This is a genomic window from Actinomadura fulvescens, assembly GCF_039533225.1.
Taxonomy (GTDB): domain Bacteria; phylum Actinomycetota; class Actinomycetes; order Streptosporangiales; family Streptosporangiaceae; genus Spirillospora; species Spirillospora fulvescens.
Genome location: NZ_BAAATD010000017.1, coordinates 53,838 through 168,401, shown reverse-complemented (window position 1 = coordinate 168,401; position 114,564 = coordinate 53,838). Strand labels below are relative to the sequence as shown.

Sequence of the window (114,564 nt, the reverse complement as noted above, 5' to 3'; positions counted from 1 at the left end):
AGGCGGGCAGGCAGTGCAGTACGGCGACATCCGGGGAGGCTAGCGCGACGAGTTCCTCGTTGACCGCGTACGGCTCGTAGATCTCGATGCCCTTTCCCTCCTGGCCCATCGACACCCACGTGTCGGTGGCCAGGACGTCGGCCCCGGCGGCCGCCTGCTTGGCGTCGGCGGTCACGGTCACCGAACCGCCGGTGGCCGCGGCGATCCCGGTGGCCTTGGCCACGATCGCCGGGTCGGGCGGCAGGGACTCGGGAGCGGCGATCCGGACGTGCATCCCGGCGGTCGCGCAGCCCAGGAGGTAGGAGCGCGCCATGTTGTTGGCGCCGTCCCCGAAGTAGGCGAGCGTCACTCCGGCCAGCGCGCCCTTGGCCTCCTGGACCGTCTGCAGGTCGGCCAGGATCTGGCAGGGGTGGAACTCGTCGGTGAGCGCGTTGATCACCGGCACCGTGGTGCCCGCGGCCATCTCCTCGATGCGCTCCTGGCCGCCGGTCCGCCAGACGATGGCGCTGACCTGGCGTTCCAGCACGCGGGCGGTGTCGGCGATCGTCTCGCCGCGGCCGAGCTGGCTGGCGCCGGCGTCCAGGACCAGCGCGTTGCCGCCCAGCTCGGCGATGCCGACGGCGAACGAGACGCGGGTACGGGTGGAGGGCTTGTCGAAGAGCACCGCCACCGACCGCGGTCCCGCGAGCGGAGTGTGGGCGAACCGGTCCCGTTTCATGGCGGCGGCCAGTGCGAGCACCTCGGCCTGCTCGGCGGGGGTGAGGTCGTCGTCCCGCAGGAAGTGCCGGACCATCGCTGTCAGTTCTCCTTCGGGGGTTCGGCTTCAGGGTTCGGCTTCATGGCGCCGGCGGCCGCGTCGAGGATCGCCGGGAAGGCGTCGACGAACGACCGGGCCTGCTGTGGGGTGAGGATGAGCGGTGGGGCGATCCTGATCGCGTCCGGCTGCACCGCGTTGACCAGGAAGCCCGCCTCGCGGGCGGCGGCCTCGACCGCGGGCGCGGCGCCCGGGGTGAGCACGGCGGCCAGCCACAGGCCGCGACCGCGGACCCCGGTCAGCAGCGGGTGCTCGACGGCGGCGAGACCGTCCTTGAGCAGCGTCCCGACCGCCGCGACGTTGTCGAGGAGGTTCTCCTTCTCGATCGTCCACAGCACGGCCAGCGCGGCGGCGGCGGCGACCGGGTTGCCGCCGAACGTGGTGCCGTGGTCGCCCTTGGCGAAGAGCTCACCGGCCGGCCCGAAGCCGACGCAGGCTCCGATGGGCAGTCCCCCGCCCAGCCCCTTGGCCAACGTGAGGATGTCGGGCCGGACGCCCTCGTGCTGGTGGGCGAACCAAGCCCCGGTCCGGCCGATCGCCGACTGGATCTCGTCGGCGACGAAGAGCGTGCCGGTCGCGTCGCAGATCTGCCGTACCGCGGCGAAGTAGCCGTCCGGCGGCGGCACGACCCCGGCCTCGCCCTGCGCCGGCTCCAGGAAGACCGCCGCGCATTCGTCGGTGACCGCCGCGCGCAGCGCCTCGGCGTCGCCGTAGGGGACGAAGCGGACGTCGATGGCGAACGGGCCGAACGGCTCGCGGATCGACCGCTTGCCGGTGAGCGACAGGGCGCCCATCGAACGGCCGTGGAAGCCGTTCTCCGCCGCGACGAAGTAGGTCCTCTCGTTCGCCTTGCCGTACTTGATCGCCAGCTTGAGCGCGCACTCGTTGGCCTCGGTGCCGCTGTTGGCCAGGAAGACCCGGCCCTCGCCGCCGAGCAGCTCGCGCAGCTTCTCGGCCAGGACCACCTCCTGCTCGTTGATGAACAGGTTGGAGGTGTGGGCCAGCGACATGACCTGGTTGGCGACGGCCTCGCCGAGTTCCTCGTGCGCGTGGCCGAGCGAGCTGACCGCGATCCCCGCGATCAGGTCGAGGTACTCGTTGCCGTCGGCGTCCCACACCACGCACCCGTGCCCGGAGGTCAGCACCACCGGCGGGACGCCGTAGTTGGGCATGAACGCGGCCTCGTACCGCTTCCGCAGGTCCCCGGCGCTCATGCCGTGTTCCCTTCCTTGAGCGGCCCGCCCGGGGCGGGCAGGACCATCGTGCCGATCCCCTCGTCGGTGAAGATCTCCAGCAGCAGGGAGTGCAGGACCCGCCCGTCCAGGACGTGCGCCTGCGGTACCCCGCCGCGCACCGCGTGCAGGCAGGCCTCCATCTTCGGCACCATGCCCGCCGACAGCTCGGGGAGCAGGGCCGCGAGCTCGTCGGTGGAGATCTCGGCGATGACGTCGTCGCTGGCGGGCCAGTCGGCGTACAGCCCCTCGACGTCGGTCAGCACGACCAGCTTGGTGGCGTCGAGCGCGACGGCCAAAGCGGCGGCCGCGGTGTCGGCGTTCACGTTGTAGATCTCACCGTCGTCGCCGCGGGCGATGCTGGACACCACCGGGATCCGGCCGTCGTCGAGCAGCGCCCGCACCGCGCCGACCTGGATCTCGACGATCTCGCCGACCTGCCCGATGTCGACCGGCTCGCCGTCCACCACGGCGGACTTGCGTTCGGCGGTGAACAGGTTGGCGTCCTCGCCGGACATGCCGACGGCGAACGCGCCGTGCCGGTTGATCAGCCCGACCACGTCGCGCTGGACCTGGCCGACGAGCACCATCCGGACGACCTCCATCGCCTCGGGGGTGGTGACGCGCAGCCCGGCGGTGAAGTGCGAGTCGATGCCGTTGCGGTCGAGGGCGGCGTTGATCTGCGGGCCGCCGCCGTGCACGATGACCGGCTTGAGCCCCGCGTACCGCAGGAACACCACGTCCTCGGCGAACGAGTGGCGCAGTTCCTCGTCGGTCATCGCGTGGCCGCCGTACTTGATCACGACGGTGGTGCCGTGGAAGCGCTCCAGCCACGGCAGGGCCTTGATGAGGGTCTCGGCCTTGGACATGACGCCGGCCCGGTTCTTGCGCATCCGCGCGCCGGAGATGGCGCTCAGCCGCTCGCTCGCCTGCTCGGGGGCCGTCATGTCGAGTACGCCGAGTTCTCGTGGACGTAGTCCGCGGTGAGGTCGGTCGTCCAGACGGTCGCGCTGTTGGGGCCCGCCGACAGGTCGACGGTGATCGTGACGTCGCGCGGGCGCAGGTCGACCTTGGAGCGGTCGTCGCCGAACGAGCCGTTCCGGCAGACCCACACGCCGTTGATCGCGACGTTGAGCTCGTCGGGCTCGAAGACCGCCTCGGTCGTGCCGACGGCCGACAGCACCCGGCCCCAGTTGGGGTCCTCGCCGTGGATGGCGCACTTGAGCAGGTTGTTGCGGGCGATCGAGCGGCCGACCATGACCGCGTCGAAGTCGCTGGCGGCGCCGACGACCTCGATCGTGATCGCCTTGGACGCGCCCTCGGCGTCCACCAGCAGCTGCCGGGTGAGGTCGGCGCACACGTCGGTGAGCAGTTCGGTGAACTCCGCCTCCTGCGGCGTCACGGCCGCGGCGCCGGAGGCCATCAGCAGCACCGTGTCGTTGGTCGACATGCAGCCGTCGGAGTCGAGCCGGTCCAGCGTCACCGCGGTGGCCGAGCGCAGGGCACGGTCGAGCGCGGCGGCGTCCAGGTCGGCGTCAGTGGTGATCACGGCCAGCATCGTGGCGAGCGAGGGGGCGAGCATGCCCGCGCCCTTGGCCATCGCGCCGATCATGTAGCCGCCCGCGCCCTGCCGGAACGCGATCTTGGCGACGCTGTCGGTGGTGCGGATGGCGTCGGCGGCGGCGAGCCCGCCGTCGGTGCGCGACAGCCCGGCGGCGGCGACCGCGACGCCCGGCAGCAGCCTGTCCATCGGCAGCCGCTCGCCGATCAGCCCGGTCGAGCAGACCATGATCTCCGCGGCCGAGTCCTGGAGGGCCTCGGCGACCGTCTCGGCGGTGGCGTGCGTGTCCTGGAACCCGGCCGGGCCGGTGCAGGCGTTGGCGCCGCCGGAGTTGAGCACCACCGCGCGCACGCGCCCGCCCTTGATGACCTGTTCCGACCAGAGCACCGGCGCGGCCTTCACACGGTTGCGGGTGAAGACCGCCGCCGCCGCGCGGGAGGGCCCGTCGTTGACGACCAGGGCCAGGTCGCGGGCTCCGCCGTCCTTGAGTCCGGCGACGACGCCTGCGGCGCGGAAACCCTGGGGGGCGGTGACGCTCAAGGTGCGACTCCGATCGTGGTGAGCCCGAGTTCTTCGGGGAGGCCGAGGGCGAGGTTGGCGCTCTGTACGGCGCCGCCGGCCGTGCCCTTGGTGAGGTTGTCGATGGCGGCGACCACGACGACGCGCCCGGCGCGTTCGTCGAGGGCGACCTGGACGAGGGCGCTGTTGGCGCCGAGGGTCATGGAGGTCGCGGGCCACTGCCCCTCGGGCAGCAGGCCCACGAACGGCTCTCCGGTGTAGGCCTCCTGGTAGGCCTCGCGGAGCGCGGCGGCGGTGACGCCGGGCTTGGCCTTGGCCGTGCAGGTGGCGAGGATGCCGCGGCTCATCGGCGCGAGCGTCGGGGTGAAGGACACGGTGACCGGCTCGCCCGCGACGGCGCTGAGGTTCTGGACCATTTCCGGGGTGTGCCGGTGGCCCCCGCCCACCCCGTACGCGGTGACCGATCCCATGACCTCGCTGCCCAGCAGGTGCGGTTTGAGGGCACGGCCCGCCCCGGACGTGCCCGAGGCCGCGACCACCACCACGTCCGGTTCGGCGAGCCCTGCCTGGAAGGCGGGGAACAGCGCGAGGGTGACGGAGGTCGGATAGCAGCCGGGCACCGCGATGCGCCGGGTGCCGCGCAGGATCTCCCGCTGCCCGGGAAGCTCCGGCAGCCCGTACGGCCAGGTGCCGGCGTGCGGCGAGCCGTAGAAGTGCTCCCAGTCGGCCGCGTCGGCGAGCCGGTGGTCGGCGCCGCAGTCGACGACGAGCACGTCCCCGCCCAGCCGTTCGGCGATCGGACCGGACTGCCCGTGGGGCAGCGCCAGGAAGACCACGTCGTGACCGGCCAGCTTCTCGGGGGTGGTCTCGGCCAGCACGCGGCCGCGCAGGGATCGAAGGTGGGGCTGGTGCGCCCCGAGGTCGGTGCCGGCGTTGGAGCCCGCCGTCAGCGCACCGATCTCGAACCCTGGATGGCCGGCGAGGATGCGCAGCACCTCACCGCCCGCGTACCCGCTGGCGCCGGCGACCGCCGCCGTGATTCCCATGCTCAGTCCTTCCGGAGGGTAAGCAAGATTATGCATGAGTGTGGATGAGTATTCAACGAGGGCTCATGAGGCTCTCATTATCCGAGACCCGATTACTTCGAGGGCTAAAGATTTGACAACTAAATATCGCACCCCTAACCATAGGCTCCGTGGACGCGAAGAACCTCGGACTCGGCGATCTGGACAGCCTCGGCCCCATGGAGGAGTGGCCCATCGGCCGGCTCTTCGCCGCGGCCTCCCGGCTGGCCGGTCCGGTCATGTGGCGGCTGATCGAGAAGCACGGGACGAGCCCCGCCGGCTTCTTCGTCCTGCGGACGCTCGTCTCCGAGGACGGCCTGCGCCCGGGAGAGATCGCCAAACGGCTGCTGATCTCCCCCGCGACCGTCACCACCGTGGTCGACACGCTGGAACGCAACGGCCACGTCGAGCGGCGCCGGGACGACCGCGACCGGCGCGCCCTGCGCGTCCACATCAACCCGTCCGGGCTCGCCGTCGTGACCGAGACGGGCGAGGCCATGAAGGACGACATCTGGACCCTGTACGACGTGGTCGACGACGAGGACGAGCCGGCCGTCCGCAGGTTCCTGCTCCGCCTGATCGAGAAGTTCGACGCTGAAGGAGACCCCCGTGACCGAGCCTCCCCCCGACCTCGCCATCGGCGCGGTGGACCTCCACAAGACGTACCCGAGCCCCCGCGGTGACGTGCCGGCCGTCCAGGGCATCGACCTGGCCGTCCGGAACGGCGAGTTCTTCGGCCTGCTCGGCCCCAACGGCGCGGGCAAGTCGACCACGATCGGCATGCTGACGACGCTGGTGGTACCGACCGCCGGCTCGGCCCGGGTGTGCGGGTTCGACGTCGTACGGCAGCCGGTCGAGGTCAAGCGCCGGATCGGCATGGTGTCGCAGAACAACACCCTCGACAACGAGCTCACCGCGTTCGAGAACCTCGAGTTCCGGGGCCGCTACTTCGGCATGGGCGGCCGTGACGCCCGCCGCCGCGCCGAAGAGCTCCTGGAGCTGTTCAACCTGACCGACAAGCGCGAGGGCAACCCGTTCGAGATGTCGGGCGGCCAGGCCAAGCGCCTGATGATCTGCCGCGCCCTGGTCCACCGGCCCGAGGTGCTGTTCCTGGACGAGCCCACCGCCGGGCTGGACCCGCAGACGCGCGTCAACCTCTGGGAGGTGCTTCGCGACCTCCAGAAGGAGGGGCAGACGATCGTGCTCACCACCCACTACATGGAAGAGGCCGAGGCGCTCTGCGACCGGGTCGCCGTGGTCGACCACGGCAGGATCCTCGCCAGCGGCACCGTCGAGGAGCTGAAGGGCTCCGCCGGCGCCGAGACCGTGCTCACCGTCGCCTACGACGGCGAGGTGCCGGACATCGCGGCCCTGCGCGACCGCGACGGCATCTCCAAGGTGGAGGTGTCCGGCAACCAGGTGCGGGTCTTCGCCCACGAACCCGACGGCCTCCTCGGCGAGCTCGTGGCGCTCGGCGCCTCCGCCGGCGTCAACGTGACCGACGCCTCCCAGCTGCGCCCCAGCCTGGAGACCGTCTTCCTCACCCTCACCGGACGGGACTACCGCGAGTGACCACCGGCACAGTGACCACCGGCGCGCTGACCGCACCGCCCGCCGTACGGCCCACCGTCCCGCGCACGTTCCTGGCGATGATGGCGCGCGAGCTGCGGGTCATGCGCAAGAACTTCCTGGCCACCTTCGTCCGCGTGCTCGCCCAGCCGCTGATGTTCGTCTTCGTCTTCGCCTACGTGCTGCCGAAGATCGGCGGCGGCATGGCGGGCCAGGGCGGCGCGACGTTCTCCACGATCCTGGTGCCCGGGCTCGTCGGCTCCTCGATCATGATGCAGGCCATGATGGCGGTGATCTTCCCGCTGATGATGGAGCTGACCTGGCAGCGCTCGATCACCGACCGCGCCCTGGCGCCGCTGCCGATCCCCCTCCTCGCGGTCCAGAAGATCGTGGCGGCCGCGGTCCAGGGCCTGATCGGCGGCCTGCTGGTCTTCCCCGCGGTGCTGTTCATCCACGCCGACGGCCAGGCACCCGACGTCCACGTCTCCAACTGGCCGATCCTCCTGGTCGTCATGGTCACCGGCGCGCTGCTGGCGGCCTCCGGGGGCCTGCTGCTCGGTACCCTGATCAACCCGCAGAAGGCGCAGGTGCTCTTCGCCCTGATCCTCATGCCGCTCACCATGCTCGGCTGCGTCTACTACCCGTGGTCGGCCCTCGACAGCGTGCGCTGGCTGCAGATAGCCAGCCTCTTCAACCCGCTGGTGTACCTGAGCGAGGGTCTGCGCACCGCGCTGACGCCCGATGTCGGCCACATGCCCGTCTGGGCGTTCCTGGCGGCCCTCATCGGCGGCACGATCGCCCTGACCTGGTTCGCGACCCGGACGTTCACCAGGCGCGTGCTCACCTGACCTCCGAACGCGCGGCCAGAGGTGGGAACAAGGCGGGACCCGGGGTTTTGCCGCCCCCGGGTCCCTGGTTTACCGCCCAATTCGCACGCCGGCACATATAGGGATGTGGATCAGTTCTGAAGGCCCTTGTGCGTTACCTTTACGCCATCGCCCCACGAGCGGAGCGAGCTGGACTCGAACCAGCATCCCAAGGGGGCTCGTCCACATCCCATCGATCCGGCGATCGGCGGTGAATGCTGAGTCTGGAGCGAGAATCTGAGGTTGAACGGACCGTCAGCTTCGGCTTCAGCTTCAGCTTGCGCTCCTCGCGCACCCCTCCGCTCGACGGCGGGGGGATTCTGTGAATCATCGAAGAAGGACTATCCGAACAGGTAGGCGAAGACGGCCTCGCCCACGCGCTGGTCGGCCACCTCGGCGCCGTTGGCCTCCTCACGTGCGAACTTCACCGCGTTCTGCAGCCTGTCCAGCCGCTCCAGCAGTTCGTTGACCCGCCTGGCGGGCAGCGCGCCGGAGAACTTCACCGTGGTCCAGTATCCGACCGGGATGTCCTCGTAGTACACCTCCACCTGCGCCGGGTGCTTGTCGGTGGCCTCGGCCTTGACGTGGTTGCGCGGCACCTTCTTGGTCTTGACCGTGCGGACCGGCTCGGTGCGCCACACGTCGGTGGACGCGTCGTGCGTCCAGGTCTCGGCGGCGTCCAGCACCGGCAGCTTGCGCACGAACGTCTGCAGGTCCTTGAGCTGCTTCTCCAGGAACAGCAGGTAGGTGACCGGCGCGTCCCGTACCAGCGTGGTGCCGTCGACGGTGACGTCGGCGCGGGCCACGCAGTTCGCCCAGTCCTTGGTGGCGGTCACGTCGAAGAGCCGGGCGAGCGACGCGCTCACGTCGCGCAGCACGTCGTCGACCTTGACCTGCACACGGGTGGACTCGGGCGGCAGCCGCTCACCCTCCTCGTCCTTGGGCTGGTACGTCCGCGAGATGCCCGACAGCAGCGGCGCCTTCTGGACCGAGTGATGAGCCTCGGTGAGATCCTGGAAGGACTTGCTCTTCACGCCCTTCTCCACTGCGATGATCTGATTCAGTTTCGTCGCCACCGGTGTCGCCCCCTTTCGATTCGGAATGACCGTAGCAGCGACGAATCTTCCAAATCACCGCATTATTGGTTCTTGGTTCACTCCCCGAGTTCCTCCTCGTCGATCTCACTCAGCCCGGTCTCGCGGTCCAGGCGGAGCCAGCGGGTGACGCCGATGCTCCGCAGGAACGGCAGATCGTGGCTGACCACGACCAGCGCGCCCCGGTAGGCATCCAGGGCCTGGCCGAGCTGCCGCGCGCTGGCCATGTCGAGGTTGTTCGTCGGCTCGTCCAGCAGCAGCAGCTGCGGGGCGGGCTCGGCGAGCAGCAGCGAGGCCAGCACCGCCCGGAACCGTTCGCCTCCCGACAGCGTTCCCGCGAGCTGGTCGGCCCGCGCGCCGCGGAACAGGAAGCGCGCGAGTCCCGCGCGGATCGTGTTCACGGGCGCCGACGGGGCGAACGCGCGCACGTTGTCGACGACGCTCAGCCCTTCGTCGAGCACGTCCAGGCGCTGCGGCAGGTACCGCAGGCCGTCCACGCCGACCTTCACGGCCATGCCCTCGGGCACCGGGTCGCCGACCAGGGCCCGCAGGAACGTCGTCTTGCCCGCCCCGTTGGGGCCGACCAGGGCGATCCGTTCCGGGCCACGGACGATGAGCTCCTCCAGCGTGCCAGGCTCGGGCTCGGCCGCCGTGAGGCCGGTGACCGTGAGCACCGTGCGGCCCGCCGGGACCTCGGTCGCGGGCAGCTGGACCCGGATCTCCGCGTCGTCGCGCACCGCCTCCTCGGCCTCGGTCAGCTTCTCCCTGGCGTCGGCGAGCCGCTCCTCGTGCATGATGCGGTGCTTGCCCGCCGCGACCTGCGCCTGGCGTTTGCGCTCCTGCATGATGATCTTCGGCTCGCGCTTCTGCTCGAACATCTTGTTGCCGTAGCGGACGCGCCGGGCCAGCTTGACGTGTGCCTCCTCCAGTTCGCGCTTCTGCTTGCGCACATGCGTCTCGGCCGCCCGCACCATGCGCTCGGCCGCCTCCCTCTCGACGGCGAGCGCCTCCTCGTACGCGGTCAGGTTGCCGCCGAAGGTGCGGACCGTGCCGTCGCGCAGGTCGGCGATCTCGTCGGCGAGATCCAGCAGCGTCCGGTCGTGACTGACGACGACCAGCACGCCCGGCCACGCGGAGAGCGCGTCGTACAGCCGGCGCCGCGCGTCCAGGTCGAGGTTGTTGGTCGGCTCGTCGAGCAGCAGGACGTCCGGGCGCGCCAGGAACAGCGCGGCCAGCCCGACCAGGACCGTCTCGCCGCCCGAGAGGGTGGCCACGGTCCGGTCGAGGCCGAGGTGGTCCAGGCCGAGCCGGTCGAGTTCGGCGCGGGCCCGTTCCTCGACGTCCCAGTCGTCCCCCACCGCGGCGAAGTTCTCCTCGGTGGCCTCGCCGCGTTCGATGGCGAGCAGCGCGGTGCGGGCGTCGCTGATCCCGAGCAGGTCGGCGACGGTACGGGCGGTGCCGAGCGGAAGGTTCTGCGGCAGGTGGCCGACCTCCCCCGCGACACTGATCGTGCCCGACGCCGGGCGCAGCTCACCGGCGATCAGCTTCAGCAGGGTGGACTTGCCCGAGCCGTTGACGCCCATCAGCCCGATGCGGCCGGGGCCGAACGCGGCGTCGAGCCCGTCCAGCACCTCGGTGCCGTCCTGCCAGGAGAACGAGACGTCCAGGCAGACGATCGAAAATGACATGAGCGGTGGTCCTCCATGACGCGTCGAAATGATCAAAGGACACGTGGAGACACCGCGGTTCCGGCACCGCGTGCGGACGCCGGGCATGAGAAAGCCCGGACGAAGGGGTCCGCTGAGATCGCGTGCGCGAGCCGTGAACGGCTACAGCGCGGTGTCTGCGACCTCAGTTCTTCAAGGGACTCCCCAGCCGGGCGACGATATGACTTTCCCAGGCTACCCCAGCCCCTAACGCAACACAAGTAGTGTTAGCGAGAATCTCGTGGAGTGGTCAGGGCATGCCGGTCACCTGGGCCGGAGAGGTGCTGTCGGTGTTCGTGCCAGTGCCGAGCTGGCCCCGGTAATTGGAGCCCCAGGCCAACATGGAGCCGTCGGCGCGGACCGCCACGGAGTGGTAGCCGCCTCCCGTGACCGCCATGACCCCGTTGAGGCTCGTCACCGTGGCAGGGCTGGTCAGGAAACCGCCACTGGTGCCGAGGCCGAGTTCACCGGCGCCGTTGTAGCCCCAGGCGCTCACGGTGCCGTCGTGCTTGACGGCGAACGAGCTCCATGCCCCCGGACCCACGGTGGAGACTCCGCTCAGGCCCGGAACCTGGGCGGGCGCCGTACGACCTGTCGTGCCGCCGTCACCAAGCTGTCCCCTGCTGTTCTCACCCCAGGCCCACACAGTGCCGTCCGTCCTGACCACGAGGAAGTGGTGGGTCCCAGCGGCGATCGAGCCCGGCCAGACCGCCACGTTCGTCAGCCCGGAGACCTGTGCCGGAGTGAGAGTGCCGGCATTCGAGCCGCCGATGACGGTGTTGCCCCAGGTCCAGACCGTACCGTCGGTTCTGGTCGCCATCGCGTGGCTGGCGCGCGCCGCGATCGCCGCGACGCCGGTCAGGTTGACCGCCTGGACGGGGGTGAGCCTGGTCGTCCGGGTGCCGTCGCCTATCTGCCCGCTCTGGTTGGCGCCCCAGCCCCACACCGTTCCGTCGGACTTGAGCGCCAGCGAGAACTGGCTTCCGGCCGCCACCGCGATCACGCCGCTCAACCCGGTGACCTGTACGGGGCTCGGACGGCCGGTCGTGGTCCCATCACCCAGCTGGCCGAGGTTGTTCCTCCCCCACGCCCAGACCGTGCCGTCCGACCGCACCGCCAGAGCGTGCTCCGTACTGGCGGCCACCGCACCGGGCCTCCTGGCGACCCCGGTCAGGCCAGGTACCTGGCGGGGAACGTTGCTGTCGCTCGTCGACCCGGTGCCGAGCTGACCAAACTCGTTGTGCCCCCAGGACCACACGGTGCCGTCGTTCTTGATCCCGATCGTGAACCGTTCTCCGCCCGCGATGCCCCCACGGACGTAGTTGACGGCTGCCTTCAGGTTCGGCAGGGGACCGATGTGCCGAGTGTCCCCGGCCGGCTGCGGGGTACCGGTCTGCTTCAGGAGCCGCCGGATCGTGCCCGGAGGCAACGGCGCGCCACCGGCTCGCTTGACGAGTCCCTGCAACGCGGCGACGCCACCGGCCACGATGGGACTGGCCGACGAGGTCCCGTTGAACCAGCTGTAGTAGAGCTTGTTCTGGTCCGTCTCCGTCGGGCTCAGATCGTTTCCGTTGGGAAACGTGCCGAGGGTGGCCACGCAGTCACCGTAGCCCTGGACGTCCACACGCGATCCGAAGGTCGTCCCCCAGAAGGTCTCGGGATCCTTGTGGATCGCCGTCCGTGCCGGCGGACGGCTGGACCCCGAGCAGTTCGCGCCGGCCTCGCTGGGCGGCTCGCCCGCCCCGACCATGATCGCCCCCGAGTCGGGCCGGCGCATGATGTCGGCGGCGCGGCCGTCGGCGGCGTCGTCGAGGTCGTTCGCACCGTTGCCCGCGGGCTCGACCACGGTGATGCCGGCGGCCGTGGCCAGGACGATCTCGTCGTAGTGCCAGCCGGCCCACTCGAGGGGATACCACTTGCCGTCGGCGAACCTGTACGCGGCCTCGATGAGGATCACGTCACCGGCGGTCGAACGTTGCCGGGCGGCGGCCAGCCCGCCGTCACGGGTCGCGCCGAGCAGCAGCTTGGCGCGGGGCGCGATGCCCGCGATGCCGGCTCCGTTCTCGTCGTTCGCGCCGAGGATGCCGGCGACGGCGGTGCCGTGGTAGCCGAGGCCGTCGACGCACGTGGCGGCGATCGTGCGGCTCAACCGGATCGGCGGCCCGGCCGGGGCCGGACGGCCGGCGAGCTCCTCGTGACAGGTGTTCCACTCGTTGATCGTCGTGAGCGTGCGAACGGGCACGGCGGACGACGCGCGGTCGCCCGTGCCGAGCTGGCCGTTGGTGTTCGCTCCCCAGCCGTAGGGCGATCCACAGTGCTCGTAGATCAGCGTATGCCTGGCTCCGGTGGCCACCGCCGCGTCGCTGCAATTCCCGTTCGGAGCCGTATGAACCGGAACGGGGCTGTCCTGCATGTTGTCGTCGCCGAGTTGGGCGTTCCGGTTGGAACCCCAGGTGCGCACGGCGTTCGCAGAGATCGAAGCGCTGTGCGCGGCGCCGGCGGCGATCTCGCTGGTGCCGGTCAGCTCTGAGACGCTGACCGGCGACGGGCGGTCCTCCGTGCTCCCGTCACCGAGCTGCCCCCGATCGTTGGCACCCCATGACCTCACCGTCCCCGAGACACGGGCGAGCGAGTGCGCGCCCCCTGCGGCCACCTGCTGAACCCCGGCGAGACCGGGGACCGTGATCGGCGTGGACCGCGAGGTGTCACCGCCGTCGCCGAGCTGGCCGTTCGAGTTCTTGCCCCAGGCCTTGACAGTGCCATCGGATAGGAGAGCGAGCGAATGGCCGCCACCGGCGGCGATGGCGCCGTACGCCGTCGACACGCCGCTCAGTCCGGTGACGGTGACCGGGCTCCTGCGGGATGTGGTGGTGCCGTCACCCAGCTGGCCGTCCGTGTTGTTCCCCCAGGCTTTGACGGTGCCATCGGACAGCGCCACCAGCACATGACCGTCACTGCCGGCGCTGACGTTGACGGCATTGGTGACGCCCGGAACCTGGACCGGCTTGTTGCTGCCGTTGGTCGTGCCGTTCCCCAGCTGCCCTTCGGAGTTGTCACCCCAAGCCCAGACCGTGCCGTCCTTCTTGACGACGACGGAGAAGTCCCCTGCCGCGGCGACGGCTTTGAATCCCCTGAGGCTTTCCACCGGCATGAGGACGTCGCTGTCGGTGTTGTCACCTCCGCCGAGCTGACCCTTGTCGTTCCTTCCGGTGGCCCATAGGACGTCGTACCCGCCGTCCGAGGATGGCGAGACCATCGTCAGCGTGTGGGAGTCACCCGCGGCGATCGCGCCCGGCGTCGAGCCGACCCGAAGGCCGCTCGCGGCCTCCACGTCCGAGATGGTGATTCCGTCTCCCTTGCCGCCCGGCAACGCGTTGACGGCGTCCGCGTCGATGCCGGTCCCGCCCGCCGCGCCGACCGCGTTCCGGTATCGCTGATGGGGGCGCAGCGGCTCACTCGGCTTGACCGGTTCGAGCTTCGCCTGGGCGATCTCGACCGATGGCAACGCGTTCAGGTCGTCGAGAAGCTTCTCGATGCCCTGGGGCACCGTGATCGTGAACCAGGAGTTCATGTCCGGAAGCCGGCGGCCCGTGCGTTTCTCCAGCTTCTCCCGCTCCGCCGCCAGCCGGTTCTCGGGCAGCGGCACCAGGGGGCGCATGGAGGCCCCCGGATACCTCGCCAGTGTGCGCTCGATCGCCGACGCCTCGGCGTCGTTCCTGGCCACCGGCTTGTGCGCGCGAACGCGTACGACGCGGTCGGAGAAGAACTTCACCGACAGCTCGGTCCTGGAGAACTCCTTGGGCAGCGGACCGCGCGTTCCCGGCGCCTTCCCCTTCTGCCGGCTGTGGTCGTACGCCGCGGGCCCGGGCGCGACCGCACTCGCCGCGGCCGTCACGGGGACCACCGTCCCGGACACGGTCACGCCCAGGAGCAGCCCCGTGACAGCGGACAGACAGCGCACGAACCTGCGCCTGCGATCGTTGAGCACCGGCACCTCACAGCACGGATTCGCCGTCCCCAGGTCGTGCGCCGACGACCGCCCATCAAGAGGCCGACAATGATGGACAAGCCGTTCCAGATCCTAGGAACGCGACCGCGCCACGCGCATGGTCACGGTGATCAGAAATGTGAGAGAACGTGCGCGGACGCTGACAATCGCCGTCAACGGCCCCAAGGCGCGGCAAGGCCCCGCGCCGCCCTTCGTCGTGCGTGCGGGGCCCTTGCCGTGCTGCTCAGATCAGGCGCCTCGGAGGGCGGCGCCGGTGCGCTCCACCGCGGACGCCACGGCCGCGTCGCGGGCGGCGGAGGCGTCCTCCGCCGTCAGCGTGCGGTCGGGCGCGCGGAAGCGCAGCGTGTAGGCGAGGGACTTGCGGTCCTCGCCGACCTGCTCGCCGGTGTAGATGTCGAACAGCCGGATCGACTCCAGCAGCTCCCCCGCCCCGGTGCGCAGCGCCGCCTCGACGTCGGCGGCGGGCACGGCCGCGTCGACGACCAGGGCGACGTCCTGGGTGGCGACCGGGTAGGACGACACGTGCGGCGCGGCCGGGCCGACCGGGTCGCCGAGCCGGCGCAGCTCCAGCTCCATCGCGCAGGTGCGCGGCCGCAGCCCGTACGCCTTGATGACGCGCGGGTGCAGCTCACCGGCATGCCCGGCGAGCGTCTCGCCCGCGTAGAGCGCGGCGCAGCGGCCCGGGTGCCAGGGCGCGTGCCGGTCGGCCTTGACCGTGAGCTCGACGCCGGCCTCGCGGGCCACCGTGCGGGCGGCCTCGATGGCGTCGGCCCAGGTGGCCGGCCTGCCCTTGCCCCACCAGCCGGACGGCTCGCGTTCGCCCGCAAGGACGGCGGCGACGCGCAGCGGCTGGTCGGGCAGCGCGGCGTCGACCGAGGCGATCTCGTCGGGCGTCGGGCCTCGGTCGACGGCCAGCCGCGGCGCCCGCGCCGGGGCGTCCGGGCGCGGCCGGAAGACCAGGCCGAGCTCGTACAGCGCGACGTCGCCGAAGCCGCGGCCCACGTTGCGCGCCAGGGCCTTGAAGAGGCCGGGAAGCAGCGTGGTGCGCAGCAGCGGCTCGTCCTCCGACAGCGGATTGGCCAGGCGGAGCGCCGTGCGGCGGGCATCGCCCGCCGGGAGCTGGAGGGAGTCCCAGTCCTTCGCCGCGACGAACGGGAAGCTCAGCACCTCGGTGTAGCCGGCGCCCGCCAGCGCGCGGCCGACACGGCGGCGCAGCCGCTGCCGCGGGGTCAGGCCGCGCCCGGCGGCCGGACGCGGGGCGCGGGCCGGGATGTTCTCGTAGCCCTCCAGGCGGATGACCTCTTCGGCGAGGTCGTTGGGGTCGACCAGGTCGGGCCGCCACGTCGGCGGCATGACGACGAGCGGGTCGTCGCCCTGAACGGTGCAGCCGACCTGCTCCAGACGGCGGACGACGGTGTCGCGGCCGTAGGTCACGCCCGCGACGCGGTCCGGGTGACCCACGGCCATCGTGATCGTGACGGGCTCGACCGGGGCCTCCGCGTGCGTCACCCCCCGGACGATCTCGGCGCCGCCCAGGTCGGCGAGCATCCGCGCCGCGCGGTACGAGGCGTACAGCGGCAGCTCCCGGTCGACGCCCCGCTCGAACCGGTACGACGCCTCGCTGTGCAGCTTGTGGCGGCGCACCATGCGCGCGGTGCCGATGGCGTCGAAGTGCGCGCCCTCGATCACCATGTCGGCCGACTTCTCGTCGATCTCGGTGTTGAGCCCGCCCATCGTGCCCGCCATCGAGATCGGGCCCGACTCGTCGGTGATGAGGATGTCCTCGGGGTCGAGCGTGCGCTTGACGTGGTCGAGCGTCTCCAGGGTCTCGCCCGCCCCGGCGCGCCGCACCACGATCGGGCCGGTGAGCTTGCCGCGGTCGAACGCGTGCAGCGGCTGGCCCAGCTCCAGCATCAGGTAGTTGGTGACGTCCACCGCGAGCGAGACCGGCCGCATGCCGGCGCGGTACAGCCGCACCCGCATCCACATCGGGGTCTGCGCCTCGGCGTCGAAACCGCGGACCTCACGCAGCACGAACCGGTCGCACGCCGTCGGGTCGGCGATGCTCGCGGGGTAGGCCTCGGCCGTGTCGGCGGGCAGCTCGACGTCGGCGGGATCGGTGAACGGCACGTCGTAGGCGACGGCCGCCTCGCGCGCGATGCCGCGGATCGACAGCGCGTAGCCGCGGTCGGGCGTGACCGCGATGTCGAGCACGTCGTCGCGCAGCCCGAACAGCCCGATGACGTCGGTGCCGACCGGCTCGTCACCGGGCGGGAGCACGAGGATGCCGTCGTGGTCGTCGCCGATGCCGAGCTCGCGCACCGAGCAGATCATGCCCTCCGACACCCGGCCGTAGGTCTTCCGGGCACCGATCTTGAAGCCGCCGGGCAGCTCGCCGCCGGGCAGGATGACCACGACCCGGTCGCCGACCGCGAAGTTGGTCGCGCCACAGATGATGTTCTGCGGCTCGCCGGTGCCGTTGGCCTGGCCGACATCGACCTGGCAGTAGCGGATCGGCTTCTTGAACTCCGTCAGCTCCTCGATCGCCAGCACCCGGCCGATGACCAGCGGCCCGACGAGGTCGGCGCCGGCCTGCTCGACGGTCTCGACCTCCAGGCCGGCGTCGATCAGCTTGGCGGCCAGCGCGCGGCCGGTGACGTCGGCGGGGAGCGCCACGTACTCCCGCAGCCACGAAAGCGGGGCCCGCATCAGATCTCCATCCCGAACGGAAGGGTGAAGCGGACGTCGCCCTCCACCATGTCGTGCATGTCCTCCACGCCGTGCCGGAACATCAGCGTGCGCTCCACGCCGAGCCCGAACGCCCAGCCGCTGTAGCGGTCAGGGTCGATGCCGCAGGCGACGAGCACGCGCGGGTTGACCATGCCGCAGCCGCCGATCTCGATCCAGCCCTCGGAGCCGCACGTGCGGCACGGCTCGCCGCCCGGCTCGACCGACGCGCCGCGGCAGACGAAGCACTGCATGTCGACCTCGGCCGACGGCTCGGTGAACGGGAAGTAGGAGGGGCGCATCCGCACGGCCAGGCCCGCGCCGAACATGCCGTTGACGAACGCGTCGATCCCGCCGCGCAGGTCGGCCATCGTGATGCCCTCGTCCACCACCAGGCCTTCGAGCTGGTGGAAGACCGGGCTGTGCGTGGCGTCCAGCTCGTCGGTGCGGAACGTGCGGCCCGGCACCACCACGTACACCGGCAGCTCGCGCGACAGCAGCGCGCGGATCTGCACCGGCGAGGTGTGGGTGCGCAGTACCAGGTCCGACTCCTCTGACTCCACGAAGAACGTGTCCTGCATGGAGCGCGCCGGGTGGTCGGGCTTGAAGTTGAGCGCGTCGAAGTTGAACCAGCCGGCCTCGACCTCGGGCCCCTCGGCGACCTCGAAGCCCATGGAGACGAAGACGTCGGCCATGCGCTCCTGGATGGTCGTCAGCGGGTGCCGGGCGCCGCGGGGGGCGCGGTCCCAGGGCAGGGTGACGTCGACGGCCTCCTCGACGAGCACGCGCTGGTCGCGTTCCTCCTCCAGTTCGGCCTGGCGGGCCTTGAGCGCCTGGGCGACCGCGCCGCGGGCGGCGCCGATGCGCTTGCCCGCCTCGGCCCGGGCCTGCGGCGGCAGCGCGCCGATCTCCCGGTTGGCCAGGGCCAGCGGCGACCGGTCTCCGGCGTGCGCCAGGCGGGCTTCCTTCAGTGCGTCGAGGTCACCGGCGCCGGCGATGGCCGCCAGGGCCTCGTCGCGCGCCCGGTCGAGCTCTTCGGGCTGCAACGCGGACACCTCGACTGGGTCGTAGGACTTGTTGGGTGCAGACATGGTGGTGAGACAACTCCGGCTCGGCATGGATCGCCCCGCAGTCTAGTGCGCGGCGGCGTGCGGCTTGGAAAGCCCGCGGGGCGCGGCGGCGGTCAGGCCGCGTGGTCCGGTGCCCCTGCGGGCAACGTAAATCGGAACTCGGCGCCGCCACCCGGGGCGCGGCGCACCGAGATCGTGCCGCCGTGGGCCTCGACCAGGCCCTTGACGATGTAGAGGCCGAGCCCGGTGCCGCCGCGGCGGTTGCCGCCGGGGCCGCGCCAGAACTGCCGGAAGACGCGGTCGGCGGCCTCGGGCGGGATGCCCTCGCCCTCGTCGCGCACCGACACGGCCGCCCCCTCCTTGTGTGCGTCCGGCTCCACCACGATGGTGACGGTCCCGGCGCCGTGACGCACGGCGTTCTCCACCAGATTACCGAGGATCTGGTCGACCTTGTCGGGGTCCAGCCACAGGTCGGGCAGCTCGCCCCGGACGTCGAAGCGGAACCGGTCGGCGGGGTCGCCCGCCGCGACCCGGCCCGCGATGACCTTGCGGACCTCCTCGGCCAGGTCGACCACCTGCCGGTGCATCTCCAGCCGGCCGGCCTCGATGCGCGAGACGTCCAGCAGCTCGGTGATCAGCCGGGTCACCCGGTCGGCGTCGGCGTTGACGGTCTCCAGCATGACGCGCTTCTGGTCGTCGTTGAAGCGGTGCCACTTGGCCAGCAGCGTGGCGGTGAAGCCCTTGACGCTCGTGAGCGGGGACCGCAGCTCGTGGGCCACGGTCGAGACCAGGTCGGCGCGGTCGCGCTCCTGCCGGGCCCGGTGGGCGGCGTCGCGCAGGGAGACGGTGAAGCGTTCCACCGAGCCGTCGCGGTCGCGCCGGTAGCCGGCGGTGACCAGCAGCTCGGTGTCGTCGGGAAGGTAGAGCGAACGCTCGGGATGGCGGCTGCGCGTGGCCAGCCCCTCGTACGGGGCCAGGCACTTCCACCAGTCGCGGCCCTCGGCGTCGTGCAGCGGGAGCACGTCGCGGAAGTCGCGGCCGATGGCCGACTCCGCGGCGATCCCGGTCATCCGCGCGGCGGCCGCGTTGAAGATCGCGACCCTGCCGTCGCGGCCCGCGACGAGCAGCCCGTCAGCGAGATCGTCGGCAAGCCGATAGGCGGGATCGTCGGCGAGGCCGTCGGCGGGGTCGCGCGCCGGGCCGCCGGCGCCGCCGACCGGGTCGCCGGTGTCGGATGGCACGCGTTGAGGCACGTGCGGGGAGTCCTCTCCGCCCACAACGGCCTCCAGAACACCGGTGAGTACGCGGCCTGTCAGGATGAGACTCTATCCGGACCAGGCCACCTTACGGGACCCGGAAAACTCCCTAGGGAAAGGCTTTTGTGGCGGCCGAGCGCACTTGGGCGACCGCGTCCGTGACGTTGTCGTGCAGGGCGAGGACGCGGTGGAGCCCGGAGATGTGCAGCAGCCGCCGCTGCGCGGGGCGCAGACCGGCGAGCCGGAGCGCTCCACCGTGCTCGCCGGCGCGGTTGTGCGCGGCCACGAGCGCGCCGAGCCCTGTGGCGTCGCAGAACGACACCCCGGAGAAGTCGACGACCACCTGGTGGTGCCCGGCCGCGTCGACCTCGTGCAGCACGCTCCGCAGCGTGTCCGCGGTGTTGAGGTCGATCTCCCCCCAGACCGCCACGACCGCGAGCTCGCCATGGGTGCGCACCACGGAGACCCGCACGCCCGGAAGCGTCTCCCCCACGCCTCCGGTGACCGTGCCCCCGGGCCCTGTGGCACGTTCCGGCGCCGTGTCACGGCACCGCAGCAACGGGCCTCGCCGCACCGTCGATCTGGTGCCGGCCTTCCTGTTCTCGTTCATCACATCGCCCCCACTCTGGCGTCTCGCTCTGCCGATCCCCTGCGGCCCCGCGCCGCGGCCCCACACCGCGGCTGCGCACCACAGCCCACTGCAGCCCCACGCTGCAGACCGACTCCGCCGGCCACGTTCGCCGGCTGGTACCGCACAGCCTCATCCGCCCTGCTCATCACGCTAGGCACCAGATGAGGCGAGTGAATCCCTCTCGGGTCTGGAGTCCACTCATCCGTAGGAACGAGCGGGATGGAACAAAATGCAGCCGGACCCGTACGCGGAGTTTCATCCTCCCAGGTCAGGCTTCGGGAAAGGGCGCTGAACGCGACCGCAAACGGCCAGCCCTCACGAGAACCCGCGGGCCGCTTCGAGCGTCCCGCGTGGCAGAGATCACGCGGCGCTCAGGCGCTGCGCTGAGCCCGTGCCGACGCGTAGAGGCAGACGGCCGCCGCGGTGGCCAGGTTGAGGCTCTCGGCCCTGCCGTAGATGGGCACCCGCACGACGTCGTCCACGTGGCGCAGGATCTCGTCCGGCAAACCCCAGGCCTCGTTGCCGAACACCCACGCGGTCGGCCTGGCGAGGAGCTCGTCGTCGATGGCCTCGTCCAGCGTGCGCTTGCCCGCGCCGTCGGCCGCCAGCACGGTGAGGCCCGCCTGCCTGAGGTCGGCGATCAGCGTCTCGAAGCGCGGGCCGACCACGACGGGAAGATGGAAGAGACTGCCCGCCGACGCCCGCACGCACTTGCCGTTGTACGGGTCGACGGAGGCGTCGGTGAAGACGACGCCGTCGGATCCGGCGGCGTCGGCGGTGCGCAGGACGGTGCCGGCGTTGCCGGGGTCGCGGACGTGCGCGAGCACCGTCACCAGCCGCGGCCGCGACTCCAGTGCCGTGCTCAGCGGAACGTCGATGAACTCGCAGACCGCCAGCAGCCCCTGCGGGGTCACGGTCTGCGCGAGCTCGGCCATGACCTCGCCGCTGACCCGCAGCACCGGCACGCCGGCCCGCTCGGCCGCGGTCACCAGCTCGGGGTGGCGGGACTCGGCCTCGGCGGTGGTGAACAGCTCGGCGAGCCCTTGCGGGATCTCCAGCGCCTCGCGCACCGCCTGCGGACCTTCGGCGAGGAACCGGCGCTCACGGCGCCGGAAAGCGCGTTTGGCGAGCCGCCGAGCGGCCTTCACCCGCGGTGAACGCAGTGAGGTCAGCTCGCGGCCCGCCATCGTCGCTCGTTCGCCCGTCGAACTGATGCCGGCCTCAGGCGGCCTCGCTGCCCTCGGCGGGCAGCGCGGCCTTGGCGACCTTCACCAGCGCGGCGAAGGACTCGGCGTCGTTGACGGCCAGCTCGGCCAGCATGCGCCGGTCGACCTCGACCTCGGCGGCCTTGAGACCCTGGATGAACCGGTTGTAGGTCATGCCGTTGGCGCGGGCCGCGGCGTTGATGCGCTGGATCCACAGGCGCCGGAACTGGCCCTTGCGGTCCTTGCGGTCCCGGAACGCGTAGGTCATGGAGTGGAGCTGCTGCTCTTTGGCCTTGCGGTAAAGACGCGACCGCTGGCCGCGGTAGCCGCTCGACCGCTCCAGGACGACCCGACGCTTCTTGGCGGCGTTGACCGCCCGCTTCACGCGTGCCACGTGATGAACTCCTTCGTGGGGGCCGGGGCCTCGGGCCACGGCCGGTCGTACGGACTGCTGGTCGGCGGCTGCTTACTTGCGCAGCAGCTTCTTCATGTTCTTGGCGTCGGCCGGGCTCACCACGACGTTGCCGCTCAGGCGGCGGGTCCGCTTGGTGGGCTTGTGCTCGAGCAGGTGGTTCTTGTTGGCGCGGCGGCGGATCACCTTGCCGGAGCCGGTCAGCTTGAAGCGCTTCTTGGCACCACTGTGGGTCTTGGTCTTCGGCATGGTCGCCGTCGTCTCCCTCTGCTTCGGGCCCCCGCGAAAAGCACGGGGGCGTGCCTGATCGGGCGCATCCCACGGTGGCGACGCGCCTGGTCAGGCTCAATGTACGTGCGTCACGACCCTGCCGAGGCAGGATCACTGTGGCTCGGCCTCACGGCCGGGCCGGCGGCCCTGTCCGGGCCGGTCAGGCGGACTCGTCCGACGCCGCCGCGGCCTCGTCGCGGGCCGCGCGCTCGGCCTTGGCCTCGGCCTTGGCCTCCGCCTTCTTCTTGTGCGGACCGATCACCATGATCATGTTGCGGCCGTCCTGCTTGGGCCGCGACTCGACGAAGCCGAGCTCCTCGACGTCGTCGGCGAGCCGCTGCAGCAGCCGGAAGCCGAGCTCCGGGCGGGACTGCTCACGACCACGGAACATGATCGTGACCTTGACCTTGTCCCCTGCCTTGAGGAACCGCACCACGTGACCCTTCTTGGTCTCGTAGTCATGCGGGTCGATCTTCGGCCGGAGCTTGATCTCCTTGATGACCGTGTGCGCCTGGTTCTTCCGCGCCTCACGCGCCTTCATCGCGGACTCGTACTTGAACTTGCCGTAGTCCATGAGCTTCGCGACGGGCGGGCGCGCGGTGGGCGCCACCTCGACGAGGTCGAGATCCGACTCACGCGCCAGTTCAAGGGCCTTGGCGATGGGCACGATGCCCACCTGTTCGCCGTTCGGGCCGACGAGCCGGACCTCGGGCACGCGAATGCGGTCGTTGATACGCGGTTCGGCGCTGATGGGACCTCCTTGGGGCCGTCACTCAAGTTTCAGGACCGGTCGTACCCCAGGCTCTCCATGAAGAAAAGCCCCGCACGACTCGCATACGGGGCCACCTTCGGTCGCCTCGGGGCCGAAAGGCCGCCGAGGGCGAGGGCGAAGCCGGCGCCGGGAAGGCGCCGTTTCGCCGGACCGAGACCCACCGGCCCCTGTCGGCCGGTCAGGTGGGAGGTGGCCTCCGCTTGAGCGCCCCGCCCGGCGTCCGTCTGGACACCGCACAGGGCCGGTCAGCCACCAAGACTACCACCTGGTGGCACCGCCCTCGCCAGGGAGGGCTAAAGCTGCGTGGGGCACGCCAATCCGTGTCAACCACGCCGCTCGCCCTTAAATTCCCCGTGTCGTGGAAGGGTCCACGAGGTGACGGGCATGTGCCGGAGGCGGGACGGTTGCGGGTCCGGTACGGCTTGCTAACGTGAGGTGACGGCCGGCCGCCGAGGCCGGTTGAACGGAAAGATCCCGCGATGCGCGCTTTCAGGTCCGGCGCCGCCACCACCGCGGTGCCGCGCCCCACCCCGGCGATCCGGCTCGAGTTCGCCCAGAAGGCCTTCATCCTCGATGACCGCCGGCGCCTGCTCCTGGTGCGCAAGTCCGCCACGGACCCGCATCACCCCGGCCGGTGGGAGGTTCCCGGCGGGCGGCTGGAGGTGGCCGACGACCTCGACCTCGACGACCACATCCGGCGGGAGGTGTGGGAGGAGGTCGGGCTCAAGATCGATCCTGGCCCGCCGTTCCACCTGTGGCAGTGGTTCATGACCGACGGACGTCCGGGGGCCGGCGGCCACCCGGGCCAGGTCCGGGTGGTGGCGACGGCGCGGCTCTGCCGGCCGGTCACCCTGGAGGCCAGCGTCGAGCACCAGACCGACGACGACCATCTGGAGGAACCCCTCTGGGTGCCGCTGACCGAGATCGAACGCCATGAGCTGATCCCGAGCCTGCGTCCCGTCGTCCGGGCCTTCCTCCGGCTCTACCCGGAACACCTCTGACGCCGTATGGGGACCGCCGAGGCCACCGCCCGTCCGCCGGTGGTGTGGCCGGGTCTGCGCGGGGCCGCCGACCGGCGCTTCGACCTGCTCGTCGTGGGCGATGTGCGGCTGGAGATGCGGGTCGAATTGGACGGCCTGCGCTTCGCCGAGCTCACCGCGGACCGGCTGGTCTACGCGCCCGCGAGCGCGGTGGTCGCCGGGACGGCCGTCAACCTGGCGCGCAGCGCCGTCGGCTACTTCCGGCGGGTCGGCCTCTTCGCCAAGATCGGCGACGATGACCACACCGGGTCGATCCGGCGCGAGCTGAACCGGATCGGCGTCCGCGACCTCTGCCGCGTCGAGACCGGCGTACCCAACGGGGTGGCGGTGATGGTGCGCGACGACGCCCCGGCGGGACCGGGCGTACGGCTGCTCGTCGCGGACCGCGACGCGCCGAGCAGGCGGCTGTCGGAGGCCGACGTCCGGAGCGCCGCCGCCGAGATCCGGGCGGCCGACGTGGTCTTCCTCGACGGTTACGCGCTGCTGTCCCCGGTCTCGCGGGCGGCCACGTACGCCGCCGCCCGCATCGCCGCCGAGAGCGGCACGCTGGTCGCCTTCGACCTGGTTCCGCACGACATCGACGAACGGATGCCGCGCAGCGAGGTGCTGCCGCTGCTCGGCCTCGCCGACGTCATCGTCACCGAGGCCGTGACCGTGGCCCGGCTCCTCGGAGCGCCTCCGCCCGTCACGTCGGCCGAGACCCGTGCGCTGCCGCCGCTCCTGGACCGCGCGGTCGGCGGGCGGCGGCCGCTGTGGCTGCTGCGTTTCGGCGAGACCAACCTGGAGAACGTCCTGGCCTACCGGCGGGAGCGGGAGCGGGGCGGCGGGCGGTTGCTGCTCGAATACGCGTCCGGGTACGGAGAGGGCGTGGAACGCGCCGGATTCGGCGACAGGCTCACGTCCTGCGAGCTCTACTGGTGGCTCTCGGCGCGTTCGTACGGCTGAAGCGCCTCGATCGTGCGGAAGAACCGCTCCCGGCTGCCGGGCAGCCCGAAGCATTCCTGCCATCGCCAGGGACCGCCGGTGAGGGTCCTGTCGTGGGCGACCGCGGCGGCCCACCGCAGGAACTGGCTCGGCACGCCGTCCGCCGGATGGACGGTGGCGGTTCCCTGTTCCTCCACCAGCAGATACGAGCGCCGGCCGTGGAAGAACCGCCGTACCGCCTCGTACGACGCGGGCCGGCCTGGCAGTCCGCGTTCCTCCACCAGCGCGCGCACACCCGTTCCCGACGGCAGCAGGTGCCAGTGCGCGTGGTCGATGCACGCGCCGCCGCCCTGCTCGGTGGCCGGTCCGTGCTCGAAGAGCAGCAGTTCGTCCGGGCCGTACACCTGGCGGTACGTCCGCGCCACGCGGTCGCGCCACACCTTGGCGCGCGCCCACATGGCCCGGCCGAACGCGCCCGCGCACTGATGATGCCGCGTCGTCACCAGCAGCAGGTGGCCCTCCACGAGCGGAGCGAGGTCGGGCATCAGAAAGAAGTCGTCGTCGGCCGCGAACACCGCGGCCTCACCGGGAAGGTCCGCCATCGCGTTGAACCGGAACCGCAGTGGCGGACACAGCACGCAGTCATGAACCGCGTCGGTGCGCATCACATCCTCCAGGGGCACGACCCGCCACAACCGTTCCGGTTGATTTCCGGTGGGCCGTCGCTACACAGGGTGCCCGGCACCTGACCGATGTGGTGTGCCCGGTGGATAGAGCCATCCATCAGAAGGGGTGCAGATTCATGGCGGAACGGGAACATAAGCCCTAGAAAGCGGGCCACAGTGACAAACCTCCCCATCACCCCCATCGCAGCAGAAGCAGCGGCCTCGGAGCCGGCGCCCCGGCCGGCCGCGCCGTCCGTCATCGACACGGCCGTCCTCGGCGCCTGCCTGAACGACTCCCTGGACATCCTCCGCGACTCCTACACCACCAATCCGCTTCCCGGCGTGGGAGGCGGCTGGTACCACGAGCTGAGCCGGCCGGAGCCGGGCACGACCGCGACCGCGCTCGGACTGCTGGCCTTCGTCGAGGCCGAACGTCCCTTCGAGCATTTCGACGAGTGCCTCGCCTACCTCACCTCCCGGCAGATCTCCTCCAGCGATCCCCTCAAGGACGGCGGCTGGTCCACCAAGACCAGCCTCGGCATGCCGGTCGTCGAGGCCACCGCGTGGATCGCCCGCTTCCTGGCCCGCGCACGCTGCGATCTGCGGCCGGACGCCCCCGACATCGGACGGGCCTACCAATGGCTGGTACGCAACCAGAACCCTGACGGCGGCTGGGGCTCACTGCGGGGCAGCCCGTCGCGGATCTGGCTGACCTGCCTGGCGCTGCGCGCGCTCACCCAGCTCAACCCGTACGATCCCGCCGTCGAGCGCGGCGTCGAGTGGCTCACCGCCGACCGGACCGCGCTCCGGCCCGCCTGGGGCCCGACCCCGAACGCGCAGCCCACCGTGACGCACACCGCGTTCGTGCTCCTGACCCTCGCCGAGGCGCGGCCCGGGCACGGCGACGAGCGCCTGCTGGCCGCCTACGACTGGCTGCGCGGCAACTTCGACACCGAGGACGAGCACATCTGGATCGAGACCTACAACGTCTCGCCCAACGGTCCGCTCTCCAAGCCGGTGTGGAGGCTCGCCCTGTGGCACTACGGCCTGCCGATCGCCCTGTCGGCGCTGTTGCGCGACCCGCGCGGCGTTCCGGGGGATCTGGTCAGCCGCGCGTTCCGTACCCTCGCCGAGGGCGGCGCACCCGACCCGCCCTGGGCGGGCTATCCCGGTACCGGCCGGTCCTCGTTGTGGATGCTCACCTGGCGAATGGAGGCGCTCACCGCGGTGAGCCGGTTTCCGCTGGCCCAGCCGGGAGACGTCCTGCACTGGCTGCCCGACGCCATGGTCGTCCAGCGCGCGCACGCCAAGGGGAGCCCGTTGCCGGCCCTGCTCCCCCGGCGCCACCGGATCGACCTCGCGGGCCACTTCCGACGCCATTGGACGACGCTGCTGCTCCTCGGCGTGTGCATCGCCAGCCTCATCGGCGTCGTCACCGACACCTGGGCGTGGCGGGACTTCTGGCTCAGCGTCAGCCTGCCCATCATGCTGTCGATCATCCAGGAGGCCATGCGCCGGAAGCGGCCCCCGCCCGGACACGAGGCCTAGGGTGTGTCTCGAAGTCGGCGCCCGTAGCTGGGCAGCTGGCTTCGAGACACGCCCTGGGTGTTCACAGGCGGGCGCGGCGGGCGAGCTCGGCCTCGCCGGCGGCGCGCATCGCCTCGACGGGGACGTCGTCGCGGCCGGTCATCAGCGCCACCTGCCGGACGGCCTGGTGCAGCAACATCGGGAAGCCCCCGACGGCGATCCCGCCCGCGCGTTCGACCGCGGCGGCGAGCGCCGTCGGCCAGGGCGCGTAGACGACGTCGAAGAGCGCCGAGCCCGACCCGGCCACCGGCTCGGCGAACGCGTCGGCGGCGCGTCCCGGCAGGGTCGACACCACGAGATCGGCGGGCAGCAGACCGGCGACGCGGTCCAGCGTGGCGACCCGCACCTCCAGCCCGAACCGTTCGCCGACCTCGGCCGCCTCGCCGGCCCGCGCCGGGTCGCGCACCGCCAGCACCGCCTCCTTGAGCCCCAGCAGCGAGAGCGCGGCGAGCGCGGAGGCGGCGGTCGCGCCGCCGCCCAGGACCACGGCCGACGCGGGCGTCCCGAGGCCCGCCTCGGTCAGCGCGGTCACGATGCCGTGGACGTCGGTGTTGTCGCCGTGCCGCCGCCCGTCGCGCAGGACGATCGTGTTGGCGCCGCCGACCGCCACCGCCAGGTCCGACACGGTGTCGACCAGGCCCAGCGCGGTCCGCTTGAGCGGCATGGTCAGCGACAGCCCGGCCCACTCGCCGCCGAGGCCGTCGAGGAACTCCGCCAGCCGGGCCTCGTCGCACTCGAAGGCGTCGTATGTCCAGCCGGCCAGGCCCATCGCCGCGTACGCCGCCCGGTGCAGCACCGGCGACAGCGAATGCGTGATCGGCGAGCCCAGCACCGCGGCCCTGCGCGTCATCGGTCGCGGTCCATCAGTTGCCGGGATTCCGCCTCTGCCACGCCCGGAACTTGGCCTCCAGGACGCGGAACTGCTCCTCGGTCTCGGCGAACTCGGTCACCTGGTTGGTGGGGTCGGTCGCGATGAAGAAGAGCCACTTCTTGCCCGGCGTGGGACTCATGACGGCCTCGATCGCGTCCCTGCCGGGATTGGAGATCGGCCCGGGCGTGAGGCCCTTGTTGTAGTAGGTGTTGTACGGCGACGACTTGGTCCTCTCGATGTCCCCCTCCCGGACGTTGAGGGTCCGCCTGTTGAGGACGTAGAGGACCGTGCTGTCGAACTGCAGCTGCCTGCCGATCTTGATCCGGTTGTAGATGACCCGGGCGATCTTCGGGAAGTCGTCGGTCTTGCCGCCCTCGGCCTGGATCAGGCTGGCCATGGTGATCACCTGACCGGGGGTCATCCGCACCTGCTTGGCCTTGGCCTCCAGGTCCAGGTCCGCCGCGGTCTGGTTGAAACGGTCGACCATCTGCTTGATGATCTGCCGCGCCGACGCGTTCGGGCTGATGTCGTAGCGGCCCGGATAGAGGTAACCCTCCAGCTTGCCGCCGGAGTACGACGGCAGGCCGAGGCCCTTGGTGTTGGCCGCCACGGCCTGGAACTTGGCGGCCGGGATGCCGGTCTTCTTCTGCAGGTCCTGGAACAGCTCCATGCTCCGGATGCCCTCGCGCACGGTGATCTGGTTGCCCGCGCGCGACTTGGGATCGAGCAGCAGCGCCATCGCGGCCTTGGACGACATCTGCAGGCGCATCTGGTAGAAGCCCGGCTGGATGCTGCCCGCCTTGGGCTCCTTGCCGTACACCTTCACGAACGCCCGCACGCTCTTGACGACGTTGTGCGACTGGAGCGTCGCGCCGATCGCCGAGCCGCTGTCGCCCTCCTTGATCTGGACCGTGACATTCCCCGCGCCCGCGCCGTCGAAGTCCGGCGGATGGATTCGCTTGTCGAGCCAGGCGAAGCCGAAGACGCCGCCCGTGCCGACCAGCGCCACGATGAAGGCGAGCGAGAAGAACACCGCCGCGCGCCCGCTGTGCCGCTTGCGCTTCTGCCGCTTGCGCGTCTGCCGCTGGGCACCGCGGCTAAGCCGCTCGTCCGTCAGATGGCCCTGGGCGTGCGGATCGCGGCCCTGGCCGTACGGATCGGAACCGTGCGGGTCTGAGAAGAGATCCAATTCGTTCATGAGCTTCCCCGGACGATCTCGCCTGGGGGACGTCCAGTCAACCTCTCCCCGTCCAGTGCCGCCTGAAGCAACACCGCCGCGGCGGCCTGATCGACGACCCTGCGACGCGCCTGACCATGGACTCCCCCGGCCCGCAGACCTGACTCGGCGGTGACGGTGGTGAGTCTTTCGTCGTACAACCGGACCGTCTCCGGAGCCAGCCGCCCCGCCAGCCTGCCCGCGAACTGCCGGGCCGCCTCGGCGGCGGCGCCCTCCCGGCCCGACAACGACGTCGGCAGCCCGACGACGATCTCGATCGCCTCGTGCTCGGCCACGAGCTCGGCCAGCCGGTCGAGGTCGCCCTTGCCGCGCCGCACGGTCTCCAGCGGCGAGGCGAGGATCCCACCGGGATCGCAGCGCGCGACGCCGATGCGGACCGTTCCCACATCGACGCCCAACCGCACTCCGTGCCTCATTGGCCTCGCTCCGCTCGGCGGCCTCATGGCCTCGCTCACGCGGCCCCTACGGCTCGCTTGACGGCGGCCAGCGCGTCGGGAACGGCGTCCGGGTTCGCTCCTCCGCCCTGGGCCAGGTCGTCCTTGCCGCCGCCGCCGCCACCGAGGGTCTTGGCGGCGACGCCGACCAGCGCGCCGGCCTTGAGGCCGCGCTCCTTGGCGCCCTCGCTGACCGCGACCACCACGACCGGGCGGTCCTTGGGCACGCCGGCGACCATGACGACCGCGGGACGGCCCGCCAGCCGGCCACGGACGTCGACGGCGAGCTTGCGCAGGTCGTCGGCGCCGGTGCCGTCCGGCGCGCGGTGGCCGACGAAGGCGACGCCGTTCACGTCCCCGGCGTCCGCGGCGAGCTGCCCGGCGATCGCCAGCACCTGCTGCGAGCGGAGCCTCTCCAGGTCCTTCTCGGCCTCGCGGAGCCGGGTCACCATGCCGGAGACGCGCTCGGGCAGCTCCTCCTTGCGGGTCTTGAGCTGCTCGGCGAGCTGCGCGACGAGCACGTTCTCCTTGGCCAGGAACCGGAAGGCGTCGATGCCGACCAGCGCCTCGACGCGGCGGATGCCGGCGCCGATGGACGACTCGCCGAGGACCTTGATCAGGCCGAGCTGGCCGGAGCGCGCGACGTGGGTGCCGCCGCACAGCTCGCGGGAGTAGTCGCCGACCTCCACGACCCGGACCTCGTCGCCGTACTTCTCGCCGAACAGCGCCATGGCGCCCATCGCGCGGGCCTCGTCGAGGGAGGTGTGGAACGCTCGGACGTCGAGGTCGTTGATCAGGACGTCGTTGACCTCGTCCTCCACGTCGCGCAGCACGCTGACCGGAACGGCCCCCGAGGCGGTGAAGTCGAACCGGAAGCGGCCGGGCGAGTTCTCCGAGCCGGCCTGCGCGGCGGACTCGCCGAGCGCCCGGCGGAAGCCCGCGTGCACCATGTGGGTCGCGGTGTGCGAGCGCGAGATCGCCCGCCGCCGGTCGATGTCGATCTCGGCGAACGCGGTGTCGCCGGCCTGGGCCTCGCCGCTGCGCACCCTGCCGCGGTGCACGATCAGGCCCGCGAGCGGCGACTGCACGTCGTGGACGTCGACGACCGCGCCGTTGCCGAGCCTGATGACGCCGTGGTCGGCCAGCTGGCCGCCGCCCTCGGCGTAGAACGGGGTGCGGTCGAGCACGACCTCGACCTCGGCGCCCTCGCCCGCGGCCGGCACGTTCGCGCCGCCGACCAGCAGCCCGACCAGGCGCGCCTCGCCGACGACGTCGGTGTAGCCGGTGAACTCGACCTGCCCGCCGGAACGGCCCAGCAGGTCGTCGAGGGCCGACACGTCGAGATTGCCGGTCTTCTTGTCCTGCGCGTCCTTCTTGGCGCGGTCGCGCTGCTCCTTCATGAGCCGCCGGAAACCGTCCTCGTCGACCTGGAGGCCCTGCTCGGAGGCCATCTCCAGGGTCAGGTCGATCGGGAAGCCGTAGGTGTCGTGCAGCTTGAACGCCTGGTCGCCGGCCAGCGACGGGCGGCCGGAGCGCCGGGTCTCCTCGACGGCCGCGTCGAAGATCGCGGTGCCGGTGCGCAGCGTCTGGAGGAAGGACTCCTCCTCCGCGTCGATCACCGTGTGGATGTTGGCGGCGGTACGGACCAGGTCCGGGTACTGCTCGCCCATGGTCCTGATCGCGACGGCGGTGAGCTCGTGCATGAGCCCGGCCTCCTCGCCGCCCAGCAGCCGCAGATTGCGGATGGACCGCCGCAGGATGCGGCGCAGCACGTAGCCGCGGCCCTCGTTGCCGGGGCGGATGCCGTCGGAGACCATCATCGTGCCGCTGCGCACATGGTCGGCGATCACGCGCAGCGACACGTCGGCGCGCTGGTCACGGCCGTACTTGGCGCCGGTGAGGTTCGCCGCCCGGTCGAGGATCTTCCAGAGCGTGTCGGTCTCGTAGATGTTGTCGACGCCCTGCAGGATCGCGGCCATCCGTTCCAGGCCCATGCCGGTGTCGATGTTCTTGGCGGGCAGCTCGCCGAGGATCGGGAAGTCGTCCTTGCCCTGGCCGGCGCCGCGCTCGAACTGCATGAAGACGAGGTTCCACACCTCGAGGTAGCGGTCCTCGTCGGCGATCGGGCCGCCCTCGCGCCCGTACTCGGGCCCCCGGTCGTAGTAGATCTCCGAGCAGGGGCCGCACGGGCCGGGCACGCCCATCGACCAGAAGTTGTCGGCCATGCCGCGGCGCTGGATGCGGTCCAGCGGCACGCCGACCTGCTTGTGCCAGATGTCGCGGGCCTCGTCGTCGTCGTGGAAGACGGTGACCCAGAGCTTCTCCTCGGGGAAGCCGAAGCCGCCGTCGGCCTCCGAGCGGGTGAGCAGCTCCCAGGCGTACGGGATCGCCTGCTCCTTGAAGTAGTTCCCGATCGAGAAGTTGCCCAGCATCTGGAAGAACGTGGCGTGCCTGGCGGTCTTGCCGACCTCGTCGATGTCGGGGGTCCGCACGCACTTCTGGGCACTGGTCATCCGCGGCGACGGCGGGGTGCGCTGGCCGAGCATGTACGGCTTGAACGGCACCATGCCGGCGTTGACCAGCAACAGTGTCGGGTCCTCGGCGATCAGGCTGGCCGAGGGCACCACCAGGTGCCCGTGCTCCTCGAAGAAGTTGAGGAAGCGGCGTGCGACCTCTGCCGACTCCATGATCAGTGGCCATCCTTGTCGTCGTCGATGATCGTGTATCGGGCCCGGAGGACGCGGCGGGGCGAGCCCTCCGGCGGCACGGGGGGAGCCTGGTCCATGCGTATGGCCTCCCGCAGCTCCTCCTCGCGGGCGTGCATCTCGGTGCGGACGTCGGAGGCGAACGACCGCAGCCGCCCCCCGGCGTCCTGCCCGGCCGACACGGCCCGGGCGGCGACGCCCTCCGGGGACCAGGTGCGGGCGAAACGCTCGACCCGCCGCTTGACCCGGTGGGTGGCGTAGACGCCGGCTCCGGCGCCGAGCGAGAGCCAGAAGAGCCTTCTCATCGCCGCCCCCTGCCCGAGGCGCGGGAACCCGAGCCGCGGGCGTCCGAGCCGCGGGCAGGCAGCTGCGGCCGGTCGGCGGGCGGCTCCCCGGGACGGTTGTTGCCGAGGGCCTTGCGGACGCCGTACGAGAAGGCCGCGGCCTTCACCAGGGGACCGCCCACCACCGACGTCATGACCGTGGTCACCGCCGACACGTTCTGCGTGACCCCCGCGACCTGCTTGGTGATCACGTCGGTGCGGCCGAGCTGCTCGTTGGCGCGCTGCACCGTGCGGGTCATGTCGTCGAGCAGCGGACCGGCCTGGTCGCCGATGTCGGAGACGACCTTGCTGGCCTCCCCGAGCAGCCGGGCGAGCTTCAGCAGCGTGAGGGCGATGAAGGCCACGAGGATCGCCCAGAACACGGCCACGATGAGACCTGCCAGCTGTCCACCAGTAAGCATCAGGGCTTCCGTTCGCCGTCTCGGTTCGTCTCAGGCCCGGTTCGTCTCAGGTCCGGGTCGGTCTGACAGACCTTACCGTGGGTACCGGCCCTGGCCGCGCAGGGTTTGCGACGCGCGGGCAGGTTACCGGGCCGAGGTGTCCGGGCGCTGAATCACGCTACTTCGCGGCATTGCCGCGCAGCACGGCGCGGATGCGGTCGAGCACCTCCGAGAAGCGCGCCTCCGCCCCGTGCCTGGTCGGACGGTAGTACTCGCGGTCCTGGACGGCGTCCGGCGCGTACTGCTGGCGGACCACGCCGCCGGGGTGATCGTGCGCGTACTTGTACCCCTTGCCGTGGCCGAGCTTGGCGGCGCCCTTGTAATGCGCCTCACGCAGGTGAGGCGGCACCGGGCCGACGAGCCCCTTCTTCACGTCGCCGATGGCCTCGCCGATCGCGGTGATGACTGCGTTGGACTTGGGGGCCAGGGACAGGTGGATGACCGCTTGGGCGAGGTTGATGCGGGCCTCGGGCAGCCCGACGAACTCCACCGCGTGCGCCGCCGCGGTCGCGGTCTGCAGGGCGGTCGGGTCGGCCATGCCGATGTCCTCGCTGGCGTGCACGATCAGGCGCCGCGCGATGAACCGGGGGTCCTCGCCGGCCTCCAGCATCCGGGCCAGGTAGTGCAGGGCGGCGTCGACGTCGCTGCCGCGGATGCTCTTGATGAACGCGCTGATGACGTCGTAGTGCTGGTCGCCCTCGCGGTCGTAGCGGACCGCCGCCCGGTCGACCGCCTTCTCCAGCACCTCGGGCGTGATCGTCTCGCCGTCGGCCACGACGAGGCCCGCGGCCTCCAGGTAGGTGAGGGTGCGGCGCGCGTCGCCGCCCGCGAGCCTGACCAGATGGTCCTCGGCGGCGGGGTCGAGCTCCACCGCCCCGTTCAGCCCGCGCTCGTCGGCCAGCGCCCGCCTGATCACCTCGCGCAGGTCGTCCTCGCCGAGCGGCTCCAGCGTGAGCAGCAGCGACCGGGACAGCAGCGGGCTGATCACCGAGAAGAACGGGTTCTCGGTGGTGGCACCGATGAACGAGACCCAGCGGTTCTCGACGGCGGGGAGCAGCGCGTCCTGCTGGGCCTTGTTGAACCGGTGGACCTCGTCGACGAACAGCACGGTCTGGCGGCCGGTCATGCCCAGCTCACGGCGGGCGAGGTCGATCTCGGCGCGGACCCGTTTGACGCCGTCGGTGACCGCGGAGATCTCCACGAACCGGCGCCTGGTCACCGTGCTGACGACCGTGGCGAGGGTGGTCTTGCCCGTCCCGGGCGGCCCCCACAGCACCAGCGACATCGGGACGTCCCGCTCGACGAGCTGGCGGATCGGCGTCCCGGGCCCGAGCAGGTGCGCCTGGCCGACGACCTCGTCCAGCCCGCGCGGCCGCATCCGCACGGCGAGCGGCTGCAGGGCGCCCTGCGCTCCGGGCTCGCCGCTCCGGACGTCCTGCGCCGAGCCGGCGGAGGTCGCGGAGGCGGAGCCGTGCCCGAGGGTCCCCTCCCCCGCCGGATCGTCGAACAGGCCCTCCGGCTGGCCCGGTCCCGTGCTGGTCACGCTCCGACACTATCTCGCCGCGCGGACAATCCTGCCCGTCCTGGACGGCGCCCCTCCTCCAGCCGGACGGTCACGGCCAGAGCCGAGACCACGATGGCGGAGCCGACGATCCCGTCCAGCCAGTAGTGGTTGGCCGTCAGGACCACCACGAGGAGTGTCACGACGGGATGGGCGGCCACCAGCCAGCGCAGGCGGGCCCGCCCGTAGCGGATGACGCCCCAGGCCACCAGGAGCGCCCAGCCGACGTGCAGCGAGGGCATGGCCGCGAACTGGTTGGTCATGCCTTCGCCGGGTTCGGTGGAGTACGAGCTCGGGCCGTAGACGTTCATCAGGTCCACGAAGTCCCCGCCGGGCAGCAGGCGGGGCGGAGCGAGCGGATAGAGGGCGTGGACCGCCAGCGCGGCCGCGAGCGAGAACGCCACGACGGCGAGCAGCCGGGGCCAGGCGGGGCGCCGCCAGATCCAGATCCAGGCCAGGAAGAGGAACGTCGCGGGGAAGTGCACGCGCACGTAGTACTCGTTGGCGATCCGCGCCCAGCCGTCCCAGCGCAGCGCGGTGTCCTGGAGCGCCGCCTCGTCCGGCAGCCGCAGGGCCCGCTCCAGGTCGAGGACCCGCTCGGCGTTCGCGAACGCCTCGTCCGGCCGCCCGTCCGCCAGATGCCGCCCGTACCCGTACATCGCGAACAGCAAGGCCACCAGCGCCGCCTGGACGGCGAAGGCCAGCGGGACAGCGAGACGGGGAAGCAAAGATCGCCGCATACTGTAAGAATCAACTACCTTGTCCCGTAATCTCTGGTCCGCGAGTAGGGTTCGCGTTCCACCGGAAGGCTGAACGGCAAGGGTGACGATGACCGGTATGGCACGCCGACGGCACGGGCTGGCAGGACTGCTCGTGGCGCTCTTCGTGGTGGCCGGGCTCGTCTTCACCTATGGGCTCGGGCACGCGGCGCCCATGCGGGTCTGCACCGCGCACCTCACGAGCGTTCCGGCCGACGTCGCCGATGCCATGGCGCATCAAGCGGACCTCGCCGCGGCCACCAAGACTGCCCCTGCAGCCGGTACGACCGCCGCGCCCAGCACGACCAGTGCAGGCGCCGAGACCGCTTATGGTGTGCCGGGGAAGGCCGTTACGCTCGCCTCGGCGCCGTCCTCGGCGAAGGCACCGCTCGACCTTCCCCCGCTCGTCCCGGCGGGCGGCTGTCTCTCCCTGGCGATACTGCTCACGTTCATGGTCCTGGCCCTGGCGTCCGGGCCGTCGCGTACGCGCGGCGTCCTGCCCGCCCGCCTCGGCTGGGTGATCCGGGTCCCCTCCCAGCGGGCCCCGTTCTCCCTCTCCCTGCCCTCTCTACGGGTGTTCCGGCTGTGACGGCCCGTCCGTCCTCAGCCGTTCACCATCCAGAGAGAGCAAGAGGGGTATCCCCATGTCCAAGAGCGCCCGTAACCGTGTGCAGCGCAACAACGCCCTGACCGAGCGCACCGTCCCCTGGGGCGGCATCGCCTTCTTCACCGTCATCGGCGTCGTGGCCATCGTGGCCATCGCCTACGCCTTCATGCAGACCCGCTCGTCCGCGTCCTCCTCGTCGGGGCCCATCGACGGGCTCGTGCAGAAGGACGGCCTCAGCCGCGACCATGTCACCACCCCGGTCACCTACGACACCACTCCCCCGATGGGCGGCGCCCACGACGCGATGTGGCAGAACTGCGACGGCCGGGTCTACGACCAGCCGCTGCGCAACGAGAACGCCGTCCACTCCCTTGAGCACGGCGCGGTCTGGATCACCTACAGGCCGGGGCTGGCCGCCGACCAGCTCGGCAAGCTGAAGGCGAAGGTCGAGGACACCGACTACACGCTGATGAGCCCGTTCCCGACCCTGGACGCGCCGATCGCGCTCTCCGCCTGGGGCAAGCAGATCAAGGTGCAGGACGCCTCCGACGGGCGGGTGGACGCGTTCCTGAAGGCGTACGTGAAGGGACCGCAGACCCCCGAGCCCGGCGCCGCCTGCACCGGCGCCAAGGACACTCCGTGAGCGAGGCGGATCGGGCACCGCGAGGACGCCGGGCGACCGTCGTCCTCGCGGTGCTCGTCCTCGCGGGGGCGGCGGTGTTCGCCGGGCTCTCGGCGCTGCGGCCGGACCGGCCGGGAACCGGCGGGCCCGAGGCCGGGTTCGCCCGGGACATGAGCACGCACCACGCGCAGGCGGTGCGGATGTCGTTCACCGTCCGGGACCGCACCAAGGACGAGGCCACCCGGCTGCTCGCGTACGACATCATCAACACCCAGTCGGCACAGATCGGGATGATGACCGCCTGGCTGGACGAGTGGGAGCTGCCCAAGACCGACCCGGCCGGGCGCATGCGCTGGATGACCGGGCACGGCGGCCACGGCTCCGCGGCGACACCGGCCCCCGCCGCCACGGACGGCGCGGCGGGCACGGCGGGCGCGGACGGCGCGGTGATGCCGGGGATGGCCACGCGGACGCAGCTGCGGGAGCTGGAACAGGCCTCGGGCCGCGCCGCCGAGATCCGGTACCTGCGGCTGATGATCACCCATCACCGGGCCGGGGTCGTGATGGCCGAGGCCGTGCTGGCGCGGACGGATCTGGAACGGGTGCGGCGGCTGGCGCGGAGCATGGTCGACGGCCAGCGGTCCGAGATCGATCTCATGAACCGGATGCTGGGCGAACGCGGCGCCGGGGCCGGCTGACCCGGCGCCGGGGCGAATGCCCCGATCTCGCTCGACTTGCCGATATCGCTTGACACGTCAGGCGCGGCGCGGGTCACTGACCACCATGGCTCAGAAACTCAGCGGCTACCACCGCGCACTGGACCTGTTCGAGGGCGTGGCGGGCGGCGTCACGCGGGACGGCTGGGACCGGCCGTCCCCGTGCGCCGGATGGACGGCGCGCGACGTCGCCGGTCATGTGATCGGTGGCCAGTACCTGGTCCGGGCCATGGCGACCGGTACCGCGAAACCGGACGTCGCCAGGGATCCCGCCCGGTACTGCGCCGGAGACGCGATGCTGGAGTGGCGGACGGCGCGCAAGGAATGCGCCGCCGCCCTCACTCCGGACGCGCTGCGGCGGCACGTCCCGTTCGCCGGGCTCGGCGACCTGCCGCTGGGCGACTTCCTGGGCGGCTATCTGCTGGAGCCGCTGATCCACACCTGGGACCTGGCCCGGGCGACCGGCCAGCCGGCCCGGCTCGATCCGGACCTGGTCCACCACGCGTTCGCGACGGCGCACATGGTCGCGGCTCACTTCCGCGCGAGCGGGCGGCTGGGTCCGCCGCTGCCCGCGCCGCCCGGTGCCGACGAGCAGACCCGCCTGCTGGCGTTCCTCGGCCGCCGGGCCGGCGCCTGACCGCCGCTCCCGGGCTCTAGGAGAACTCGGCGAGCGTGCGCTCGGCCTCCTCCAGCCATGCGCGGCGGGCGGTCAGGGCCTCTTCGGCGTCCCTGATGTCCTTCTCCCGGCCGGCGCCCTGGGCCTTGTCGAGGCGCTTCTCCAGCTGCTCGATCGAATTGCGCAGCTGCGCCACCGTCGCCTCGGCCCGCGCGCGGGCCTCGGGATTGGTACGCCGCCACTCCTGCTCCTCGGCGCCCCGGATCGTCTCCTCGATCTTGCGGAGCCGGCCCTCCAGGCGGTCGCGCTGGTCGCGCGGCACCATCCCGGCGGCCTCCCAGCGCTCCTGGATCGCGCGCAGCGCCTGCCGGGCCTGGCGGACGTCACGGACCGGCAGCAGCCGCTCGGCCTCGGCGAGGATCTTCTCCTTCTCCTCGGCGTGCACGCGCAGCTCGGCGTCCCGTTCGGCGAACGCGGCGCTGCGGGCCGAGAAGAAGGTGTCCTGCGCGCCCTTGAAACGGGCCCACAACTCCTCTTCGGCGTCCCGCGCGGCCCGGCCCGCCACCTTCCAGCGGCGCATCAGGTCACGGTAGGCGGCGGCGGTGTCGCTCCAGTCGGTGGAGTCCGACAGCGCCTCGGCCTCGGCCACCAGGCGCTCCTTCTCGCGGCGGGCGTCCTCACGCTGCTCATCGAGGGTCGCGAAGTAGACCTTGCGGCGCTTGGTGAAGGCGTTGCGCGCCGCCGACAGCCGCTTCCACAGCGCGGTCTCGGTCGGCCGGTCGATGCGCTCGGCGGCCTTCCACTCCTCCACCAGCTGACGGAGCCGCTCGCCGCCGTTCTTCCAGTGCGTCTCCTCGACCGCGATCCGCTCGGCCTCGGCGACGATCCGCTCCTTGATCTCACGCGCCTCGTGGCGGGCGTGCTCGCGCTGCGCCTTGACCTCCTCGCGGCGCTTGCCCACCGCCTCGGTCAGGCCGTCAAGGCGCCGCACCAGGGCGTCCAGATCACCGACCGCGTGCGCGTCGGTCACCGCCTCCCGCAGCCGCTGGATGCTCTGCTGGGCCTGCGAGGGCTGCAGGTCGGTGGTGCGCACCCGCTGCTCGAGGAGGCCGATCTCCGTGGCCAGCGCGTCGTACTTGCGCTTGAAATAGGCCAGGGCCTCCTCCGGAGCGCCGGCCTGCCAGGAGCCGACGGCCCGTTCACCGTCCGACGTCTTGACGTAGACGGTGCCTTCCTCGTCCACCCGGCCCCAGGGATCGGTCGCGCTGGACACGCTTGCCTCCCGCATCACGGGTCCGGTCGTTTCCTATGCAGACCGGACCCTCCACACCTTAATGTCCCGACGCCCTATTTCTTGGCGATCGCGACGTCCTGGATCGTGACCTTCTTCTTCGGCTTGCCGTCACCCGCCGGCTCGGATCCCCCGGCCACGATCTCGTCGACCAGGTCCATACCCTTGGTGATCTTCCCGAACACGGAGTAGTCGGGGGGCAGCTCGAACTTGCCGTGCACGATGAAGAACTGGCTGCCGTTGGTGTCCGCGCCCGCGTTCGCCATGGCCAGGGTCCCTCGTGCGTACTTCACGCCCTTGGTGTTCTCGTTGGCGAACTGGTAGCCGGGGCCGCCGCGCCCAGAACCCGTGGGGTCACCGCACTGCAGCACCTCCACCGCGCCGCCCTTGGTCACCCGGTGGCAGTCGGTCTTGTCGAAGAAGTTCTTCGACGCGAGGTAGGCGAAGGAGCCCGCGGTGCAGGGGGCCTTCTTGCCGTCGAGCTCCAGCTCGATGTCGCCGAGGTTCGTCTTGATCGTCGCCTCTACCTTGCCCTTGTGGACCGGCTTGACCGGCGGCGTGCCGAGGTCCTTGGGCGCTCCCTCGTCCTGGCTGGCCGTGTACCCGCACTCGCCGGGCTTGGCCTTCACCTGCGTGGGCGTGGCCGACGGGCTCGCGGCCGCATCGGCGTTGGACTTGTCCTTCTTGTCGTCATCGCCACCGGCGAGCGCGGCCACCGCTCCGCCACCGCCCGCGATGACCGCGACGGCCGCCACGGAACCGATGATCTTGACGCGCCTGGCGCGCGCCTCCCGGGCGAGCCGGGCCTGTTCCTGGCGCTCGAAACGCTGCCGCGCGAGCTGCTTCTTGCGGTCCTTCCCCGCCACGGGCTTGCCCCTCCACTGTGATCAGGTGAACGTGCAGCGCATAGTAGCGGTACCGGGAGCACGGGTGGGCCGCGCCCGGCACACCCTCCCGGCCCGGGCGCCGACACGGCGACCCGAACATCTCGTTCGCGGCGGCCATGGCCTCGCCGGTACCCTCGGAGCACCGCACGTCTCAGGTTTCAAGGAAGGACGACCGTGCTCGTCGCCGGGTTCCCCGCTGGCTCGTTCGCCGCGAACTGTTATCTCGTGGCGCCCGCCGCGGGCGAGGAATGCGTGATCATCGACCCCGGCCAGGACGCCGCGGAGGGGATCGACGAGCTCGTGCGCGAGCACCGGCTCAAGCCGGTCGCGGTCCTGCTGACGCACGGCCATCTTGACCACGTGTGGTCGGTCGCGCCGGTCTGCGGCGCCCGGGACGTGCCCGCCTACATCCATCCGGACGACCGTGATCTGCTCACCGATCCGGCCAAGGGCTTCGGCGTGGCCGCCCAGCAGCTGTTCGGCGGGCTGACGCTGAGCGAGCCGGACGACGTCAAGGAGCTCTCGGACGGCGCCGTGATCGACCTGGCGGGGCTGCGGTTCACCGTCGACCACGCCCCGGGCCATACGCCCGGGTCGGTGACGTTCCGGACCCCGGCGACCCGCGAGCTGCCCGACGTGGTCTTCACGGGCGATCTGCTGTTCGCCGGATCGATCGGCCGCACCGACCTGCCGGGCGGCTCGTACGAGGAGATCCTCAAGAGCCTGTCGCGGGTGTGCCTCTCCCTGCCGGACGAGGCCGCCGTCCTGCCCGGCCACGGCGAGCAGACCACCATCGGCCGTGAGCGCGCCACCAATCCGTTCCTCGCGGACCTGGCGCCGACAGACGGACCCAACAAGGGATTCTGACCTAAACAATCATGAGTTCGAGCTTCCAGGCCCCCAAGGGGGTCAGTGAATACGTTCCGCCGCGCGCGGACCTCTTCGCCGCCATCCGCCAGGCGTTCGCCGAGCAGGCCCGGCTGGCCGGTTACGGCTATCTGGAGCTGGCGGTCTTCGAGGACACGGGCCTCTTCAAGCGGGGCGTCGGCGAATCGACCGACGTGGTCAGCAAGGAGATGTACACCTTCGAGGACCGCGGCGGCCGGTCGCTGACGCTGCGCCCCGAGTTCACCGCGGGCGTGCTGCGGTCGGTGCTGGAGCACGGCCTGCACAAGCAGGGCGCGCTGCCGGTCAAGGTGTGGACGACCGGCCCGGCGTTCCGCGCCGAACGGCCGCAGCAGGGCCGCTACCGGCAGTTCTACCAGCTCGACCTGGAGGCGATCGGCAGCGAGGATCCGCAGGTCGACGCCGAGACCATCGCCATCGCCTGGCAGTGGTACCGAGACCTCGGCCTGCGTCAGGTGCGGCTCCTGCTCAACTCCCTGGGCTGCCGGGAGTGCCGCCCCGCCTACCGGGCACTGCTGCAGGACTTCCTGCGCGGGCTGGACCTCGACGAGCCCACCCGGGAGCGCATCGAGATCAATCCGCTGCGGGTGCTGGACGACAAGCGCCCGCAGGTCCGGGCCCAGGTCGCGGGCGCGCCCCTGATGGCCGACCACCTGTGCGGTGCCTGCAAGGCCCACCACGACAAGGTCCGCGAGCTGCTGGGCGACCTGGGCATCGAGTGGGAGGACACCCCGACGCTGGTGCGCGGGCTGGACTACTACACCCGCACCACCTACGAGTTCGACCACCCGCTGCTCGGCGCCCAGTCCGGCATCGGCGGCGGCGGGCGGTACGACGGCCTCTCGGAGGACATCGGCGGGCCCCCGCTGCCGGGCATCGGCTTCGGCCTGGGACTCGACCGGACGATCCTGGCCCTGGAGGCCGAGGGCGCCGCGTTCGCCGCCCCGGCGCGCTGCGAGGTCTTCGGCGTCGCGCTCGGCGAGGAGGCCGAACGCAGGATGTTCGCCCTGGTCGCCGGGCTCCGCCGCGCCGGGATCGCGGCCGACATGGCCTACGGGGGCAAGAAGCTCAAGGGCGCCATGAAGGACGCCGACCGTTCGGGTGCCGCCTACGCCGTGATCCTCGGCGAGCGAGATATCGCGGCCGGGTCCGCGCAGGTGAAGGACCTGGCGGCGGGTGACCAGACCGCCGTGCCGCTCTCCGAGATCACTTCGACGTTGAAGGAAAGGCTTTCACGATGATCCGCTCGCACGAGGCGGGGACGCTCCGCAAGGAGCACGCCGGTCAGACGGTGACGCTGGCCGGCTGGGTCGCCCGGCGCCGGGACCACGGCGGCGTCACGTTCATCGACCTGCGGGACGCCTCCGGCACCGCCCAGGTCGTGTTCCGTGAAGAGGACACCGCGCACGACCTGCGTTCGGAGTTCTGCGTCCGGATCACCGGCGAGGTGCGGGTGCGCCCGGCGGGCAACGAGAACCCCGAGCTGCCGACCGGTGAGATCGAGGTCGCGGCGGCCGAGATCGAGGTGCTGTCCGAGGCCGCGCCGCTGCCGTTCCCGATCGAGGGCGACGTCAACGTCAACGAGGAGGTCCGGCTCAAGTACCGCTACCTCGACCTCCGCCGGGAGGCGGTCGCCCGGTCGATGCGGATCCGCTCCGAGGGCTCGTTCCTGGTGCACGAGGTCATGCGCGAGCACGGCTTCGTCAACGTCGAGACACCGACGCTGACCCGTTCCACTCCCGAGGGCGCCCGCGACTTCCTCGTGCCGGTGCGGCTCAAGCCGGGTCACTGGTACGCGCTGCCCCAGTCGCCGCAGCTGTTCAAGCAGCTGCTGATGGTCGGCGGGCTGGAGCGCTACTACCAGATCGCCCGCTGTTACCGGGACGAGGACTTCCGCGCCGACCGGCAGCCGGAGTTCACCCAGATCGACGTCGAGATGTCGTTCGTCGAGCAGGACGACGTCCTCACGGTCGCCGAAGACCTGGTGGCGCGGCTGTGGAAGGAGATCGCCGGCTACGAGATCCCCCGGCCGATCCCCCACATGACCTACGCCGAGGCGATGGCGCGGTACGGCTCCGACAAGCCCGACCTGCGGTTCGGCAACGAGCTGACCGACATGACCGAATACTTCGCCGGCACCTCGTTCCGGGTGTTCCAGGCCCCGTACGTGGGCGCGGTGGTCATGCCGGGCGGCGCCTCGCAGACCCGCAAGGAGCTGGACGCCTGGCAGGACTGGGCCAAGGCGCGCGGCGCCCGCGGCCTGGCGTACGTGCTGCTCCAGGAGGACGGCACGCTCGGCGGCCCGGTCGCCAAGAACCTCTCCGACACCGAGAAGGCGGGTCTGGCCGAGAAGACGGGCGCCAGGCCCGGCGACGCGATCTTCTTCGGCGCGGGCGCTCCGCACGCCACCCGCGAGCTGCTCGGCGCCGCCCGCCTGGAGATCGGCCGCCGCTGCGAGCTGATCGACGAGTCCGCCTGGGAGTTCCTCTGGGTCGTGGACGCGCCGATCTTCGAGCCGGTCCACGACGACCAGGGCGAGCAGATCGGCTGGACCTCGGTGCACCACCCGTTCACCTCGCCCAAGCCCGAGTACGCCGACGACTTCCAGGACCGGCCGGGCGAGGCCCTCGCCAACGCCTACGACATCGTCTGCAACGGCAACGAGATCGGCGGCGGCTCGATCCGTATCCACCGCGCCGAGATGCAGCAGCGGGTCTTCGACGTGCTGGGCCTGTCCAAGGAGGAGGCCGAGTCCAAGTTCGGCTTCCTGCTGGAGGCGTTCAAGTTCGGCCCGCCGCCGCACGGCGGCATCGCCTTCGGCTGGGACCGCATGGTCATGCTGCTGGCGGGCCAGGACTCGATCCGCGACGTGATCGCCTTCCCCAAGGCCGCGTCCGGCTACGACCCGCTGACCGCCGCGCCCACGCCGATCACCGAGCAGCAGCGCAAGGAGGCCGGGATCGACGTGATCCCGGACGAGGACGAAGAGCCCGCGCAGGCCTGACCCTCGACGCGGCTCAGGACAATCAGGACGAGCCCCGCATCCCGGACGGGTGCGGGGCTCACCCGTTCACGGGAAAGTCGCCGTACGGACGTTTCAGGGCCGTAGAGAAGGGGTAGCGCACGCGCGGCCTGGCGCGTGGCCCGGCGCATGCGGCCGGGGAACGGCTCAGCGGTGGGTGCCGCTGGTGACGCGGTAGACGTCGTACACGCCGTCGATCGAGCGCACGGCCTTGAGGACATGGCCCAGGTGCTTGGGGTCGCCCATCTCGAACGTGAAGCGGCTGACCGCGACCCGGTCGCGGGTGGTGGTGACCGACGCCGACAGGATGTTGACGTGCTGGTCGGACAGCACCCGGGTGACGTCCGACAGCAGGCGCGGGCGGTCGAGGGCCTCGACCTGGATGGCCACCAGGAAGACCGAGTCCTCACCCGGGGACCACTTGACGTCGATCAGCCGGTCGGGCTGCTCCCTGAGCTGGGCGACGTTGACGCAGTCGGCGCGGTGCACCGAGACGCCGTGGCCGCGGGTCACGAAGCCCACGATGTCGTCGCCCGGTACCGGGGTGCAGCAGCGGGAGAGCCGTACCCAGACGTCCGGGTCGCCCGCCACGACGACGCCGGGGTCACCGGTGGAGCGGGTGCGCTTGCGCCTGGTCGGCAGCGCGATCTCGGCGAGGTCCTCCTCGGCGCTCTCGACCCCGCCGAGCGCCTCCACCAGGCGCTGGACGACGGTCTGCGCCGAGACGTGGCTCTCGCCCACCGCCGCGTACAGCGACGACACGTCGGGGTAGCGCATGTCGCGGGCGAGGGCGAGCAGCGCCTCCCCGGACATCATGCGCTGGAGCGGCATGTTCTGCTTGCGCATCGCGCGGGCGATCGACTCCTTGCCGGACTCGATCGCGGTGTCCCGGCGCTCCTTGGAGAACCAGTGCTTGATCTTGTTGCGGGCGCGGGCGCTCTTGACGAAGTTGAGCCAGTCGCGGCTGGGCCCGGCGTCGGGCGACTTGGAGGTGAAGACCTCGACGGTGTCGCCGTTGTCGAGGGTGGATTCCAGGGGAACGAGGCGCCCGTTGACGCGGGCGCCGATACATCGGTGCCCGACCTCGGTGTGGATGGCGAACGCGAAGTCGACCGGCGTGGCGCCCTGCGGCAGCGCGATCACGTCGCCCTTGGGCGTGAAGACGAAGACCTCCGACACCGACAGGTCGAAGCGCAGCGACTCCAGGAACTCGGCCGGATCGGCCGTCTCCTTCTGCCAGTCGAGCAGCTGGCGCAGCCACTGCATGTCGGCGGCCTTGCGGCCGGCGACCGTCTCCTCCTTGTACTTCCAGTGCGCGGCGACGCCGTACTCGGCGCGGCGGTGCATGCCCCAGGTGCGGATCTGCAGCTCGACCGGCTTGCCCTCGGGCCCTATCACCGTCGTGTGCAGCGACTGGTACATGTTGAACTTGGGCATCGCGATGTAGTCCTTGAACCGGCCGGGGACCGGGTTCCATCGCGCGTGGATCGAGCCGAGGGCGGCGTAGCAGTCGCGGACGCTGTCGACCAGGACCCGGATGCCGACCAGGTCGTAGATGTCGTCGAAGCTGACATCGCGGGCGATCATCTTCTGGTAGATCGAGTAGTAGTGCTTCGGGCGCCCCGTCACCGTCGCCTTGATCCGGGCGTCGCGCAGGTCGGTCGACACGTTCTCTATCACGTCCTGCAGGAAGACGTCGCGGCGCGGCGCCCGCTCGGACACCAGGCGGGCGATCTCGTCGAACCGCTTGGGATAGAGCGTGGCGAACGAGAGGTCCTCCAGCTCCCACTTGAGGGTGTTCATGCCGAGCCGGTGGGCCAGCGGCGCGAACACCTCCAGGGTCTCCCGCGCCTTCTTCTCCTGCTTGTGCCGGGGCATGTAGCGCAGCGTGCGCATGTTGTGCAGCCGGTCGGCGAGCTTGATCACCAGAACGCGGATGTCGCGGGCCATCGCGACGACCATCTTGCGCACGGTCTCGGCCTCGGCGGCCTCGCCGTACTTGACCTTGTCGAGCTTGGTGACGCCGTCGACCAGCGAGGCGATCTCGTCGCCGAAGTCGGCGCGCAGCTCGTCGAGGGTGTAGGGGGTGTCCTCGACGGTGTCGTGCAGCAGCGCCCCGCACAGGGTCTCGGTGTTCATGCCGAGCTCGGCGAGGATCGTGGTCACCGCGAGCGGATGGGTGATGTAGGGATCGCCGCTCTTGCGCTTCTGGTCGCGGTGGTAGTGCGCCGCGACGTCGTAGGCGCGCTCGATGAGGCGCAGGTCCGCTTTGGGATGGGTGTTGCGGACCGTCTTGATGAGTGGTTCGAGTACCGGGTTCATAGCGGGGCCGCGCTGGGCGCCCAACCTGGCGAGCCTACGGCGCACCCGGGCGGCAGACGGTGGGATCGTGGCCGGCGTCGGCCTGGACGTGTTGGCGGGTTGAGCCGGAGCTGATGGAGCCGGGGCGGGAGCCGCCTGGCTCCGTCGGCCCGGCCTGTCGTCGGCGCTGGAGGCCGCGGGCGGCGTGGCCGGTTTCCGCGTGCCGGGCGCCTGCTTGTCGGCGGCCTGCTGCTTCTGGGCGGTACGGGTCTCGGCGGAGCTGGTCTCAGCGGAGCTCTCAGTGGTGCTGGTCTCAGTGGAGCCGGTGTCGGCGCGCTCCTGGTCGGGTGTCTGCTCGCCGGGGGCGGCCGCGTCGCTGCTCGCCGCGCCCTCCGTCGGCGTGGCCTGGCGCGCGGGCGGCGGGGCCGTGGTGCGTCCGGCCGGGCGGGCCGCAGCCTCCGGCCGCGCGTGCTCCGGCTCCGCGGCGTGATCCACCGCGGCGTCGGTCACCGCGTCGGTCGATACCACCTCACCGGGCACTCAGCCTCCCCTGACCTGTGGGCGCCGCATCCCGTCAGTGTATCCGGCCCCATTTCGGCACTAGACCGTAACCAACGAATGGACGTCCAGATTCCCCAGTTTGTCCCGTCCATGCAGGAACGAGAGCTCCATCAGGACCGACAGCCCGACGACGTTCCCACCGCCGCGCCGCACCAGGTCCGCGGCCGCCCGGGCCGTTCCCCCGGTGGCCAGCACATCGTCGACGATCAGCACCCGGTCGCCCGGCGTGAACGCGTCGACGTGCACCTCGATCGTTTCCGTCCCGTACTCGAGATCATAGGTCTCTTCGTACGTCCGCGCGGGCAGCTTTCCCTTCTTTCGCACCGGGACGAAGCCCGCGCCGAAGTGGTAGGCCACCGGAGCGGCGACGATGAACCCGCGCGCCTCGATGCCGACGATCTTGTCGACGGTGCCGCGGCCGTGGTGGTTGACGATGGTGTCCACCACGCCGGCGAACGCCACGTGATCGGCCAGCAGCGGGGTGATGTCCTTGAACACCACGCCCGGCTTCGGATAGTCGGGCACGTCGCGGATCCGGTCCTGGATCAGCCGGTCGAGGTCCACTGCTCTGCTCCCCCTTCGGCACCGCGCCCCCTCCCGGCGGTGTGCCGGAGGGGGGCGCGGTCCAGAGCGATCTGTGTCACTTGCCCTTGCGTTGCTGGCGGGTGCCCCGCTTGGGCTGCTGTCGCGGCCCCTGCTGGACGACCTTGCGGACGGTCACGCCCGCGGGCGCCACCGCGGTGCCCGCGGCCCCGGCGGCACCGGCCTTGGCATCGTCGTCGTCCACCTCGCCGGCCGCGGCCGGCTCGGTGACCTTGGCCGCCTTGGCCTGCCGCTTGGGGCTGCTCTCGCGCCGCGCGATGTTCTCGCGCAGCTGCTGGTACTTCGGCTCGCGCTCCTTGAGCTGGACCAGCAGCGGCGTGGCCACGCAGATCGAGGAGTACGTACCGACGATCATGCCGACGAACAGCGACAGCGACAGGTCCTTCAGCGTGCCCGCGCCGAACAGCGTGGTGCCGATGAACAGGATCGCCGCGACCGGCAGGATCGCGACCAGCGAGGTGTTGAGCGACCGGACCAGCGTGCTGCTGAGCGCCTGGTTCGCCGCCTCGCTGTAGGTGATCTTGGACGTGAGGCTGAGCGGCTTGGTCACTTCCTTGATCATGTCGAACACCACGACGGCGTCGTACAGCGAGTAGCCGAGGATCGTCAGGAAGCCGAGCAGCGTGGCCGGGGTGACCTCGAAGCCCGACCAGGCGTAGATGCCGGCGGTGATGACCAGGTCGTGGACCAGCGCCACGACCGCGGCGAGGGCCATCCGCCACTCGAACGCCACCGACAGGTACGCGATGATCAAGATCATGAACACCACGAGGGCCTGCCAGGCCTTCTTGGAGATCTCACCGCCCCAGGTCGGGCCCACCACCTGGGTGGTGATCGAGTTGGCCGAGACGTCCAGTGCCTGGGAGACGGTCTGCTTGACCTTGGTGACCTGCGTGGAGGTCAGGCTCTCGGTGGTCACCCGCCAGTCGTCGCCGGCCTTCTGCACCTTGGTCTCGCCGTGCACGCCACCGCTGGTGACGGCCGAGCGGACCTCCTCGATGGAGGCGCTGGACGCCGGGATGGTGAAGACCGAGCCGCCCTTGAACTCGACGCCGAAGTTGAGGCCCTGGATCAGCAGCCCCGCGATGGAGATGGCGAGCAGCAGGCCGGAGATGGAGTACCAGATCTTCGGCCGGCCGACGATGTCGGCGCTGACCTCGCCCCCGTAGAACCTGGAGAAGACGGAGCGCGTGGACATCAGGCCTCCTGGCTCTTCGGAAGGGGAGCGGTCGTGCCGCCACGGCGCAACCGGCTCGGGCTGAGGCCGGACAGCCGGTGGCCCTTGCCGAAGAACCGCGTCCTCGACAGCATCGCCACCAGCGGCTTGGTGAAGAAGAACACCACCACGACGTCGATCAGGGTGGTGAGGCCCATCGCGAACGCGAAGCCCCGGACACCGCCGACCGCCAGGAAGTAGAGCACCACGGCCGCCAGGAACGTGACCGCGTCGGCGACCAGGATGGTGCGCCGCGCCCGCTTCCAGGCGCTCTCGATCGAGGGCCGCAGCGTCCTCCCGGCTCTCAGCTCGTCCCGTAGTCGTTCGAAGTACACGATGAACGAGTCGGCGGTGATGCCGATCGAGACGATGAGGCCGATGATGTGCGGCAGCGAGAGCCGGAAGCCCATGCCCTCACCGAGGATGACCACCGAGACGTAGGTGATGGCCGCCGCCACGACGAGGCTGGACACCGCCACGAGCCCGAGGCCCTGGTAGTAGACCATGCAGTAGAGCACGACCAGGCCGAGGCCGATGGCGCCCGCGATCAGGCCGCCGCGCAGCTGGTCGGAGCCCAGCGTCGAGGACACCTCGTCGATGGAGCTCTGCGTGAACTCCAGGGGCAGGGCACCGTACTTCAGCACGTTGGCCAGGTCGTCGGCGTACGACTGCGTGAAGCTGTCGGGCGGGCCGAAGATGCTGGCGGTGCCGCCCGTGATCGCGCCGTTGTCGATGCTCGGCGCGGACACGACCTGGCCGTCCAGCACGATCGCGACCTGCCGCTGGGGGGTGCCCTGCGGCGCCTTGTAGGCGTCGCTCGTCACCGCGGCGAACTCCCGGGAACCCTGCGACTTGAACTTGATCGCGACGGTCCAGCTGCTCTGGCCCTCCTGCGGGTTCGGCGGCATCGCGTTCGCGTCGGAGACCTGGGTGCCCTGGACGCGCACCGGGCCGAGGATGTACTTGCCCTTGCCGTCCTGGTCACAGGCGGCGACCCACTTCTTGTTGGGGTCGTTGGAGCCGGGCGCGGTGGTCCCGTCGGGCGAGCAGGTCAGCTTCTTGTACTGGTCGATGACGGCCTTGTCGTCGATGCCGGAGAAGTCCTCCTGGGCGCCGGCGTCCGGCGGCAGGGTCGGCAAGGCCGACGGGTTGACCGACGGCACCCCGGACGGGTTCCCCGAGGGACTCGCCGACTGGCTCGGCTTGCCCGTGCCCGACGGCGTGGGCGTCGGGGCCGCCAGGGCCTCCGACAGCGCACGGCCGCGCGGCGTCGCCGTCGAGGACGGCTTGATCGACGACGAGGGCGACGTGCTCGGGGTCGCCTTCGGCGACGGGCTGCCGGTCGCCTTGCCGGTCGGGCTGGCCGACGGGCTGCCCGAGGGGGGCGGCTGCGTGGTGGGGGTGCCGGCCCCCACCACGTAGACCTGGCGGAACTGCAGCTTGGCCGTCTTGCCGATCGTGTCGACGACCTGCTGCTGGCCTTCGCCGGGCACGCTCACGACGATGTTGTTGCTGCCCTGCTTGTTCACCTCGGCGTCGGACACGCCCAGGCCGTTCACCCGCTGGGTGATGATCTTCACGGCCTGGTCCATCTGGCTGGCCGGAGGATTCTTGCCCGCCTCGGTCTTGGCGGTGAGCGTCACCGTCGTGCCACCGGCGAGGTCGAGCCCCAGTTTCGGGGTGCTCCTCCCCTGGAGGAACATGACCCCGGTCAGGGCCACCATGACCGCGAGCAATCCGAGGAGCGTGCGCGCGGGATTGGGAGTGCTGCTACGAGGCGGAGCCACTGGTCGTCTTACTTCCCGTCTTCACTGGTTGCCGACGCGCCGTCAGGCCGAGGGCTTCTCCGTCGAGGAGGCCTTGGCCGCGGGCTTCGACACGGCATCATCCTCCACCTCGTCCGCGGCGTTCTTGTCGTCCTTGGACAGATCGATCGAGTCACCGGCGGGCTTGCCGTCCTCGTCACCGTCCTCGGCGTCCTCGAGCTCGTCGGCCTCGTCGTCCCTGACGACGTTCATGACGGCCTGCCGGACGAAGCGGGCCTCGACACCCGGAGCGATCTCCAGGACCAGCCCGTCGTCGTCGGTGGACACCACGGTCGCGTGCATGCCGCTGGTGGTGATGACGCGGGCGCCGGGCTCGATGGAGTTCTGCAGCTGCAGTTGCTCCTTGCGGCGCTTGCTCTGCGGCCTGATCAGCAGGAAATAGAAGACCAGGGGCACGGCGAGCAGGAGAAGCAGGTTGAAGGCGCCGCCGCCGCCGCCGTTCGCCGCAATAATCATGTTGCCGCCCATCGCTGGGGCATCCTTCCGATGTGGTTTGCCCAGCCTGTCGCCAGAATGGCCTCGCGCGAGGGAACCGCCGGCTGGAAGACGGTGACCAAGTCCCGGAGTCTAGAGAGTACGCGACAGCCCGGCAACGACGTGACGACCGACGGCGCCGGGAAGTTCCCAAGCCGTTACTCCTTACGCGCCGGTCTGTGACCGCCGGGGTGTGACGACCCGTTCCGACCGGCCTCGACCGGCCGCACCGCTACTCCGGATCTTCGTCTACTCCGGATCTTCGTCGATCTCGAAGAGGGCGCCGGCCATCGGGGAGCTGGGCGGCGGGGTCAGGCCCAGGTGCGCCCAGGCCGCCGGGGTGGCGATGCGGCCGCGCGGGGTGCGGGCCAGCAGGCCCTGGCGGACGAGGAACGGCTCCGCGACGACCTCGACGGTCTCGGGCTCCTCCCCCACCGAGACCGCCAGCGTCGAGAGCCCCACCGGTCCCCCGCCGAACTTGCGCATCAGGGAGCTCAGCACGGCCCGGTCGAGCCGGTCCAGGCCGCGTTCGTCCACCTCGTAGAGGGTGAGCGCGGACCGCGCCAGCTCAAGGTTGATCACTCCGTCGGCGCGGACCTCCGCGAAGTCGCGGACGCGGCGCAGCAGGCGGTTGGCGATGCGGGGCGTGCCGCGCGAACGCCCGGCCACCTCGGCGGCGGCGTCGTCGGAGATCTCCACGCCGAGCAGCCGGGCGGACCGTTTGACGATCACCTCCAGCTCGGCCGGCTCGTAGAAGTCCATGTGGGCGACGAACCCGAAGCGGTCGCGGAGCGGGCCGGGGAGCATGCCGGCGCGGGTGGTGGCGCCCACGAGGGTGAACGGGGCGATGTCCAGCGGGATCGCGGTGGCGCCGGGCCCCTTGCCGACCACGACGTCGACGCGGAAGTCCTCCATGGCCATGTAGAGCATCTCTTCGGCGGGCCGGGCCATCCGGTGGATCTCGTCCAGGAACAGCACCTCCCCCTCGGCCAGCGTGGACAGGACCGCCGCCAGGTCGCCCGCACGCTCGATCGCGGGGCCGGAGGAGATGCGCAGCGGCGCGTTCAGCTCGGCCGCGATGATCATGGCGAGGGTGGTCTTGCCGAGCCCCGGGCCGCCGGAGAGCAGCACGTGGTCGGGTGTCCGGCCGCGCCGCAGCGCGCTGTGCAGGACCAGGGAGAGCTGCTCGCGGACACGTTCCTGTCCGATGAAGTCATCGAGTCTCCTCGGCCGGAGGGCGGCCTCGATCACCTGCTCCTCGGGCCCGTCCGCGTCGGCCGACACCAGCCGCTCGTCGAAATCGGCCACTACTTGCTCAGCTTCTTGAGAGCGGCCTTGAGCAGGGCCGGGACCGGCGGGGTCTCGCCGCCGGCGAGATCGGCGGCGACGGCGTCCACGGCGGCGTCGGCGTCCCTGGCCGACCAGCCGAGGTTGATCAGGCCGGCCTGGACCTGGTCGCGCCAGACCTCGGTGCGGACGGGCGCGCGGACGTCGTCTGCATCGCCGATCGGGCCGCCCAGGCGGTCGCGGAGTTCGAGGACGATGCGCTGGGCGCCCTTCTTACCGATGCCGGGGACCTTGGTGAGCGCGGTCAGGTCCTCGGTGGACACCGCCCGCCGCAGGGCGTTGGGCGTGTGCACGGCGAGCATGGCGAGGGCCAGTCGTGGGCCCACGCCGCTCGCGGTCTGGAGGAGCTCGAAAACCGATCGCTCGTCCTCGTCCGCGAAGCCGAAGAGGGTCAGCGAGTCCTCGCGGACGACCAGGGAGGTCGGCACCTGCGCCTGGTCGCCGACCCGCAGCCCCGCGAGCGTGGCGGGCGTGCACTGCACGGCGAAGCCGACCCCGCCGACATCCACCACGGCTCCGTCCGGTCCGGCGGCGGCCACCCGGCCGCTGACGAAGGCGATCACTCTTCGGTCCTTCCTGTCGTACGCGCGGCGAGCCGGGCCGCGTTGATCCGGGCCTGGGCGCCGCCGCGCCAGACGTGGCAGATGGCCAGCGCCAGGGCGTCGGCGGCGTCGGCGGGCTTGGGCGGGGCGTCCAGCCGCAGCAGGCGGGTGACCATCGCGGTCACCTGGGCCTTGTCGGCGCGCCCGTTGCCGGTGATGGCGGCCTTGGCCTCGCTGGGGGTGTGCATGGCGACCGGGACGCCGTGGCGGGCGGCGCAGACCATGGCGATGCCCGCGGCCTGCGCGGTGCCCATGACGGTGCGGACGTTGTGCTGGGCGAACACGCGCTCGACGGCGACGGCGTCCGGCCGCATCTCCTCCAGCAGCGCCGCGATCCCGGCCTCGATGCCGAGCAGCCGGATCGCGATGTCGTCGCCCGGGCTGGTCCGGATGACGTCCACGGCCACGAGCCGCAGGGGTTTGCCGGGCGCGCCCTCCACGACGCCGACGCCGCACCTGGTGAGCCCCGGGTCCACTCCCAGCACCCGCACGGCCCACCCCTTCGATCATTTGTTCGGCACCCGCCAACGGTACCGAAACAGCATGACATCGTCGCGCACTTGTTTATTGCTTCGGTGGCCTGGTCCACTCGCCTGGCGGCTCGCGGACCAACCACCAAAGCGGCGAACGCGACATCGCTTCGCGATCTTCGGCGGGGACATCGCCTCCGGCTCGTCCCCGCCTCAGGTAGCGCGTTCGCGTGCGTGGCCCGGTTTCCGTGGATGTCTGTGGGCCGGGCCTTTGCCGTCTCTGCGGACACCGGGTGGGACACGGCGCGCGGGGTTCAGGCGTCGATCTTTTGCATGACCTCGTCTGAGACGTCGAAGTTGGCGTAGACCTCCTGGACGTCGTCGCTGTCCTCCAGCGCGTCGAGCAGGCGGAACACCTTGCGGGCGTTGTCCTCGTCCAGCGGCACCGACATGGTCGGCAGGAACTTGCTCTCGGCCGAGTCGTAGTCGATGCCCGCGTCCTTGAGCGCGGTGCGGACGGCGACCAGGTCACCGGCCTCGCAGACGACCTCGAAGCTCTCGCCGAGGTCGTTGACCTCCTCCGCGCCTGCGTCGAGGACGGCCATCATCACCTCGTCCTCGTCCGTCCCCCCCTTGGGGACGATCACGACGCCCTTGCGGTTGAACATGTACGACACCGAGCCGGGGTCGGCCAGCGAGCCGCCGTTGCGGGTGAGCCCGACGCGGACCTCGGAGGCCGCGCGGTTGCGGTTGTCGGTGAGGCACTCGATGAGCACCGCGACGCCGCCGGGCGCGTAACCCTCGTACATGATGGTCTGCCAGTCGGCTCCGCCGGCCTCCTCACCGGCGCCGCGCTTGCGCGCGCGCTCGATGTTGTCGTTGGGGACCGAGCTCTTCTTCGCCTTGTAGATCGCGTCGTACAGCGTCGGGTTGGCCTCGGGGTCACCGCCGCCGGTGCGGGCCGCCACCTCGATGTTCTTGATCAGCTTGGCGAAGAGCTTGCCCCGCTTGGCGTCGAGGGCAGCCTTCTTGTGCTTGGTCGTCGCCCATTTGGAATGGCCGGACATCTGTCAATCCTCCTGCTCCGTCGCCCGGCGCACCAGATCGGCGAAGTAGTGGTGCACGCGGAAGTCGCCCGTCAGCTCCGGATGGAACGCGGTCGCCATGAGACGGCCCTGACGGACGGCGACGATCCTACCGGCGTTGGAGCCGGTCTCGGCGCGACCGAGCACCTCGACGCCGTCGCCGACGGCCTCGACCCAGGGGGCCCGGATGAAAACCGCGTGGTACGGAGCGTCGCCCATGCCGCTCAGCCGCACGTCGGACTCGAACGAGTCGACCTGGCGGCCGAAGGCGTTGCGGCGCACCGTCATGTCGATGCCGCCGATCGTCTCCTGGCCCTCGATGCCGTCCCGGATGCGGTCGGCGAGCATGATCATGCCGGCGCACGACCCGTACGCGGGCATGCCCGCCTCGATCCGCTTGCGCAGCGGGTCGAGCAGGTCGAAGGCGCGGGCCAGCTTCCACATCGTGGTGGACTCGCCGCCGGGCAGGACCAGCGCGTCGACGCGTTCCAGTTCCTCGGGGCGGCGGACCGGGAGGGTGCGCGCTCCCGCGGCCTCCAGCGCGCGAACGTGCTCGCGGACGTCGCCCTGCAGCGCGAGCACACCGATCTCGGGCACAGCAGTCACCAGTGACACCTTCCGGGGAGTCGGGGGGCGGTCTCAGGACGCCTCTGGGGCGTCTCAGGGACCGTTCTCAAACCCTAGACGTTCCTTACAACGCCCCGGCACCTGCTGGATCTTCCCTAGCAGAGCTTGAAGCGACGCAGCGGGAGCTCCATCGGCAGGAAGCCGTCGGCTCCGCGCTCGGCGAGACGGCGGCCGAACATGTACCGCTCGGCGAGCGCCAGGCCGAACTCCTCCGGGTCGAACGGCAGCGGCACGTCGTCCGCGCCCTCGTCGATCGCCCGCCAGAAGGGGCGTTCGGCGGGGAGCCGGGGGCCCTGGTCGACGACCACGCCGTCCTCGGCGGTCACGAACACGTCCCGGCGCAGCTCGCCCGCCTCGTACCACCGGAACCAGCAGCCGGAGATCACGCTGTGCAGCACCAGCACGCCGCAGTTGGCGCCCGGCAGGGCCGCGGCGGCGGTGTCGGCGATCCGGCGGGCGTCGTCGTCCAGGCCGAACAGGCGCCGGTCGCACAGCAGCAGGGCACGGCCGAACGCGCCCACGAACAGCTCGTCCTCGTAGGGCCAGAGGGCGAAGTCCAGCACGGTGTCGCCGGTCTCCACGAGGGTCGCCGCCGGGTAGAGCCCGCGCGCCATACTGGCCGCCGCCTGCGCGTCGGGCACGAGTCCCGGCCCGAACACCTTGCCCGGCTCGCCCTCGCTCGCACAGGCGAGCGCCACCGACCACCCCATGCTCTTCCCCTCCCGCGACCGCCCGCCCCACGATCCGGCCGCGGCCAGCGTAATCCCTGGAAAGGCGGCTGTGGAGGGGCCGCTGAAAGTAACCACCCGGTCACCGGGCCGGGTGGCTCCCCTCCGCCCGCCGGGCCTACCAGCCGCGGTGGGCGAACTTCTGATCCTCGCCGAGCGAGGCGACGTTGATGCCCACCATCGCGTCGCCCAGGCCGCGCGAGACCTTGGCGATCACGTCCGGGTCGTCGTGGAACGTGGTGGCCTTGACGATGGCCTCGGCGCGCTGCGCGGGATTGCCGGACTTGAAGATCCCCGAGCCGACGAACACGCCCTCGGCGCCCAGCTGCATCATCATCGCGGCGTCGGCGGGGGTGGCGATGCCGCCGGCGGTGAACATCACGACCGGCAGTCTGCCGTCGCGCGCCACCTCCTTGACCAGCTCGTACGGGGCCTGGAGCTCCTTGGCGGCCACGAACAGCTCGTCCTCGGGCAGCGACTGCAGCCGCCGGATCTCGCCGCGGATCTGGCGCATGTGGGTGGTGGCGTTGGAGACGTCGCCGGTGCCGGCCTCGCCCTTGGAACGGATCATCGCGGCGCCCTCGGTGATGCGGCGCAGGGCCTCGCCGAGGTTGGTGGCGCCGCAGACGAACGGCACCGTGAACGCCCACTTGTCGATGTGGTTGGCGTAGTCGGCCGGCGTCAGGACCTCGGACTCGTCGATGTAGTCGACGCCGAGGGCCTGCAGCACCTGGGCCTCGACGAAGTGGCCGATGCGGGCCTTGGCCATGACCGGGATCGACACGGCGCCGATGATGCCCTCGACCATGTCGGGGTCGCTCATCCGCGAGATGCCGCCCTCGGCGCGGATGTCGGCGGGCACGCGCTCCAGCGCCATGACGGCGACCGCCCCGGCGTCCTCAGCGATCTTGGCCTGCTCGGGCGTGACGACGTCCATGATCACGCCGCCCTTGAGCATCTCCGCCATGCCGCGCTTGACCCGGGCAGTCCCGGTCGCGGGCGCGGTGTTGTCGGGAGCGGGACTGGAAGTGGACACGGGCATTCCTCACATGAGCGTACGACGGGACAGCTTCCATGATATTGCCTGCTCTCACCCCGCCTCGACCCGGCAGAGTGTCAACGACCTGGCCCGGTGCCTTACGAACTGCCCGCCGGAGGCCCCGCAGCGGTTTCCTACGGGATGTAGGGCTTGCCGTCGTTGACGAGGGCGACCCAGACCTGCCCCGGCGCGAACGTCATCGGCTTGCCGTCGGTGGTGGTGAACGTGGTGCCTTTGTCCTCCGAGGGCCGCGACCACTTGGCGTCGTAGGCCTTGCCGTCGCGCAAGACGAGCGCCCGGCCGGTCCCGGTGGTCTTGATCAGCGGGGTGTACGCGCCGAGCACGTCGCGGAACTGCGACCGCCCGGTCTTGGCGTACTGGATGACGATGGTCCGGCCGCCGAGCCGGCCGCCCTCGCGGCCCACGTGGGGGCTGCCGTTGTACGAGGTCAGCCAGCGCTTCTCCTTGGCCGACCAGGTGAAGCCCATCCGGGTGGCCGGCCACCTGGCGGTGAAGGACTTCACGGGCCGGCCGCCCTCGGGCGCCGGGCCGAACCGGAAGCCGATGTCGCGCGGTCCGGTGGCCTTCGGTGCCTGCTTCAGCAGGTCCTTGGGGTCGGCATAGAGGTTGTACGGGATCGGCTTCGGCCCCCAGCGGACGTAGGAGCTGCCGCCGTTGTCCTGCGAGATGTCATAGACCGGGGACCGGCGGATGTACTTCTTCATCGCCCCCTGGACGCCGGAGAAGGCGAACGCCGGCTTGCCGAACTGCGGCAGGATGTGCAGGTCGGAGATGCGGGCGCTGCGGACCGGGCCCACCCTGCGGGGAAGCTTGGACGAGTAGACCGCCATCAGCCGCGTCTCGCCGCCCTCGACCTGCTCGATGTAGACGATGTCGGCCGCCGACACGCCGCTCTGGGGCATGGCGCTGCGGGTGTTCTCGATCTTGACGGCCAGCACCGGGTTCTTCAGCCCCGTCTTCCCGCCGTTGAAGGGGTGGGCGGCGGGCGGGGAGCTCGTGCTGGGCGTGGCGCCGGGGGGGCCGGGCGAGGCGGACTTCGCGGGCTTGTCCGAACCCGAGCAGCCCGCGAGCGAGCCGCCGAGCACGAGCGTCCCGAGCACCGCCGCCGTCCTGCCGCGAACGATCCCGTTCCATGCGATCTGCACCATCCACCCCTTCTCCGATGACCCGCAGAGGTTAGCGAATCTCATCAACGTCCAGACATACTCGGGCCCGTGGGGTGGCCGGTTCACCGGTGCCGGGCGCGTGCGGAGGCCGTTCGCCCCGGGCCTCACGGGCGGCCGGTCAGATTCTGGGCGGGTCGTCGTCGATCTCGAAGAACCCCGGCAGGGGCGCCCGGCCCGCCAGCGGCAGCACCCTGATGAGGATCTTGCGCCGGGCGTTGCGGGCCGCGGCGACCGCGTCGTTGTAGAACCGGCGGGCGTAGGCCACCTTGGCGGCGGCCGCCTCCAGCTCCCGCATGACGGCCTGCCCGTCGCCCTTGGCCTCCAGGGTGACCGCGAAGTCGGGCTGGTCGACCACCGCCCGCAGCGCCCTCGACAGATCGCTCTCGGCGAACTCGCGGTTGTCGGCGTCGGCGGTGCGCGCCTCGTGCGCGGCGGTGGCCAGGACCAGGCTGGTCGCCGGGTCCAGCAGATGCGAGGCGGCCAGCTCCAGGGAGACGGCCGCCCGGCGCACCAGCGCCGCGTCCAGCGCGGCGCGGGCGGTCTCCACGCGGACGTGCAGGCGGTCCAGCCGGGTGGCCCGCCAGGAGACGTACACGCCGATCAGGAAGACGACGGCGACCCAGAACAGGACGTCGACGAACCACTCGGGAAACATCAGCCCGCCACCCCTCAGGCCCCGACGCCGGACTCGACCACGCCGCCGCCGGAGAGCGCGACGGTCTCGTAGACCCGCAGCACGTCGCGCGCCACCGCCGACCAGTCGTAGGCGCGGACCGCCGCGCGCGCCTCGGCCGACAACTGCTTGCGCCGCGCCGGGTCGTCCAGCAGGTCGCCCGCCGCCGCGGCGAGGGCCGCGTGGTCGCCGACCGGGAACAGCGCCCCGGCCCGGCCGCCCAGCAGCACCCGGTCGAACGCCTCGATGTCGCTGGCCAGGATCGGGGCGCCCGCCGACATGGCCTCGGCCAGCACGATGCCGAAGCTCTCACCGCCCAGGTTGGGCGCCACGAAGACGTCCACGGAGTGATAGGCGCGGATCTTGTCCTCCTCGCTCACCATCCCCAGCATGACCACGCGGTCGCGCAGCTCCGGCGAGATCCTGGCGATCGCGTCGTCGGCGTCGCCGGGCCCCGCGATCAGCAGCCGCAGCCCGGGCCGTTCGCGGCCGAGGATCTCGAACGCGCGCAGCAGCACCTGCAGGCCCTTGCGCGGCTCGTCCATCCGCCCGAGGAAGCCGAGCGTGCCGCCGCCCGCCCGGCTCTGGTCGCCGTCGCCGCGCCCGGGCCAGCCGTCCAGCGGCTCGGCCATGGCGTACCGCTCGGTGGCCACGCCGTTGGGGATCAGGACCGCGTCGCCGCCGAGATGCTCCACGAGCGTCGTGCGGGCCGCCTCGGACACCGCGATCCGGCCGGTGATCTTCTCCAGCGCGCTCTGCAGGATCGGCGCGGTGACCGAGACCACCCGCGACTTCTCGTACGAGGCGTGGAAGGTCCCCACGATCGGGCCGTCGGCCGCCCAGCAGGCGAGGATGCCGAGCGACGGCGCGGCGGGCTCGTGCACGTGCAGCACGTCGAAGCCGCCCTCGTTGACCCAGCGGCGCACGCGCGCCGCCGACAGGAAGCCGAAGGCCAGCCGCGCCACCGAGCCGTTGTAGGGCACCGGGACCGCCCGGCCCGCCGCCACCGCGTAGGACGGCAGCCGCGCGTCGTCGTCGGCCGGCGTGATCACCGACACCTGGTGGCCGAAGCCGATCAGCGCCTCGGCCAGGTCGCGGATGTGCTGCTGGACGCCGCCGGGGACGTTCCAGGTGTAGGGACACACGATCCCGACCTTCACCGCCCGGCCCCCGCGGTGGTCGCGGTCAGGTCCGCCACCCACACCTTCTGCAGCATGTGCCAGTCCTCGGGGTGCGCTGCGATCCCCTCCTGGAAGGCGTCCGCGAGCTCCTGGGTCATGACCTGGATCCTCTCCTGTCTGCCGCCCTCGGCGGGGACGGGGATCTCGTCGTGGACCCGCGCCGCCCAGTAGTCGCCCTCGTACCACAGGGTCACCGGAAACAGCGCGGCTCCCGTCTGGATCGCCAGTGCCGCCGACACGGCGGGCATCCGGGCCGTCGAGCCGAAGAACTCGACGTCGATCCCGTTCTCGGTCAGGTCCCGGTCGACGACCAGGCACACCGGCCGGCCGCCGCGGAGCCGCTGGGCCAGCCTGCCGAACGCGGACGCGCCCTTGTGCGGCAGTACCTCCATACCCAGGCCCTCGCGGAATTCCACGAAGCGGTCGAAGAGGGACTCGGGCTTCAGCCGTTCGGCGACCGTGGTGAACGGATAGCCGTTGTGCACCAGCCAGGCCCCGGCGTGCTCGTAGTTGCCCATGTGCGGCAGCGCGAGGACGGCCCCGCGGCCGGAGTCGAGCGTGGCGAAGAGCTTCTCGTGGCCGGTGATGCGCATCCGGCCGAGAATGCGCGCCTTGTCGTATTCCGGTAGGCGGAACACCTCCAGCCAGTAACGGAAGTACGACCGCAGGACACGCTTGCTCAGAATCCGCACCTCGTCGTCCACGGCGTCCTTGCCGAGGACGCGGCAGAGGTTCCTCTCCAGTTGCCTCACGCCCGGGCCGTGCTGGTGCCACATGCGATCGGCGAGCGTCGCGAACGCCATGCGCGCGGCGCGCTCGGGCATCTTGCGGACGACCGTCCATCCCATGGCGTAGGCGGCGTCCATCACCTCGTCGCGCATGGGCACGTTCATGCGTGCGACCCTGCCGAGGACTCGTGGTCGTGCGCGGGGGGCTCCCGGCGTTGCTCGGCGGCCCGTGCCTGCTGGTGGACGGTGGCGAAGCGCTGGCCGACGGTGACCGTGCTCAGCACGGCCAGCACCCAGAGCGCCAGCGCCAGGACGTAGGGCACGCCCAGACCGTCGAGACCCGCGGCCACGAGCGCGACGATGAGCCGTTCGGCGCGTTCGGCGATCCCCACGTTGCAGGTGTAACCGAGACCCTCGGCGCGGGCCTTGGCGTAGGAGACCACGACGCCCGACACGAGGCAGTAGAGCGCGACCGCGGCCAGCAGCTCCCGGTCGTCGCGGTAGAGCCCGATCATCAGCCCCGAGAAGATCGCCGCGTCCGCGACCCGGTCCATCGTGGAGTCCAGGAACGCGCCGAACTTGGAGGTCTTGCCGGTCACCCGGGCGACCGCCCCGTCCAGCATGTCGAAGAGCACGAAGGCGGTGATCACCATCGTTCCCCAGAAGAACGCGCCGCGGGGGAAGAAGCCGAGCGCTCCGGCGCCCACCCCGATGGTCCCGATGACCGTGATGGCGTTGGGCGAGACCCCGGTCCGCGCGACCGCCTGTCCGATGGGGGTCAGGACGCGTCCCAGCGCGGGCCGCAGTTTGTTGAGCATCGCCGTCCGTTCTCGTGAGGTCGTGGTGTGTCCGCGGCCGCCACCGCGACGGGGCGGGGCACCGGGCGGCACAGCGCGCCCATCGTAGTGGGAGAGGTCGGCACAGGTGGCGCAGGCGGGATACCGGCCCGGTCCCGGTGGGACCGGGCGAAGGTGTTCGGCCTCACCCCTTGTGATCCTGGCCGTCCCGGGAAATGGTGTTGGGCACGGGTGTGACGCCGGTCACGCACGTCGGGCGTGCTCCGCCCGTCGGACGATCTCGTTCGGAAGGAGAGCCGCCAGGGGCGCCGCACTCGGACGGAGGGCCTCGGCCGGACGGGCCGGGCTCCAACTGCACGCGGGCCCGCACCCGTCGGGCCCGTCCGAGGAGGTAGTCATGGCGGACAGAGGAGGCCACCCGGGAGCCGCCGGCAGGGCACCGGAGGCCGGCCGGCCCGACAGGGTTCGCAACGTCGCGCTGGTCGGCCATTCGGGCGCGGGCAAGACCACGCTCGTCGAGGCCATGCTCGCCGCGACCGGTACGATCCAGCGGCGCGGGCGCGTCGAGGACGGCTCGACCGTCAGCGACTTCGACGAGGTCGAGGTGCGCCAGCAACGCTCGGTCAACCTGGCCCTCGCCCCCTTCATGTTCGGGGACGTCAAGGTCAATCTCATCGACACCCCCGGCTACGCCGACTTCGTGGGCGATCTGCGGGCCGGGCTGCGCGCCGCCGACGCGGCGCTGTTCGTCATCTCCGCGGTGGACGGCATCGACGGCCTCACCCGGCTGCTCTGGGAGGAGTGCGCCGCGGTCGGCATGCCGCGCGCGGTCGTCATCACCAAGGTCGACCAGCAGCGGGGCGACTTCGACGACGTCGTGCTGACCTGCCAGGACGTCTTCGGCGAAGGCGTGCTCCCCTGCTACTTCCCGGTCGGCGCGGGCGACGAGCTGAAAGGCCTGATCGGCCTGCTCACGCAGCGCTGCTTCGACTACTCCTCCGGGGAACGCGTCGAGTGCGACCCGGACCCCTCGTTCCTGGACCAGATCGAGGAGCAGCGCGGCGCGCTCATCGAGGGGATCATCCAGGAGAGCGAGGACGAGGGCCTCATGGACCGGTACCTGGCCGGTGAGGACATCGACGTCAAGGCGCTCATCGCGGACCTGGAGACCGCCGTCGCGCGCGGCTCGTTCTACCCGGTGCTGGCCACCTCCGTCCCGCACGGCGACCACCCGGGGCCGGTCATCGGCATCCGCGAGCTGCTGGAGGTCATCACCCAGGCCTTCCCGTCGCCGCTCGAACACCGCATCCCGCCCGTCACGGCCGTCACCGGCGGGCCGCCCAAGAACATCGAGTGCGACCCCGACGGGCCGCTCGTCGCCGAGGTCGTCAAGACGACGTCCGACCCCTACGTCGGCCGGATCTCGCTGGTCCGCGTGTTCTCCGGCACGTTGCGGCCCGACACCGTCGTGCACGTCTCCGGGCACGGCCTGGAGGACCGCGGCCACGAGGACCACGACGTGGACGAGCGGGTCGGGGCGCTGACCTCGCCGCTCGGCAAGGCGCAGCGGACGATCTCCGCGTGCCGGGCCGGCGACATCTGCGCGGTCGCCAAGCTCAGCCGGGCCGAATCCGGCGACACGCTCTCCGATCCCGGCACCCCGCTGCTGATGGCGCCCTGGTCCATGCCGGACCCGCTGCTCCCGGTGGCGATCCGGGCGCACTCCAAGGCCGACGAGGACAAGCTCGGCCAGGCGCTGGGCCGGCTCGTCGCCGAGGACCCGACGCTGCGGCTGGAGAACAACTCCGAGACCCGCCAGCTGGTGCTGTGGTGCATGGGCGAGGCCCACGCCGACGTGCTGATCGACCGGCTCCGCACCCGCTACGGCGTCGAGGTCGAACGGGTCGACCTGCGCGTCCCGCTGCGGGAGACCTTCGGCGGCCCGGCCCCGGGCCTCGGCCGGCACGTGAAGCAGAGCGGCGGCCACGGCCAGTACGGCATCTGCCACATCGACGTGGAGCCGCTGGCGTCCGGCGAGGGCTTCGAGTTCGTCGACAAGATCGTCGGCGGGGTGGTCCCGCGGCAGTTCATCCCGTCGGTCGAGAAGGGCCTCAGGCAGCAGATGGGCCGCGGGGTCACCACGGGTTACCCGCTGGTCGACATCAAGGTCACGCTGCGCGACGGCAAGGCCCACTCGGTGGACTCCTCCGACATGGCCTTCCAGGCCGCCGGCGCCCTCGCGCTCAAGGACGCCGCGACCAAGGTGCCCGTCCTGCTGCTGGAGCCGGTCGACGAGGTCGCCGTGCTGGTGTCGGACGACTATGTCGGGCCCGTCATGTCCGACCTCACCTCGCGCCGCGGCCGGGTGCTCGGCTCGGAGAGCGTGCCCGGCGGCCGGACGATGATCAAGGCGGAGGTGCCGCAGCTGGAGATCATCAGGTACGCGATCGACCTGCGCTCGATGTCGCAGGGCACCGGGAGCTTCAGCCGCACGTTCCTGCGGTACGAGCCGCTCCCGACCCATCTGGCCGACAAGGTCGCCGCGGAGTCCAGGGACGACTGAGCCGAGGCCGCACCCGCCGGTACCGGGATGATGATCCCGGTACCGGCGGCTCATCCCTGAGGCTGATCACGGTTCACCCGCCCGTCGGACGGAACATCTCCCGGCCTGTGCCATCCTTACGTTCGCTATGACGAACACGGGGGAACACGAGGAGCCCGCGCGGCCGGGACGCCGCGGGGTGATCAAGGGCTTCGGCCTCGCGGCGGGCGGCCTGGCGGCCGGTGCCGCCGGAGGCGCGGCCGTCGTGGCGGGCCTGCCGGAGGAGGCCCCGGCGTCGGCGATGGCGATCCCGAGCGCCGGCCCCTGGCGCCCGGCCCGCGGCCACGTCGACGTGACCTGGTCGGTGGACACCGCCCAGAAGCTGGTGGCGCTCACGTTCGACGACGGCCCGATGCCCAAGTGGACGCCGATGGTCCACGACGTCCTCGACTCCGAGAAGGTCAGGGCCACGTTCTTCATGGTGGGGGAGCGCCTGCTGGAGAACGCCCGGCTCGTGCACGGCCGGATGGGGCGGCACGAAGCGGGCAACCACACCTGGCAGCACAAGGACCTCTCGCTGCTGACCCACGATCAGGCCTACCGGCAGATCCACCGGGCGCACGCCGCGATCGCGCAGATCACCGGCAAGGAGGCGCGGCATCTGCGACCGCCGTTCGGGCAGCTCGGCGGGACCACGCTGAGCGCCGCCGGACAGCTCGGCTACGACCTGACGATCTGGTCGATCAAGATGCTGGAGAAGACCTACGAGAAGAACCCGCCGGGGCTGGTCGACTACATCGTGAACAACACCCGGCCCGGCATGATCGTGCTCGCCCACGACACCGGCAACCCCGACCGCCTCGTCGCGCTGAAGAACCTCGTGCCCATGATCAAGGGGCTGCGCGCCAAGGGCTTCGAGTTCGTCACGGTATCCGAGCTGATTCAAGCGGGCGCCCGTCCCGAGCCGCCCAAGCGCCCGTAGCCGCCCGGATCTCCATCGGGAGCCCGGCGCAGCACAGCGCGGCCGCGCACAGCAGGCGCGCCTCGGCGGCCAGCGGGAAGATCATCACGAGCAGCACGGCGACGCCGGCGGCGCGCCGCGCGCGGCCCGGCCCGGCGAGGAGCACGAGGCCCGCCAGCACCAGCCAGACCTGGTGATGGGTCCATGACACGGGTGAGACGACCAGCGTCGCGCAGCCGACCGTGACCACGGCCTCGGCCACCCGGCCGTCCGCGTACAGCCGCCTACCCCACAGGAGCGCCGCCCAGGCGAGCCCTCCGGCGTAGAGCAGCCACGCGGCCGACTTAACCGGTTCCAGGACCCCGAGCCTGAGCAGCGCGCCGTTCACCGACTGGTTCCCGCCGGCGGAAAGATCGCCGACACGCGAGGTGGTGAAGACCGCGTCCGTCCAGAATCGCGCCGAGTCCTCGGGCAGCGCGACGAACGCGAGGCCCGCCGCAACGACGAAGACCCCTGTCGCGCGCGTCGCGGCGCGCCGCTGTCCGGTGAGGACGAGGTACGGGAGGAACAGCAGCGGCGTCAGCTTGATCGCCGCCGCCAGGCCGATGAGCGCTCCGCGCCATCGAGGCCGGGTGAGCCCCAGCCCGTCGACCAGCACAAGGAGAACCAGGAGGACGCTGATCTGCCCGAAGCGCAGATTGCTCTGCAGCGGAGCGGACAGCACCAGCACCAGTGCGGCGGCCATGACGAGCACCCGGCGCCTCGTGAGAGCGGCGGCGATGAGGCCGGCGATGACGAGGGTGCAGAGCGTCCAGGCGACCCGCACGGCCGGCTCCGGTGCCCAGCCGAGGGGCTGAAGGACGATCAGCGCGAACGGCGGGTAGGTGAAGGGATCCCCGTTCTCGGCCGCGTAGTCGTACAGCGGCCGGCCGTTCCGGACGGTCTCGATCGCGCCGAGGTAGACGTGCAGGTCGGCCTGGCGGTCGGCCGGTGGTCGGGACAGGGCCGAGGCGGCCGGGCGCCAGGCGACGGCGGTGAACAGGCACACCAGGAGAACACCGGCCACCCGGCTCCACGAACGCGGCATGCTGACGAGGGCCCTCAGAGGGGCCACTCGTCGCCCCTGTCGTCGTCCCTGGAGTCGTAGAGCTCCTGGCCCTGCGCGTCGAACGCTCGCAGAGCGCTCTCGGAGCCGGCCTTCAGGGAGAGCCCGAACTCCTTGATGCCCGCCAGGTGGATGTCGAAGAGCGGGACGGGCAGGCGCTTTCCGCCGCCCTTGGGCTCCAGGACCAGGCGCGCGACGTTGCGGTCCACATAACCCTGGTAGAGGTACACGTCCGGGTCTTCGCGCCAGAGGCTGCCCTCGAAGTTGACCGGCATCTCGCCGTCCAAGGCCGGTGGCTCGCACACGGCGACCTCACCGCCGTTGGCCGCCGGCACTCCCGTCCACTCCGGGCAGGGCGCGGTCCGGATGGCCGCGCCGGCGGCGAGCGCGGGTGACAGGGGCCGCACCTTTCCGGTGTCCCCGCCGGGCGGCACCTGGCCGCGCAGCTCGCCCTCAGCGCGCAACTGGGTCCAGATCGGGTCGCCCGTGGCCCGGAAGGACATGAACCGCGCATCGAGGACACGGGGACCGACGGCGATCAGGACGGTGGCGGCGGCGATCATCGCGGCGGCGCCGATCGCCTGGAAGGGGCTCGGACGGCGCGGGTCCAGGAGTTCGCGGAGGCGCTTGCGCGTGCGGTGCAGGCGGACCGTGGCGGCCCCGGGCGAGACGCCCAGCGCGGTGGCGACCCGGCCGCGGTCCATGCCCTCCCAGCCGATCAGGCGGATCATCGTGCGGTCGTCGTCGCTGAGACCGCGCAGCGCGGTCAGGGCGGCCTCGCGGCGGTGGACCGAGTCGGCGTGGTCGGGCTCCACCGGGTGCGCGTGCGTGGAGTCGAAGGGCTCCGGCACCTCGCGGCGGCGGGCGTCCCGCCTGCCCTGGTTGGCGATCAGGTTGCGGGCCACCACGTACAGCCAGGGCAGCGCCGCGCCGTCCGGGACGTCGTCGATCCGGCGCCAGGCGATGGTGAACGTCTCGGCGGCGATGTCCGCGGCGTGCTCCGGGCCGGCCTGCCTGGCCGCGTAACGCAGCACCTCGTCGTGGTGCTCGCGGTAGAGCTGCTCGAACCGATCTTTTGTCACGTCCGTCCCTTCCGCGACTGAACCGTCATGCAGCTCATGTCGTCGGATGGGCGGATATTACAGACCGCTGTGAGGCCAGGCGTCGGCGAGCAACCGGCGGGTGTCGCGGAGCAGCTGCGGCAGCACCTTGGTGTGCCCGACCACGGGCATGAAGTTGGTGTCGCCGCCCCACCGCGGCACCACGTGCTGGTGCAGGTGGGCGGCGATCCCGGCGCCCGCCACCTGGCCGAGGTTCATGCCGACGTTGAAGCCCTGGGCGCCGCTGGCCTTGCGCAGCGCCGTGAGGGCCTGCTGGGTGAACCTCGCGAGATCGGCGCACTCGGCGCCCTCCAGCTCGGTGTAGTCGGCCACGTGCCGGAACGGCACGACCATGAGATGGCCCGAGTTGTACGGGTAGAGGTTGAGCACCGCGTAGACCGCGTCTCCCCGGGCCACGATGAGCCCTTCCTCGTCGGTCATCTTGGGGATCTCGCAGAACGGGCAGCCGTCCCCGGAGCCCGCTCCGGTCGGCTTGCCCTCGCCCTTGATGTAGGCCATCCGGTGCGGAGTCCAGAGCCGCTGGAAATTGTCGGGTAGGCCCGCGCCACCCCGTTCTTCCTCGATAGAGGGCTGGTGCGCGTTGTGGGCACCCGACTCGGGCGCGTCCTCGCGCGCCTCCTCCACCACGGGCTCCTCCGGCTCTACGCTCAAGGCGGCGCTCTCCTTTTGTTCACGGCCTGACCAGCAGCATAGAGAGAGAAGCCGGACGGCCTGAAGTCGGGATCCCCGGCGGCCTCCGCCGTGGCGCCCTCGACGTACCGGACTTTCCTGGCGGCCCGGGTGCCCGCTTGAGATCATGGACATATCAAGAGACCCGTGGGGGACAATCGATGACCGACCTCGACAAGGGCTATTCGGGGAACGGCGGGGACGGCCCGCGCCCCGAGGTCCGGTCCATGCCGTTCTTCCCGGGTCCGACGGGACAGGCCCAGGCCACCCCGCCGCCCACCGGCGCGCCGCCGGCCGCGCCGCCGCTGGTGCCCCCGCAGGTGGCGGGCGGGCGGCACTCCCAGCAGCGCGAGGCCGAGGGCCGCATCACCATCGACGACGAGGTCATCGAGAAGATCGCCACGCTGGCCGCCCTGGAGGTCACCGGGGTGGCCACGCTGGCGGGGCGGATCGAGCCCGGCGAGGACGGCCGGCTGGGTGCCGCGCCGGGCGACCGCGGCGTCCGGATCCACCCGCACGACAACGCGGTGTCCCTGGACCTGGCCGTGATCGTGGAGTACGGCAGCGTGATCATGGAGGTCGCCAAGGTCGTCCAGTCCAACGTCGCCCGGGTGGTCGCGCTGATGCTGGGGATGCGGGTCACCGCGGTCAACGTCTCGGTCGAGGACGTCCAGATGCCCGCCGAGAACCGCGCCCAGGGCCTCGCTCCGGCGTGATCCACGGGGAAAGGGATCGGGGTCGTTCCCCTCCCGCCCACAGGAACGACCCCGACGACTGGACACGCACTCTAGACAGACGACACGCCGATACCAAGCGGTTTCCGAGCGTCACCCACCGGGGCTGGCGTAGCAGCTCTGCATGGCCAGCCCGGTGAACGTGGTGATCTTGACTCGCTGCACGGCGGCGACCGGGATGCCGCCGAACTTGAAGGTGTGCAGCCGGCCGCCTTTGACGGTGGTCTGCTGGGTGGACGTGCGGCCGCCGCGCACGGTCACCTCGGCGCGGACGAACCCGTTGCCCGCGACCTTCACGTCGACCTCCAGGGCACCGCCGACCTGCCGGTAGAGCGCCGTGCCGACGGGGCACCAGGTGGTCGTGCCGGCACCGCCACCGGTGCCGGGCAACGGCGGGCCGCCGCCCTGCCCCGGATTCTGCTGGCCGGGGTTCTGCTGACCCGGATAGGGGCGGCCCGTGGACTGGTTGGGCTGGGGTTGCCCGGGATCTGTCTGCTGACCGGGAGCGAGGTTGCCAGGCGGAAGGCTCTGGCCGGACTGCGACGGCGCTCCCGTGGCCGGCCCGCCGGTCGCGGCGGAGCCGCTGCGCTCCTTGTCCCACAGCGGCATGAGCAGCACCACGACGGCGGCCACGGCGAGGGCCGCCGCACCGCCGTAGCCGAAGACCCGGCTCCAGGCCGAACGCGGCCTCCCGCGCGGCCTCGTGGACTTCACCTTCCCTCAGCCCCCACCCAGGCCCCCTTTCGGCGGGCCAGCGTTCGCGTGACCGGTTTCGTCCCGGTCGTGGCAAGTGACCGTTGAGGCTACCAACTCCCGGGCGGTCCGGCCTGCGGCTCAGATCTGGACGCGGGCCTCGACCGCCTTGACGATCTCGGCGACGGCCTCGTCGATCGGCACACCGTTCTTCTGGTCGCCGTTGCGGTAGCGGAACGAGACGGCGTCCTTGGCGACGTCGTCGTCACCGGCGAGCAGCATGAACGGGATCTTCTGCTTCTGCGCGTTGCGGATCTTCTTCTGCATGCGGTCGGAGGAGGCGTCGACCTCGACCCGGATGCCGTGCTCCCGCAGCCTGGCCGCGACCTTGTCCAGGTGCGGGACGTGCGCGTCGCCGATGGGGATGCCGATCGCCTGCACCGGCGACAACCACGGCGGCATGGCGCCGGCGTAGTGCTCCAGCAGCACGCCGAAGAACCGTTCGATCGAGCCGAACAGCGCCCGGTGGATCATGATCGGCTGCTGCCGGGTGCCGTCGGCGGCCTGGTACTCAAGCCCGAACCGCTTGGGCTGGTTGAAGTCCACCTGGATGGTCGACAGCTGCCAGGTGCGGCCGATCGCGTCCTTGGCCTGCACCGAGATCTTCGGGCCGTAGAACGCCGCGCCGCCCGGGTCGTCCACCAGGTCGAGACCGGACTCGTCGGCCGCCTGCTTCAGCGCGGCGGTCGCCTCTTCCCAGTCGGCGTCCTCGCCGATGAACTTCTCCGACTCGTCCCGGGTGGACAGCTCCAGGTAGAACTCGTCGAGGCCGTAGTCGCGCAGCAGGCCCAGCACGAAGGACAGCAGCGACTTGATCTCGTCGCCCATCTGCTCCTTGGTGCAGTAGATGTGCGCGTCGTCCTGGGTCATGCCGCGGACGCGGGTGAGGCCGTGCACGACGCCCGACTTCTCGAACCGGTAGACGCTGCCGAACTCGAACATCCGCAGCGGCAGCTCCCGGTAGGACCGCCCGCGCGCGTCGAAGATCAGGTTGTGCATCGGGCAGTTCATCGGCTTGAGGTAGTAGTCACCGCCGTCGACCTCCATCGGCGGGAACATGTCGTCCTTGTACCAGCCCAGGTGCCCGGAGGTCTCGAAGAGATCGCCCTTGGTGATGTGGGGGGTGTTGACGAACTCGTACCCCTCCTCCTCGTGCCGCCGCCGCGAGTAGTCCTCCATCACCTTGCGGACGACGCCGCCCTTGGGGTGGAAGACGGCCAGGCCGCTGCCGATCTGGTTGGGGAACGAGAACAGGTCGAGCTCGGCGCCGAGCTTGCGGTGGTCGCGCTTCTCGGCCTCCTCCAGGAACCTCAGGTACTCGTCCTGCTTGTCGCGCGACTCCCAGGCGGTGCCGTAGATCCGCTGGAGCTGCGGGTTCTTCTCGCTGCCGCGCCAGTAGGCGCCGCCGGTGCGCATCAGCTTGAACGCCGGGATGACCCGGGTGGTGGGCACGTGCGGCCCGCGGCACAGGTCCTTCCACCGCAGGTCGCCGGTCTTGGCGTCGAGGTTGTCGTAGATGGTCAGCTCGCCGGCGCCAACCTCCACGTCGGCGCCGTCGTCGGAGCCCGCGTTGCCCTTGAGCCCGATCAGCTCCAACTTGTAGGGCTCGCCGGCCAGCTCTTCGCGGGCGTCCTCGTCGGAGACCGGCCGCCGGGAGAACCGCTGCCCCTGCTTGACGATCTCGCGCATGCGCTTCTCGATGCGCTTGAGGTCGTCAGGGGTGAACGGCTCGGCGACGTCGAAGTCGTAGTAGAAGCCGTTCTCGACGGGCGGGCCGATGCCCAGCTTGGCCTCGGGGAAGAGCTCCTGCACGGCCTGCGCCATCACGTGCGCGGCGGAGTGGCGCATGATCGCGCGGCCGTCGGCGGAGCCGATCTCGACCGGCTCGATCTCGTCGCCGCCCCGCACCTCGTAGGCCAGGTCGCGCAGCTCGCCACCGACCCGGGCGGCGATGACGTGCTTGCCGTCCGCCTGGAGGGCCTCCCCGGCGGTCGTGCCTGCGGGCACCACTCGCTCGCTTCCGTCGAGGGTGATGCGCAGCTCAGACACGGTGGACACGGGTTCTCCTCGCGGTGGTGATGTGGGTTGTCGTTCAGAGTGACGCGGGTTCCGATGCTATCGAGTCGAGGCCCTGGCCAAACGCAGAAGGCCCCGGGAGGAACTCCCGGGGCCTCACCGCGTGCGAAAGTCAGGACATGCGGCCACGGCGCCGGGAGCGACCCGGCGTCGTCGTCTCGAGAACAGCCGCCATGCCCCCGATGATAGCCGTAAAGACTCGGCAATGGCACGGCGATTCGGTGCGCCGCTCCCCTCGCACCGCGCCTAGCCTCCCCCTCCGTGCGCTCTTCGCCAGCTCTGCCGGCCGCCGCGGTGACGGCCGCCGCCGTCGTCCTCTCGGCGTGCGTCGTCGTCGCGGCCTGCGGGGGCGCCGGGCGGGTCACGCCCCGGCCCGCCGGGACGGGGGCGGGTCTCGGCCTCCCCGGCGCGCCGCCGTCGGCGGGCCCCGCCGCACCGCCGGCCGCGCCGTCGATCATGCCGTCCGGCCTGCCGGCGATCGCGCCGCCCGGCGCGATCGCGACCGCGCCCCGGCAGCCGGGCACGTTCACCCTGGTGGCGAGCGGGGACGTGCTGCTGCACGACGCGGTGTCGCGCCAGGCCGGCGCGGACGGAGGCGGGCGGCGCGACTATCGCGCGATCATGGCGGCGATCAAGCCGGTCGTGGCGGGGGCCGATCTGGCGCTGTGCCATCTGGAGACGCCGCTGGCGCCGCCCAGCGGGCCTTTCACGGGATACCCGGACTTCAGCGTGCCGCAGGAGATCGTCCCGGCACTCGCCGACGCCGGCTACGACAGCTGCTCGACGGCGTCCAACCACACCCTGGACAACGGCGCGGAGGGCGTCGCCCGGACGCTCGGGGCACTGGACCGCAACGGGATCCGGCACGCGGGCTCGGCTCGTTCCCCCGCGGAGGCCGCGACCCCGACGATCCTGCGGGCCAACGGCGTTCCGGTGGCGCAGCTGTCGTACACCTACGGGTTCAACGGCCGCCGGCTCCCCATGGGCAAGCCCTGGATCGCCAACCAGATCAGCACCGCGCGGATCCTCGCCGACGCCAGGCGCGCACGCGACGCGGGCGCCAAGGTGGTCGTGGTCAGCATGCACTGGGGCGCGGAGTACGAGCACGAGCCGACCGGCGGTCAGGTCGAGCTGGCCCGCACCCTGCTGGCGTCCCGCGCCATCGATCTCATCGTGGGGCACCACGTCCACGTGGTGCAGCCGTTCGGCCAGGCCACCAACGGCAAGTGGGTGGCCTACGGGCTCGGCAACCTCGTCGCCGCCCACCAGGGCCCGGCCGCCGGCGCCCGGTACGAGGGAATGATCGCCCGCTTCACGTTCGCGCCCAGCGGCCGCCGGTGGCGCGCGACCGGCGCGGAACTGGTGCCGACGTTCATCGACCGGGGTCCGCCGTACCGCCTGGTCAACGTGACCGCCGCGCTGGCCGACCCGGCGCTGGACGCGGCCCGGCGCACGCGGCTGGCCGCGGTGGCCCAGCGCACCTACCGGATCGCGCGGAGCCGTGGCACGCGGGTCATGCTCGCCCGGTGACCCCGTGGTCGTGGCCGCCGCCCACTTCGAGCCGGTCCATGTCCTCCAGCTCGCGCCCCTTGGTCTCCGGCACGAATCTCAACACGAACAGGAACGCGAGCAGCGCGAACGCGGTGTAAAGGCCGTAGGCCAGGCCGAGCGAGACACCGGACAGGCCCGGGAAGGTCGTGGTGATGATCCAGTTGGCGATCCACTGCGCGGCGGCCGCCACGGCGAGCGCGGAGGCGCGGATGAAGTTGTTGAACATCTCGCCGAGCATCACCCACACCACCGGCCCCCAGGTGGCGGCGAACGCGACCACGTAGAGGTTGGCGGCGATCAGCGCGATGGTCCCGGCGGCGCCGCTGAGATGGGGCTCGTCGTTCACAACCGGCGCGGTGGCGAAGCAGAGCGTCAAGATCCCGAGTGTGATCGCCATGCCCGCGGCGCCGGTGAGCAGCAGCGGCTTGCGGCCGACCTTGTCGACCAGCGCGATCGCGACCAGCGTGGACACCACGTTGACGATCGAGTTGATCACCGAGGTGAGCATGGCGTCGTTCTCGCTGAAGCCCACCGCCTGCCAGAGCGACGACGAGTAGTAGAAGATCACGTTGATGCCGACGAACTGCTGGAACACCGACAGCAGGATGCCCACCCAGACGATCGGCAGCAGGCCGAGGCGCGGGCCGCGCAGGTCGTGCAGGTGCACCGGCCGGTCGCTGGCGATGGACCGGACGATCTCGCGCAGCTTGACGTCCACGTCGCCGCGGTTCATGACCTTGGCCAGGACCTGCCGGGCCCGGCCCAGCTGCCTCTTCTTGACGAGGTAGCGCGGCGACTCGGGAATCGTCGTGGCGATGACCCCGTACATCACGGCCGGGACGATCGCGCTGGCGAACATCCACCGCCAGGCCGTGCCGCCCCACGGGAACTCGCCCTTGGCGCCGCCGTGCGAGACGTGGGCGATGACGTAGTCGACGACCAGCGCGGCGAAGATGCCCAGCACGATCGCCATCTGCTGCAGCGAGCCCAGGCGTCCGCGGATGTCGGCCGGCGAGATCTCGGCGATGTAGGCCGGTGCGATCACCGACGCCGCGCCGATGGCCAGCCCGCCCACCACGCGCCAGAACGTCAGGTCCCACGCGTTGAACGCCAGCGCGGACCCGAGCGAGCTGATCACGAACAGCATCGCCGCGATCTGCATCACCCGGATCCGGCCCATGCGGTCCGAGATCGGCCCGGCGAACCAGGCACCGACCGCGCAGCCCAGCAGGGCCGACGAGACGACGAAGCCGACGGCGACCGAGTTCAGGCTGAACTGTGCCTTGAGCGCGTCGACCGTGCCGTTGATCACCGACGAGTCGTACCCGAACAGGAACCCGCCGAGCGCCGCCGCGCCCGCCAGCAACATGGCGGTGGCGGCCGAACCGGACGGCTGTGTCTGCTGCCGCGGCGCGCTCGGCGCGTCACCGCTCCCCCCGAGAGCCATGTTCCTGATCTTCCCCGCGAAAGGGAACGTTATGCGGCCAATCGGTCACGCAGCGCGATTCTGGCGACGCAGCCGCGCCAAAGGCGCTGGTCAGGGGTGATACTCAGGGAGCGGATCGGATCTCCCTCTGCGGGGGCACGTCAGAACGTCCGCACCCGCTTAGGCTCGGCTCAAATGAACGTGCACAGTCAGACCACGGCGCACAAGCCGGTGGTCCTTCTCAAGGGCATGCGCGACGCCGTGCTCTCCTCGGCGGGCGGGCCGCGCAGGCTGCTCCTGCCCACGCCGCTCTGGCTGCGCGTGCCGATCGGGCTGGTGCTGCTGGGCATGTCGATCGGGTTCACCGCGGGCACGATCGCCATCCCGCTGAACGCCTACAAGGACCCTCCTCCGGTAGGCCTCGCCTGGCTTCTGGGGCTGGCTCAGGCGCTGCCGCTGCTGGTCGCCGCGCGATGGCCGCTGATCGCGTGGCGGATCAGCGCGCTGGGCTTCCTGGCCGGGGTCCCGATCATGATGGGCAAGGACTTCTGGCCCTGGCCGGTGACGGCCTGGCTGGCGTTCATGCTGATCCTGTTCATGGTCGGCCTGGGCTGCGACCGCCAGACCACCGTCGGCGTGGGCGCGGTCACCATCGCCGGGGTGGTCCTGCCGGGCACGATGGCCATGCCGGACTGGTTCGGGCTGATCCTCACCGGTCTGGTGATCATGGCGCTCACCTTCGGCGACGCGATCGGCGGGCGCTACGCCGCAGAACGCAGCCTGCGCGAGCAGGAGGAGCTGCGCCGCCAGGACCTCGCCCGCGCCGCGGTGCTGGAGGAACGCGCCCGTATCGCCCGCGAACTGCACGACGTCGTGGCCCACCACATGTCGGTGATCGCGATGCAGGCGGAGGCCGCGCCGTTCAAGATCCCCGATCTGCCGGACGACGCCAAGCAGACGTTCGGCGTCGTCCGCGACGCGGCCCGCGACGCCCTCACCGAGACCCGCCGCGTCGTCGGGCTGCTGCGGTCCGACGACGAGGGCGCCGAACGCGCGCCGCAGCCCGGCCTGGATCTCGTGGAGGAGCTGCTGGCCGGGGCGCGCCGGTCCGGCCTGGCGGTCGAGCTCGCCATCGTCGGCGTGCCGCGGCCGGTCTCGGCCGGGGTCGACCTGTCGGCGTACCGGATCATCCAGGAGTCGCTCAGCAACGCCTCCCGGTACGCGCCGGGCTCGCGGGTGCGGGTGGAGATCAGGTACGGGCGGGGCGCCCTGCGGGTCACGGTCACCGACGACGGCGCCCGCACCACGCCGGAGGACTCGCACGGCGGCGGCCACGGACTCGTCGGCATGCACGAGCGGGTCGCGATGCTGGGCGGCACCCTCACCGCCGCGTCCCGCGAGGAGGGCGGCTGGCAGGTCACGGCCGAGCTCCCCTACGGCGAGGAATAGGGCGGGAAGGGGGTGTACGCCCCGTAAGGTGATCTCGTGAGCATTCGGGTGCTGATCGCCGACGATCAGGTGATGATCCGTGACGGCCTGGCCGCGCTGCTGTCCTCCGACCCGGGGATCGAGGTGATCGGGCAGGCGGGCAACGGCCGCGAGGCGGTGGAACTGGCCCGCGAGCTCGACCCCGACGTCATCGTCATGGACATCCGCATGCCCGAGATGGACGGCCTGGCCGCCACGGCCGAGCTGGTCGGCGAGCCGCCCGCCGACGAGGTGGACCCGGCCGGGGTGCGGCCCAAGGTGCTGGTGCTGACCACGTTCGACCTCGACGAGTACGTGTACGAGGCGCTCGGCGCCGGGGCCAGCGGGTTCCTGCTCAAGGACGCCTCGGCCGCCGACCTGGTCAACGGCGTGCGGGTGGTCGCCAACGGCGACGCGCTGCTCGCCCCGTCCATCACGCGGCGGCTCATCGGCGACTTCGCGCGCCGCCGCCGGCACCAGCGGCCGAGCCCCGGCGCGACCGCGGGGCTCACGCCGCGCGAGCTCGACGTGCTGCGGCTCATCGCGCGCGGATTGTCGAACGCGGAGATCGCCGCCGAGCTGGTGCTGGCGGAGCAGACCATCAAGACGCACGTGGGGCACGTGCTCACCAAGCTCGCCCTTCGCGACCGCACCCAGGCCGTGGTGTACGCCTACGAGAACGGCCTCGTCGGTTAGGCACGGGCATCGGCCAGGGCGCAGGGGAACGTGTCCCCCGCGCCCTGCGGTCAGCGTGACGGGTCGAGCAGGAGCTTGCCGGTCGTGCGCCGCGCCCGCAGGTCCTCGTGCGCCTTGCGCACCTCCGACAGGCCGTACTCGCCGCCCGCGATGACCCGCATGCGCCCTTCGGCGGTGAGCGCGAACAGATCGTCCAGCGCCCTGCGCATGAGGTCGCCGGGCAGCTGGAAGATGTGTGCCAGCCACATCCCGGCGATGGTCGTGGAATGGGCCATGAGGTTCGCGGGCTTCACCGGCTGCGGCTGCTGCCGCGAGGCCATGCCGTAGAAGGCGAGGCGTCCGTACGGGGCGAGTGCCTTGAGGCTGTCGTCGGTGACGGTGCCGCCGGTCATCTCCAGCACGACGTCGACGCGCCTGCCGCCGTTGGCCTCGATGAGCGCCGCCTTCAGGTCGGGCTCGGCCACGTCCACGGCGACGTCCGCGCCGAGCTCCAGCGCCAGGTCGCGCTTCGCCTTCGTCGAGGCGGTGGCGATGACGCGGCCCGCGCCCCAGGCCTTGGCGAGCTGCACGGCCAGCGTGCCGACCCCGCCGGCGGCGGCGTGCACGACCACGGACTCGCCCGGCTCCAGGTGCACGCTGCGGCGCAGCAGAACCCAGGCCGTGGCGCCCTGGACGATCATGCCGAGCGCGGTCAGGTCGTCGACGGCGTCCGGCACGTCCCAGGCCAGCGTGGCGGGGGCGACCGCCTTCTCCGCGTAGCCGCCGGTGCCGACCAGGGCGACGACCCGGCGGCCGTCGGCGGTGCGGCCGACGACCTCGCCGCCCGGCACCAGCGGCAGGGTGGACGGCGACAGGTAGCTGTTCTCGGCCTGGTGAGTGTCGGCGTAGTTGATGCCGGCCCGCGAGACGTCGACGAGCAGCTGCCCGTCGCCCGCGACCGGGTCGGGCAGCTCGGTGGCGTTCAGGACCTCGGGGCCGCCGAACTCGGTGATCTGGATGGCGCGCATGTACCTGATCCTCTCTCAGCGCGGGCCGGGGACGCCGCGGAACGTGAACGGGCCGGACTCGCGGCCCGGCACCACGAACCAGGCGTCGCCGGCGGTGTCGGCCGCCAGGATCGCCATGAAGGTCTCCACCACGTCGGACACGTCGAGGATCGGGAACCCGGTCTCCTCCAGGTGGCTCTTCAGCGGGGTCAGGATGTCGGTGTCGGCGAACGACGGGCACAGCGCGTTGACCCGGATGCCCTCGGGCAGATGGGTGGGGCCGAGCGCGCGCACCAGGCCGACGACGGCGGCCTTGTTGGCGCCGTAGATCGGGTCGAACGGCGTCGCGGTGAGACCGGCCATGCTGGCGGTGGCGATGATCTGGCCGCCGCCCCGGGCGCGCAGCGCCGGGAGCGCGGCGTGCACGCCGTAGACGACGCCGTCGAGGTTGATCGCCATCGCGCGCCGGTAGGTCTCGGCGTCGAAGTCGGCGTCCACGCCGCATCCGCTGGCGACGCCCGCGTTCAGGAAGGCGATGTCCAGCCCGCCGAACCGCCCGGTGGCCGCCGCCACGGCCGCCTCGCTGTCGGCGGGCTCGCGGACGTCGCACCGCACGAACGCGCCGTCCAGTTCCTTGGCGAGCGCGGCGCCGCGCTCCTCGTCGACGTCGGCGAGCACGACGCGGGCGCCCTCGCCCGCCAGCCGCCGGGCGACCGCCGCCCCGATGCCCTTCGAGCCGCCCGTGATGAGCGCGACCTTGCCGTCCATCGGCCTCTCCCTTCCTAACTAACTGACCCGTCAGTTACTATAACCGAATGGACTTCGGTTTGAGTGCGCGGGCCCAGGAGTACATGGGCCTGCTGCAGGACTTCATGGACTCCCACGTCTACCCCGCCGAGCCCGTCTACGAGGCCCAGCGGCACGAGCTGCGCGCGGCGGGCCAGGAGCACACCGTCCCGCCGGTCGTGGAGGAGCTCAAGGTCGAGGCCCGCAAGCGCGGCCTGTGGAACCTCTTCCTGCCCGACAGCGACGAGCCCGCCCACGGCCTGTCGGTCACCGACTACGCGTCCCTGGCCGAGGTGACGGGCCGCTCCCCCCACCTGGCCCCCGAGGCCACCAACTGCGCGGCGCCCGACACGGGCAACATGGAGGTGCTGCACCTGTTCGGCACGCCCGAGCAGAAGGAGCGCTGGCTCAAGCCGCTGCTCAACGGCGAGATCCGCAGCGCGTTCGCGATGACCGAGCCGGACGTGGCCAGCTCGGACGCCACCAACATCTCCACCCGGATCGAGCGCGACGGCGACCACTACGTCATCAACGGCCGCAAATGGTGGATCAGCGGTTCGGCCGACCCGCGCTGCGAGATCATGATCGTGATGGGCAAGACCGACCCCGAGGGCCACGTCTACCGGCAGCAGTCGATGGTGCTGGTGCCGCTCGGCACTCCCGGCGTCGAGGTCGTCCGGCCGCTGCCCGTGTTCGGCTACTCCGACCAGCACGGCCACTGCGAGATCCGCTTCACCGACGTCCGCGTGCCGGTCGAGAACCTCGTCGGCGAGGAGGGCGGCGGCTTCGCCATCGCCCAGGCGCGCCTGGGGCCCGGCCGCATCCACCACTGCATGCGCGCCATCGGCATGGCCGAGCGAGCGCTGGAGCTGATGTGCGAGCGCGCGGTCTCGCGCGTCGCGTTCGGCGGGCCGCTGGCCAAGCAGGGCGTGGTGCGCGAGCAGATCGCCGAGTCGCGGATGGCGATCGAGCAGGCCCGCCTGCTCACCCTCAAGACCGCCTGGATGATCGACAAGCAGGGCGTGCAGGCCGCGCGGTCCGAGGTCGCCGCCATCAAGGTGATCGCGCCCCGCGTCGCGCTGGAGGTCGTCGACCGGGCGATCCAGGTGCACGGCGGCGCCGGCGTCAGCGACGACACCCCGCTGGCGCGCATGTGGGCCGGGCTGCGCACGCTGCGGCTCGCCGACGGGCCCGACGAGGTGCACGTGCGTTCCGTGGCCCGCGCCGAACTGGGTAAGTACCTCGGCAAATGACGGACACCACGGGGGAGGCCGCACCGGGCGTACGGCGGCGCATGCCGTACGCCCGGCGGCGCGAGCAGCTGCTGCGGGTCGCGCTGGAGGAGTTCGGGCGCCGCGGCTACCACCTGACGCAGATGGAGCACGTCGCCGCCGCCGCGCAGGTCTCCAAAGCGCTGCTCTACCAGCACTTCACCTCCAAGGAGGATCTGTTCGCCGAGGTGACCGAGGCGATCATCGCCGACATCACCCGGCGGCTGAACGAGGCGGTGCTGGGCGAGCAGGACTCGGTGGCGGGCATCCGGGCGATGGTGCGGGTGCTGTTCGACTACGCCACCGAGAAGCCCGACGCCTGGGCGCTGGTCGTCCGGCACCTGGACAAGCCCGAGGTCGGCCTGGAGCTGCGCGAGCTGCGGGACCGGCTCGGCGAGGCGTTCGCCGACATCCTGCTGCGGCGGCGCCGGGCCGACCCGGCGCTGTCCCCCGCCGCCCTTGAGGCCAACGAGCGGCGGGCGCGGCTGCTGGTCCCGCTGATGTACGGGTCGATGCTGTCGATGGTGTCGTGGTGGCTCGACCATCCCGAGACGCCGCGCGAACGGGCCGAGGGCATGGCCGTGGAGTTCATCTGGCTCGGCCTGGACCGGCTCCGGCACGGCGAGCGGCTGCGCCCCTGAAGCACGCGGCAAAGGTTCGCCCATGCGGGCCCGCACACGGGCGACCAGCGCCGGACCCCTGATTAGTGTGGCCGACCGTGACGCCGGAGTCGGACGAGTTCGCCGCGATGGAGGCCGCCCTGCGCGGCGGCCACGAGCCGGGCGTCGGCGGCGAGGCGTACATCACGATGGACCTGGCCCTTCGGGTCGGTGAGCTGATGCTCGCGGGCGGCGAGACCGCCGAGTCGGTCGACCTGGCGATGAGCCGGATCACCCGCTCCTACGGACTGCCGCACTGCGAGGGCGACGTGACGCTGGCGGCGGTGGGCCTGTCGTACCTGCCGAGGGGCGGCCGGCCGCCGGTGACCGCCGAACGGCGCGTCCGGCGCAGGCTGCCCAACTACGCGCGGCTCATCGCGGTGGAGGACCTCGTCCGCGCCGCCACGGCCAAGCGGCTCAGCCTCCAGCAGGCGAAGTTCGCCCTCAGCGACATCATCGGCCGCCCGCCGCCCTATCCCCACTGGCTGACCGTCATCGCCCTGTCGTCGCTGGCCGCGGCGGGCGCGGTGCTGGTCGGCGGCGGGCCGCTCGCCGCCGTCGCCGCGTTCGTCGCCACCCTGGTCGGCGACCGCACCGGGGCCTGGCTGGGCGGACGCGGCATCGCCGAGTTCTTCCAGGTGGCCGTGGCGGCGGGGATCGGCTCGCTGGTCATGGTCCTGCTCGCCTGGAGCGACGTGCCGGTGGCCGCCGGGCCCGTCATCGTCGGCGTCGTCATCGCGCTCATCCCCGGACGCGCGCTCGTCGTGTCGATGCAGGACGGCATCGCGGGCGACCTCGTCACCGGCACCACCCGCCTCGTCGAGGTGCTCTTCATGATCGCCGCGATCCTGGCCGGCATCGGCGCGGTCACCTATCTCGCCGCGCGGCTGGGCGTCCCGGTGCCGCTGGAGAACCTGCCGCAGGCGCCGTCGTCGTTCGGTCTCGCGCAGTGGTCCGGCGCCGCCGCCATCGCGGTGGCGTTCGCCGTCTTCCACCTGGTGCCGCGCGCCTACCTGCTGCCCGCGGCCCTCGGCGGCGTCCTCAGCTGGGGCACCCTCGTCGAGATGCGACACCTGGACCTGCCCGCCGCCCCGGCCACCGCGATCGCCGCGACCGTGGTCGGCGCGCTCGGCACCGCGTTCGCCCGCCACCGGGACGTGCCCGCGCTGGTCTGCGTCACGCCGTGCATCGCCCCGCTCATGCCGGGCACGCTCATGTACCGCGGCATGCTGGAGCTGACCGGGGGCCACACCGGCCAGGGAGCGCTGATCCTGGTCGAGGCGCTGGCGACCGCGCTGGCGATCGGCGCGGGCGTCTACATCGGCGGAGAGCTGCTGCGGGTCGTACGGCCGGCCCGCCGCGTGCTGCGGCCGGCGCGGCGCATCCGCACATGAGCGTCATCCGGGCGGGATCTCACCGGAGCCGCGGGCGACCAGGCGGGTCGGGAGCAGGATCCGCGCGGGCGGGCCCGTGTCGCCCCGGATGCGCCCTTCGAGCAGTTCGGCCGCCTGCCTGCCCATGTCGGCCGGCTCGTGCGCGATGACGGTGACGGGGGTGGCGAGCAGGTCGGCGAGCTCGACGTCGTCGAAGCCGACCAGCGCGGTGCGCGTGCCCGCGGCCCCGATCGCGCGCAGCGCGCCGACCGTCAGCAGGTTGTTGCCCGCGAAGACGGCCGTCGGGGGGTCGGGCAGCGCGAGCAGCTCGGTCATGGCGTGCCCGGCGCCGCGTACGTCGTGACGCCCCGTGCGCACGAGCGCCGGGTCGGCCTGGACGCCGTGCGCCGCCAGCGCCTCCAGATAGCCCTGATGACGCTGCCGCGCCGTGAAGATCTCGGGCAGGTCCACCAGGCAGGCGATGCGGCGATGGCCGTGGGCGAGCAGGTGATCGACGGCGGTCCGGGCGCCGCCGAGGTTGTCGATCAGTACGGTGTCGGCGGCCGGATCGTCGGCGGGGCGGTCCAGGAAGACCGCCGGGGTTCCCGCGATCAGCTCGGCGCGGCGGCGGGGGTCGCCCGTCTGCGACGGCACGATCAGGAGGCCGTCCACGCGGCGCTCGCAGAGCGAGCGGATCAGCAGCAGCTCGCGTGCCGGGTCCTCGTCCGAGCTGCCGGAGATGACGAGCCGTCCGCCGGCCCGCGCCACGTCCTCGACGCCCCGCGCGATCTGCGAGTAGAACGGGTTGGCCACGTCCTCGATGATCAGTCCGATGCTGCGCGTCCGGCCGCCGCCGCGCAGCGTGCGGGCGAGGTCGTTGCGCTGGAAGCCGAGCCGGGCGATCGCGTCGCGCACCCGCTCGGCCGTATCGGGCCGCACGAAACTCTCGCCGTTGACCACGCGCGACACTGTTTTGAGACTCACGCCGGCCGCCGCCGCGACATCGCGCATGGTCGGCCGCCTGTCCCCCATGCCCTCGATGTCACCACGACCGGGAGCCTGAGTGACGGGCCGGATCCGGTCATTGACGCACCCGGCCCTGACGACGACCATCGGGGTGCTTGACAACGTTGTCATGGGACGACCCGGTCTCAAGGAGCACAGGTGTCCGCATTCCGCTCCCCCAAGGCGCTCGTCGCCGGCGCATTCGCCCTGGTGCTGCTCCCCGCGGCCCCCACCGCCCCCGCCCAGGCCGGCCCGCTTCTCCCAGGTCCCGACCTCACCTCCTACGTGAACCCGTTCGTCGGCACCAAGGACGGCGGTCCCGATTTCGGCCACGGCGGCGGCGCGGGGATGAACTTCCCCGGCGCCGTCCTCCCGTTCGGGATGATGCAGTGGAGCCCTGACACCGTCCGCACGTCGGGCGGCGGCTACAAGTACGAGGACGACCGGCTCCGCGGGTTCTCGATGACGCACCTCAACGGGCCCGGCTGCACGGGCGCGCAGGACTTCCCGGTCATCCCCGTCTCGGGGACGATCGGCCGCTCCCCCGCCACCCACGGCGCCGACTACGTGCAGACGTTCAAGCACGAGAACGAGCAGGCCAGTCCCGGCTACTACGGCGTGACGACCGGCTCCGGGGTGAAGACCGAGCTGACGGCCTCGACGCGAGCCGGGGTCGGCCGCTTCACCTTCCCGGCGGGCAAGCCCGGCACCGTCCTGGTCAACGTCACCGGCTCGGTCAACGGGGTGGACGACGCCGAGGCGACGATCCGGGGCGACACCGTCTACGGCTGGGCCAAGACCGGTGGGTTCTGCGGCGCCAAGAGCCGCTACTACGTCTACTTCCACGCCACGTTCGACCGTCCGGTCCGGGCGTACGGCACGTGGAAGGACGACTCGGTGCAGCCGGGCGAAGGCCGAGCACGCGGCGCGGCGCCGCCCAAGGTCCCGCGCGAGACCGCCAAGCCCGTCGGCCGCGTCAACAACGGGCGGGACGGGCGGCCCTCGCCGTCCCTGCGCCGCACGTACGCCGGTGATGTGAACGTGAAGGGCCCCGGCTCGGGCGTCTATCTGCAGTTCGACTCCGACAAGCCGGTCCAGATGCGCGCCGGGCTGTCGTACGTGAGCATCGACGGCGCCAAGCGCAACCTCCGCGCCGAGATCGGCGGCAAGGGCTTCGACAAGGTCCGCGCGTCGGCCCGAGACGCCTGGCAGCGCAGGCTGTCACAGGTGAAGGTCACCGGAGGCTCCGTCGAGCGGCTGCGCACGTTCTACACGGCGCTCTACCACGCCTTCCTCCAGCCCTACATTTTCGACGACGTGGACGGCACCTACACGGGCTTCGACTACCGCACCCACAAGGTGCGCAAGGGGCATCACCAGTACGCGACGTTCTCCGGGTGGGACATCTACCGGAGCGAAGCCCAACTGCTGGCGTTCCTCGCGCCGGACGTGGCCTCCGACATCGCGCAGTCGATGTACGACAACGCGCGCTCGATCGGCGACGTCTGGGACCGCTGGTCGCATCAGAACACCATCACCGGCGTCATGAACGGCGATCCGTACCACTCGATCGTCGCGAGCACCTACGCCTTCGGCGCGCGCGACTTCGACGCCAAGGGCGCGCTGGCCTCGATGGTCGCGGGCGCGGAACGGATCGGCCCGAAGGCCGGCTACACCGAGCGTCCCGGCAACGCCCAGTACCTCAAGCTGGGCTACGTGCCCGGCGACGTCGCCACCACCGAGGAGTACGGCATAGCCGACTTCGGCATCGCGCAGCTCGCCGAACGGCTCGGCGACCCGGGGACGGCGAAGACCTTCATGCGGCGTTCGCACGGCTGGCAGAACCTCTACAACCCCCTGAACGGCTGGATCCAGCCGAGGTTCGCCGACGGGTCGTTCCTCAGCCCGTTCGACCCGGCCGACTCCGGCTGGTACGTCGAGGGCAACGGCGCCCAGTACCACTGGATGACCTATCCGGACGTGCGCGGCCTGTTCAACGCGATGGGCGGGCGCGACGAGGCGGCCAAGCGGCTGGACCACTTCTTCACGAAGCTGAACGCGGGCCCGCACGAGCCGCTCGCCTACCTCGGCAACGAGCCCTCCATGCAGTCACCGTGGCTGTACGCGTGGGCCGGGAAGCCCTACCGGACGCAGGACGTGGTCGACCGCGCCCGCAGGGAGCTGTACAAGCCGACGCCGGACGGCCTGGTCGGCAACGACGACCTCGGCACCATGTCCGCTTGGTACGTGTGGGCGTCGTTCGGCGTCTACCCGGTGATCCCGGGACGGGCCGAGCTGATGGTGAACGGCCCGGCGTTCTCCACGATCGAGATTCGGCGCTCGTCCGGGCAGAAGGTGACGATCAACGCGCCCGGCGTCTCGGACACGGCGCGCTACGTCCAGGCATTGAAGGTCGGCGGAAAGAACACCTCGAAGGCGTGGCTGCCGGAGTCGTTCGCACGCGACGGCGGACGCCTCGACTTCACGATGGGAGCGGCGCCCAACACCGCGTTCGGGTCGGCCGAGTCCGACGCCCCGCCGTCGTTCGGTGAGGGCGGCAGGTCCTACCTCACGGCCGTCAGTCCGGGCCTGATCCCGCTCGAACCCGGCGGCGGCGCCACCACGACCCTGCGCGTGCAGGCGCTGGAGGGCGGCGGCACGGTCTCGTGGAAGGCACGGCCACCGGAGGGGATCACCGTGACGCCGGAGTCGGGGACGCTCACCGTGCCCGCCTCCGGCCACGCCGACCAGCAGGTCACGATCTCCGTGGCGGCCGGCGCCCGGCTCGACTACCACTCCGTGCCGTTCGAGATCCCCGGCGCCGGTGACGCGGGCGTGACGGTCAACGTGGCCCGCAAGGGAACGATCGAGTGGTACCACGACAACGCCGGGATCTCCGCTGACGGTGCTCCCGGGACCGCCAACTTCGACGGCGGCGGCTGGTCGTACTCCGCGCAGGCGCTCGCGGCGGCGGGCCTGACGCCCGGCAAGCAGGTGACCTGGGACGGCTTCACCTTCGGCTGGCCCACCCGGCGCCCCGGGCAGCTCGACAACGTGCAGGCGCAGGGCCAGACGATCGAGCTCGTCGACGCTCCCAGGGCGGGACGGCTCGCGTTCCTCGGAGCGTCCGGCAACGGAGACGTGCAGACCACGGTCACCGTCACCTACACCGACGGCTCCACGCGGAACGCGACGCTGGGGTTGAGCGACTGGGCGCTGGGGGCCGACGCCTATCCCCCGAAGTTCGGCAACCAGATCATCGCCAAGGCGGCCTACCGGAACGGCGGCGACGGCACTCCGCAGAAGATCAACGTCTATGTGTTCGCCGCCGTCCCGATCGAGCTCGACCGGGACAGGCAGGTGAGGAGCATCACACTGAAGACTCCCGAGCAGGGCGGCGGCTCGCTCCACGTCTTCGCGTGGTCGCTCTCGTGAGACCGGAGGGGGCGTCGCCCGCCTGCCCGTCCTGGGTAACAGTCAGGCCCGCACCACGAGGAACGTCGTGCGGGCCTGCCGGAAGCTCAGGGGTGGTTCAGAGCGCGGTGACGCCTTCGGCCTGCGGGCCCTTCTGGCCCTGCGTGATCTCGAACGCGACGCGCTGGTTCTCCTCAAGGCTGCGGTAGCCGCTCGTGGCGATCGCCGAGTAGTGGACGAAGACGTCCGGGCCGCCGTCGTCCGGCGCGATGAAGCCGAAACCCTTTTCGGCGTTGAACCACTTCACGGTGCCTTCGGTCATGTTTCTCTCTCCTGGTGAAACCACACCGGCCGCCGGGCGGCGGACCGGGGTCGCATGCGGGCCGGTCTCCCGCTCCGCCGGACCGGCCGGAGAAAAAGAAGAACGCCCGCTGTCTTGGTACTTCCCGCGGGCGCTTCGATCTAGCAAACGTACGAGGAAATGACGACTGCAACACTGCCAGCCTACCCCGTGATGCTCGCAAGCGCCTCCGCCACGCGGTGACAGTCGTGGAAAGTGTTGTAGAGGGGCACCGGGGCGAGCCGTACCACATCGGGCTCCCGGGCGTCGGCGATCACTCCGTAGGAGGCCGCGAGCCGCCGGACCGTTCCGGCGGCGTCGGCGACCCGGACCGACAGCTGGCAGCCCCGCGCGGCGGCGTCGGCCGGGGTGATGATCTCGGCGACGCCGGTCAGCCGTGCCGCGAGATAGCCGGTGAGGCGCTCGCTCCTGGCCCGCAGCGCGTCCATCCCGTACCGGTCGAAGATCTCCAGCGAGGCCAGCACGGGTGCCAGCGCCATGATCGGCGGGTTGGACAGCTGCCAGGCGTCGGCGGAGGCGGGCGGCGAGATCCGCGGCTCCATCCGGAAGCGCGTCGCCGGGTCGGTCCCCCACCAGCCCGCGAGCCTGGGCAGCGACGTGTCGCGGACGTGGCGTTCGTGGACGAAGCAGCCCGCGACCGCTCCCGGGCCTGAGTTGAGGTACTTGTAGGTGCACCAGGCGGCGAAGTCGACGTCCCAGTCGTGCAGGCGCAGCGGCACGTTCCCGGCCGCGTGCGCGAGGTCCCAGCCGACCACGGCGCCGGCGGCGCGGCCGGCCTTGGTGATCGCCTGCATGTCCATGAGCTGGCCGGTCAGGTAGTTGACGCCGCCGAGCAGGACGACCGCGACGCGGTGCCCGTCGCGTTCGAGGAGGTCCAGAACGTCCTCGGTGCGCAGGTGCTCCTCGCCGGGGCGCGGCCGCAGGCGCACGACCGTCTGCTCGGGGTCCAGCCCGTGATGGACGGCCTGGCTCGCCACCGCGTACGAGTCGGAGGGGAAGGCCGAGTCCTCGATGACGATCCGGGTGCGCTCCCCGGCGGGCCGGTAGAAGGTGGCCATCATCAGGTGCAGGTTGACCGTGAGCGAGTTCATCGCGACGACCTCGCGCGGCAGCGCGCCGACCAGGCGGGCGGCGGGCTCGCGAAGGAGCTCGTGGTAGTCCACCCACGGGCGGCGGGCCTGCGTGTGGCCCTCCACGCCGAGCCGCGCCCAGTCCTGGAGCTCCTCACGGACGCGTGCGGCGACCGCGCGCGGCTGGAGGCCGAGCGAGTTGCCCGCGAGGTAGGCGGACTCCTCGTAGAGGCCGCCGGGCGCGGGCGGCACGTGGAACCGCTCCCGCACCGCCGGCAGCGGGTCGGTCTCGTCCAGCCGCCGGGCCTCGGCCTCCTGGTCACCCGTCATCTCTCGTCCCCGATCAGATCCAGCGCGATGTCAACGATCATGTCCTCCTGGCCGCCCACCATGCCGCGGCGCCCCACCTCGACGAGGATGTCGCGGGTGTCGAGGCCGTAGCGGCGCGCGGCGTCCTCCGCGTGGCGCAGGAAGCTGGAGTAGACGCCCGCGTAGCCGAGCGTCAGCGTCTCCCGGTCCACCTGGACGGGCCGGTCCTGGAGCGGGCGGACGATGTCGTCGGCCGCGTCCATGAGCTTGAAGACGTCGCAGCCGTGCTTCCACTCCATGAGGTCGGCGACGGCGGCGAACGCCTCCAGCGGGCAGTTGCCGGCGCCCGCGCCCATCCCGGCGAGCGAGGCGTCGACACGGCGGACGCCGTTCTCGACGGCGACGACCGAGTTGGCGACGCCGAGCCCGAGGTTGTGGTGGGCGTGGATGCCGATCTCGGTCCGCGGGTCGAGGACCTCGCGGTACGCCCGGACGCGGTCGCGGACGCCGTCCATGGTGAGCCGCCCGCCGGAGTCGGTGACGTAGACGCAGTGCGCGCCGTACGACTCCATCAGCCTGGCCTGCTCGGCGAGCTCCGGCGCCGGGGCCATGTGCGACATCATCAGGAAGCCCGCGACGTCCATGCCGAGTTCGCGGGCGGTGGCGATGTGCTGGGCGGAGATGTCGGCCTCGGTGCAGTGCGTGGCGATCCGCACGGAGCGCACGCCGAGCTCGTACGCGCGCTTCAGCTCGGCGATCGTGCCGATGCCGGGCAGCAGCAGCGTGGTGAGCACCGCGCGTTCCATGACCTCGGCCGCCGCCGCGATCCACTCCTCGTCCAGGTGCGCGCCCGGCCCGTAGTTGACGCTGGAGCCCGCCAGCCCGTCGCCGTGCGCGACCTCGATCGCGTCCACGCCCGCCGCGTCGAGGGCGGCGGCGATGGCGCGCACCTGGTCGACGGTGTAGCGGTGGCGGATGGCGTGCATGCCGTCCCGCAACGTCACGTCCTGCACGTAGATCTCGTGGCTCATCGCGCGGCCAGCCTTTCCGCCACCCGCAGCGCGGCCGAGGTCATGATGTCGAGGTTCCCGGCGTACGCCGGCAGGTAGTGCGCGGCGCCCTCGACCTCCAGGAACACCGACACCAGGCGTCCCGGGCCGTCGCCCAGGGCCGCCAGCGGGTCGCCGGGCTCGACGGGCCGGAGCTGGACCCGCTGCTTGAGGCGGTAGCCGGGGACGTACGCGGCGACCTCGGCGACCATCTTCTCCACCGAGGTGCGCACGGCCTCCTCGTCGCAGTCGCCGACGACGCAGTAGACGGTGTCGCGCATGATGAGCGGCGGCTCCGCCGGGTTGAGCACGATGATCGCCTTGCCGCGGGCGGCGCCGCCGACGACCTCCAGCGCCCGGGCCGTCGTCTCGGTGAACTCGTCGATGTTGGCGCGGGTGCCCGGCCCGGCCGACCGCGAGGCGATCGACGCGACGATCTCGGCGTAGCGCACGGGCGTCACCCGCGAGACGGCGGCGACGATCGGCACCGTCGCCTGGCCGCCGCAGGTGACCATGTTGAGGTCGGGCTCGTCCAGGTGGTCGTCCAGATTGACCGGCGGGACGACGTACGGGCCGATGGCGGCGGGCGTGAGGTCCACCAGCCGCTTGCCGTACGGGGCGAGGACGGCGGCGTTGTGCTCGTGCGCCTTGGCCGAGGTGGCGTCGAGGACGATCTCGACGTCGGCGAAGCCGTCGAGGTCCACCAGGCCCTCGACGCCCTCATGGGTCGTGGCCACGCCGAGGCGGCGGGCGCGGGCGAGGCCGTCGGAGCCGGGGTCGATCCCGGCCAGCGCCGCGACCTCCAGGGTCTCCGACGTCCGGAGCACCTTGATCATCAGGTCCGTGCCGATGTTGCCCGAGCCGATGATGGCGACCTTCGTTCCGCTCATCAGACGGTTCCTTCCAGGTCGAAGAAGCGGCTGGCGTTGCCGCCGAGCAGCGCGGCGCACTCCGCGTCGGTGAGCGTCTCGCAGGCGCGGATGGTCGAGCCGGGCTCCAGCTCGCCGAGGGGGAACGGGAAGTCGGTGCCGAGCATGACGCGGTCGGCTCCCATGACCTCGACCAGCAGGCGCAGGGCTCCCGGGTCGAAGACGGCCGAGTCGACGTAGAACCGGTCGGTGTAGGCCGAAGGCGGCTTGGGTGAGTCCTTGCGGACGATGTCGCGGTTCCGCCAGGCGTTGTCGGCGCGGCCGAGGAGGTAGGCGAAGCTGCCGCCGCCGTGGCAGAAGCACAGTTTGAGCGAGCCGGGCAGCCGTTCGAAGGCGCCGGACAGCATCAGCGACAGGATCGACAGCTGGGTCTCGGCGGCCATGCCGACCAGCCACGGCAGCATGTAGCGGCCGCTCATCCTGTCGTCGCCGAGCATGTCCCAGGGATGCACGAGCACCGGCATGCCCTCCCCCGCGCAGTGCGCGAGGAACGCGATGATCTCCGCGTCGTCCAGGTAGCGCGGCCCGACGTGGTTGCCGATGTGCACGCCGCGGTGCCCGGCGGCCTTGGCCTTGGTGACGGCCGCGCAGGCCAGCCCGGTGTCCTGGAGCGGCACCTGGCACAGCGGCAGGAGCCGTCCGGGGGCGTCCGCGCAGTAGGCGAGGATGCGGTCGTTGACCAGCTCGCACCAGTCGGCGGCGCGGGCGGGCTCGGCCTCGTACCCGAACATCAGCGGGGTGGACGAGACGGCCTGCACGTCGACGCCCGCGCGGTCCATCGCGGCGAGGCGGGCCGCCGGGTCCCACAGCTCGGCGGCCACCGGGCGGTACTCGGCGTCGCCGCTCATCATCATCCCGGTGCCGTCGCCGTTCTCGCGCAGCCACGGCTCGCCCGCGCCGGCCAGCACCCGGGCCTCGTCCCGGGAGATCGGCGGGAAGACATGGGCGTGGACGTCGATGACGCTCACGCGTCCCGCTTCCGGGTCCGCGGGCGGAGCTCGGCGGGCCACTCCTTGCCCGGGTGCACGGCGCCGCAGTTCGGGCACTCGCGGTCGCCGTCGTAGAACCTCTGGAACGTGGGCGGCAGGTCGTCGACGATCGAGCGGACCTGGAGCTCGGCGCGGTGCACGAGGTGGTGGCAGCTCATGCAGTACCACTCGAACGCCTCGCGCGTTCCCTCCGGGCGCGACACCTCGACGACGAGGCCGACCGAGCCCTCCTCGGGCCGCTGCGGCGAGTGGCGGACGTGCGGCGGCAGCAGGAAGACGTCGCCCTCGTTGATCTGGACGTCCACCGGCGGCTTGCCCTCGTCCTCCATGACGCGCAGCACCATGTCGCCCTTGAGCTGGTAGAAGAACTCCTCGGTGGGGTCGTCGTGGAAGTCGGTGCGCTGGTTGGGCCCGCCGACCACCATCACGATCAGGCCGGCGTCCTCGAAGACCTGCTTGTTGCCGACCGGCGGCTTGAGCAGGTCGCGGTGCTCGTCGATCCACCTGGCGAAGTTGAACGGCTGCCCGTGGATGAGCTGTGGCAGGGTCATGACTGCGTCTCCTTGGCAGGGATGTACGCCACGCACGAGATCTCGATGAGCAGGTGCGGGTGCGGGAGCTGGTGGACGGCGACGGTGGTGCGCGCCGGTCCGGTCTCGTCGAAGTACTCGCCGTAGACCTCGTTGTAGCCGCCGAAGTCGTTCATGCTCACCAGGTAGGTCGTGACGTTGACGACGTCGCGGAGGTCTCCGCCGGCCGCCTTCAGCAGGTCGCGGATGTTGTCGATGACCGCGCGCGTCTGCTCGCGGATGTCGAGGTCGGTGACGCCCATCGCGTCGGCGCTCGCCCCGGCGAACGTGCCGTCCGGGCGCCGCGAGCTCGTGCCCGACACGTAGACGAAGTCGCCCGCGCGCTTGACGTGCGGGAAGCGTCCTCGTGGCTTGGCCTTGCCCGCAACGAGATAGGCGTCGCTCATCGGGTGGTCACCTCCACGCTGCCCAGCCCGGCACCCGTGACGCGCACGTGGGCGTCCTTGGGGAGCGGGACGGCGGCGGTCGCGGCCCCGGCCAGGATGATCGAGCCGGGTTCGAGCGGCGTCCCGGCGTCGCGGGCGAGCCGGACGGCGGCGCGCAGCGAGCGCACCGGGTCGCCCAGGATCGCGGCGGACGAGCCGGTCTGCACGACCCGGCCGTCGATCTCCATGACGAGCCCGACGTTGGACAGGTCGCGCGGGTCGTGCCAGGCGCCGAAGCCGAATCCGGCCGCGGAGGCGTTGTCGGCGATGACGTCCGGCAGCGTGAACTTGAAGTCCTCGTAGCGCGAGTCGAGCACCTCGAAGCCCACCGCGGCCTTGAAGCCGTCGCGGCCCAGCAGGAACACGATCTCCGGCTCCACCCGCGGATGGATGAGCCCCGACAGGTCGAGCGTGGACTCGACCAGCATCGCGTCGGTGAGCTGTCCCCAGATGACGTCGTCGACGCCCATCTGGATCATCTTGGCGCGGCTGGTGAAGCCCATCTTCACGCCGATGCGCCGCTCGCCGCGGCGTTCACGGCGGGCGATCCCGGCCCGCTGGATCTCGTACGCGGTCGCGACGTCGAACGGCTCGGTCTCGGTGAGCTTCGGCACGGCGCGGACGTCGCGCACGGCGCTTTCCAAGGTCTGCGCCAGGGCGGCGATGTCGGTCATGACGCCTCCTTCGCGAACGCCACGCGCACGTCGCCGAGCCCGTCGATCCGGGCCTCCAGCACGTCGCCGGGAGCGGGGGCCACCATCGGCCCGAGCGCTCCGGTCAGCACGGTGTCCCCGGCGCGCAGCGGCCGTCCGAGCCGTACGGCGGTGTCGGCGAGCCACAGCGCCGCGTTGAGCGGGTGGCCCAGGCAGGCGGCACCGGTGCCGGTGGACAGCTGCTCGCCCCGGCGTTCCAGGACCATCCCGCAGAGCCGCAGGTCGACGTCCTGGAGGCGGGCGGGGCGGTTGCCGAGCACGTACATGCCCGACGAGGCGTTGTCGGCGACGGTGTCGGCGAGCGTGATGTCCCAGTCGCGGATGCGGCTGCCCACGATCTCGATGGCGGGCAGCACGAACGCGGTGGCGCGGATGACGTCGGCGACGGTGTGCCGTTCGAACGTGAGGTCGTGTTCGAGGACGAGCGCGACCTCGGCCTCGGCCTTGGTCTGCATGACCGCCCCGGCCGGGATCTCGGCGCCGTCGGGCACCGCCATGTCGGCGAACAGGACGCCGAAGTCGGGGCTGTCCACGCCCAGCTGGGCCTGGACGGCCGCCGAGGTGAGGCCCACCTTCCGGCCGGCCAGCCGCCGTCCGGCCGCCAGCCAGCCCTCGGTCAGCCGCTCCTGGACGGCGTACGCGGCGCCGGCGCCGTCGATCAGGTCACGGACGGGCTCGCACGGCACGCCGGAGGCGTACGCGCCGAGAATGCGCTCGGCCGCCGCCTCGATGGTGGTCTCGGTCACAGGCTCGCTCTCTAGATTCGAATGCAGACGTTGACGGGTTCGGAGAAGAAGTCCAGCGAGTACTCGCCGCCCTCACGGCCGATGCCGGAGGCCTTGACCCCGCCGAACGGGGTCCGCAGGTCGCGCAGGTTCCAGCAGTTGACCCACACGATGCCGGTCTCGACGCGCGGCGCCACCCGGTGGGCCCGGGACAGGTCGCGGGTCCACACGGTGGCGGCGAGCCCGTACGGGCTGTCGTTGGCGAGGCGGAGCGCCTCCTCCTCGGAGTCGAACGGGGCGACGTGGCAGACCGGGCCGAAGATCTCCTCGCGGACCGTCCGGGCGGTCGCGGGCAGGCCGGTCAGCACGGTCGGCTCCACGTGGAAGCCGGTGTCGCGCCGGTCGCCGAAGACCGGCACGCCGCCGCCCGCGACGACCGTCGCGCCCTCGTCGCGGGCCAGCCGGTAGTACGAGAGCACCTTGTCCCGGTGGGCGGCCGAGATCATCGGGCCGTAGCCGGTCAGCGTCCGGGCCCGTTCCCCCAGCGCCGCCACGAACGCGTCGAAGACCGGCCGTTCGACGTAGACCCGCTCGGTGCACAGGCAGATCTGGCCGGAGTGGGTGAAGGAGGACCGCGCGGTGCCCGCGACGGCCGCGTCCAGGTCGGCGTCGGCGAAGACGATCGCGGGGTTCTTGCCGCCGAGCTCGAACGACAGCGGCGTCACGTGGTCGGCGGCGGTGCGCATGATCGCGGCGCCGGTGGCCGACTCCCCGGTGAACGCGATCGCGTCGACGCCCGGATGCCCGGTGAGGAACTCCCCTGCCGCCCCGGCGCCGTGCCCGTGGACGAGGTTGAACGCGCCGGCCGGCAGCCCGGCCTCATGGACCACCGAGGCCAGCAGCGTCGCCGTGGAGGGCGTCTCCTCCGACGGCTTGGCGACCACGGCGTTCCCGGCCGCGAGCGCGGGGGCCACCTTCCAGGTCAGCAGGAGCAGCGGGAGGTTCCAGGGCGAGATGATCGCGACGACGCCCAGGGGCCGCCGCACGGTGTAGTTGAGCGCCTGCCCGGTGCCGCCGCTCCAGCCAGGCACGGCCGTCGTGTAGGCCCGTTCGGGCCTGCCGTAGAGCAGGTCGGCGTAGGCCCGGAAGTTGCCGATCGCCCTCGGGACGTCGACGGTGGCGGCGAGCTCGCGGGACTTTCCCGTGTCGGCCGTCTCGGCGTCCACGAACTCCTCGAAGCGCGCCTCGATCCCGTCGGCGATCCGCCGCAGTGCCGCGGCCCGTTCCTCGGCCGTCGCCGCGCCCCAGGCGCCCTCCAGCGCCGCGCGGCCCGCGCGCACCGCCTCGTCGACGACCTCCCGCGTCGCCTCGGGGGCCGTTCCGCACTCGGACCCGTCCACCGGGTCGACGAGCGCGAACTCCTCCCCGTCCGAACGGAACGCGCCGCCGACGTAGTGCTCAGCCTTCATGCCTGCGATGATTCCCCATTCAGCTATGCCGGTCCAATACCGATCAACCATCAAGGCATAACGGGATTGTGATAGTAAGGCGGTATGCGCGCGATCGACCTGCTCAACGGGCGGCTGAAGCTCCGGCACCTCGTGCTGGTCGTCGCCATCGCCGACGAGGGCAGCGTGCTGCGCGCCGCCGAGCACCTGCGGCTGGCCCAGCCGGCCGTCACCCGCAGCCTCCGCGAGGTGGAGCACGTGCTCGGCGTCGACCTGTTCACCCGGGGGCCGCGCGGCATGACCCCGACCCTCTTCGGCGAGGTGTTCGTCGAGCACGCCCGCGCCGTGCTCGCGGAGCTGCGCCGGGCCGGCGAGCGCATCTCGGGCCTGGCCGACGGCGAGGTCGGCACGGTCACCATCGGCACCCTCCTCGCCGGGTCGAACGTCCTGCTGCCCCGGGCGATCGCGGCCCTCAAGAAGGCCCGGCCCGGCATCACGGTGATCGTCCAGGAGGCGACCTTCGACGCCCAGGTCCCCCGGCTGCTGGAGGGAGAGATCGACCTGATCCTCGGCCGCCTCAACCCGATCGGCGACCTGCACGGCCTGCGCCAGCTGACCCTGTACGCCGAGCCGGTGCGCCTGGTGGCCCGCCACGACCATCCCGCCCGGTCCCGGCCGGACCTGACCCTCCGCGACCTTCTGGACTACCCGTGGGTGCTCCCGATCGAGCAGACCGCCCTCCGCCAGGAGCTGGAGCAGCTCTTCCGCGCCGAGGGCCTGGCGCTGCCGTCCAACCTGGTCGAGTGCACCTCGATCCTGACCGTCCGCACCCTCGTCCACGACGCCGGCATGATCGCCGCCCTGCCGGAGCTGGTCGCCCGCACCGACGCCGGGCTGGCGCCCCTGCCGGTCCCACTCGAAGCCGTCCGCCGCCAGGTGGGGGTCACGCTGCCCGACCGGCGACCGCTCACGCCGTCGGCCCGCCTGATGCTCGACCACCTCCGCACCCAGGCCGCCGAGCTCACCGCCCAGACCGGGTGACCCCGGGCGTCAGACCGAGTGAACGAGCCCGAGCAGCTTCCGGCTCACCGACGAGTCCGGGTCACCGAGATCCAGCACCACGTCGAAGTGGTCCCGTCCGGGCACGACCAGCAGCTCGCCGCCCCACCGCTCGTGGAAGAGCCGGGACTGCCGGGCGAAGCCGCTCCCGTCGTTCTCGGCGACCGCGATCACCGCGGGGCACCGCCGGGCACCCGCCACGAGCGCGGGACTCAGCGCCGCCGCCCTCGCCACGTCCAGCCCGAGCCATTCGTTCACGTACACCCGCGTCAGCGGCCGCAGGTCGAACAGCCCGCTGAACGGCATCGCGGCCTTGACCACGTCCACCGGCAGCCCGAACTCCCCCTGCCAGCCGTCCACCATGGTCATCCCGGTCAGATGGCCGCCCGCCGAGCTGCCCGCGACCACGATCCGGTTCGGGTCGAGCCCGTGCTCGCGCCCGTGCCGCCAGATCCAGGCGACCGACGCGCGCACCTGCCGGACGATCTCCTCCAGCGTCGCCGCCGGCGCCAGCGTGTAGTCGGGCACCACGGTCGCGACGCCCTGCTCGTGCAACATCCGTGCCATGAACGCCGAGTCGGCCCGCGACAGGGCCTTCCAGTAGCCACCGTGCACGAAGACCAGCACCGGCCGTGGCCCGTCGTCACCGGTCCCCCACACGTCGAGCCGCTCGCCGCTCGGCTCGTCGTAGAGGATTCCCGGCGACCCGGGCAGACCTTCGACCGCCTTGTCCGAGTCGGCCCGGTACCGGACCATGAGCTCGCCGAAGAGCTCCTCCCCCGCCTTGCGCCGCACGTTGTAGGCGACGTCCAGTTCCTCGTCGCTGAGTTCCCGGCCCGGCCAGTCGTGCAGTCCCATGCCCCGCAGCCTCCCGTCCCGGCCGCGCGCCGGGCAAATACCGTTGCGGCCCGCCGCTATAACGGCCCCGCTATGTGCCCGAGGTGCCGGCGCATCATGTCGGCACCCCCCGCATGTCGAACTCGACAAATAGACATTAATGTCTATATGTAAGCCCTACTGTGCCGTCGTGGGCTAGTTTGCCAGTTGTGGGTGGCGATCTCGGGAGGATGCTGGCCGGGCGGTACCGGCTGCTCGCGCTGCTGGGGCAGGGCGTATCGGGGGCCGTGTGGCGCGCGCACGACGAACGGCGGGGCCGCGAGGTCGCCGTCAAGGAGATCAGGGCGCCGGCGCGGCCCGACGCGGGCTGGCCCGCGCGGCTGGACCGGTCGGCCCGCGCCGCCGCGCGCCTCGCGCATCCCGGCATCGTCACCGTGCACGAACGGATCACCGGCGAGGACGGGCGGCCGTGGATCGTCATGGAGCTGGTGCGCGGATGGTCGCTGGAGGGCCTGCTCCGGACCGGCGGGCCGCTGCCGCCGGAGCGCGTCGCCGACATCGGGCTGCAGCTGCTCGGCGCCCTCACGGCCGCGCACCGGATGGGCGTGCCGCACCGCGGTATCAAGCCCGCCAACGTGATGTTCGACGGCGGCCGGGCGGTGCTGACCGACTTCGGGATGGCGGCCGTCGGGGGCGACCCGCTCCTGAGCCTGCCGGGACCGCTCGTCGGCACGCCCGCGTTCCTGTCCCCGGAGCAGGTCCGGGGCCTGCCCGGCACCGCCGAGTCCGACCTGTGGTCGCTGGGCGCGACGCTGTTCGCCGCGGTGGAGGGCCGTCCGCCGTACGGGGGCGACTGCGCCCGGGCCGTCCACGTCGCCATCGCGACGCTGGGGCCCGCGCGCCCGCTCCGCGCCGGCCCCCTCGAACCCGTGCTCGACGGCCTGCTGCGCCGGAATCCGGCCGAACGGCTGCCGCTCGACGAGGTACGGCGGCTGCTGGTCCGGCGCGCCGTCCGGTGAGGACGGCACGCGCGGGCCCGAAGCGTCACCGCGACAAACTTGCGGCAGAGGCCGACAAACTGGTGGCAAACGGCGGTGCCGCGTGATCCACCCCGGGTAGATGCCGACGCATGGGGGCACCTGGGGGGATCGCGCAGGCCGACGTCGTCCGGAGCATGATCCCGGCCCGGATCGACCGGTTGCCGTGGTCGCCGTTCCACACCCGGATGGTGGTCGCGCTCGGCACCGCCTGGGTCCTGGAGGGGCTGGAGATCACGGTCGCCAGCGCGGTGGCCGCGACCCTGAGCGAGCCCGCGGCGCTGAACATGTCGTCGGCCGAGGTCGGCGCGCTGGCCACCGTCTATCTCGTCGGCGAGGTGGTCGGCGCCCTGTTCTTCGGCAACCTGTCGGACAAGCTGGGCCGCCGCAGGCTCTTCATGGTCACGCTCGCGGTCTACCTGATCGGCAGCGGGCTGACCGCGTTCACGCTGGGCGCCAGCACGCCGTGGATCATCTACATGTACGCCACCCGGTTCATCGCGGGGATGGGCATCGGCGGCGAGTACGCGGCGATGCACTCGGCCATCGACGAGCTCGTCCCGGCCAGGCACCGCGGCCGCGTGGACATCGGGATCAGCGGCACGTACTGGGGCGGCGCGATCCTGGGCACGCTCGGCACGCTGCTGTTCCTCAACGAGCTGCCGACCGACGTCGGCTGGCGGATCGGGTTCCTGCTGGGGCCCGTGCTCGCCGTGGTCATCCTGTTCGTCCGGCGGCACCTGCCCGAGAGCCCGCGCTGGCAGGTGATGCACGGCCGGGAGAGGGAGGCCGAGGAGTCGATCGCCCTGATCGAGCACGAGGTGGAGCGCACCGGCCGCAGGCTGCCGCCGGTCGACCCGTCGAGGGCGCTGGAGATCAGGCCGTCGCCGCACCGCGGTTACCTGACCCTCGTCAAGGTGCTGTTCAGGCAGTACCCGTCGCGGTCGGTGCTGGGCGCCACCCTGATGATCACCCAGTCGTTCCTCTACAACGCGATCTTCTTCACCTACACGCTGGTGCTGACGAAGATCTACGGCGTCCCGTCGGCGGCGGCGCCGTGGTACCTGATCACGTTCGCGGCCGGCAACCTGGCCGGTCCGCTGCTGCTCGGCCCGCTCTTCGACACGGTCGGCCGCCGCAAGATGATCGCCGGCACCTATCTGCTGGCGGGCATGCTGCTGGCGGGGTCGGCCTGGCTCTTCTACGCCGGTGTGCTGAGCGCGTTCACCCAGACGGTGTTGTGGTGCGTCATCTTCTTCTTCGCGTCGGCGGGCGCCAGCTCGGCGTATCTGACGGTGAGCGAGCTGTTCCCCGTCGAGGTCCGGGCACAGGCCATCGCCGTCTTCTTCGCCATCGCCCAGTGCTTCGGCGCCCTGGGGCCGGTGCTGTACGGCGCGCTGATCGGGGACGGCGCGGACAAGTCCCGGCTGGCCGTGGGCTACCTGATCGCCGCCGGCGTCATGGTCGCCGGCGCGCTCGTCGAGCTCGTGCTGGGCGTCGACGCCGAGGGCAGATCGCTGGAGGACGTGACCAGGCCGCTCTCCTCGGTGGAGAAGGCGGGCAAGACCGTCAGCGACACCCCCGGCCTGGCCGGGCAGTCGGTCAAGCCGCCGTCCGCCTCCCGCCGCAAGGACATCACCTGAGCCCGCGCACGAACCGGTCGAGGCCCGGGAGGGTGTCCGGCGTCAGGTCCCGGCGGGTCACCGCCACGACGTCGCCGCGGAACGACCGCACCTCGACGAAGCTCTCCGGAGTCGACTCGATCAGGAGCGGCAGGAGGCGTTCGAGCAGCTCCCTGTTGCCGGTCTTGAACTTCTTCTGGCGCAGCGCCGAACGGCTGAGGCTCTCGAACGTCCCTATGGTGCTCTGCAGTTCGTAGCGCAGGTCGGTCACGGGGAACGGCTCCCGGTCCCAGGTGGTGGAGGCGATCGTCTCCCGCGAACGGCCCTTGACGCGGGCCTCGACGAACGTCTCGGTGTCGGCGTCCGCGATCTCGCAGTCGTGCACGGGGAAGACCTCCCCCATCCGGCCCCCGTGGTCGGGGCCATGGCACAGCGAGGGGGCGCAGAACAGCACATGGCTGAACGGGCCGACCGGAACGTCCAGCGGGACCTTGTGGTGCGACGCCCCGTCGAACGCCAGGTGCCAGCGGGGGATGACGAAGCCGAGGAACGCCGAGACCGCCTCGGCGTCGTAGCCCTGGTCCTTGACGACGAACTGCAGGCCCTTGCGCCCGTCGTCGACCAGGACGAGATACTCACGGAACGGTCCAGGGCCACCCTCGAACGGGAAGTGCTTGACGTAGGCGCCCTCGTGCTTCGGCACGGGCTCGTGCCCGGCCCAGGTGTTCTCCCACGATCCGGCGCGCTTGTTCTCGGCGTGCTCGCGCATCACGTCGAGGAGCTTGGCGTCCGCCGGGTGACCCGGCGCCGGTGCCGCGTCCTCGGACGGCGTGCCGGCGGCGACCTCGACGTACCCCTGCCGCCGCTTCTCGTTGATCTTCCGCTGGAGATGGCGCTCGGCATGCGTCTCGTCGTCCAGGGTCATGCTCGACCCGCGGGTGGCCCCGCCCGCGAGGCCCCACGCCAGGTGGCAGCGAATGCCCTCGCGGCGGATCCGCCAGCGCCGCACCACGTCACCGGTGCGCTTCTCGAAAGTTCGCCATTCCGACATGCCGCCACACCTTTCCACAGGTGGCGGCACCGGAACAGCGTTTTCAGGCGTTCAGGTAGGCCAGCACGGCCAGCACGCGGCGGTGGCCGCTGTCGCTGGGCGGCAGGTCGAGCTTCAGGAAGATGCTGCCGATGTGCTTGCTGACGGACCGCTCGGTGATGACGAGGGTCGCGGCGATGGTGGCGTTGTCGTGGCCCTGGGCCATGAGCGCGAGCACCTCGCGCTCGCGCGGGGTCAGCCCCTGCAGCGGTGAACGGCGTGTCATGAGCTGGGAGACCACCTCCGGGTCGAGTGCGGTGCCGCCCGAGGCGACGCGCTGGAGCGCGTCCAGGAACTCCTCCACGCGGCTGACCCTGTCCTTGAGGAGATAGCCGATGCCTTGGGCGCCGCCCGCCAGCAGCTCGGTCGCGTACGTCTCCTCCACGTACTGGGACAGGACGAGCACCGGCAGGTCGGGCAGCGCCTTGCGGGCCTCGATGGCGGCCCGCAGGCCCTCGTCGCGGAAGCCCGGCGGCAGCCGGACGTCGAGCACCGCCACGTCGGGCCGGTGCTCCATCAGGGCCGGCACGATCTGCGGACCGGTGTCGGCGACCGCGACGACCTCGTGCCCGTCGCCGGTCAGCAGCAGGACCAGCCCCTCGCGCAGCAGCGCGTTGTCCTCCGCGATCACGATGCGCACGGCAGCTCCACCTCGAGTGTCGTTCCCGCGCCGACGGGGCTGTCGACACGGGTGGTGCCGTCCAGCGCGGCGACCCGGCGGCGGATCCCGGCCAGCCCGCTGCCGCGGGCCGGATCCGCGCCGCCCTTCCCATCGTCCCGCACGGTGATCCGCAGCCGGTCACCGTCCCGGCGCAGCCGCACCCGCGCGGCGGCGGCGCCGCTGTGCTTGGCCACGTTGGTCAGGGCCTCGGCGACGACGAAGTAGGCGGCGGCCTCCACCGCCGCCGGGACACGGCCGTCGCCCTCGTCGATGTCCACGGTGACCGGGATGTGCTGCCCGGCGGCGAGGGCGCGGACGGCGCCCGGCAGGCCCCGGTCGGACAGGATCGGCGGGTAGATGCCCCGGATGACGGTGCGCAGCTGGGTGAGGGCGTCCTCGATGCCCTCTCGCGCCTCCAGGAACAGCGTGCGGGCGCCCTGCGGGTCGGCGTCGAAGCGCCGGTCGGCGAGGCCGAGCCGCAGTGCGGCCGAGACCAGCTGGGCCTGCGTGCCGTCGTGCAGGTCGCGTTCGATGCGGCGCAGCTCGGCGCCGTGGGCCTCCAGCGCCTCCGCGCGCGTCTCGGTGAGCTGTTCGACACGTTCGGCGAGGCTGCTCCCGCGGGTCGGCCCGAGCAGCCTGGCGGCGATCCACACCTGCCAGCGGGCGAAGCGGGGCACCAGCAACCACAGGATCAGGACGTTGAGGCCGGCCTGCAGGAACGGCAGGGTCAGCGCCTTGGGCCAGCTGTCCAGGACGACGAACGCCGACTGCGAGCCCTCCGGCGCCGCCCACCACCACAGCGGCAGGGACAGCGAGAACAGGATCGACGGCCACAGCGCGACGGCCATCACCGCCATGAGCAACCCGAGAAGGCCGTGCTGGACCATCCACGCCAGGTCACGCCACGTGGAGGCCGTGCGCAGCAGCGCGAAGCCCTGCTGAAACGAGGTGCCGCGCGGCGGCGCGTAGGGCTCGGGGATCTCGCGGCCCAGCGGCCGGGCCACCCGGCGGCGCTCAGCGCGGGTCAGGGCGCGCAGCGGCCGGGTCGCCTCCGGCAGCCACGGAATCGCGATCACGATGATCGACAGGAACGCCACGAGCGGGAGGACGCAGACGCCCAGCAGCGCGGGCAGCACGGTGCGCAGGCCGCCGGCCAGGAAGGCGGTGGCCTCCCCGCTGCGTCTCAGTGCGCGCCTGCCGATCATCGTCCTCCGTGGCCTTCGTCCGTCCCGCGTCGCAGCTCACGTTAGGCGACCGTGCGGACCACCCGGAATGACCCCCGCTCCCCGGTCCGGGGTGTAGCTGGCTACACCCCCGATTCGGGAGCGTGAGCCCATGTGCGCGGCCCTCGCCCGCACCTACGTTCGTCCAGGTGAGAGCACGTTCGACGGCAAGGAGGATCATGACGACGACGCTGGCGGCGCCAACGCGGGCCGACGAGACGGCCACCTGTGCGGTGCGCATGGAGGCCGTGACCCGGTCGTACGGGGCGGTGACGGCGCTGCGCGGTGTCACCAGGGCCTTCCCGCGCGGCGGTTTCACGGCCGTCATGGGGCCTTCCGGTTCGGGCAAGAGCACGTTCCTGCACTGCGCGTCCGGCCTCGACCGCCCGACCACGGGCTCGGTGCTGATCGGCGGCACCGACATCGGACGGCTCAGCGAGGCCAAGCGGACCCGGTTGCGGCGTGAACGGATCGGGTTCGTGTTCCAGTCGTTCAACCTGATCCCGTCGATGGACGTCGAGCAGAACATCACGCTCCCGCTGCACCTGAGCGGCGCGCGTCCCGACCCGCGGTGGCTCGCCGAGGTGGTGGGGCGCGTCGGGCTCACCGAACGGCTCCGGCACCGGCCGTCCGAGCTCTCGGGCGGGCAGCAGCAGCGGGCGGCCGTCGCGCGGGCCCTCATCACCAGGCCCGAGGTCGTCTTCGCGGACGAGCCCACGGGCGCCCTCGACCCGCGTACGGCGCGCGACGTGCTGGCCCTGCTGCGCGAGGCGGCCGACCAGACCGCGCAGACCGTGGTGCTGGTGACGCACGACCCGATGGCCGCGGCGTGGGCCGACTCCGTGCTCTTCCTGCGCGACGGCCAGATCGTGGACGAGCTCGCCGACCCCACCCCCGCCACCGTGATGTCCCGCTGGGAGATGCCGTGAAACCGCCGAAGGGCGCCCTCGCCGGCGTGTTCGTGGCACTGGTCTTCGCCGCCGCGCTGGTCGGCGCGTGCGGTGTGCTCCTGGAGTCCGCGCTGCGGGCGCACGCGCCGGTGGACCGGTACGAGGCCGCCGCGGCGGTCGTCACCGGCGAGCAGTCGGTCTCGGTCAGGCAGAAGCGGGCCGGGTCCGAGCCGGAGACGCAGATCCGGCCGCTGACCGAGCGCGCCCGCGTCCCGGTCGCCGCCGCCGAGCGCCTGCGCGCCGTGCCGGGCGTGCGGGCCGTCATCGCGGACGTGTCGTTCCCCGTGCTGACCCGCGCGGGTGTGACCGTGACCGGCCAGGGGTGGGACGTGACGGCTCTCGGCCAGTACCGGCTGGCGAGCGGTCGTGCCCCGCAGGCACCGGGCGAGGTGGTGCTCGACACCGCCACCGCCTCCCGCCTGCGGACGGCGGCGGGCGGCGTGGTCGACCTGCAGCTGAACGGCGCTCCCCAGCCGTTCCGCGTCACCGGGCTGGCGACGGCGGGCGGCCCGCCCGGCGCGTTCTTCGAGCCGCGGGCCGCCGCGGCGCTGAGCGGCCACCCGGAACAGGCCGACGCGCTGGCGGTGATCGCCCGAGGGCGGGTCGAGGCCGCCGCGCTGCGCGAGGCCGCCCCGGGCCTGGTGGTGAGGACGGGCGCCGGACGCGGGGACGCGGAGGACCTGGCCGTGGGCGCCGCCCGCCCCGACATGGTCGAGATCTCCGCCTCGTTCGGTGCCCTCGCGGTGATGACGGCGCTGGTGGTGGTCGGCGGCCTGATCGCGCTGTCGGTCCGGGAGCGCGCCCGCGAGTTCGCGTTGCTGCGCGCCGTCGGCGCGACGCCGTGGCAGGTCCGCGGCCGGATCATGCGCGAGACGCTCCGCGTCGCCGTCCCTGCGGGACTGCTCGGCGGGCTGCTCTCGCTGGCGCTGGGCGCGGCCATGCACCGCGCCATGGTGGCCAAGGACGTGCTGCCGGACGGCTTCGGGCTGTCCCTCAGCCTGTTGCCCGTACCCGCCGCGCTGCTGGTCGCCGTGCTGGCCGCGCTCGTCTCGGCGTTCTTCGCCTCGCTCCGCGCGACCCGCATCCGGCCCGTCGAGGCGCTCGGTGAGGCGGCCACCGAACCGGCCTCCCTCCCCCGCTGGCGTGTGATCACGGGAGTCGTCTTCCTCGTGCTGGGCGCGAACGCGCTCGGCGTCGCCACGATGACGAGCGGCTCGACGGCCGGCGCCTCACTCGGCGGACTGGTGATCACGCTGATCGTGGCCACGGCGTTCCTGAGCCCGCTCCTCGCGCGGCACGGCGGCCGCCTGTTCGGCGGGGTCCTGCGCGCCGCGTCACCCGTGGCGGGGCGGCTCGCCGACCTCAACATCGGCGCGGCGGCGCTGCGGCTCGGCTCGGTCATCACGCCGGTCGCGCTGGCGGTCGCGTTCGCCGGGGTGCAGCTCTTCGCGCAGTCGACGTCCGTCCGCGCGACGGAGGTGCAGGCGGCCGAGGGGACGCGCGCGGACCAGGTCGTCGTCCCGGCCGGACCGGGGCTGCCCTCCGGTGTGCTCGATGCCGTCCGGGGCACTCCGGGCGTCCGGGCCGCGACCGCCGTCAAGCGCACCACGGTCGTCATGTCCGTCAGGGAGCTCGCGGAGCGGAACCTGCGCTCGCTTTCCGCGCTGGGCGTCAGCCCAGAGGGCATCGCGCGGACGATGGACCCCGGCGTGACCAAGGGCGACCTCGCCGGCCTCCGCGGCCCCGGGACCGTGGCGCTCAGCGAGAGCGTCACCGAAGGCGTCCGGCCGGGGCAGGAGCAACGGCTCTGGCTCGGGGACGGCACCGAGCTCAGGCTCCGGGTCGTGGCGATCTACAAGCGCGGCCTCGGCTTCGGGGACGTGCTCCTCCCGCGCGCCACGGTCGCCGCGCACACCTCGTCGGACCTGGACGACCACGTCCTCGTGCGAGGCGACGCGGATCTGCGCCCGGCCGTCGCCCGCTACGCCGGGGCCGGGGTCATCACCAAGGACGCCTTCGGCGCCCGGCAGTCCGAGGAGCTCCGGATGCAGGGCTTCCTGAGCCTCGTGGTGGTGCTGGCCATCGTCGGCTTCATCGTCATCGGGCTGGTGACGACGCTGGCGCTGGCGGCCGCCTCCCGGCGCCGCGAGCTCGCCCTGCTCCGCCTGGTGGGCGCGACCCGCCGCCAGGTCCTGCGGATGCTGCGGCTGGAGGCCGCCGTCATGCTCGGCATCGGCCTCGTGACCGGAACGCTGATCGCGGGAATCGCGCTGCTGGCGTTCGCCACCGCGGTCACGGGCCTGCCGCTGCCCGCCGTGCCGCCGCTGACCTTCGCGGCGATCCTCCTGCTCGTGGCCGGTCCCGGCGCCGCCGCGATGCTCCTGCCCGCCCGGCCGATGCTGCGCCGGGCCCCCGCCGTCAACTGAACGTCGACCGGAGGAGAGATCCCCGACGGCACCGCGACCGAACCCGGCGCCCCGTCCCCCGGCCGGTGCCCACGCCGTTAACATCTCCGGAGTGCCAAGATCCCTGTTGGCACTGATGTGTACGGGAACGGCGTGAAATGGACGACCTCGAACTCCGGCGGTCCCTGCCGGGCAACCTGCCCCAGCTGTTCGCCGACGACCAGGTCGAGCGGGCGCTGGAGGTGGCGCTGCCCGCGGGGGACGTGGTCTGGCCGGACCCGGGCTACCCCCAGCGTCAGATCCTGCTGCGCCCGGCGTTCTGGCTGAGCGAAGAGCCGGTCACCGGCGACCTGTGGGCGGCGCTGCGCGCCGAGCACCCTCGCTCCGGGCTGTGGCCGGTGCTGCTGGACGAGACCGACCAGCCGTGGGCCGCGGGGCAGATCGCCCCCGAGCCGGTCGCCGACGTCGGCAACTACCTGCCCGCGGCGTTCATGGCGGAGGTCTGGGCCGACTGGGCGGAGCAGGCCGCCGAGGAGGACCACGACGAGCTGGCGCCGTTCGGCCGCCACTGCCCCGGCCCGGCGCAGCGCGGCGCCTCGCTGGACGATCCCGGCGCGGTGGCCGACCGCCACGCCCGCGCCCTCGCGCCCCGGGGACTGTCGCTCGGCCTCGTCGCGGTCGAGCGCAGCGCCGACGTCCTCGCCGCCATGGGGTGGCAGGGCGCGCTCAACCACAACGAGTGGACGGCGCCGCTCGCCGCCGTCGTCCGCGGCTGGGAGGACCGCTTCGGCGCCCGCGTCGTGGCGATGGGCTTCAACACCCTGGACCTGAGCGTCGCCGCGCCGCCCGTCAGCGCCCGCCACGCGCTGCACGTCGCCGCCGAGCACTGGGCCTTCTGCCCCGACATCCTCTTCCAGGGCCCCGGCACGCTCGACGGCTACGCCGAAGAGATCCGTGGCAAGACCCACTGGTCCTTCTGGTGGGACTGACGCCTCAGCCGGCGCCGAGGATTCGCATGGCGGTGTGGGCGTAGAACGCGCCGATCTCGTCGGGCGTGCGCGGCCCCTCGGGGCGGTACCAGCGGCAAACGTCGATGGCGAGCGAGGACAGGGCACGGGCGGCTCCCGGCAGGTCTGCGACGTCGAAGTCGCCCGAGGCCGCGCCCGCGCCCACCTCGGCGAGGATCATCTCGCGGACCCTGCGGCGGAGATCGGCGATCTGGGCCGCGTGCTCGGGGCCGAGCGCGCCCAGCTCGTTCTGGATGACCCGGGCCGCCCGGTGATGACGGGCGTGCCAGGCCGAGAACGCGTACATCAGGGCGCGGACGCGCTGCGGCGGGCCGGTGCCCGCGGCGACGGCCTCGTGCAGCGTCCTCAGCACCGAGTCGTGGACGAGCAGGGCGATCTGGAAGAGCAGGTCGGCCTTGGTCGGGTAGTGCACGTAGAGCGCCCCGGCGCTCATCCCGGCGCCCGCGGTGATGTGGCGCGTGGAGGTGCCGTGGTAGCCGCGCTCGGCGAACGAGTCGACGGCGGCCAGCAGGAGGCGGCGGGACGCCTCGGGGGTCACCGTGACCCACATGTCCCCGGTGTCCTCAGTCACGATGCCAGCCTAATCGATCGCTCAGTACACTGTCCGGCACCGCGGAGGATTTCAGGAGGAACCGCATGCGCCGGACCGTCTTCGAGACCGACCACGAGCTGTTCAGGGAGTCGGTGAAGGAATTCATCGAGCGGACGCTGCTGCCGCTGGACGAGGACATCCGCAGTGAGCGGATGCTCAGGCGCGAGGTCTGGCTGGAGGCCGGCAAGCAGGGGTTCCTCGGCATGCAGGTGCCCGAGGAGTACGGCGGCCAGGGCGCCGGGGACTTCCGTTTCAACGCCGTGATCGGCGAGGAGCTGGCCCGGGTGGCCGCCGCGTACAACTCGATCGTGGCGATCCACACCGACATCTGCGCCCCCTACCTGCTGGAGCTGGCCACCGAGGACGCCAGGCGGAGGTGGCTGCCGGGGTTCTGCACCGGCGAGCTGGTCACGGCGATCGGGATGACCGAGCCGGGCGGCGGGTCCGACCTCGCGGCGCTGACGACCACCGCGGTCCGGGACGGCGACGCCTGGGTGATCAACGGTTCCAAGACGTTCATCACCAACGGCGGGCACGCCGACCTGATCATCGTGGCCGCCAAGACCGACCCGGCGAAGGGCGCCAAAGGCATCACGCTGTTCGGCGTCGAGGCGGACATGCCCGGCTTCAGCCGCGGCACCAGGCTCGACAAGGTCGGCCAGCCGGAGGCCGACACCTCCGAGCTGTTCTTCGAGAACGTCCGCGTGCCCGGCTCGCACGTCATCGGCGAGCTGAACCGGGGATTCATCCACATGATGGAGCGGCTCCCGCAGGAACGGCTCTCCTGCGCGATCGCGAACGTGGCGCACGCCCGGGGCGTCCTGGAGGAGACGATCGAGTACGTCAAGGAGCGCAAGGCCTTCGGGCAGCCGATCGGGGCGTTCCAGCACAACAAGTTCCTCGTCGCCGAGCTCATCACCAAACTGGACGTGGCACAGGCGTTCGTCGACCAGTGCCTGGCCGCGCACGTCACCGGCGACCTGGACTCGGTGGACGCGTCCAAGGCCAAGTGGTGGACCTCCGACGTGCAGAACCAGGTCATCGACGGGTGCGTGCAGCTGTTCGGCGGCTACGGTTACATGCGCGAGTACCGGGTGGCGCGGGCCTGGATGGACGCCCGGGTGACCCGGATCTGGGCCGGCTCGAACGAGATCATGAAGGAGATCATCGGCCGGTCCGCGGGGCTCTGACGGCCCGCCGGAACTCCCCGCCGGGTGGCCAGTTGTTCCACTCCTGTCTAATATTTCGCGGCAGGAGAAGATCGGAGGCGGGCCCCGGCCCGGCTCCGGACCGGCGGCACGCCATGAGGGGACGGCAGCCAGGTGCGGATCAGGCCCAGGACGAGGGAGCGCCGCGCGCTGCCCGGCGGCCGGGTGCTGCCGGTGGTCATCGGCACCGCCCTGCTCGGCACCCTGATCGGCGATGCGACCATGATCGTCCTGGATCGGCGGGGTGAGCCGGACGGGCCAGCCAAGGCCGATCCCGGCAAGCTCGTCTCGGTCTCGGACGGCGCCATGGGGGTTCCGGCGGTGGCGCCCCTCACCCGGCGGCTCCAGCCCAGCCTGCTCATCGCGGGGTCCGGGCCGCTCACGCCCGCCGTGGTGGAGCGCGCCCGGCGCATCAAGGGCGTCGACGGGGTCACGGTCGTCGACGCCGCGCGCGCCCAGGTCGGCGGGCGGAGGGTCGGGCTGCTCGGCGTCGACCCGTCGACGTTCCGCGCGTTCGCGCCCAAGCAGTCGGCCGAGTCCGACCAGCTCTGGCGCACCGTCGCCACCGGCGGGCTGGCCGTCTCGTTCACGCTGAGCCGCGAGGGCACGCTGCCGCTCGGCGGCGTCGTGCAGGCGGGCAGCAGCGCCAAGCCGGGCCAGGTGCGGGTCTCCGCGTACGCCTCGATGGGCATCGGCGACGTCGACGCGGTGGTGTCCCGGACGCAGGCGCGCACGCTGGGCATGCCGGACGGCAACGGGCTTGTGATCAGCGCACCGAAGGCCGACCGCAAGAAGCTGGCGAAGGCGCTCAAGGGCATCCTGCCGCGCGGCACGAAGATCGCCCCGATCGCGCCGCAGACGTCGCCGGTCACCCCGGCCGGGCTGCGCCGGCAGCCGCAGGTCTCCGGGCGGCCCGACGGCGTCACCGGCAACCGGTCGGTCATCACCGGCAACATGATGACGCCGACGATGAGCAAGGTGGTGACCGAGCTCGACGGCATGTTCGGCGCGTTCCCCGTCATCGGCTGCTTCCGCAACAGCGGCGACCCGCAGGACCACGCGCTCGGCCGCGCCTGCGACTTCATGGAGAGCACCGCGGGCCGCATGCCGAGCGCCAGCGCGCAGCGCCACGGCGACCAGGTCGCCCAGTACGCGATCAGCAACGCGCGGCGCCTGGGCATCTCCTACGTGATCTGGAAACAGCACATCTGGAACATCAGATTCCCCGGCTGGCGCAAGATGGAGAATCGCGGCAGCCTCACGCAGAACCACTTCGACCACGTGCACATCTCGGTCCTGCGCTGAGCGCCGGCCGGCCGGGCTCACCCGGTCAGAGGCGTTCGAGCTCGCACCAGACGGCCTTGCCCCCGGCGGTCCGGCGGACGCCCCAGCGGCGCGCGAGGCGGCCGACCACGTGCAGGCCGCGCCCCGACTCGCACAGGCCCGGCCCGGTCAGGTCGTCCTCGCACCGCCGGATCCGCGGGCGGCCGTCGGTGCCGTCGAACACCTCCAGCACGAGCCCTTCCTCGCGGACGAGCCGCAGGGTGAGCCTCCCGCCGGCATGCCGGATCGCGTTGGTCACCAGCTCTGAGGCCAGCAGTTCGGCGGAGTCGGACAGCTCGGACAGGCCCCAGTGGTCGAGCCGGTCACGGATCAGCCCGCGGGCCCGCCGCGCCACGGCGGGGTCGGCGGGCAGCTCCCAGGCGACGTGGTCGTCGGCCGGGATGCGGCACAGGCGCGCCACGAGCATCGCGATGTCGTCGCGGTGCTGGTCGTCGTACACGCCGTCGAGCGCGGCCTGGCAGAGCTCGCTGAGCGGCCGGGCGGCGCCGCCGGAGCCGCCGGAGCCGAACGTGCGGCGCAGGCGGGCCAGCCCGTCGTCGATGTCGCGCGAACGGTTCTCCACCAGGCCGTCGGTGTAGAGCACGAGCAGGGAGCCGTCCTCGACCGGGAACTCGCGGCTGACGACCGGCCCCTCCCCCACGCCCAGCGGCGGCGCCGGGGGCACGTCGAGGTACATGGCGTCGCCGCAGGGCAGCACCATCAGCGGGGGCAGGTGCCCGGCGCTGGCGGCCTCGCAGCGTCCGCTGACCGCGTCGTACACCGCGTAGGTGCAGGTGGCGAAGTGCGGCTCGCGCTCGCCGAGCGTCCGCATCAGCAGGTCGAGCCGTTCCAGTGCCTCGGCGGGCGGCAGGTCGAGCCCGGCCAGCGTGTGGATCGCGGTGCGCAGCCGCCCCATCGTCACCGCCGCGCGCACGCCGTGCCCGGCCACGTCGCCGACGACCAGGACCACCCGCGCGCCCGGCAGCGCGATCGACTCGTACCAGTCGCCGCCGACCTCGATCATCCGGCCGCCGGGCAGGTAGCGGTGGTGGACCTCGACCGTCGCCGGCGCCGACAGGTCGGTCGGCAGCAGGCTGCGCTGCAGGGTGAGCGCCGTCGCGCGTTCGCGCCCGTACCGGCGCGCGCTCTCGATGAACCGCGCGGCGCGCGAGGCGAACTCCATGCCGATGTCGATGTCGTAGGCGTCGAACGGGCGATGCGCGGCGCTGCGCGTGCAGACGAAGAAGCCGAGCGTCCCGCCGTCGGCGATGATCGGCAGCAGCAGCATCGAGGCGCCCTTGAGCAGCTCCGCCACCGGCGGGCGGTGCCACGCCTCGGCGATGCGGGCCGCGCCCTCCTCGGCGAGCCGGGCGAGGACCGGGCGCCCGGTGTCCATGCACTGCACGTACGGCGTGCCCGCCGGGTAGCTCAGCACCTCGCCGGTCGGGAAGGCCGCGTCCCACGCCTGGTCGGCGTCGTCGAAGGAGACCGCCATGCGCCGCAGCAGGTGCGACCCGTCCGGCGACTGGGCGGGCGGCTCGTCGGCGGCCACCAGGCTCTCCAGCAGGAGCAGCCCGCCGGCGTTGCAGAAGTGCGGGACGACGATGTCCATGAGCCCGCGCGCCAGCTGGTCGAGGTCGAGCGTCGCGCCGATGCGCGGCAGCGAGTCGTCGAGCAGCGCGCGCCGGATGACGGCCGGATCGAGGAACCGGTCGGGCAGCGGCACCGGGACGCGGATGACGGCCAGCGCGGACAGGTCCGGGTCGCCGCCGCTCATCGGATGCACGGTGATGACGGCGTCGTGGGTCGTGCCCTCCGCGGCCTGGATCGGGAGCATGGCCGAGGTCTCGCGCCCGGCGGCGACCGCGGCCAGGAGACCGTCCAGCCCGCCGTCCCCGCCGCCGACGATCATGTCGCCGAACGGCGCGCCGCACAGGTCGTCGCGATTCGTGGCGAGAACTGCCGCGGCGTTGCGATCGAACTGGAGTATCTTTCCCGAAGCGTCCATGCCGACAATGAGAATTCGGGTGGAGGACTCCATCGCTCGATTATGGGGCATTTGCCGTCGCGGTGGAGTAAAGCCGAATTATCCGCCGAAAAACGATTACCACGCGTCCGGTACGCCGTCCTAAGCTGCCTGCCATGACCGACGTCTCCTGGCTCGGGCCGCCGATCGAGGTCCGGTCGCTCTTCGCCGGCCAGCAGGCCGCGTTCACCGCGCTTCTGCGCGACCTCGCGCCGCAGGAGTGGTCCCGTCCCACGGCCTGTCCGGGATGGAGCGTTCACGACGTGGCCGCGCACGTTCTGGGCGACCACCTCGGGCGCCTGTCGATGGGCCGCGACGGTTTCCACGTGTTGAGTCCGGCACCGGACGAGCCGTTTCCCGCTTTTCTTGACCGCATCAATGAGGAATGGGTGGTCGCTGCCCGGCGCATCAGCCCGCCGCTCCTCGTCGAGTGGCTCTCGGCCACGGCGACGCAGGTGGCGGACTTCTGGCAGTCGCTCGACATGGACGCGCTCACCGCGTTGGTCACGTGGGCGGGCGCCGATCCAGCGCCGGTGTGGCTGGACGCGGCGCGCGACTTCTCCGAATACTGGACGCACCATCAGCAGATCAGCGAAGCCACCGGACGGCCCGGCCCCGACGAACGTTTCCTGGCGCCCGTCCTCGACACCTTCCTGCGCGCGCTTCCCTACACGCTGCAGACGGCGGACGCGCCGCAGGGCACGCTGGCCTTCGTGGTCACCGGCCCGGGCGGAGGCGGCTGGACGTGCGCCCACACCGGGGACCGGTGGGCCCTCGATCGCGGCGAGCCCGCCACCGCGGACGCGCGGGTCACGCTGGACTGCGACGCGGCCTGGCGCCTGTGCACGCGCGGCATCGGCCCGGCCGAGGCGGCCGCACGAGCGCGGATGGAAGGCGACGAGCGGCTCGCCACGGCCGCGCTGACCATCCTGTCGATCATCCGGATGCCGGACTGAGGCGTCAGGGGCGGCCGAAGACCTGCGGCGGGGGGACGGGGGCCTCGATCTCCTCACCGTCGTGCATGGGGGCGGCGCCCGCCGTGAACGCGGTGAGGCCGTCGCCTTCGATGAGGCGGGCCTGGACCAGGCCGCCGGCCGCCTTGCGGGTGAGCTCCCTGGTGGGCAGCGGGGCACGGGACGCGGCGATGATGAGGTTGCCGAAGCGGCGTCCGCGCAGGACGCCCGGCTCGGCCAGCACGAGGGTGTGGCGGAAGACCGAGCGGACCGTCGCGGCCATGCGGCGCGCGAACGGCAGCCGGAAGCCGTCGGCGACGTTGATGAGGTAGACGCCGCCGGGGCGCAGCACCCGGACGACGTCGTAGGCGAACTCCTGGGTGGCGAGCTCGACCGGCATCGACGCCTCGGTGTAGGCGTCGAGGACCACGAGGTCGTCGGCCTCGTCGTCCAGCGCGGCGATGCCGGCCCGGCCGTCCACGATCCTGATCTTGAGCCCGGGGACGTCCTTGACGGGCAGCTGCTCGCGGACGAGCTGGACCAGCTGCCCGTCGGGTTCGAGGACGACCTGGCGGGAGCCGGGGCGGGTCGCGGCGATGTAGCGGGGCAGCGTGCAGGCCGCGCCGCCGATGTGCACGGCGTCGAACGCCTCGTGCTCCAGGCCCAGGCAGTCCACCACGTCGCCCATCAGGCGCATGTACTCGAAGTCGAGGTAGGTGGGGTCGGTCAGGTCCACGTAGGACTGGGGCACCCCGCCCACGCACAGCACCCAGCCGTTGTCGCGGTCGGCGTCGCGCAGGAGCTCGGCCTCGCCGGTGGCGATCGTGTAGCGGTCCGCCTTCGGCTCCCGCCGTCCCTTGCGCCCCATGGGCCCAGTCTAGTGAGCGGTGCTCGCCGCGATCACCGAGGTGATCCCGGCTCCCGTGGTGACGAGGCGCTGGTATTCGGGGCGGCGAAGCTCCCCGCCCATGAACGGGTGCGGGTTGCGGAAGACGGCGGGGCTGTCGGTCTCGGTGAGGGCGGCGAAGTGGATCTCCTTGACACCGGTCTCGGCGACGATGCGGGCCACGTTGCGCTCGGTCACGCCGCCGCCCGGCATGACGACGATCCGGTCGCCCGCGCGGCGGACCAGCTCGGCGATCAGCGGGGCCCCTTCGAGCACGCTCACCTCCTGGCCGGAGGTGAGGACCCGGTCGACGCCGAGGTCGATCAGGGTTTCCAGTGCCGCGAACGGGTCGGCGGTCATGTCGAACGCGCGGTGGAACGTCACCGGCAGGCCGCCCGCGGCCTTGATGAGGCGAGCGCCGACCGCGCGGTCGATCTCGCCCGCGGGGGTCAGCGCGCCGATCACCACGCCGTGGGCCCCCGCCTCGCGGGCGAGGACGACGTCGTGCTCCATCGCGTCCACCTCGTGGGCGTCGAAGATGAAGTCGCCGCCGCGCGGGCGGATGATGACGTGCACGCGGATCGACGAGACCGCCGCGACGGCGGCGCGTACCGTGCCGAGGCTCGGGGTGATCCCGCCGTCGAACAGCGCGGCGCACAGCTCCACCCGGTGCGCGCCCGCCCGTTCGGCGGCGATCGCGCCGTCGACGCTGTCGATGCAGATCTCGTAGGTGAGGCTCACTTACTTCCCTTCGGTTGTACGGATCTCGCCCACCACGCGGCCGCCGCCGAGGACGGGCACGGCGCCGAGCTCCAGGGCGGCCGGCGTGACGTGCGCGCCGAGAGCGGCGAGGGCGCGCAGGGCGATGGCGGTGGTGGCGCGGGGACTGCCGTCGATGACCTTGACGGCGACGGCGTGGCCCTCGGCGGTGGCGGCGATGAGCACGCCCTCCGCGCCGCCCTTGACGACCGAGCCGGGCAGCGCCCTCATCAGCTCGGTGTTGGGA

General features: G+C 71.8%; 104 protein-coding genes (2 of these 104 running past the window's edge). 32 read left to right on the top strand and 72 right to left on the bottom strand.

Annotation, left to right across the window (positions count from 1 at the left end; genetic code table 11):
* The 5 genes in view from argF to argC are tightly spaced (at most 50 nt apart) and all read right to left on the bottom strand, a layout consistent with a single transcriptional unit that may run on beyond the window.
* Positions 1–793 carry the 5' portion of an ornithine carbamoyltransferase gene (argF, locus tag ABD333_RS41835; protein WP_344548199.1) on the bottom strand. The gene continues 161 nt to the left of window position 1, outside the view, so 793 of the gene's 954 nt are visible here — the first part of the coding sequence; it begins with the start codon at positions 791–793; the stop codon falls past the left edge of the window.
* 5 nt (positions 794–798) lie between these two features.
* Positions 799–2,028 (bottom strand): acetylornithine transaminase, encoded by a 1,230-nt coding sequence (locus tag ABD333_RS41830; RefSeq protein WP_344548198.1) that lies wholly within the window; start codon positions 2,026–2,028, stop codon positions 799–801.
* Positions 2,025–2,939 (bottom strand): acetylglutamate kinase, encoded by a 915-nt coding sequence (gene argB / locus ABD333_RS41825; RefSeq protein ID WP_344548215.1) that lies wholly within the window; start codon positions 2,937–2,939, stop codon positions 2,025–2,027. Before argB ends, ABD333_RS41830 begins: the two co-directional genes overlap by 4 nt.
* A 50-nt stretch (positions 2,940–2,989) precedes the next feature.
* A complete protein-coding gene (argJ, locus tag ABD333_RS41820; RefSeq protein ID WP_344548197.1) occupies positions 2,990–4,147 on the bottom strand; it encodes a bifunctional glutamate N-acetyltransferase/amino-acid acetyltransferase ArgJ in 1,158 nt (385 codons plus the stop codon).
* On the bottom strand, positions 4,144–5,172 hold the full coding sequence (gene argC, locus ABD333_RS41815) for an N-acetyl-gamma-glutamyl-phosphate reductase (RefSeq protein ID WP_344548196.1): 1,029 nt from the start codon (positions 5,170–5,172) through the stop codon (positions 4,144–4,146). Before argC ends, argJ begins: the two co-directional genes overlap by 4 nt.
* Positions 5,173–5,321: 149 nt before the next feature.
* Here argC and ABD333_RS41810 point away from each other — a divergent pair, with 149 nt between their 5' ends.
* The 3 genes from ABD333_RS41810 to ABD333_RS41800 are packed head-to-tail and all read left to right on the top strand — an operon-like array spanning position 5,322 to position 7,607.
* On the top strand, positions 5,322–5,873 hold the full coding sequence (locus ABD333_RS41810; protein WP_344548195.1) for a MarR family winged helix-turn-helix transcriptional regulator: 552 nt from the start codon (positions 5,322–5,324) through the stop codon (positions 5,871–5,873).
* On the top strand, positions 5,800–6,762 hold the full coding sequence (locus tag ABD333_RS41805; RefSeq protein ID WP_344548194.1) for an ATP-binding cassette domain-containing protein: 963 nt from the start codon (positions 5,800–5,802) through the stop codon (positions 6,760–6,762). Before ABD333_RS41810 ends, ABD333_RS41805 begins: the two co-directional genes overlap by 74 nt.
* Positions 6,759–7,607, top strand: coding sequence for an ABC transporter permease (locus ABD333_RS41800; protein WP_344548193.1), 849 nt, complete (start codon positions 6,759–6,761; stop codon positions 7,605–7,607). The genes ABD333_RS41805 and ABD333_RS41800 overlap by 4 nt, the downstream gene beginning before the upstream one ends.
* A 359-nt stretch (positions 7,608–7,966) precedes the next feature.
* On the opposite strand, the gene ABD333_RS41795 is transcribed toward ABD333_RS41800, so the two are convergent.
* The 11 genes from ABD333_RS41795 to infC form a co-directional block, all read right to left on the bottom strand.
* Positions 7,967–8,701, bottom strand: coding sequence for a DUF7873 family protein (locus ABD333_RS41795; RefSeq protein ID WP_344548192.1), 735 nt, complete (start codon positions 8,699–8,701; stop codon positions 7,967–7,969).
* Positions 8,702–8,778: 77 nt separating this feature from the next.
* Positions 8,779–10,407: an ABC-F family ATP-binding cassette domain-containing protein gene (locus ABD333_RS41790; RefSeq protein WP_344548191.1), complete on the bottom strand. Its 1,629-nt coding sequence runs from the start codon at positions 10,405–10,407 to the stop codon at positions 8,779–8,781.
* A 268-nt stretch (positions 10,408–10,675) separates the two neighbouring features.
* A complete protein-coding gene (locus ABD333_RS41785) occupies positions 10,676–14,413 on the bottom strand; it encodes an RCC1 domain-containing protein (protein WP_344548190.1) in 3,738 nt (1,245 codons plus the stop codon).
* Positions 14,414–14,662: 249 nt separating this feature from the next.
* Positions 14,663–17,143, bottom strand: coding sequence for a phenylalanine--tRNA ligase subunit beta (gene pheT / locus ABD333_RS41780; protein WP_344548189.1), 2,481 nt, complete (start codon positions 17,141–17,143; stop codon positions 14,663–14,665).
* Positions 17,143–18,252: a phenylalanine--tRNA ligase subunit alpha gene (pheS, locus tag ABD333_RS41775; protein ID WP_344548188.1), complete on the bottom strand. Its 1,110-nt coding sequence runs from the start codon at positions 18,250–18,252 to the stop codon at positions 17,143–17,145. The genes pheT and pheS overlap by 1 nt, the downstream gene beginning before the upstream one ends.
* 92 nt (positions 18,253–18,344) lie before the next feature.
* Positions 18,345–19,484, bottom strand: a complete 1,140-nt coding sequence (locus ABD333_RS41770) for a sensor histidine kinase (protein ID WP_344548186.1) — start codon at positions 19,482–19,484, stop codon at positions 18,345–18,347.
* A gap of 112 nt (positions 19,485–19,596) precedes the next feature.
* A complete protein-coding gene (locus ABD333_RS41765) occupies positions 19,597–20,097 on the bottom strand; it encodes an STAS domain-containing protein (RefSeq protein ID WP_344548185.1) in 501 nt (166 codons plus the stop codon).
* A 392-nt stretch (positions 20,098–20,489) separates the two neighbouring features.
* On the bottom strand, positions 20,490–21,305 hold the full coding sequence (locus tag ABD333_RS41760; protein WP_344548184.1) for a TrmH family RNA methyltransferase: 816 nt from the start codon (positions 21,303–21,305) through the stop codon (positions 20,490–20,492).
* A gap of 34 nt (positions 21,306–21,339) precedes the next feature.
* Positions 21,340–21,717, bottom strand: a complete 378-nt coding sequence (gene rplT, locus ABD333_RS41755; protein ID WP_151569078.1) for a 50S ribosomal protein L20 — start codon at positions 21,715–21,717, stop codon at positions 21,340–21,342.
* A 72-nt stretch (positions 21,718–21,789) separates the two neighbouring features.
* Entirely contained in the window at positions 21,790–21,984 is a 195-nt protein-coding gene (rpmI, locus tag ABD333_RS41750) for a 50S ribosomal protein L35 (RefSeq protein WP_151569076.1), read from the bottom strand.
* A gap of 181 nt (positions 21,985–22,165) precedes the next feature.
* Positions 22,166–22,738, bottom strand: a complete 573-nt coding sequence (gene infC, locus ABD333_RS41745; RefSeq protein WP_344548214.1) for a translation initiation factor IF-3 — start codon at positions 22,736–22,738, stop codon at positions 22,166–22,168.
* A gap of 518 nt (positions 22,739–23,256) precedes the next feature.
* On the opposite strand from infC, the gene ABD333_RS41740 reads away from it, so the two are divergent.
* Positions 23,257–23,778: an NUDIX domain-containing protein gene (locus tag ABD333_RS41740; RefSeq protein ID WP_344548183.1), complete on the top strand. Its 522-nt coding sequence runs from the start codon at positions 23,257–23,259 to the stop codon at positions 23,776–23,778.
* A gap of 6 nt (positions 23,779–23,784) precedes the next feature.
* A complete protein-coding gene (locus ABD333_RS41735; protein WP_344548182.1) occupies positions 23,785–24,762 on the top strand; it encodes a carbohydrate kinase family protein in 978 nt (325 codons plus the stop codon).
* On the opposite strand, the gene ABD333_RS41730 is transcribed toward ABD333_RS41735, so the two are convergent.
* On the bottom strand, positions 24,729–25,406 hold the full coding sequence (locus ABD333_RS41730; protein ID WP_344548181.1) for an HIT family protein: 678 nt from the start codon (positions 25,404–25,406) through the stop codon (positions 24,729–24,731). The two genes, ABD333_RS41735 and ABD333_RS41730, sit on opposite strands and share 34 nt — an antisense overlap.
* 177 nt (positions 25,407–25,583) lie before the next feature.
* On the opposite strand from ABD333_RS41730, the gene ABD333_RS41725 reads away from it, so the two are divergent.
* Complete coding sequence (locus ABD333_RS41725; RefSeq protein WP_344548180.1) at positions 25,584–26,954, top strand: prenyltransferase/squalene oxidase repeat-containing protein; 1,371 nt, start codon at positions 25,584–25,586, stop codon at positions 26,952–26,954.
* A 61-nt stretch (positions 26,955–27,015) separates the two neighbouring features.
* On the opposite strand, the gene ABD333_RS41720 is transcribed toward ABD333_RS41725, so the two are convergent.
* From ABD333_RS41720 to ABD333_RS41685, 8 genes are all read right to left on the bottom strand, one after another.
* Positions 27,016–27,843 (bottom strand): shikimate dehydrogenase, encoded by an 828-nt coding sequence (locus ABD333_RS41720; RefSeq protein ID WP_344548179.1) that lies wholly within the window; start codon positions 27,841–27,843, stop codon positions 27,016–27,018.
* Between the two features lie 13 nt (positions 27,844–27,856).
* Complete coding sequence (gene mltG / locus ABD333_RS41715; protein ID WP_344548178.1) at positions 27,857–29,062, bottom strand: endolytic transglycosylase MltG; 1,206 nt, start codon at positions 29,060–29,062, stop codon at positions 27,857–27,859.
* A complete protein-coding gene (gene ruvX, locus ABD333_RS41710; protein ID WP_344548177.1) occupies positions 29,059–29,517 on the bottom strand; it encodes a Holliday junction resolvase RuvX in 459 nt (152 codons plus the stop codon). Before ruvX ends, mltG begins: the two co-directional genes overlap by 4 nt.
* A gap of 35 nt (positions 29,518–29,552) precedes the next feature.
* Entirely contained in the window at positions 29,553–32,222 is a 2,670-nt protein-coding gene (alaS, locus tag ABD333_RS41705; RefSeq protein WP_344548176.1) for an alanine--tRNA ligase, read from the bottom strand.
* 2 nt (positions 32,223–32,224) lie between these two features.
* Positions 32,225–32,545, bottom strand: coding sequence for a hypothetical protein (locus tag ABD333_RS41700; protein WP_344548175.1), 321 nt, complete (start codon positions 32,543–32,545; stop codon positions 32,225–32,227).
* Complete coding sequence (locus ABD333_RS41695) at positions 32,542–32,985, bottom strand: DUF948 domain-containing protein (protein WP_344548174.1); 444 nt, start codon at positions 32,983–32,985, stop codon at positions 32,542–32,544. Before ABD333_RS41695 ends, ABD333_RS41700 begins: the two co-directional genes overlap by 4 nt.
* A 157-nt stretch (positions 32,986–33,142) precedes the next feature.
* Positions 33,143–34,402, bottom strand: a complete 1,260-nt coding sequence (locus tag ABD333_RS41690) for a replication-associated recombination protein A (protein ID WP_344548213.1) — start codon at positions 34,400–34,402, stop codon at positions 33,143–33,145.
* A 161-nt stretch (positions 34,403–34,563) separates the two neighbouring features.
* Positions 34,564–35,325: a phosphatase PAP2 family protein gene (locus ABD333_RS41685; protein ID WP_344548173.1), complete on the bottom strand. Its 762-nt coding sequence runs from the start codon at positions 35,323–35,325 to the stop codon at positions 34,564–34,566.
* Positions 35,326–35,422: 97 nt separating this feature from the next.
* Between ABD333_RS41685 and ABD333_RS41680 the strand changes: the two genes are divergently transcribed.
* The 4 genes from ABD333_RS41680 (at position 35,423) to ABD333_RS41665 (ending at position 37,925) form a co-directional block, all read left to right on the top strand.
* On the top strand, positions 35,423–35,932 hold the full coding sequence (locus tag ABD333_RS41680; RefSeq protein ID WP_344548172.1) for a hypothetical protein: 510 nt from the start codon (positions 35,423–35,425) through the stop codon (positions 35,930–35,932).
* Positions 35,933–35,987: 55 nt separating this feature from the next.
* The gene (locus ABD333_RS41675) at positions 35,988–36,593 is read left to right on the top strand and encodes a thioredoxin-like domain-containing protein (RefSeq protein WP_344548171.1); all 606 of its coding nucleotides are present in this window, start codon (positions 35,988–35,990) and stop codon (positions 36,591–36,593) included.
* Complete coding sequence (locus tag ABD333_RS41670) at positions 36,590–37,270, top strand: DUF305 domain-containing protein (RefSeq protein WP_344548170.1); 681 nt, start codon at positions 36,590–36,592, stop codon at positions 37,268–37,270. The genes ABD333_RS41675 and ABD333_RS41670 overlap by 4 nt, the downstream gene beginning before the upstream one ends.
* Before the next feature lie 85 nt (positions 37,271–37,355).
* Positions 37,356–37,925 carry a TIGR03086 family metal-binding protein gene (locus tag ABD333_RS41665; RefSeq protein WP_344548169.1) on the top strand — a complete coding sequence of 190 codons (570 nt, stop codon included), beginning with the start codon at positions 37,356–37,358 and terminating at the stop codon, positions 37,923–37,925.
* 16 nt (positions 37,926–37,941) lie between these two features.
* Here ABD333_RS41665 and ABD333_RS41660 read toward each other — a convergent pair whose 3' ends face one another.
* A complete protein-coding gene (locus ABD333_RS41660) occupies positions 37,942–39,192 on the bottom strand; it encodes a DUF349 domain-containing protein (RefSeq protein WP_344548168.1) in 1,251 nt (416 codons plus the stop codon).
* 59 nt (positions 39,193–39,251) lie between these two features.
* Complete coding sequence (locus ABD333_RS41655) at positions 39,252–40,061, bottom strand: peptidylprolyl isomerase (RefSeq protein WP_344548167.1); 810 nt, start codon at positions 40,059–40,061, stop codon at positions 39,252–39,254.
* A 195-nt stretch (positions 40,062–40,256) separates the two neighbouring features.
* On the opposite strand from ABD333_RS41655, the gene ABD333_RS41650 reads away from it, so the two are divergent.
* Genes ABD333_RS41650 through aspS form a run of 3 tightly spaced genes read left to right on the top strand, consistent with a single transcriptional unit; the run spans position 40,257 to position 43,992 of the window.
* Positions 40,257–40,949, top strand: a complete 693-nt coding sequence (locus tag ABD333_RS41650; protein ID WP_344548166.1) for an MBL fold metallo-hydrolase — start codon at positions 40,257–40,259, stop codon at positions 40,947–40,949.
* 11 nt (positions 40,950–40,960) lie between these two features.
* Positions 40,961–42,229: a histidine--tRNA ligase gene (hisS, locus tag ABD333_RS41645; protein WP_344548165.1), complete on the top strand. Its 1,269-nt coding sequence runs from the start codon at positions 40,961–40,963 to the stop codon at positions 42,227–42,229.
* Complete coding sequence (gene aspS, locus ABD333_RS41640) at positions 42,226–43,992, top strand: aspartate--tRNA ligase (protein ID WP_344548164.1); 1,767 nt, start codon at positions 42,226–42,228, stop codon at positions 43,990–43,992. The genes hisS and aspS overlap by 4 nt, the downstream gene beginning before the upstream one ends.
* A 165-nt stretch (positions 43,993–44,157) precedes the next feature.
* On the opposite strand, the gene ABD333_RS41635 is transcribed toward aspS, so the two are convergent.
* The 17 genes from ABD333_RS41635 to pgsA all read right to left on the bottom strand — a co-directional run bounded on the left by ABD333_RS41635 (position 44,158) and on the right by pgsA (position 61,476).
* Positions 44,158–46,332, bottom strand: a complete 2,175-nt coding sequence (locus ABD333_RS41635) for a RelA/SpoT family protein (protein ID WP_344548212.1) — start codon at positions 46,330–46,332, stop codon at positions 44,158–44,160.
* 579 nt (positions 46,333–46,911) lie between these two features.
* Complete coding sequence (locus ABD333_RS41630; RefSeq protein WP_344548163.1) at positions 46,912–47,436, bottom strand: adenine phosphoribosyltransferase; 525 nt, start codon at positions 47,434–47,436, stop codon at positions 46,912–46,914.
* A 76-nt stretch (positions 47,437–47,512) separates the two neighbouring features.
* Positions 47,513–48,673 carry a protein translocase subunit SecF gene (secF, locus tag ABD333_RS41625; RefSeq protein ID WP_344548162.1) on the bottom strand — a complete coding sequence of 387 codons (1,161 nt, stop codon included), beginning with the start codon at positions 48,671–48,673 and terminating at the stop codon, positions 47,513–47,515.
* Complete coding sequence (secD, locus tag ABD333_RS41620) at positions 48,673–50,427, bottom strand: protein translocase subunit SecD (protein ID WP_344548161.1); 1,755 nt, start codon at positions 50,425–50,427, stop codon at positions 48,673–48,675. Before secD ends, secF begins: the two co-directional genes overlap by 1 nt.
* Before the next feature lie 93 nt (positions 50,428–50,520).
* Entirely contained in the window at positions 50,521–50,985 is a 465-nt protein-coding gene (gene yajC / locus ABD333_RS41615; protein ID WP_344548160.1) for a preprotein translocase subunit YajC, read from the bottom strand.
* Between the two features lie 255 nt (positions 50,986–51,240).
* Positions 51,241–52,299, bottom strand: coding sequence for a Holliday junction branch migration DNA helicase RuvB (gene ruvB, locus ABD333_RS41610; protein WP_344548159.1), 1,059 nt, complete (start codon positions 52,297–52,299; stop codon positions 51,241–51,243).
* Positions 52,299–52,901: a Holliday junction branch migration protein RuvA gene (gene ruvA, locus ABD333_RS41605; protein WP_344548158.1), complete on the bottom strand. Its 603-nt coding sequence runs from the start codon at positions 52,899–52,901 to the stop codon at positions 52,299–52,301. The genes ruvB and ruvA overlap by 1 nt, the downstream gene beginning before the upstream one ends.
* On the bottom strand, positions 52,898–53,431 hold the full coding sequence (gene ruvC / locus ABD333_RS41600) for a crossover junction endodeoxyribonuclease RuvC (protein WP_344548157.1): 534 nt from the start codon (positions 53,429–53,431) through the stop codon (positions 52,898–52,900). Before ruvC ends, ruvA begins: the two co-directional genes overlap by 4 nt.
* A 293-nt stretch (positions 53,432–53,724) precedes the next feature.
* Positions 53,725–54,477, bottom strand: a complete 753-nt coding sequence (locus tag ABD333_RS41595) for a YebC/PmpR family DNA-binding transcriptional regulator (RefSeq protein WP_344548155.1) — start codon at positions 54,475–54,477, stop codon at positions 53,725–53,727.
* Positions 54,478–54,480: 3 nt separating this feature from the next.
* Positions 54,481–55,101, bottom strand: coding sequence for a pyridoxal 5'-phosphate synthase glutaminase subunit PdxT (gene pdxT / locus ABD333_RS41590; RefSeq protein WP_344548153.1), 621 nt, complete (start codon positions 55,099–55,101; stop codon positions 54,481–54,483).
* Positions 55,102–55,217: 116 nt separating this feature from the next.
* Entirely contained in the window at positions 55,218–55,832 is a 615-nt protein-coding gene (locus tag ABD333_RS41585; protein WP_344548152.1) for a DUF6928 family protein, read from the bottom strand.
* 136 nt (positions 55,833–55,968) lie between these two features.
* The gene (pdxS, locus tag ABD333_RS41580) at positions 55,969–56,892 is read right to left on the bottom strand and encodes a pyridoxal 5'-phosphate synthase lyase subunit PdxS (RefSeq protein WP_344548151.1); all 924 of its coding nucleotides are present in this window, start codon (positions 56,890–56,892) and stop codon (positions 55,969–55,971) included.
* Positions 56,893–57,023: 131 nt separating this feature from the next.
* Complete coding sequence (locus ABD333_RS41575; RefSeq protein ID WP_344548150.1) at positions 57,024–58,058, bottom strand: DUF3048 domain-containing protein; 1,035 nt, start codon at positions 58,056–58,058, stop codon at positions 57,024–57,026.
* A gap of 136 nt (positions 58,059–58,194) precedes the next feature.
* Entirely contained in the window at positions 58,195–58,731 is a 537-nt protein-coding gene (locus ABD333_RS41570; RefSeq protein ID WP_344548149.1) for a LemA family protein, read from the bottom strand.
* Between the two features lie 14 nt (positions 58,732–58,745).
* Complete coding sequence (locus ABD333_RS41565) at positions 58,746–59,909, bottom strand: glycosyltransferase family 4 protein (RefSeq protein WP_344548148.1); 1,164 nt, start codon at positions 59,907–59,909, stop codon at positions 58,746–58,748.
* On the bottom strand, positions 59,906–60,823 hold the full coding sequence (locus ABD333_RS41560; RefSeq protein ID WP_344548146.1) for a phosphatidylinositol mannoside acyltransferase: 918 nt from the start codon (positions 60,821–60,823) through the stop codon (positions 59,906–59,908). Before ABD333_RS41560 ends, ABD333_RS41565 begins: the two co-directional genes overlap by 4 nt.
* The gene (gene pgsA, locus ABD333_RS41555) at positions 60,820–61,476 is read right to left on the bottom strand and encodes a phosphatidylinositol phosphate synthase (protein WP_344548145.1); all 657 of its coding nucleotides are present in this window, start codon (positions 61,474–61,476) and stop codon (positions 60,820–60,822) included. The genes ABD333_RS41560 and pgsA overlap by 4 nt, the downstream gene beginning before the upstream one ends.
* Before the next feature lie 376 nt (positions 61,477–61,852).
* On the opposite strand from pgsA, the gene ABD333_RS41550 reads away from it, so the two are divergent.
* Both ABD333_RS41550 and ABD333_RS41545 read left to right on the top strand, forming a co-directional pair.
* A complete protein-coding gene (locus ABD333_RS41550; protein WP_344548144.1) occupies positions 61,853–64,018 on the top strand; it encodes an elongation factor G-like protein EF-G2 in 2,166 nt (721 codons plus the stop codon).
* A gap of 127 nt (positions 64,019–64,145) precedes the next feature.
* Positions 64,146–64,979 carry a polysaccharide deacetylase family protein gene (locus ABD333_RS41545; RefSeq protein ID WP_344548143.1) on the top strand — a complete coding sequence of 278 codons (834 nt, stop codon included), beginning with the start codon at positions 64,146–64,148 and terminating at the stop codon, positions 64,977–64,979.
* Here ABD333_RS41545 and ABD333_RS41540 read toward each other — a convergent pair.
* Genes ABD333_RS41540 through ABD333_RS41530 form a run of 3 tightly spaced genes read right to left on the bottom strand, consistent with a single transcriptional unit; the run spans position 64,921 to position 67,835 of the window.
* The gene (locus tag ABD333_RS41540) at positions 64,921–66,072 is read right to left on the bottom strand and encodes a glycosyltransferase 87 family protein (protein ID WP_344548142.1); all 1,152 of its coding nucleotides are present in this window, start codon (positions 66,070–66,072) and stop codon (positions 64,921–64,923) included. The two genes, ABD333_RS41545 and ABD333_RS41540, sit on opposite strands and share 59 nt — an antisense overlap.
* Entirely contained in the window at positions 66,060–67,145 is a 1,086-nt protein-coding gene (locus ABD333_RS41535) for an RNA polymerase sigma factor (RefSeq protein ID WP_344548141.1), read from the bottom strand. Before ABD333_RS41535 ends, ABD333_RS41540 begins: the two co-directional genes overlap by 13 nt.
* A 57-nt stretch (positions 67,146–67,202) precedes the next feature.
* Positions 67,203–67,835 carry an HIT family protein gene (locus ABD333_RS41530; protein ID WP_410558164.1) on the bottom strand — a complete coding sequence of 211 codons (633 nt, stop codon included), beginning with the start codon at positions 67,833–67,835 and terminating at the stop codon, positions 67,203–67,205.
* 179 nt (positions 67,836–68,014) lie between these two features.
* Here ABD333_RS41530 and ABD333_RS41525 point away from each other — a divergent pair, with 179 nt between their 5' ends.
* Positions 68,015–68,569, top strand: a complete 555-nt coding sequence (locus ABD333_RS41525; RefSeq protein ID WP_344548140.1) for an Asp23/Gls24 family envelope stress response protein — start codon at positions 68,015–68,017, stop codon at positions 68,567–68,569.
* Positions 68,570–68,680: 111 nt separating this feature from the next.
* Here the strand turns inward: ABD333_RS41525 and ABD333_RS41520 are convergent, their stop codons facing one another.
* Positions 68,681–69,301 carry a hypothetical protein gene (locus ABD333_RS41520; protein ID WP_344548139.1) on the bottom strand — a complete coding sequence of 207 codons (621 nt, stop codon included), beginning with the start codon at positions 69,299–69,301 and terminating at the stop codon, positions 68,681–68,683.
* A 120-nt stretch (positions 69,302–69,421) separates the two neighbouring features.
* Positions 69,422–71,398: a threonine--tRNA ligase gene (thrS, locus tag ABD333_RS41515; protein WP_344548138.1), complete on the bottom strand. Its 1,977-nt coding sequence runs from the start codon at positions 71,396–71,398 to the stop codon at positions 69,422–69,424.
* A 279-nt stretch (positions 71,399–71,677) separates the two neighbouring features.
* Between thrS and ABD333_RS41510 the strand changes: the two genes are divergently transcribed.
* Positions 71,678–72,946, top strand: a complete 1,269-nt coding sequence (locus ABD333_RS41510) for a CapA family protein (RefSeq protein WP_344548136.1) — start codon at positions 71,678–71,680, stop codon at positions 72,944–72,946.
* Here ABD333_RS41510 and ABD333_RS41505 read toward each other — a convergent pair.
* Positions 72,930–74,414 (bottom strand): sugar porter family MFS transporter, encoded by a 1,485-nt coding sequence (locus ABD333_RS41505; RefSeq protein ID WP_344548135.1) that lies wholly within the window; start codon positions 74,412–74,414, stop codon positions 72,930–72,932. The genes ABD333_RS41510 and ABD333_RS41505 overlap by 17 nt on opposite strands.
* Positions 74,415–74,588: 174 nt before the next feature.
* Here ABD333_RS41505 and ABD333_RS41500 point away from each other — a divergent pair, with 174 nt between their 5' ends.
* Positions 74,589–75,842, top strand: a complete 1,254-nt coding sequence (locus ABD333_RS41500; RefSeq protein ID WP_344548134.1) for a sensor histidine kinase — start codon at positions 74,589–74,591, stop codon at positions 75,840–75,842.
* Positions 75,843–75,878: 36 nt separating this feature from the next.
* Entirely contained in the window at positions 75,879–76,556 is a 678-nt protein-coding gene (locus ABD333_RS41495) for a response regulator (RefSeq protein WP_344548133.1), read from the top strand.
* Between the two features lie 50 nt (positions 76,557–76,606).
* Here ABD333_RS41495 and ABD333_RS41490 read toward each other — a convergent pair whose 3' ends face one another.
* Together ABD333_RS41490 and ABD333_RS41485 are read right to left on the bottom strand one after the other, a co-directional pair.
* A complete protein-coding gene (locus ABD333_RS41490; RefSeq protein ID WP_344548132.1) occupies positions 76,607–77,563 on the bottom strand; it encodes a quinone oxidoreductase family protein in 957 nt (318 codons plus the stop codon).
* A 15-nt stretch (positions 77,564–77,578) separates the two neighbouring features.
* Positions 77,579–78,310, bottom strand: a complete 732-nt coding sequence (locus ABD333_RS41485) for an SDR family oxidoreductase (RefSeq protein WP_344548131.1) — start codon at positions 78,308–78,310, stop codon at positions 77,579–77,581.
* Between the two features lie 47 nt (positions 78,311–78,357).
* Between ABD333_RS41485 and ABD333_RS41480 the strand changes: the two genes are divergently transcribed.
* The 3 genes from ABD333_RS41480 to ABD333_RS41470 all read left to right on the top strand — a co-directional run bounded on the left by ABD333_RS41480 (position 78,358) and on the right by ABD333_RS41470 (position 81,652).
* Positions 78,358–79,581: an acyl-CoA dehydrogenase family protein gene (locus ABD333_RS41480; protein WP_344548130.1), complete on the top strand. Its 1,224-nt coding sequence runs from the start codon at positions 78,358–78,360 to the stop codon at positions 79,579–79,581.
* Positions 79,578–80,240, top strand: coding sequence for a TetR/AcrR family transcriptional regulator (locus ABD333_RS41475; RefSeq protein WP_344548129.1), 663 nt, complete (start codon positions 79,578–79,580; stop codon positions 80,238–80,240). The genes ABD333_RS41480 and ABD333_RS41475 overlap by 4 nt, the downstream gene beginning before the upstream one ends.
* A 77-nt stretch (positions 80,241–80,317) precedes the next feature.
* Positions 80,318–81,652, top strand: a complete 1,335-nt coding sequence (locus ABD333_RS41470; protein WP_344548128.1) for a threonine/serine exporter family protein — start codon at positions 80,318–80,320, stop codon at positions 81,650–81,652.
* 3 nt (positions 81,653–81,655) lie between these two features.
* On the opposite strand, the gene ABD333_RS41465 is transcribed toward ABD333_RS41470, so the two are convergent.
* On the bottom strand, positions 81,656–82,663 hold the full coding sequence (locus tag ABD333_RS41465) for a LacI family DNA-binding transcriptional regulator (RefSeq protein ID WP_344548127.1): 1,008 nt from the start codon (positions 82,661–82,663) through the stop codon (positions 81,656–81,658).
* Between the two features lie 132 nt (positions 82,664–82,795).
* On the opposite strand from ABD333_RS41465, the gene ABD333_RS41460 reads away from it, so the two are divergent.
* Entirely contained in the window at positions 82,796–86,071 is a 3,276-nt protein-coding gene (locus tag ABD333_RS41460) for a GH92 family glycosyl hydrolase (protein ID WP_344548126.1), read from the top strand.
* Positions 86,072–86,168: 97 nt separating this feature from the next.
* Here ABD333_RS41460 and ABD333_RS41455 read toward each other — a convergent pair whose 3' ends face one another.
* The 10 genes from ABD333_RS41455 to ABD333_RS41410 form a co-directional block, all read right to left on the bottom strand.
* Positions 86,169–86,372, bottom strand: coding sequence for a cold-shock protein (locus tag ABD333_RS41455; protein WP_344548125.1), 204 nt, complete (start codon positions 86,370–86,372; stop codon positions 86,169–86,171).
* A gap of 182 nt (positions 86,373–86,554) precedes the next feature.
* On the bottom strand, positions 86,555–87,811 hold the full coding sequence (kynU, locus tag ABD333_RS41450) for a kynureninase (RefSeq protein WP_344548124.1): 1,257 nt from the start codon (positions 87,809–87,811) through the stop codon (positions 86,555–86,557).
* Positions 87,808–88,821 (bottom strand): 4-hydroxy-2-oxovalerate aldolase, encoded by a 1,014-nt coding sequence (gene dmpG / locus ABD333_RS41445; RefSeq protein WP_344548123.1) that lies wholly within the window; start codon positions 88,819–88,821, stop codon positions 87,808–87,810. Before dmpG ends, kynU begins: the two co-directional genes overlap by 4 nt.
* On the bottom strand, positions 88,818–89,729 hold the full coding sequence (locus ABD333_RS41440) for an acetaldehyde dehydrogenase (acetylating) (protein ID WP_344548122.1): 912 nt from the start codon (positions 89,727–89,729) through the stop codon (positions 88,818–88,820). The genes dmpG and ABD333_RS41440 overlap by 4 nt, the downstream gene beginning before the upstream one ends.
* Positions 89,729–90,736, bottom strand: coding sequence for an amidohydrolase family protein (locus ABD333_RS41435; RefSeq protein WP_344548121.1), 1,008 nt, complete (start codon positions 90,734–90,736; stop codon positions 89,729–89,731). Before ABD333_RS41435 ends, ABD333_RS41440 begins: the two co-directional genes overlap by 1 nt.
* Positions 90,733–91,308, bottom strand: a complete 576-nt coding sequence (locus ABD333_RS41430) for a 3-hydroxyanthranilate 3,4-dioxygenase (RefSeq protein ID WP_344548120.1) — start codon at positions 91,306–91,308, stop codon at positions 90,733–90,735. Before ABD333_RS41430 ends, ABD333_RS41435 begins: the two co-directional genes overlap by 4 nt.
* Positions 91,305–91,733, bottom strand: coding sequence for a RidA family protein (locus ABD333_RS41425; protein WP_344548119.1), 429 nt, complete (start codon positions 91,731–91,733; stop codon positions 91,305–91,307). Before ABD333_RS41425 ends, ABD333_RS41430 begins: the two co-directional genes overlap by 4 nt.
* Positions 91,730–92,446, bottom strand: a complete 717-nt coding sequence (locus ABD333_RS41420) for a 2-keto-4-pentenoate hydratase (RefSeq protein WP_344548118.1) — start codon at positions 92,444–92,446, stop codon at positions 91,730–91,732. The genes ABD333_RS41425 and ABD333_RS41420 overlap by 4 nt, the downstream gene beginning before the upstream one ends.
* Entirely contained in the window at positions 92,443–93,231 is a 789-nt protein-coding gene (locus ABD333_RS41415) for a 2-keto-4-pentenoate hydratase (RefSeq protein ID WP_344548117.1), read from the bottom strand. Before ABD333_RS41415 ends, ABD333_RS41420 begins: the two co-directional genes overlap by 4 nt.
* A gap of 11 nt (positions 93,232–93,242) precedes the next feature.
* Complete coding sequence (locus ABD333_RS41410) at positions 93,243–94,679, bottom strand: 2-hydroxymuconic semialdehyde dehydrogenase (protein ID WP_344548116.1); 1,437 nt, start codon at positions 94,677–94,679, stop codon at positions 93,243–93,245.
* An 84-nt stretch (positions 94,680–94,763) separates the two neighbouring features.
* Here ABD333_RS41410 and ABD333_RS41405 point away from each other — a divergent pair, with 84 nt between their 5' ends.
* The gene (locus ABD333_RS41405) at positions 94,764–95,699 is read left to right on the top strand and encodes a LysR substrate-binding domain-containing protein (protein ID WP_344548115.1); all 936 of its coding nucleotides are present in this window, start codon (positions 94,764–94,766) and stop codon (positions 95,697–95,699) included.
* A 9-nt stretch (positions 95,700–95,708) separates the two neighbouring features.
* On the opposite strand, the gene ABD333_RS41400 is transcribed toward ABD333_RS41405, so the two are convergent.
* A complete protein-coding gene (locus ABD333_RS41400; protein ID WP_344548114.1) occupies positions 95,709–96,575 on the bottom strand; it encodes an alpha/beta hydrolase in 867 nt (288 codons plus the stop codon).
* Positions 96,576–96,763: 188 nt separating this feature from the next.
* Between ABD333_RS41400 and ABD333_RS41395 the strand changes: the two genes are divergently transcribed.
* Positions 96,764–97,573 carry a serine/threonine-protein kinase gene (locus ABD333_RS41395; RefSeq protein WP_344548113.1) on the top strand — a complete coding sequence of 270 codons (810 nt, stop codon included), beginning with the start codon at positions 96,764–96,766 and terminating at the stop codon, positions 97,571–97,573.
* A 110-nt stretch (positions 97,574–97,683) separates the two neighbouring features.
* The gene (locus ABD333_RS41390) at positions 97,684–99,234 is read left to right on the top strand and encodes an MFS transporter (RefSeq protein ID WP_344548112.1); all 1,551 of its coding nucleotides are present in this window, start codon (positions 97,684–97,686) and stop codon (positions 99,232–99,234) included.
* Here the strand turns inward: ABD333_RS41390 and ABD333_RS41385 are convergent.
* The 3 genes from ABD333_RS41385 to ABD333_RS41375 are packed head-to-tail and all read right to left on the bottom strand — an operon-like array spanning position 99,227 to position 102,169.
* Positions 99,227–100,264: a hypothetical protein gene (locus tag ABD333_RS41385; RefSeq protein ID WP_344548111.1), complete on the bottom strand. Its 1,038-nt coding sequence runs from the start codon at positions 100,262–100,264 to the stop codon at positions 99,227–99,229. The two genes, ABD333_RS41390 and ABD333_RS41385, sit on opposite strands and share 8 nt — an antisense overlap.
* A 43-nt stretch (positions 100,265–100,307) precedes the next feature.
* Positions 100,308–100,943, bottom strand: a complete 636-nt coding sequence (locus tag ABD333_RS41380) for a response regulator (RefSeq protein ID WP_344548110.1) — start codon at positions 100,941–100,943, stop codon at positions 100,308–100,310.
* Positions 100,931–102,169, bottom strand: a complete 1,239-nt coding sequence (locus ABD333_RS41375; RefSeq protein ID WP_344548109.1) for a sensor histidine kinase — start codon at positions 102,167–102,169, stop codon at positions 100,931–100,933. The genes ABD333_RS41380 and ABD333_RS41375 overlap by 13 nt, the downstream gene beginning before the upstream one ends.
* A gap of 197 nt (positions 102,170–102,366) precedes the next feature.
* On the opposite strand from ABD333_RS41375, the gene ABD333_RS41370 reads away from it, so the two are divergent.
* From ABD333_RS41370 to ABD333_RS41360, 3 genes are all read left to right on the top strand, one after another.
* Positions 102,367–103,116, top strand: a complete 750-nt coding sequence (locus ABD333_RS41370) for an ABC transporter ATP-binding protein (RefSeq protein WP_410557959.1) — start codon at positions 102,367–102,369, stop codon at positions 103,114–103,116.
* The gene (locus ABD333_RS41365; protein WP_344548108.1) at positions 103,113–105,563 is read left to right on the top strand and encodes an FtsX-like permease family protein; all 2,451 of its coding nucleotides are present in this window, start codon (positions 103,113–103,115) and stop codon (positions 105,561–105,563) included. The genes ABD333_RS41370 and ABD333_RS41365 overlap by 4 nt, the downstream gene beginning before the upstream one ends.
* 137 nt (positions 105,564–105,700) lie before the next feature.
* Positions 105,701–106,531 (top strand): DUF4253 domain-containing protein, encoded by an 831-nt coding sequence (locus ABD333_RS41360; RefSeq protein WP_344548107.1) that lies wholly within the window; start codon positions 105,701–105,703, stop codon positions 106,529–106,531.
* Between the two features lie 4 nt (positions 106,532–106,535).
* On the opposite strand, the gene ABD333_RS41355 is transcribed toward ABD333_RS41360, so the two are convergent.
* Positions 106,536–107,141: a TetR/AcrR family transcriptional regulator gene (locus ABD333_RS41355; RefSeq protein WP_344548106.1), complete on the bottom strand. Its 606-nt coding sequence runs from the start codon at positions 107,139–107,141 to the stop codon at positions 106,536–106,538.
* A gap of 65 nt (positions 107,142–107,206) precedes the next feature.
* Between ABD333_RS41355 and ABD333_RS41350 the strand changes: the two genes are divergently transcribed.
* On the top strand, positions 107,207–108,352 hold the full coding sequence (locus tag ABD333_RS41350) for an acyl-CoA dehydrogenase family protein (RefSeq protein ID WP_344548105.1): 1,146 nt from the start codon (positions 107,207–107,209) through the stop codon (positions 108,350–108,352).
* 132 nt (positions 108,353–108,484) lie between these two features.
* Positions 108,485–109,675, top strand: a complete 1,191-nt coding sequence (locus ABD333_RS41345; RefSeq protein ID WP_344548104.1) for a VldE C-terminal domain-containing protein — start codon at positions 108,485–108,487, stop codon at positions 109,673–109,675.
* Positions 109,676–109,700: 25 nt separating this feature from the next.
* Here ABD333_RS41345 and ABD333_RS41340 read toward each other — a convergent pair whose 3' ends face one another.
* On the bottom strand, positions 109,701–111,701 hold the full coding sequence (locus tag ABD333_RS41340) for an ATP-binding SpoIIE family protein phosphatase (RefSeq protein ID WP_344548103.1): 2,001 nt from the start codon (positions 111,699–111,701) through the stop codon (positions 109,701–109,703).
* A gap of 134 nt (positions 111,702–111,835) precedes the next feature.
* Here ABD333_RS41340 and ABD333_RS41335 point away from each other — a divergent pair, with 134 nt between their 5' ends.
* Complete coding sequence (locus ABD333_RS41335) at positions 111,836–112,675, top strand: maleylpyruvate isomerase family mycothiol-dependent enzyme (RefSeq protein WP_344548102.1); 840 nt, start codon at positions 111,836–111,838, stop codon at positions 112,673–112,675.
* Between the two features lie 4 nt (positions 112,676–112,679).
* On the opposite strand, the gene ABD333_RS41330 is transcribed toward ABD333_RS41335, so the two are convergent.
* The 3 genes in view from ABD333_RS41330 to ABD333_RS41320 are tightly spaced (at most 9 nt apart) and all read right to left on the bottom strand, a layout consistent with a single transcriptional unit that may run on beyond the window.
* Positions 112,680–113,540: a spermidine synthase gene (locus ABD333_RS41330; RefSeq protein ID WP_344548101.1), complete on the bottom strand. Its 861-nt coding sequence runs from the start codon at positions 113,538–113,540 to the stop codon at positions 112,680–112,682.
* 9 nt (positions 113,541–113,549) lie between these two features.
* Complete coding sequence (locus ABD333_RS41325) at positions 113,550–114,299, bottom strand: copper homeostasis protein CutC (RefSeq protein WP_344548100.1); 750 nt, start codon at positions 114,297–114,299, stop codon at positions 113,550–113,552.
* A protein-coding gene (locus tag ABD333_RS41320; protein WP_344548099.1) for an asparaginase crosses the window boundary here: on the bottom strand, positions 114,300–114,564 show its end. It continues 683 nt past the right edge of the window; only the last 265 of its 948 coding nucleotides appear in the window; its start codon lies beyond the right edge, outside the window — the gene reads right to left on this strand; it ends in the stop codon at positions 114,300–114,302.

Coding starts and splice junctions, on each gene's coding strand:
- ABD333_RS41485 (WP_344548131.1), bottom strand. CDS start 78,310: ATGGACGGCAAGGTCGCGCTCATCACGGGCGGCTCGAAGGGCATCGGG.
- yajC (WP_344548160.1), bottom strand. CDS start 50,985: ATGGGCGGCAACATGATTATTGCGGCGAACGGCGGCGGCGGCGGCGCC.
- ABD333_RS41430 (WP_344548120.1), bottom strand. CDS start 91,308: ATGACCCTGCCACAGCTCATCCACGGGCAGCCGTTCAACTTCGCCAGG.
- ABD333_RS41545 (WP_344548143.1), top strand. CDS start 64,146: ATGACGAACACGGGGGAACACGAGGAGCCCGCGCGGCCGGGACGCCGC.
- ABD333_RS41420 (WP_344548118.1), bottom strand. CDS start 92,446: ATGACCGACATCGCCGCCCTGGCGCAGACCTTGGAAAGCGCCGTGCGC.
- ABD333_RS41400 (WP_344548114.1), bottom strand. CDS start 96,575: ATGGGACTGCACGACTGGCCGGGCCGGGAACTCAGCGACGAGGAACTG.
- ABD333_RS41695 (WP_344548174.1), bottom strand. CDS start 32,985: ATGCTTACTGGTGGACAGCTGGCAGGTCTCATCGTGGCCGTGTTCTGG.
- ABD333_RS41570 (WP_344548149.1), bottom strand. CDS start 58,731: ATGTTTCCCGAGTGGTTCGTCGACGTCCTGTTCTGGGTCGCCGTCGTC.
- ABD333_RS41375 (WP_344548109.1), bottom strand. CDS start 102,169: ATGATCGGCAGGCGCGCACTGAGACGCAGCGGGGAGGCCACCGCCTTC.
- dmpG (WP_344548123.1), bottom strand. CDS start 88,821: ATGAGCCACGAGATCTACGTGCAGGACGTGACGTTGCGGGACGGCATG.
- ABD333_RS41335 (WP_344548102.1), top strand. CDS start 111,836: ATGACCGACGTCTCCTGGCTCGGGCCGCCGATCGAGGTCCGGTCGCTC.
- ABD333_RS41330 (WP_344548101.1), bottom strand. CDS start 113,540: ATGGGGCGCAAGGGACGGCGGGAGCCGAAGGCGGACCGCTACACGATC.
- ABD333_RS41790 (WP_344548191.1), bottom strand. CDS start 10,407: ATGTCATTTTCGATCGTCTGCCTGGACGTCTCGTTCTCCTGGCAGGAC.
- ruvX (WP_344548177.1), bottom strand. CDS start 29,517: ATGAGGCACGGAGTGCGGTTGGGCGTCGATGTGGGAACGGTCCGCATC.
- ABD333_RS41675 (WP_344548171.1), top strand. CDS start 35,988: ATGTCCAAGAGCGCCCGTAACCGTGTGCAGCGCAACAACGCCCTGACC.
- aspS (WP_344548164.1), top strand. CDS start 42,226: ATGATCCGCTCGCACGAGGCGGGGACGCTCCGCAAGGAGCACGCCGGT.
- ABD333_RS41490 (WP_344548132.1), bottom strand. CDS start 77,563: ATGCGCGCCATCCAGATCACCGAGTTCGGCGGCCCCGAGGTCCTGAAC.
- ABD333_RS41340 (WP_344548103.1), bottom strand. CDS start 111,701: ATGGACGCTTCGGGAAAGATACTCCAGTTCGATCGCAACGCCGCGGCA.
- ABD333_RS41690 (WP_344548213.1), bottom strand. CDS start 34,402: ATGCGGCCGCGCGGGCTGGACGAGGTCGTCGGCCAGGCGCACCTGCTC.
- ABD333_RS41440 (WP_344548122.1), bottom strand. CDS start 89,729: ATGAGCGGAACGAAGGTCGCCATCATCGGCTCGGGCAACATCGGCACG.
- ABD333_RS41765 (WP_344548185.1), bottom strand. CDS start 20,097: ATGAACGAGAACAGGAAGGCCGGCACCAGATCGACGGTGCGGCGAGGC.
- ABD333_RS41370 (WP_410557959.1), top strand. CDS start 102,367: ATGACGACGACGCTGGCGGCGCCAACGCGGGCCGACGAGACGGCCACC.
- ABD333_RS41700 (WP_344548175.1), bottom strand. CDS start 32,545: ATGAGAAGGCTCTTCTGGCTCTCGCTCGGCGCCGGAGCCGGCGTCTAC.
- ABD333_RS41360 (WP_344548107.1), top strand. CDS start 105,701: ATGGACGACCTCGAACTCCGGCGGTCCCTGCCGGGCAACCTGCCCCAG.
- argC (WP_344548196.1), bottom strand. CDS start 5,172: ATGGGAATCACGGCGGCGGTCGCCGGCGCCAGCGGGTACGCGGGCGGT.
- ABD333_RS41665 (WP_344548169.1), top strand. CDS start 37,356: ATGGCTCAGAAACTCAGCGGCTACCACCGCGCACTGGACCTGTTCGAG.
- alaS (WP_344548176.1), bottom strand. CDS start 32,222: ATGGAGTCGGCAGAGGTCGCACGCCGCTTCCTCAACTTCTTCGAGGAG.
- ABD333_RS41560 (WP_344548146.1), bottom strand. CDS start 60,823: ATGAACGTGCCCATGCGCGACGAGGTGATGGACGCCGCCTACGCCATG.
- ABD333_RS41390 (WP_344548112.1), top strand. CDS start 97,684: ATGGGGGCACCTGGGGGGATCGCGCAGGCCGACGTCGTCCGGAGCATG.
- hisS (WP_344548165.1), top strand. CDS start 40,961: ATGAGTTCGAGCTTCCAGGCCCCCAAGGGGGTCAGTGAATACGTTCCG.
- ABD333_RS41830 (WP_344548198.1), bottom strand. CDS start 2,028: ATGAGCGCCGGGGACCTGCGGAAGCGGTACGAGGCCGCGTTCATGCCC.
- ABD333_RS41455 (WP_344548125.1), bottom strand. CDS start 86,372: ATGACCGAAGGCACCGTGAAGTGGTTCAACGCCGAAAAGGGTTTCGGC.
- ABD333_RS41585 (WP_344548152.1), bottom strand. CDS start 55,832: ATGGGGTGGTCGGTGGCGCTCGCCTGTGCGAGCGAGGGCGAGCCGGGC.
- ABD333_RS41465 (WP_344548127.1), bottom strand. CDS start 82,663: ATGGGGGACAGGCGGCCGACCATGCGCGATGTCGCGGCGGCGGCCGGC.
- ABD333_RS41575 (WP_344548150.1), bottom strand. CDS start 58,058: ATGGTGCAGATCGCATGGAACGGGATCGTTCGCGGCAGGACGGCGGCG.
- ABD333_RS41680 (WP_344548172.1), top strand. CDS start 35,423: ATGGCACGCCGACGGCACGGGCTGGCAGGACTGCTCGTGGCGCTCTTC.
- rpmI (WP_151569076.1), bottom strand. CDS start 21,984: ATGCCGAAGACCAAGACCCACAGTGGTGCCAAGAAGCGCTTCAAGCTG.
- ABD333_RS41730 (WP_344548181.1), bottom strand. CDS start 25,406: ATGCGCACCGACGCGGTTCATGACTGCGTGCTGTGTCCGCCACTGCGG.
- pheT (WP_344548189.1), bottom strand. CDS start 17,143: ATGCGGGCCCCGCTTTCGTGGCTGCGGGAGTACGTGGCGCTCCCCGCC.
- ABD333_RS41660 (WP_344548168.1), bottom strand. CDS start 39,192: ATGCGGGAGGCAAGCGTGTCCAGCGCGACCGATCCCTGGGGCCGGGTG.
- ABD333_RS41425 (WP_344548119.1), bottom strand. CDS start 91,733: ATGAGCGACGCCTATCTCGTTGCGGGCAAGGCCAAGCCACGAGGACGC.
- pgsA (WP_344548145.1), bottom strand. CDS start 61,476: ATGCTCAACAAACTGCGGCCCGCGCTGGGACGCGTCCTGACCCCCATC.
- ABD333_RS41685 (WP_344548173.1), bottom strand. CDS start 35,325: ATGCGGCGATCTTTGCTTCCCCGTCTCGCTGTCCCGCTGGCCTTCGCC.
- ABD333_RS41350 (WP_344548105.1), top strand. CDS start 107,207: ATGCGCCGGACCGTCTTCGAGACCGACCACGAGCTGTTCAGGGAGTCG.
- ABD333_RS41740 (WP_344548183.1), top strand. CDS start 23,257: ATGCGCGCTTTCAGGTCCGGCGCCGCCACCACCGCGGTGCCGCGCCCC.
- ABD333_RS41410 (WP_344548116.1), bottom strand. CDS start 94,679: ATGAAGGCTGAGCACTACGTCGGCGGCGCGTTCCGTTCGGACGGGGAG.
- kynU (WP_344548124.1), bottom strand. CDS start 87,811: ATGACGGGTGACCAGGAGGCCGAGGCCCGGCGGCTGGACGAGACCGAC.
- ABD333_RS41525 (WP_344548140.1), top strand. CDS start 68,015: ATGACCGACCTCGACAAGGGCTATTCGGGGAACGGCGGGGACGGCCCG.
- ABD333_RS41595 (WP_344548155.1), bottom strand. CDS start 54,477: ATGTCCGGCCATTCCAAATGGGCGACGACCAAGCACAAGAAGGCTGCC.
- ABD333_RS41550 (WP_344548144.1), top strand. CDS start 61,853: ATGGCGGACAGAGGAGGCCACCCGGGAGCCGCCGGCAGGGCACCGGAG.
- ABD333_RS41735 (WP_344548182.1), top strand. CDS start 23,785: ATGGGGACCGCCGAGGCCACCGCCCGTCCGCCGGTGGTGTGGCCGGGT.
- ABD333_RS41405 (WP_344548115.1), top strand. CDS start 94,764: ATGCGCGCGATCGACCTGCTCAACGGGCGGCTGAAGCTCCGGCACCTC.
- pheS (WP_344548188.1), bottom strand. CDS start 18,252: ATGTCTGCACCCAACAAGTCCTACGACCCAGTCGAGGTGTCCGCGTTG.
- ABD333_RS41385 (WP_344548111.1), bottom strand. CDS start 100,264: ATGTCGGAATGGCGAACTTTCGAGAAGCGCACCGGTGACGTGGTGCGG.
- secF (WP_344548162.1), bottom strand. CDS start 48,673: ATGTCCACGCGCTCCGTCTTCTCCAGGTTCTACGGGGGCGAGGTCAGC.
- argB (WP_344548215.1), bottom strand. CDS start 2,939: ATGCGCAAGAACCGGGCCGGCGTCATGTCCAAGGCCGAGACCCTCATC.
- ABD333_RS41500 (WP_344548134.1), top strand. CDS start 74,589: ATGAACGTGCACAGTCAGACCACGGCGCACAAGCCGGTGGTCCTTCTC.
- pdxS (WP_344548151.1), bottom strand. CDS start 56,892: ATGCCCGTGTCCACTTCCAGTCCCGCTCCCGACAACACCGCGCCCGCG.
- mltG (WP_344548178.1), bottom strand. CDS start 29,062: ATGAACGAATTGGATCTCTTCTCAGACCCGCACGGTTCCGATCCGTAC.
- ABD333_RS41480 (WP_344548130.1), top strand. CDS start 78,358: ATGGACTTCGGTTTGAGTGCGCGGGCCCAGGAGTACATGGGCCTGCTG.
- ABD333_RS41720 (WP_344548179.1), bottom strand. CDS start 27,843: ATGACGCGCAGGGCCGCGGTGCTGGGCTCGCCGATCACGCATTCGCTG.
- ABD333_RS41475 (WP_344548129.1), top strand. CDS start 79,578: ATGACGGACACCACGGGGGAGGCCGCACCGGGCGTACGGCGGCGCATG.
- ABD333_RS41760 (WP_344548184.1), bottom strand. CDS start 21,305: ATGGCGGGCCGCGAGCTGACCTCACTGCGTTCACCGCGGGTGAAGGCC.
- ABD333_RS41635 (WP_344548212.1), bottom strand. CDS start 46,332: ATGAACCCGGTACTCGAACCACTCATCAAGACGGTCCGCAACACCCAT.
- ABD333_RS41505 (WP_344548135.1), bottom strand. CDS start 74,414: ATGGCTCTCGGGGGGAGCGGTGACGCGCCGAGCGCGCCGCGGCAGCAG.